The sequence below is a fragment of the Ferdinandcohnia sp. GQ5 genome, from assembly GCF_059759275.1.
In genome coordinates, this window is sequence record NZ_JCAXEW010000008.1 from 115,344 (window position 1) to 215,346 (window position 100,003).

98 protein-coding genes and 1 pseudogene are annotated in these 100,003 nt (G+C 38.1%); 20 read left to right on the plus strand and 79 right to left on the minus strand.

All coding sequences use genetic code 11. The annotated features are described in order from the left end of the window. Positions 1 to 15 precede the first annotated feature (15 nt). The 9 genes from AC6CHV_RS11790 to AC6CHV_RS11830 all read right to left on the minus strand — a co-directional run bounded on the left by AC6CHV_RS11790 (position 16) and on the right by AC6CHV_RS11830 (position 8,983). Positions 16 to 1,317, minus strand: a complete 1,302-nt coding sequence (locus AC6CHV_RS11790) for a pyrimidine-nucleoside phosphorylase (RefSeq protein ID WP_341330977.1) — start codon at positions 1,315 to 1,317, stop codon at positions 16 to 18. A 40-nt stretch (positions 1,318 to 1,357) separates the two neighbouring features. Next, positions 1,358 to 2,170: a purine-nucleoside phosphorylase gene (locus AC6CHV_RS11795; protein ID WP_498078945.1), complete on the minus strand. Its 813-nt coding sequence runs from the start codon at positions 2,168 to 2,170 to the stop codon at positions 1,358 to 1,360. A 2-nt stretch (positions 2,171 to 2,172) separates the two neighbouring features. Next, positions 2,173 to 3,366 (minus strand): phosphopentomutase, encoded by a 1,194-nt coding sequence (deoB, locus tag AC6CHV_RS11800; RefSeq protein WP_498078946.1) that lies wholly within the window; start codon positions 3,364 to 3,366, stop codon positions 2,173 to 2,175. A gap of 291 nt (positions 3,367 to 3,657) precedes the next feature. Then, positions 3,658 to 4,548: a site-specific tyrosine recombinase XerD gene (xerD, locus tag AC6CHV_RS11805; RefSeq protein WP_498078947.1), complete on the minus strand. Its 891-nt coding sequence runs from the start codon at positions 4,546 to 4,548 to the stop codon at positions 3,658 to 3,660. 6 nt (positions 4,549 to 4,554) lie between these two features. After that, on the minus strand, positions 4,555 to 4,782 hold the full coding sequence (locus AC6CHV_RS11810; RefSeq protein ID WP_309101073.1) for a YqzK family protein: 228 nt from the start codon (positions 4,780 to 4,782) through the stop codon (positions 4,555 to 4,557). Between the two features lie 278 nt (positions 4,783 to 5,060). Beyond that, positions 5,061 to 5,531, minus strand: coding sequence for a ferric iron uptake transcriptional regulator (fur, locus tag AC6CHV_RS11815; protein ID WP_099360602.1), 471 nt, complete (start codon positions 5,529 to 5,531; stop codon positions 5,061 to 5,063). 114 nt (positions 5,532 to 5,645) lie between these two features. Beyond that, positions 5,646 to 6,293 (minus strand): stage II sporulation protein M, encoded by a 648-nt coding sequence (gene spoIIM, locus AC6CHV_RS11820; RefSeq protein WP_341330973.1) that lies wholly within the window; start codon positions 6,291 to 6,293, stop codon positions 5,646 to 5,648. 964 nt (positions 6,294 to 7,257) lie between these two features. Continuing rightward, a complete protein-coding gene (locus AC6CHV_RS11825; RefSeq protein ID WP_341330972.1) occupies positions 7,258 to 8,424 on the minus strand; it encodes an endonuclease Q family protein in 1,167 nt (388 codons plus the stop codon). 7 nt (positions 8,425 to 8,431) lie between these two features. Then, positions 8,432 to 8,983: an NUDIX hydrolase gene (locus tag AC6CHV_RS11830; protein ID WP_341330971.1), complete on the minus strand. Its 552-nt coding sequence runs from the start codon at positions 8,981 to 8,983 to the stop codon at positions 8,432 to 8,434. Positions 8,984 to 9,072: 89 nt separating this feature from the next. Here AC6CHV_RS11830 and mciZ point away from each other — a divergent pair, with 89 nt between their 5' ends. Beyond that, positions 9,073 to 9,216 carry a Z-ring formation inhibitor MciZ gene (mciZ, locus tag AC6CHV_RS11835; protein WP_341330970.1) on the plus strand — a complete coding sequence of 48 codons (144 nt, stop codon included), beginning with the start codon at positions 9,073 to 9,075 and terminating at the stop codon, positions 9,214 to 9,216. Positions 9,217 to 9,315: 99 nt separating this feature from the next. After that, positions 9,316 to 10,239 carry an aldo/keto reductase gene (locus AC6CHV_RS11840; protein ID WP_341330969.1) on the plus strand — a complete coding sequence of 308 codons (924 nt, stop codon included), beginning with the start codon at positions 9,316 to 9,318 and terminating at the stop codon, positions 10,237 to 10,239. Positions 10,240 to 10,272: 33 nt separating this feature from the next. Here AC6CHV_RS11840 and AC6CHV_RS11845 read toward each other — a convergent pair whose 3' ends face one another. From AC6CHV_RS11845 to AC6CHV_RS11860, 4 genes are all read right to left on the minus strand, one after another. After that, entirely contained in the window at positions 10,273 to 10,521 is a 249-nt protein-coding gene (locus tag AC6CHV_RS11845) for a DUF3886 domain-containing protein (RefSeq protein WP_341330968.1), read from the minus strand. A gap of 90 nt (positions 10,522 to 10,611) precedes the next feature. Next, positions 10,612 to 11,268 (minus strand): 3-oxoacid CoA-transferase subunit B, encoded by a 657-nt coding sequence (locus AC6CHV_RS11850; RefSeq protein WP_498078948.1) that lies wholly within the window; start codon positions 11,266 to 11,268, stop codon positions 10,612 to 10,614. Between the two features lie 13 nt (positions 11,269 to 11,281). Beyond that, positions 11,282 to 11,971 (minus strand): CoA transferase subunit A, encoded by a 690-nt coding sequence (locus AC6CHV_RS11855; RefSeq protein ID WP_341330966.1) that lies wholly within the window; start codon positions 11,969 to 11,971, stop codon positions 11,282 to 11,284. 12 nt (positions 11,972 to 11,983) lie between these two features. Further along, positions 11,984 to 13,171, minus strand: coding sequence for an acetyl-CoA C-acetyltransferase (locus tag AC6CHV_RS11860; RefSeq protein ID WP_341330965.1), 1,188 nt, complete (start codon positions 13,169 to 13,171; stop codon positions 11,984 to 11,986). Positions 13,172 to 13,635: 464 nt separating this feature from the next. Between AC6CHV_RS11860 and AC6CHV_RS11865 the strand changes: the two genes are divergently transcribed. Both AC6CHV_RS11865 and AC6CHV_RS11870 read left to right on the plus strand, forming a co-directional pair. After that, on the plus strand, positions 13,636 to 14,535 hold the full coding sequence (locus AC6CHV_RS11865) for a hydroxymethylglutaryl-CoA lyase (RefSeq protein ID WP_341330964.1): 900 nt from the start codon (positions 13,636 to 13,638) through the stop codon (positions 14,533 to 14,535). 56 nt (positions 14,536 to 14,591) lie between these two features. Then, positions 14,592 to 14,720, plus strand: a complete 129-nt coding sequence (locus AC6CHV_RS11870; RefSeq protein WP_341330963.1) for a hypothetical protein — start codon at positions 14,592 to 14,594, stop codon at positions 14,718 to 14,720. Between the two features lie 45 nt (positions 14,721 to 14,765). Here the strand turns inward: AC6CHV_RS11870 and AC6CHV_RS11875 are convergent, their stop codons facing one another. Further along, positions 14,766 to 15,881, minus strand: coding sequence for an efflux RND transporter permease subunit (locus AC6CHV_RS11875; protein WP_498078968.1), 1,116 nt, complete (start codon positions 15,879 to 15,881; stop codon positions 14,766 to 14,768). Continuing rightward, the gene (locus tag AC6CHV_RS11880; RefSeq protein WP_498078949.1) at positions 15,882 to 17,825 is read right to left on the minus strand and encodes an efflux RND transporter permease subunit; all 1,944 of its coding nucleotides are present in this window, start codon (positions 17,823 to 17,825) and stop codon (positions 15,882 to 15,884) included. 214 nt (positions 17,826 to 18,039) lie between these two features. Between AC6CHV_RS11880 and AC6CHV_RS11885 the strand changes: the two genes are divergently transcribed. Continuing rightward, entirely contained in the window at positions 18,040 to 18,948 is a 909-nt protein-coding gene (locus tag AC6CHV_RS11885) for an alpha/beta hydrolase (RefSeq protein WP_341333521.1), read from the plus strand. A 13-nt stretch (positions 18,949 to 18,961) separates the two neighbouring features. On the opposite strand, the gene AC6CHV_RS11890 is transcribed toward AC6CHV_RS11885, so the two are convergent. Together AC6CHV_RS11890 and AC6CHV_RS11895 are read right to left on the minus strand one after the other, a co-directional pair. Next, the gene (locus AC6CHV_RS11890; RefSeq protein ID WP_341330961.1) at positions 18,962 to 19,204 is read right to left on the minus strand and encodes a DUF2552 family protein; all 243 of its coding nucleotides are present in this window, start codon (positions 19,202 to 19,204) and stop codon (positions 18,962 to 18,964) included. Then, positions 19,188 to 19,532 (minus strand): iron-sulfur cluster biosynthesis family protein, encoded by a 345-nt coding sequence (locus tag AC6CHV_RS11895; protein WP_341330960.1) that lies wholly within the window; start codon positions 19,530 to 19,532, stop codon positions 19,188 to 19,190. The genes AC6CHV_RS11890 and AC6CHV_RS11895 overlap by 17 nt, the downstream gene beginning before the upstream one ends. A 160-nt stretch (positions 19,533 to 19,692) precedes the next feature. On the opposite strand from AC6CHV_RS11895, the gene AC6CHV_RS11900 reads away from it, so the two are divergent. Together AC6CHV_RS11900 and AC6CHV_RS11905 are read left to right on the plus strand one after the other, a co-directional pair. Further along, positions 19,693 to 19,896: a CDGSH iron-sulfur domain-containing protein gene (locus tag AC6CHV_RS11900; RefSeq protein ID WP_099360616.1), complete on the plus strand. Its 204-nt coding sequence runs from the start codon at positions 19,693 to 19,695 to the stop codon at positions 19,894 to 19,896. Positions 19,897 to 19,995: 99 nt separating this feature from the next. Further along, positions 19,996 to 21,789: a dihydroorotate dehydrogenase gene (locus AC6CHV_RS11905; protein WP_341330959.1), complete on the plus strand. Its 1,794-nt coding sequence runs from the start codon at positions 19,996 to 19,998 to the stop codon at positions 21,787 to 21,789. Positions 21,790 to 21,811: 22 nt separating this feature from the next. Here AC6CHV_RS11905 and AC6CHV_RS11910 read toward each other — a convergent pair whose 3' ends face one another. Then, on the minus strand, positions 21,812 to 22,360 hold the full coding sequence (locus tag AC6CHV_RS11910) for a GNAT family N-acetyltransferase (RefSeq protein ID WP_341330958.1): 549 nt from the start codon (positions 22,358 to 22,360) through the stop codon (positions 21,812 to 21,814). A gap of 201 nt (positions 22,361 to 22,561) precedes the next feature. Between AC6CHV_RS11910 and AC6CHV_RS11915 the strand changes: the two are divergent. Then, positions 22,562 to 22,686: pseudogene (locus AC6CHV_RS11915) on the plus strand (iron chelate uptake ABC transporter family permease subunit); the annotation flags it as partial. A gap of 246 nt (positions 22,687 to 22,932) precedes the next feature. Here AC6CHV_RS11915 and AC6CHV_RS11920 read toward each other — a convergent pair. From AC6CHV_RS11920 to AC6CHV_RS11945, 6 genes are all read right to left on the minus strand, one after another. Beyond that, positions 22,933 to 23,265 carry a YolD-like family protein gene (locus AC6CHV_RS11920; RefSeq protein ID WP_121447967.1) on the minus strand — a complete coding sequence of 111 codons (333 nt, stop codon included), beginning with the start codon at positions 23,263 to 23,265 and terminating at the stop codon, positions 22,933 to 22,935. Positions 23,266 to 23,585: 320 nt separating this feature from the next. After that, positions 23,586 to 24,848: a Y-family DNA polymerase gene (locus tag AC6CHV_RS11925; protein WP_498078950.1), complete on the minus strand. Its 1,263-nt coding sequence runs from the start codon at positions 24,846 to 24,848 to the stop codon at positions 23,586 to 23,588. A gap of 171 nt (positions 24,849 to 25,019) precedes the next feature. Further along, positions 25,020 to 25,520: a GNAT family N-acetyltransferase gene (locus AC6CHV_RS11930; RefSeq protein WP_341330956.1), complete on the minus strand. Its 501-nt coding sequence runs from the start codon at positions 25,518 to 25,520 to the stop codon at positions 25,020 to 25,022. A gap of 14 nt (positions 25,521 to 25,534) precedes the next feature. Continuing rightward, entirely contained in the window at positions 25,535 to 26,575 is a 1,041-nt protein-coding gene (locus tag AC6CHV_RS11935; RefSeq protein ID WP_341330955.1) for a glutathione S-transferase family protein, read from the minus strand. Positions 26,576 to 26,733: 158 nt separating this feature from the next. Beyond that, positions 26,734 to 27,528, minus strand: coding sequence for an SDR family NAD(P)-dependent oxidoreductase (locus tag AC6CHV_RS11940; RefSeq protein ID WP_341330954.1), 795 nt, complete (start codon positions 27,526 to 27,528; stop codon positions 26,734 to 26,736). 268 nt (positions 27,529 to 27,796) lie between these two features. Beyond that, positions 27,797 to 28,762, minus strand: a complete 966-nt coding sequence (locus AC6CHV_RS11945) for an MBL fold metallo-hydrolase (RefSeq protein ID WP_341330953.1) — start codon at positions 28,760 to 28,762, stop codon at positions 27,797 to 27,799. 704 nt (positions 28,763 to 29,466) lie between these two features. Here AC6CHV_RS11945 and proI point away from each other — a divergent pair. The 5 genes from proI (at position 29,467) to namA (ending at position 34,853) form a co-directional block, all read left to right on the plus strand. Next, on the plus strand, positions 29,467 to 30,312 hold the full coding sequence (gene proI, locus AC6CHV_RS11950) for a pyrroline-5-carboxylate reductase ProI (RefSeq protein WP_498078951.1): 846 nt from the start codon (positions 29,467 to 29,469) through the stop codon (positions 30,310 to 30,312). Positions 30,313 to 30,439: 127 nt separating this feature from the next. Beyond that, a complete protein-coding gene (locus AC6CHV_RS11955) occupies positions 30,440 to 31,630 on the plus strand; it encodes an MFS transporter (protein WP_498078952.1) in 1,191 nt (396 codons plus the stop codon). A 94-nt stretch (positions 31,631 to 31,724) separates the two neighbouring features. Continuing rightward, positions 31,725 to 32,864, plus strand: coding sequence for a CAP-associated domain-containing protein (locus AC6CHV_RS11960; RefSeq protein ID WP_498078953.1), 1,140 nt, complete (start codon positions 31,725 to 31,727; stop codon positions 32,862 to 32,864). Positions 32,865 to 32,920: 56 nt separating this feature from the next. After that, positions 32,921 to 33,733: a YybI family spore inner coat protein gene (locus AC6CHV_RS11965; RefSeq protein ID WP_341330949.1), complete on the plus strand. Its 813-nt coding sequence runs from the start codon at positions 32,921 to 32,923 to the stop codon at positions 33,731 to 33,733. 103 nt (positions 33,734 to 33,836) lie between these two features. Beyond that, positions 33,837 to 34,853: an NADPH dehydrogenase NamA gene (namA, locus tag AC6CHV_RS11970; RefSeq protein ID WP_341330948.1), complete on the plus strand. Its 1,017-nt coding sequence runs from the start codon at positions 33,837 to 33,839 to the stop codon at positions 34,851 to 34,853. A 47-nt stretch (positions 34,854 to 34,900) separates the two neighbouring features. Here the strand turns inward: namA and AC6CHV_RS11975 are convergent, their stop codons facing one another. From AC6CHV_RS11975 to rnz, 3 genes are read right to left on the minus strand one after another with little or no spacing between them, the layout of a single operon-like run. Further along, on the minus strand, positions 34,901 to 38,098 hold the full coding sequence (locus AC6CHV_RS11975) for an SNF2 helicase associated domain-containing protein (protein ID WP_498078954.1): 3,198 nt from the start codon (positions 38,096 to 38,098) through the stop codon (positions 34,901 to 34,903). A gap of 27 nt (positions 38,099 to 38,125) precedes the next feature. Beyond that, positions 38,126 to 38,875 (minus strand): oxygen-insensitive NADPH nitroreductase, encoded by a 750-nt coding sequence (gene nfsA / locus AC6CHV_RS11980; RefSeq protein ID WP_341330946.1) that lies wholly within the window; start codon positions 38,873 to 38,875, stop codon positions 38,126 to 38,128. Between the two features lie 17 nt (positions 38,876 to 38,892). Beyond that, the gene (gene rnz / locus AC6CHV_RS11985) at positions 38,893 to 39,837 is read right to left on the minus strand and encodes a ribonuclease Z (RefSeq protein ID WP_341330945.1); all 945 of its coding nucleotides are present in this window, start codon (positions 39,835 to 39,837) and stop codon (positions 38,893 to 38,895) included. A gap of 260 nt (positions 39,838 to 40,097) precedes the next feature. Between rnz and zwf the strand changes: the two genes are divergently transcribed. Further along, positions 40,098 to 41,585, plus strand: a complete 1,488-nt coding sequence (gene zwf / locus AC6CHV_RS11990) for a glucose-6-phosphate dehydrogenase (protein ID WP_341330944.1) — start codon at positions 40,098 to 40,100, stop codon at positions 41,583 to 41,585. Positions 41,586 to 41,628: 43 nt separating this feature from the next. On the opposite strand, the gene AC6CHV_RS11995 is transcribed toward zwf, so the two are convergent. The 5 genes from AC6CHV_RS11995 to mce form a co-directional block, all read right to left on the minus strand. Further along, complete coding sequence (locus tag AC6CHV_RS11995) at positions 41,629 to 42,882, minus strand: DNA polymerase IV (RefSeq protein WP_498078955.1); 1,254 nt, start codon at positions 42,880 to 42,882, stop codon at positions 41,629 to 41,631. A 60-nt stretch (positions 42,883 to 42,942) separates the two neighbouring features. After that, a complete protein-coding gene (locus tag AC6CHV_RS12000) occupies positions 42,943 to 43,404 on the minus strand; it encodes a chemotaxis protein CheW (RefSeq protein WP_341330942.1) in 462 nt (153 codons plus the stop codon). Between the two features lie 313 nt (positions 43,405 to 43,717). Next, positions 43,718 to 44,836 (minus strand): M20/M25/M40 family metallo-hydrolase, encoded by a 1,119-nt coding sequence (locus AC6CHV_RS12005; protein ID WP_498078956.1) that lies wholly within the window; start codon positions 44,834 to 44,836, stop codon positions 43,718 to 43,720. Positions 44,837 to 44,921: 85 nt separating this feature from the next. Beyond that, entirely contained in the window at positions 44,922 to 46,472 is a 1,551-nt protein-coding gene (locus AC6CHV_RS12010; protein WP_498078957.1) for a carboxyl transferase domain-containing protein, read from the minus strand. After that, entirely contained in the window at positions 46,469 to 46,891 is a 423-nt protein-coding gene (gene mce / locus AC6CHV_RS12015) for a methylmalonyl-CoA epimerase (protein ID WP_498078958.1), read from the minus strand. Before mce ends, AC6CHV_RS12010 begins: the two co-directional genes overlap by 4 nt. 189 nt (positions 46,892 to 47,080) lie before the next feature. Here mce and prli42 point away from each other — a divergent pair, with 189 nt between their 5' ends. Then, positions 47,081 to 47,173, plus strand: a complete 93-nt coding sequence (gene prli42, locus AC6CHV_RS12020) for a stressosome-associated protein Prli42 (protein ID WP_165918224.1) — start codon at positions 47,081 to 47,083, stop codon at positions 47,171 to 47,173. Between the two features lie 76 nt (positions 47,174 to 47,249). Here prli42 and AC6CHV_RS12025 read toward each other — a convergent pair whose 3' ends face one another. From AC6CHV_RS12025 to AC6CHV_RS12100, 16 genes are all read right to left on the minus strand, one after another. Beyond that, complete coding sequence (locus tag AC6CHV_RS12025; protein ID WP_498078959.1) at positions 47,250 to 48,203, minus strand: aromatic acid exporter family protein; 954 nt, start codon at positions 48,201 to 48,203, stop codon at positions 47,250 to 47,252. Positions 48,204 to 48,328: 125 nt separating this feature from the next. Further along, positions 48,329 to 49,063, minus strand: coding sequence for an amino acid ABC transporter ATP-binding protein (locus tag AC6CHV_RS12030; RefSeq protein ID WP_341330937.1), 735 nt, complete (start codon positions 49,061 to 49,063; stop codon positions 48,329 to 48,331). After that, positions 49,056 to 49,715 carry an amino acid ABC transporter permease gene (locus AC6CHV_RS12035; RefSeq protein ID WP_121447982.1) on the minus strand — a complete coding sequence of 220 codons (660 nt, stop codon included), beginning with the start codon at positions 49,713 to 49,715 and terminating at the stop codon, positions 49,056 to 49,058. The genes AC6CHV_RS12030 and AC6CHV_RS12035 overlap by 8 nt, the downstream gene beginning before the upstream one ends. Positions 49,716 to 49,754: 39 nt before the next feature. Beyond that, the gene (locus AC6CHV_RS12040) at positions 49,755 to 50,540 is read right to left on the minus strand and encodes a transporter substrate-binding domain-containing protein (RefSeq protein WP_341330936.1); all 786 of its coding nucleotides are present in this window, start codon (positions 50,538 to 50,540) and stop codon (positions 49,755 to 49,757) included. 303 nt (positions 50,541 to 50,843) lie between these two features. Next, positions 50,844 to 51,281, minus strand: a complete 438-nt coding sequence (locus tag AC6CHV_RS12045) for a BrxA/BrxB family bacilliredoxin (protein WP_341330935.1) — start codon at positions 51,279 to 51,281, stop codon at positions 50,844 to 50,846. A 205-nt stretch (positions 51,282 to 51,486) separates the two neighbouring features. After that, positions 51,487 to 52,587, minus strand: coding sequence for a methylmalonyl Co-A mutase-associated GTPase MeaB (meaB, locus tag AC6CHV_RS12050; protein WP_498078960.1), 1,101 nt, complete (start codon positions 52,585 to 52,587; stop codon positions 51,487 to 51,489). Further along, positions 52,580 to 54,778, minus strand: coding sequence for a methylmalonyl-CoA mutase (gene scpA, locus AC6CHV_RS12055; RefSeq protein WP_440273418.1), 2,199 nt, complete (start codon positions 54,776 to 54,778; stop codon positions 52,580 to 52,582). Before scpA ends, meaB begins: the two co-directional genes overlap by 8 nt. A gap of 1 nt (position 54,779) precedes the next feature. Continuing rightward, positions 54,780 to 56,678, minus strand: a complete 1,899-nt coding sequence (locus AC6CHV_RS12060) for a methylmalonyl-CoA mutase family protein (RefSeq protein WP_498078961.1) — start codon at positions 56,676 to 56,678, stop codon at positions 54,780 to 54,782. Between the two features lie 107 nt (positions 56,679 to 56,785). Then, positions 56,786 to 58,069 (minus strand): 2-oxo acid dehydrogenase subunit E2, encoded by a 1,284-nt coding sequence (locus AC6CHV_RS12065; RefSeq protein ID WP_498078962.1) that lies wholly within the window; start codon positions 58,067 to 58,069, stop codon positions 56,786 to 56,788. Positions 58,070 to 58,113: 44 nt separating this feature from the next. Continuing rightward, positions 58,114 to 59,097 carry a pyruvate dehydrogenase complex E1 component subunit beta gene (locus tag AC6CHV_RS12070; RefSeq protein WP_498078963.1) on the minus strand — a complete coding sequence of 328 codons (984 nt, stop codon included), beginning with the start codon at positions 59,095 to 59,097 and terminating at the stop codon, positions 58,114 to 58,116. A gap of 12 nt (positions 59,098 to 59,109) precedes the next feature. Next, the gene (locus AC6CHV_RS12075; protein WP_341330929.1) at positions 59,110 to 60,105 is read right to left on the minus strand and encodes a thiamine pyrophosphate-dependent dehydrogenase E1 component subunit alpha; all 996 of its coding nucleotides are present in this window, start codon (positions 60,103 to 60,105) and stop codon (positions 59,110 to 59,112) included. A gap of 80 nt (positions 60,106 to 60,185) precedes the next feature. Then, positions 60,186 to 61,607, minus strand: coding sequence for a dihydrolipoyl dehydrogenase (gene lpdA / locus AC6CHV_RS12080; protein ID WP_440273421.1), 1,422 nt, complete (start codon positions 61,605 to 61,607; stop codon positions 60,186 to 60,188). Between the two features lie 182 nt (positions 61,608 to 61,789). Then, positions 61,790 to 62,914 (minus strand): butyrate kinase, encoded by a 1,125-nt coding sequence (buk, locus tag AC6CHV_RS12085; RefSeq protein WP_498078969.1) that lies wholly within the window; start codon positions 62,912 to 62,914, stop codon positions 61,790 to 61,792. Positions 62,915 to 63,016: 102 nt separating this feature from the next. Then, entirely contained in the window at positions 63,017 to 64,114 is a 1,098-nt protein-coding gene (gene bcd / locus AC6CHV_RS12090; protein WP_440273422.1) for a branched-chain amino acid dehydrogenase, read from the minus strand. Between the two features lie 34 nt (positions 64,115 to 64,148). Further along, positions 64,149 to 65,054 (minus strand): phosphate butyryltransferase, encoded by a 906-nt coding sequence (gene yqiS / locus AC6CHV_RS12095; RefSeq protein ID WP_498078964.1) that lies wholly within the window; start codon positions 65,052 to 65,054, stop codon positions 64,149 to 64,151. A 158-nt stretch (positions 65,055 to 65,212) separates the two neighbouring features. After that, a complete protein-coding gene (locus AC6CHV_RS12100) occupies positions 65,213 to 66,934 on the minus strand; it encodes a sigma 54-interacting transcriptional regulator (protein WP_341330925.1) in 1,722 nt (573 codons plus the stop codon). A gap of 173 nt (positions 66,935 to 67,107) precedes the next feature. On the opposite strand from AC6CHV_RS12100, the gene AC6CHV_RS12105 reads away from it, so the two are divergent. Next, positions 67,108 to 67,371: a DUF2627 domain-containing protein gene (locus tag AC6CHV_RS12105; RefSeq protein ID WP_099351839.1), complete on the plus strand. Its 264-nt coding sequence runs from the start codon at positions 67,108 to 67,110 to the stop codon at positions 67,369 to 67,371. Between the two features lie 48 nt (positions 67,372 to 67,419). Here AC6CHV_RS12105 and AC6CHV_RS12110 read toward each other — a convergent pair whose 3' ends face one another. Beyond that, positions 67,420 to 68,148, minus strand: a complete 729-nt coding sequence (locus tag AC6CHV_RS12110; protein WP_341333519.1) for a glycerophosphodiester phosphodiesterase — start codon at positions 68,146 to 68,148, stop codon at positions 67,420 to 67,422. A gap of 67 nt (positions 68,149 to 68,215) precedes the next feature. Between AC6CHV_RS12110 and AC6CHV_RS12115 the strand changes: the two genes are divergently transcribed. Further along, positions 68,216 to 68,362, plus strand: coding sequence for a YycC family protein (locus AC6CHV_RS12115; protein ID WP_309101019.1), 147 nt, complete (start codon positions 68,216 to 68,218; stop codon positions 68,360 to 68,362). 83 nt (positions 68,363 to 68,445) lie between these two features. Here the strand turns inward: AC6CHV_RS12115 and spo0A are convergent, their stop codons facing one another. The 27 genes from spo0A to AC6CHV_RS12250 form a co-directional block, all read right to left on the minus strand. Further along, positions 68,446 to 69,234 carry a sporulation transcription factor Spo0A gene (gene spo0A, locus AC6CHV_RS12120; protein ID WP_121447884.1) on the minus strand — a complete coding sequence of 263 codons (789 nt, stop codon included), beginning with the start codon at positions 69,232 to 69,234 and terminating at the stop codon, positions 68,446 to 68,448. A 283-nt stretch (positions 69,235 to 69,517) separates the two neighbouring features. Then, entirely contained in the window at positions 69,518 to 70,807 is a 1,290-nt protein-coding gene (gene spoIVB, locus AC6CHV_RS12125; protein WP_341330924.1) for a SpoIVB peptidase, read from the minus strand. A gap of 212 nt (positions 70,808 to 71,019) precedes the next feature. Then, positions 71,020 to 72,729: a DNA repair protein RecN gene (gene recN / locus AC6CHV_RS12130; protein WP_341330923.1), complete on the minus strand. Its 1,710-nt coding sequence runs from the start codon at positions 72,727 to 72,729 to the stop codon at positions 71,020 to 71,022. Between the two features lie 30 nt (positions 72,730 to 72,759). Continuing rightward, the gene (gene ahrC / locus AC6CHV_RS12135; RefSeq protein ID WP_099351844.1) at positions 72,760 to 73,209 is read right to left on the minus strand and encodes a transcriptional regulator AhrC/ArgR; all 450 of its coding nucleotides are present in this window, start codon (positions 73,207 to 73,209) and stop codon (positions 72,760 to 72,762) included. Positions 73,210 to 73,370: 161 nt separating this feature from the next. Next, the gene (locus tag AC6CHV_RS12140; RefSeq protein WP_341330922.1) at positions 73,371 to 74,201 is read right to left on the minus strand and encodes a TlyA family RNA methyltransferase; all 831 of its coding nucleotides are present in this window, start codon (positions 74,199 to 74,201) and stop codon (positions 73,371 to 73,373) included. 2 nt (positions 74,202 to 74,203) lie between these two features. Then, positions 74,204 to 76,096 (minus strand): 1-deoxy-D-xylulose-5-phosphate synthase, encoded by a 1,893-nt coding sequence (gene dxs, locus AC6CHV_RS12145; RefSeq protein WP_341330921.1) that lies wholly within the window; start codon positions 76,094 to 76,096, stop codon positions 74,204 to 74,206. A gap of 51 nt (positions 76,097 to 76,147) precedes the next feature. Beyond that, positions 76,148 to 77,041 (minus strand): polyprenyl synthetase family protein, encoded by an 894-nt coding sequence (locus AC6CHV_RS12150; protein ID WP_341330920.1) that lies wholly within the window; start codon positions 77,039 to 77,041, stop codon positions 76,148 to 76,150. A gap of 2 nt (positions 77,042 to 77,043) precedes the next feature. Then, a complete protein-coding gene (locus AC6CHV_RS12155; protein WP_121447878.1) occupies positions 77,044 to 77,277 on the minus strand; it encodes an exodeoxyribonuclease VII small subunit in 234 nt (77 codons plus the stop codon). After that, positions 77,278 to 78,624, minus strand: coding sequence for an exodeoxyribonuclease VII large subunit (gene xseA / locus AC6CHV_RS12160; RefSeq protein ID WP_341330919.1), 1,347 nt, complete (start codon positions 78,622 to 78,624; stop codon positions 77,278 to 77,280). Positions 78,625 to 78,636: 12 nt separating this feature from the next. Then, positions 78,637 to 79,503 (minus strand): bifunctional methylenetetrahydrofolate dehydrogenase/methenyltetrahydrofolate cyclohydrolase FolD, encoded by an 867-nt coding sequence (folD, locus tag AC6CHV_RS12165; RefSeq protein WP_341330918.1) that lies wholly within the window; start codon positions 79,501 to 79,503, stop codon positions 78,637 to 78,639. 52 nt (positions 79,504 to 79,555) lie between these two features. Next, positions 79,556 to 79,948 carry a transcription antitermination factor NusB gene (gene nusB, locus AC6CHV_RS12170; protein ID WP_341330917.1) on the minus strand — a complete coding sequence of 131 codons (393 nt, stop codon included), beginning with the start codon at positions 79,946 to 79,948 and terminating at the stop codon, positions 79,556 to 79,558. 477 nt (positions 79,949 to 80,425) lie between these two features. Then, complete coding sequence (locus AC6CHV_RS12175) at positions 80,426 to 80,836, minus strand: Asp23/Gls24 family envelope stress response protein (protein ID WP_099360670.1); 411 nt, start codon at positions 80,834 to 80,836, stop codon at positions 80,426 to 80,428. Between the two features lie 115 nt (positions 80,837 to 80,951). Then, positions 80,952 to 82,301, minus strand: coding sequence for an acetyl-CoA carboxylase biotin carboxylase subunit (accC, locus tag AC6CHV_RS12180; protein ID WP_341330916.1), 1,350 nt, complete (start codon positions 82,299 to 82,301; stop codon positions 80,952 to 80,954). A 33-nt stretch (positions 82,302 to 82,334) separates the two neighbouring features. Then, positions 82,335 to 82,841, minus strand: coding sequence for an acetyl-CoA carboxylase biotin carboxyl carrier protein (accB, locus tag AC6CHV_RS12185; protein WP_341330915.1), 507 nt, complete (start codon positions 82,839 to 82,841; stop codon positions 82,335 to 82,337). Between the two features lie 228 nt (positions 82,842 to 83,069). After that, positions 83,070 to 83,672 carry a SpoIIIAH-like family protein gene (locus AC6CHV_RS12190; protein ID WP_341330914.1) on the minus strand — a complete coding sequence of 201 codons (603 nt, stop codon included), beginning with the start codon at positions 83,670 to 83,672 and terminating at the stop codon, positions 83,070 to 83,072. Between the two features lies 1 nt (position 83,673). Then, positions 83,674 to 84,345, minus strand: a complete 672-nt coding sequence (gene spoIIIAG / locus AC6CHV_RS12195; protein ID WP_121447870.1) for a stage III sporulation protein AG — start codon at positions 84,343 to 84,345, stop codon at positions 83,674 to 83,676. Beyond that, positions 84,346 to 85,008, minus strand: coding sequence for a stage III sporulation protein AF (spoIIIAF, locus tag AC6CHV_RS12200; RefSeq protein WP_341330913.1), 663 nt, complete (start codon positions 85,006 to 85,008; stop codon positions 84,346 to 84,348). Between the two features lie 133 nt (positions 85,009 to 85,141). Continuing rightward, on the minus strand, positions 85,142 to 86,338 hold the full coding sequence (gene spoIIIAE, locus AC6CHV_RS12205) for a stage III sporulation protein AE (RefSeq protein ID WP_341330912.1): 1,197 nt from the start codon (positions 86,336 to 86,338) through the stop codon (positions 85,142 to 85,144). Positions 86,339 to 86,376: 38 nt separating this feature from the next. After that, the gene (spoIIIAD, locus tag AC6CHV_RS12210) at positions 86,377 to 86,766 is read right to left on the minus strand and encodes a stage III sporulation protein AD (RefSeq protein ID WP_121447868.1); all 390 of its coding nucleotides are present in this window, start codon (positions 86,764 to 86,766) and stop codon (positions 86,377 to 86,379) included. Positions 86,767 to 86,780: 14 nt separating this feature from the next. Further along, positions 86,781 to 86,987, minus strand: a complete 207-nt coding sequence (gene spoIIIAC / locus AC6CHV_RS12215; RefSeq protein WP_010284588.1) for a stage III sporulation protein AC — start codon at positions 86,985 to 86,987, stop codon at positions 86,781 to 86,783. Between the two features lie 15 nt (positions 86,988 to 87,002). Continuing rightward, on the minus strand, positions 87,003 to 87,518 hold the full coding sequence (spoIIIAB, locus tag AC6CHV_RS12220; protein ID WP_341330911.1) for a stage III sporulation protein SpoIIIAB: 516 nt from the start codon (positions 87,516 to 87,518) through the stop codon (positions 87,003 to 87,005). After that, positions 87,519 to 88,442 (minus strand): stage III sporulation protein AA, encoded by a 924-nt coding sequence (spoIIIAA, locus tag AC6CHV_RS12225; RefSeq protein ID WP_121447866.1) that lies wholly within the window; start codon positions 88,440 to 88,442, stop codon positions 87,519 to 87,521. 257 nt (positions 88,443 to 88,699) lie between these two features. Continuing rightward, positions 88,700 to 88,981, minus strand: coding sequence for a DUF2619 domain-containing protein (locus tag AC6CHV_RS12230; protein WP_121447865.1), 282 nt, complete (start codon positions 88,979 to 88,981; stop codon positions 88,700 to 88,702). A 189-nt stretch (positions 88,982 to 89,170) separates the two neighbouring features. After that, on the minus strand, positions 89,171 to 89,728 hold the full coding sequence (efp, locus tag AC6CHV_RS12235) for an elongation factor P (RefSeq protein WP_121449700.1): 558 nt from the start codon (positions 89,726 to 89,728) through the stop codon (positions 89,171 to 89,173). 41 nt (positions 89,729 to 89,769) lie between these two features. After that, complete coding sequence (locus tag AC6CHV_RS12240; RefSeq protein ID WP_341330910.1) at positions 89,770 to 90,831, minus strand: M24 family metallopeptidase; 1,062 nt, start codon at positions 90,829 to 90,831, stop codon at positions 89,770 to 89,772. Further along, entirely contained in the window at positions 90,824 to 91,273 is a 450-nt protein-coding gene (aroQ, locus tag AC6CHV_RS12245; RefSeq protein ID WP_341330909.1) for a type II 3-dehydroquinate dehydratase, read from the minus strand. The genes AC6CHV_RS12240 and aroQ overlap by 8 nt, the downstream gene beginning before the upstream one ends. Before the next feature lie 285 nt (positions 91,274 to 91,558). Further along, positions 91,559 to 92,080, minus strand: coding sequence for a YqhR family membrane protein (locus tag AC6CHV_RS12250; protein ID WP_341330908.1), 522 nt, complete (start codon positions 92,078 to 92,080; stop codon positions 91,559 to 91,561). 302 nt (positions 92,081 to 92,382) lie between these two features. On the opposite strand from AC6CHV_RS12250, the gene AC6CHV_RS12255 reads away from it, so the two are divergent. Continuing rightward, entirely contained in the window at positions 92,383 to 92,790 is a 408-nt protein-coding gene (locus AC6CHV_RS12255; RefSeq protein WP_341330907.1) for an SA1362 family protein, read from the plus strand. A 63-nt stretch (positions 92,791 to 92,853) separates the two neighbouring features. On the opposite strand, the gene AC6CHV_RS12260 is transcribed toward AC6CHV_RS12255, so the two are convergent. The 3 genes from AC6CHV_RS12260 to lipM form a co-directional block, all read right to left on the minus strand. Beyond that, a complete protein-coding gene (locus tag AC6CHV_RS12260; protein ID WP_341330906.1) occupies positions 92,854 to 93,738 on the minus strand; it encodes a patatin-like phospholipase family protein in 885 nt (294 codons plus the stop codon). Between the two features lie 247 nt (positions 93,739 to 93,985). Further along, positions 93,986 to 96,547: a vitamin B12-dependent ribonucleotide reductase gene (locus AC6CHV_RS12265; RefSeq protein WP_498078965.1), complete on the minus strand. Its 2,562-nt coding sequence runs from the start codon at positions 96,545 to 96,547 to the stop codon at positions 93,986 to 93,988. Positions 96,548 to 96,888: 341 nt separating this feature from the next. After that, entirely contained in the window at positions 96,889 to 97,725 is an 837-nt protein-coding gene (lipM, locus tag AC6CHV_RS12270) for an octanoyltransferase LipM (RefSeq protein ID WP_341330904.1), read from the minus strand. A gap of 124 nt (positions 97,726 to 97,849) precedes the next feature. On the opposite strand from lipM, the gene AC6CHV_RS12275 reads away from it, so the two are divergent. Next, a complete protein-coding gene (locus AC6CHV_RS12275) occupies positions 97,850 to 98,251 on the plus strand; it encodes a rhodanese-like domain-containing protein (RefSeq protein WP_121449708.1) in 402 nt (133 codons plus the stop codon). A gap of 29 nt (positions 98,252 to 98,280) precedes the next feature. Then, positions 98,281 to 99,153, plus strand: a complete 873-nt coding sequence (locus AC6CHV_RS12280; protein ID WP_341330903.1) for a hypothetical protein — start codon at positions 98,281 to 98,283, stop codon at positions 99,151 to 99,153. Positions 99,154 to 100,003 lie beyond the last annotated feature (850 nt).

The window sequence follows — 100,003 nt, forward strand, 5'->3', positions numbered from 1 at the left end:
GGTATCAATGTAAATTTATGAAATTTTATCAATGATTAATGTTGGTGCTGTTACTGGATTTTGTGAGATCAAGATACTCTCTGAAAGTTTCTTTTTAATCTCATCAATATTTTCAAAATTACTATGAATGGTTACTAAGCTTTCGCCTTTTGATACTTTGTCGCCAATTTTCTTTCGAAGTACAAGCCCAACAGCTAAATCGATAGATGATTCCTTCGTTGCTCTTCCAGCACCTAAAAGCATCGCCGCTGTTCCGATAGAATCAGCAATAATCTCTGAAACATATCCTTCTGATTCAGCTTCAAATTCAAATTGGTATTTTGCTTTTGGAAGTTTATCCGGTGAATCTACGACAGATGGATCTCCACCTTGTGAAGATAAAAAAGTTTTAAAGGATTCTAGTGCTTTCCCATTTTTAATGGATTCCTCAAGCAAGTTTCTAGCTTCTTCAAGAGTGTTCGCTTTTTTTGCTAGTACCACCATCTGGCTTCCTAAAACGAGGCAAAGCTCTTGTAAATCATCAGGACCTTCCCCTTTTAGCGTGTCGATCGCCTCTTTAACCTCAAGTGCATTACCAATTGCAAACCCAAGCGGTTGGCTCATATCTGAAATAATTGCCATCGTATTGCGGCCTACATTATTCCCGATATCAACCATTGTTTTTGCTAATTCCTTTGCATCGTCCAAATCCTTCATAAATGCACCTGCACCTGTTTTTACATCTAAAACAATTGCATCTGCTCCAGCTGCAATTTTCTTACTCATAATTGAGCTTGCAATCAATGGAATGCTGTTTACAGTAGCTGTAACATCCCTTAGCGCATATAACTTTTTATCTGCAGGTGTTAAATTCCCACTTTGACCGATGACAGCTACCTTATTTTGGTTGACAAGACGAATAAATTCTTCATTATTAATTTCTACATGAAAGCCTGAAACTGATTCTAATTTATCTATCGTTCCACCAGTATGTCCTAAACCTCTTCCTGACATTTTTGCAACTGGAACCCCTACTGACGCAACGAGTGGCGCAAGCACCAATGTGGTCGTATCACCTACACCACCCGTGCTATGCTTGTCAACTTTGATCCCTTCAATTCCTGAGAGGTCAATTGTATCACCAGACTGAACCATTGCCATGGTAAAATCTGCTTGTTCCTGCTTTGTCATTTCCTTAAAAAAAACAGCCATCGTAAAAGCACTCATTTGATAATCAGGGATTTCACCATTTGTATATCCGGAAACAACAAATGATATTTCTTCTGATGTCAATTCCTTACCATCACGTTTTTTTTCGATTAGATCTACCATTCTCATTGTTTTCACCTTTTTCTATTCTCTATTTTTATTAGCTGATCTAGATTTTTTTTACAATCTGTTTTACTAGTGATAAAAAGTCAGTTTTTACTTTTTCTGTTGTTTCAATTACTTCATCATGGGTTAGCGGCTGATCTAAAATGCCTGCTGCCATATTTGAAATACAGGAAATTCCTAGTACTTTTAAATTGGCATGACGTGCAACAATTACCTCAGGAACTGTTGACATCCCAACGGCATCGCCTCCAAGTGTGCGAAGCATTTTAATTTCTGCAGGCGTTTCATAAGATGGACCAGTCATACCAACATAAACGCCTTCTTTGATTGATATATTCAATTCATTTGCCACTTCTTTTGCAATTGTCCTGAGTTCCTTTGTATATGCTTCAGACATATCTGGAAATCTTGCTCCAAACCTTGTATCATTTGGCCCAATTAATGGATTTTGACCAAAATTCAAATGATCCGAAATAATCATTAAGTCGCCTGGTTGAAACGATTCATTCACTCCTCCTGCGGCATTTGTAACAACTAGAGTTGTGACACCTAACTCTTTCATAACGCGAACAGGAAATGTGACTTTATCTAGACTATAACCTTCGTAAAAATGAAATCGTCCCTGCATGGCTACAACTGATTTTCCTTGTAAGGTACCAAATACGAGTTGACCGGCATGCCCCTCAACAGTAGACACTGGAAACTCTGGAATTTGGTCATATGCCACTTTAATTGGATTTTCAATTTCATCCGCCAAAACACCAAGTCCTGAGCCTAGTATCAACCCAATTTCAGGTGTAGTAGGGCTTTTCTCTTTTAAAAATTGTACAGATTTATCAATAACGTTCATATCCATTCTTATTTTCCTCCATTAATTTCTTGTAGAAAGCTTTTTCCATGTTTAGGTGGTGTTACATTAAAATTATTCGCTACTGTTGCACCAACATCCGCAAACGTTGAACGTAATGGTAATTCCTTTCCACCATCCATTTTTTTGTTGTAGACCAGTAAAGGCACATATTCTCGTGTATGATCTGTTCCAGTATGAACCGGATCGTTTCCATGGTCTGCTGTGATAATTAATAAATCGTCATCAGTAAGTTTTTCAAATACTTCCGGTAAACGGGCATCATACTCCTCCAAGGCTTTTCCATAGCCTATAGGATCCCTACGATGTCCAAACAATGCATCAAAATCAACCAAATTGACAAAGCTCAGGCCTGTAAAATTCATATCAAGTGTTTCAACTAATTTATCCATTCCATCCATATTTGACTTTGTTCGTAGTGATTGAGTGACTCCTTCACCATCATAAATATCTGATATTTTTCCGATTGCAATCACATCAAACCCACTATCACTTAATTCATTCATTACAGTTCGTTCAAACGGCTTTAAGGCATAATCATGACGGTTTGATGTTCTCGTGAATTGACCAGGTTCCCCAACAAATGGACGAGCGATGATGCGTCCTACCATATATTTTTCATCTAGTGTTAATTCACGTGCAATTTCACAAATTTTATAAAGTTCATCTATCGGTACTATCTCCTCATGTGCTGCAATTTGTAAAACTGAATCTGCAGAAGTATAGATAATTAATTTCCCAGTCTTCATATGCTCTTCACCGAGTTCATCAAGAATTTCGGTACCCGATGCTGGTTTATTCCCTAAAATTCCGCGCCCTGTACGTTTTTCAATTTCATCTAATAGCTCTTTTGGAAACCCCTCAGGGAAGACCTTAAATGGTGTTTCGATATGTAAACCCATGATTTCCCAATGTCCTGTCATTGTATCTTTTCCATTTGATGCTTCTTGCATTTTTGTATAGTATGCAAGTGGCTCGTCTTGTACAGGTATTCCCTTAATTTCTCTAATATTACTTAGGCCAAGCTTTGCCATGTTAGGCATATGTAAACCATTCATTTTTTCCGCAATATGTCCAAATGTATCTGAACCTTCATCACCAAATTTTTTTGCATCCGGCGCTTCTCCAATTCCAACAGAATCCATGACAATTAGAAATATTCGCTTATATGTATAATTAGACATGTAAATCCCTCCCAAATATATTCTATGTTGTATTTTTCCCTTCTAGCTTCAAGTTACTCATTATTTCATACATGCACACATGTCAGAAGTCTGACATCTCAAAGTATACGTGTGAGAGTATGTATTTTCAAGTAGATTATGAGTGTAATAGTCAAATTGATAACATTATTTTAACAAATGTCCTATTCTATAAAATTTATTGTTTTTAAATATAGAGTGATTTCCGCTCCTGGTTCTCTCTGGCCTAGGACAATCCGTAAAAAAAAGCTAGACGATTTGTCTAGCAATCTACTATGCACGCGGATGATATGTTTTATAAACATCCTTAAGACGCGTTTTTGTAACATGAGTATATATTTGCGTGGTTGAAATATCTGCATGTCCGAGCATCTCTTGCACAGCTCGTAGGTCTGCACCATTTTCCAAAAGATGCGTCGCAAATGAGTGACGAAGGGTATGTGGTGTAAGTTCTTTTTCAATTTGAGCTTCTTTAGTAATTTTCTTTAAAGTTTTCCAGAATCCTTGTCTTGTCAAGCGATTACCATGATGATTCACAAAGAAAGCGTCCGTTTTTTTCCGTTTCACTAGTTGAGCACGACCATTATCTAAATAAGCTTGTAATGCCTTTGTTGCAACACTTCCAAGCGGGACAATTCGCTCCTTATTCCCTTTTCCAAGACATCTGATGAAACCCATTGATAAATGGATATCGGCTAGATTTAAGTTTATGAGTTCACTAACACGAAGACCTGTCGCATATAAGAGCTCAAGCATTGCCTTATCACGAATACCAAGTGGGTTGTCCAATTTAGGTGCATCTAACAATGCCTCTACTTCAGAAATATTTAATACCTTTGGTAATTTGCGTTCTGCTTGCGGCGTTTCAATCTGTTCAGTAGGATCATGGTCAGTTATTTTATCACGAAATAAAAATTTATGAAATGACCGTATCGACGCAATATTTCTAGCCAACGTTCTTGAAGAATTCCCTTGTTCTTTTAAATGCTTCAAAAAATGAATAACATGAAGACGATTTACATCATTAAAGGCAGTAATATTTTCAACCTTGTTTACATACTGATAGTACTTTTTTAAATCTCGTTCATAGGACTTTACTGTATTTGTTGCAAGTCTTCTTTCGACAACTAAATAATGCAAATAATCCTTTAGTTGATCTTCCACTAGTCTCTACTCCCCATTTCGGTAAAAAAACAGTAATCTGTCTAATAGGCCTTCCTCTTTTTCTTCAATCATTGAGGTTGCCTTCACTGAGGAACCTTCTGGCTCATCATATTTGTGATAATTTTGATATTCCTCATTAATCCATATAATACCATAATAAAAAAGAATTGTGCATCCAGTAAACAATACAAAAACCTTTAACGTATCATATACAACACGAAACCATTGTCTCATCTAGTAATCCTCCAATCAAATACGCCTTGGCATATTTGCGCCCAGATTTCGAGTTACTCAATAAACTTTCTTTGAAAATCCGAAGCATCCACCGAAGGCCTTAACTTTTTTCAGGCAAATATAAAATCCGGCTGAATAAGTTAATACATTTGTCTATTAGAAGATATGCCAATTTTACATGGTTTTATACGTGCTTATCCCATTTTTTCTAATTTCTTTAACATCCTAGTAAATTATGAAAATAAAAAAACCCCTCTCCTCTAAAGGAAAAGGGTGCTTTATTCGAGATTATCAGTTTCTTCTTTAGTCTCTTTATCATGACAACGATGACAAATTCCATGGAAAGTTAATCGATGGTCCTTAATGATAAAGTTCCAGTTCTTTTCAACAATTTCTTCAACGTTCTCAAGTAAATCCTCTTGAATTTCGTCAACAGCACCACATTCGATACATACGAGGTGATGATGGAAATGTGCTGCTCCTTCTTGGCGAAGGTCGTATCTAGATACACCATCTCCGAAATTTATTTTATCAACGATTTTTAATTCTGTAAGTAATTCAAGTGTCCGATATACAGTTGCTAAGCCGATTTCTGGCGACTTTTCTTTTACAAGGAGGTAAACGTCTTCGGCACTTAAATGATCTTCTTCATGTTCAAGCAGTACCCGAACGGTCGCCTCACGCTGTGGTGTAAGCTTATAGCTAGACGAATGCAACTGTTTCTTTATTCGATCAATCCGATTTTCCATGTAAAACTGCCCCTCCCTCGCCGTTACTTCATTATTATACCAGAAGAAGGGGCACTGTCCAAATAAAATAATTATAAATAACAAAGAATAATTATTTTCATTTAATATTCATTCTTACTTATTTATTACATCTATTACCTCTTTCATTAGTACTGGTGAAGCAAATGCCTCAACAGCCGATGCAATTAGAATGACAAAACTAACGGCGACCATTAGGATTGAATATCGTGTAAGTAATTGTAATACAGGCTCGTTCATTCGTTTCATAAACTGCTGGCGAATCATCTTTAATGAGAATGAAACCGCAATTGTTCCTACGATAATAAATGTTGGAATGATTAATAAGTTTTGTGGTAAAACAGCAACAAATGATAAGAGAAATCCGCTCCAATCCATTTGATTAACGAGAAAGCCAACTGTAAAACCAACGACTACCCCTTTTAAGAATAAGAGAATAAGGATAATTGGTAGCCCGATAATGGAGATTCCCAGTATCCACATAAGTCCCACATATTTCAGGTTATGAAGGAAACTTTGTTTGAACATATCGCCGGAATTAGCATAAGTTCCTTCAGATACTTCTCCAAAAAATCGGCTTAAGTAGAAAAAGAGATCTTCTTTTTGACTGAAATTTAAACTATTTACAACAATTGCTCCAAATATGACACCCATTAGGAATAGTACCGAAATAAATAAATATATGGATGAATGTTCCCGAAAATGGCTAGCTACAATTTTTTTATAGGGCTGTTGCTTTCTCATCTATCGTTCCTCCTATCAATCTTCTACTAGATTCTATGAGGAAAAATAGACTTCTATGACAACTTGCCAAAAGTATTTCTAGTAAATCGAAAATTTATAATTAAAAAATCAGCACGTAAAAAGGAATGTGTTTGCTTAGTATAGATTGCTAGAATAAAGTGTCTTCAAGTTCAAGAAAGGTAGAATGATTTAAAAAGAACAAAATGTGAAAATTTTCCACTATTGTATCGTTTTTTTAGTAAATAAGCGAGAAAATCATACATAAAAAAGGATTGCGTATGCTTTTATATTAATCGGCAGCATGAAGTCATTCTCAATATCCATAAAAAGGGAATAGTGATTTCAAAAGTGATTAAATATGTGAAAAATTTTCCACTTGTGTATTGTTTTTAAGTAAAAATGCGATAAATGCATTCGTAAAAAGGGAATGCGTATGCTTTTAGATAGATTGACAGTATGAAGCCATTCGCAAAATCCAAAAAACGGGAATAGTGAGTTCAAAAGAGATTGAATATGTAAAATTTATCCACTTGTGTATCGTTTTTAAATAGAAAAGTGATAAAAGCATTCGTAAAAAGGGAATGTGTATGCTTTTAGATAGATTAACAGTATGAAGCCATTCGCAAAATCCAAAAAACGGTAAAAGTGATTTCATAAGAGACAAAGAATGTAAAAACTATCCATTTGCGTATTGATTTTAATTAGAATGGCGATAAATGCATTCGTAAAAATGGAATGCGTATGCTTTTCTATAGATTCGCAGTATGAAGTCATTCGTAATATCCATAAAAATGTAAAACAGACGACTATTACGTTCCTTGAGAATACAAAATACCCTTATTCGCACGACGACAACAGCTATCGTCAAGTTGCTAATAAGGGTGCTAATTACATAACCATTTTGTGACTGTATTAAATACTATGCAGTAACAACGTTTCTACAAAATAACCGATAGACTCCCTTTTAGGAGTCAACTTTTCCATATTTTCCGCCTCCGCCTGATTTTAGACGAAGTTTTCCTTCTCTAGCTTGAATGATAATATCGACGATCTGGGCTTTGACGACACGTCTAAGTTCTTCTTCGGGAACCTCATGAAGGATGGCCATCTCTGTTTTAAAATAATCTCTAAGTTTTTGTAAGGTTTTCGGTCCTAACCCCGGAATAAATTCGAGCGGTACCTGGTGTACATATGGAGGTCGATTTGGATTTGATTTATCCGTGTTTTTTAACTCCCGAAGCCTATCAAACACCCCTTTGACAAACCCTTGATGACCGCAGCTAGGACACACCTCAGCTGTTACATCCTCAATTATGGTTAAACATTTATCACATGTTGTTTTATGGTATTTCCCTAATAAAGGATCTAACCCATAATTCGCAACAACTTCCCTTCCATCTTGTTGATGGAGTACAAGCCTTAGTTCTTCAAATGTAGGCTCCTTCATTTTCATAATTTGATATTCTCTAGCAATCTTCGGTAACGAATGAGCATCTGAATTAGAAACAAAAGTGAATTGATGCAATTCTATTATTTGGTCAGCCATATCTGTATTCGAGCTCAATCCGAGTTCGATTCCATCAATTAAATTCTCATCAAATACTTCAGTTAACGATTGTTTCACTCCTCGACCATACATACTTTTATAGGGTGTGAATACATGTGCAGGAATAAAAATTCCAGTTAACTCCTTAACCTTACTTTGCAGTTCTCTAGCTCCTACATATATTCTTTGCGAGCTTAAGGTTATGTTTTTCATTCGTTCAGATAGCCAAACCGTAAATTCTTTCATTTTTTCAATCGTTGGCATAAAAGCGAGAACATGGATAGGTCCTTTACAATTCTCATCATAGATTTCAAGCTCACTTCCCAAAATGAGGGTAACATTCTTAAAGCGCAGTCCGCCTTCCTCATAGGGATACACTTCTCCACTTTCGATTAATGTTTCGAGCTCCCCAATGACTTCTGGAACATGGCAATCAATTACACCTATCATATCCATTCCTTTGATTTCGGTGGATTCATGAAGGATATTTCCAATTGTAAGTGATTTAGCACCCGTAATTTTTACGGGTCTACCCGAATTCGTTCTCCCAATATGGATATGGAGATCTACATAATAATTGTTCATCTTTAGCTTATTCTCCTAATGCTTGTTGTAATTGTAGGTACTGCACTGCATAAGCTGTTTTAGCATCATAAATTTTCTTCTCACTTAAAAGCTCAAGGGCTTCTTCCAATGATACCTCAAGGACGTCGACAAATTCATCTTCATCCAAGCTTGCTGGATTTTCAATTTTCTTTAAGTCTTTCGCAATAAAAAGATGAACCAATTCATCTGCAAAACCCGGTGATGTATAAAATGAAATTAAAGGTGTCAATGTTTCACAATCATAACCCGTTTCTTCTTCTAATTCTCTTCTAGCAGTAATTTCAGGTGCTTCGCCTTTTTCAAGTTTACCAGCAGGTATCTCAACAATCACCTTATCAAGTGCTTTTCGATACTGTTGTACCATCACAATTTTCTTTTCATCCGTTATTGCAAGAATTGCAACGGCTCCTGGATGTTTAATAAGCTCTCTTTTACTCGTATGTCCATTAGGCAACTCTACCTCTTCTATATGTAAATCAATAATCTTTCCTTCAAAAAGCACTTCCCTCTTTATTGTCTTTTCTACTAAGTGATCCATTTCGCCAGCTCCTTGTTCTACTAAATCATACTACTTCATACATTTTAGCATAGTTCTTTTCTTATTTTAAAAGTTCATAGGGGGTTGCTATGAAAATTGTGATTGGTGAAAATCGTGTAGCTTTAGTAGGAAAGGCTTGGGAAATTCGTGCAAAACTTAAGGAATATAGCCGTTCCTACCGAACTGTTCAAGAATGGATTAATCAAGGAAAAGGAAATAAAGAGAAAAAATAAGCCCACGATACGTCCCCTTCATATCATTTGTAGTTCTGAAATGAAAAGGATAAGATATGACTAGATGATAGAAGGAAACTAAATCTTGGAGGGGACAGTATGGAAAAAAGAAGAATTGGCACTTCCGATTTATATGTGAGTAAAATCGGGCTAGGCTGTATGTCTGTTGGAACAGAGGAAAAAAAAGCGCTACAACTGATTGATTCCGCATTAGATATGGGAATCAACTATTTAGATACAGCTGATTTATATGATCAAGGGCTTAATGAGGAATTTGTTGGAAAAGCCATAAAGCAGAAAAGACAAGAGATTATACTAGCCACTAAAGTGGGAAATCGATTTGAGGAGGGGAAAAAGGGATGGTCCTGGGACCCTTCAAAAAAATACATAAAATCTGCTGTTAAGGATAGCTTGCGACGCTTGCAAACTGATTATATTGATCTCTACCAGCTCCATGGAGGAACAATGGAAGATCCTATCGATGAGACCATTGAAGCATTCGAAGAATTAAAACAAGAAGGTGTCATACGTTATTATGGAATCTCCTCAATTCGCCCGAATGTAATACGAGAATTTGTTACAAAATCATCCATTGTAAGTGTAATGATGCAATATAGTATTCTAGACCGTCGCCCAGAAGAGCAGATACTTCCCTATCTAAATGATCATCAAATTAGTGTAGTAGCACGTGGTCCAGTTGCTAAAGGGATACTCACCAATCGTCCATTAGAGAATGCTAGTCAAAGTATGAAACAAAATGGATATCTTGATTATGCTTTTGAAGAGCTTGAAACTGTAATTTCGAGTTTAAAGTCCGACTTAGCAGTTGATCGTTCTTTAACCCAAGTTGCATTGCAATATTGTTTGTTTGACGATACTGTTGCTTCAGTTGTTGCAGGTGCGAGCTCCCTTGAACAAATCAAAAATAATGTAGCAGCTGCAAATTCGACACCTCTTACAGCTGAACAGGTTCAGAAGATTAGAGACCTTACAAAAGCATCAATTTACGATCAACATAGATAAATGTATACCCCCACAGTTCCTGTGGGGGTATTATTATTTAAAATCTGACCATTTAAGGCTACTTTCTTCCAATAGTTCCTCAAATGATTTATTCTTTTCTCGTTGTCTACGTTCTTCTCTTTGTCTTTCAATCGCCTCTTCTTGTTTCTTTTGCTCTTCTTCCTTTAACTGCTGTTGAGTATTTTTTAGTTTCGAAACAATATCCTCATTTAGTAAATCTCCAAGACTTAGCTTTTCATCTTTTTGCCTTTTAACAGATGGCTTTTGTTTCTTTTTAGCCATATTATTCCCTCCATCCGTCAACCATTTCACAGCTATTATATCATAAAAAGGTGAATTACCGCTCGGTGGCTACTCGCCAATATTTCTATACTAATACGCGTTTAGGATAACGCTATCATTAACTAGAAGATCGGGCTCTGTAGAAGCCTTTATATCTTCAACCGAAAAACCTTTAGCCACCTCTACTAATTTTAACCCATTTTCTGTTACATCGAGTACGGCACGATCTGTAATAATCCGATTTACAACTCCTTTACCGGTTAAAGGAAGTGTACATTCTTTGAGGATTTTCGCGTCTCCTTTTTTATTTACATGATCCATTATCACAATGATTTTCTGAGCCCCGTGTACGAGATCCATTGCTCCGCCCATTCCCTTAATCATTTTGCCTGGGATCATCCAGTTTGCTAGGTCCCCTGTCTCTGAAACCTCCATTCCGCCAAGAATAGCAATATTAATATGCCCCCCGCGAATCATCGCAAATGATTCTGCACTGTCAAAATAAGCTGCACCAGGAATAGCGGTGACGGTTTCTTTTCCGGCATTGATTAAATCAGGGTCAACATTTTTTTCTGTTGGATATGGACCAATCCCAAGTAACCCATTCTCTGATTGGAGTACAACCTGTTTATTTGAAGAAATATAGTTTGCAACAAGGGTTGGCATGCCGATTCCAAGATTTACATAAAAGCCATCTTCAATTTCTTTTTCAGCCCTCTTCGCAATCTTTTCTCGAGTATTTGTCAAAGCCTACTCCCCCTTATTTAGATAATGTTAATCGTTCAATCCGCTTCTTTTGTTCACCAACAATGAGCCCTTGGACATAGATACTTGGTGTGTGAATCCTATTCGGGTCAAGTTCCCCTATCTCATAGAGCTCTTCGACCTCAGCGATTGTAACCTTACCGGCAGCGGCCATCATTGGGTTAAAATTTCGAGCTGTTTTGTTATAGATCAAATTCCCCATTTTATCTGCCTTTTCGGCACGGACCAGGCTGAAGTCTGCTATGAATGATTCTTCTAATACATATTCTTTTCCATTAAATATTCGGGTTTCTTTTCCCTCAGCAATAGGTGTTCCTACTCCTGCAGGTGTATAAAATGCAGGAATCCCCGCTCCACCAGCTCGTATCTTTTCAGCCAGTGTTCCCTGTGGGACAAGTTCAACCGCAAGTTCGCCTGATAATGCCTGTCGTTCGAATTCTTTGTTTTCACCAACATATGAACCTATCATTTTTGAAATCTGTTTGTTTTGTAAAAGCAGTCCAAGACCCCAATCATCAACACCGCAGTTATTTGAAATTACGGTTAAGTCCTTAACCCCAGACTTGGCCAATGCTAAAATTAAATTTTCTGGAATCCCACATAAGCCAAATCCACCAACCATTATCGTGGAACCGTCCTTGATTTGCTCTACAGCTTCCTGAAACGAGGAATATATTGGTTTCATTAGTACACCCCACTATTCAATATTTTCAACAATTGTTGCAACACCTTGACCGCCGCCAATACATAGGGTCGCTAATCCATAGCGCTCATTACGGCGCTTTAGTTCATGAATAAGAGTGACGAGAATTCTCGCACCACTAGCACCGATTGGATGTCCAAGGGCAATTGCTCCCCCATTTACATTTAAAATATCATGGTTAAAATGAAGTTCGCGGTCAACGGCAATTGACTGGGCAGCAAACGCTTCATTTGCCTCAATTAAATTCATATCACTAACGCTTAATCCAGACTTTTCCATCACCTTTTTCACTGCAGCAACTGGTCCAATCCCCATTATACTTGGGTCAACACCGGCATTTCCGTTTGCTTTAATGGTGACTAATCCTTTAATACCGAGTTCCATCGCTTTCTTCTTACTCATGATAACGAATGCGGCTGCTCCGTCATTTATTCCTGATGCATTCCCAGCGGTTACAGTACCGTCCTTTTTAAATGCGGGACGTAAATTCCCTAATTTTTCAACAGTAGTACCTGCTTTAGGGTATTCATCTGTATCAAAGACAATGCTATCTTTTTTACGTTGTGGAATTTCTACAGGCACAATCTCTTCTTTAAATTTCCCTGCCTCAATTGCCGCTACTGCTCTTTCCTGGCTCCTTGCTGAGAAACGATCCTGTTCTTCTCTTGTAATCTCATATTTATCACATAAATTTTCTGCCGTAATTCCCATATGATAATCATTAAACGCGCACCATAACCCATCGGAAATCATGCTATCAATCATTTTTTGGTCGCCCATTTTAAAGCCATTTCGTGCTCCCTTTAAAAGATAAGGAGCCTGGCTCATATTCTCCATCCCGCCAGCCACTATCACATCCGCATCACCCGCAATGATTGCCTGTGTCGCTATGTGCACAGCTTTTAATCCAGAACCACATACCTTGTTAATTGTCATTGCCGGTGTTTCCTGTAGTAACCCTGCTTTTATCGCAGCCTGCCTTGCTGGATTTTGTCCTACTCCAGCTTGCAGAACATTCCCCATAATGACTTCATCTACAAGCTTTAAATCAACACCTGCCTTTTCCAATGCTCCTTTAATCACGACAGCACCCAGATCTGGGGCTGAAACAGATTGCAAACTCCCTCCAAAACTACCAATCGCCGTTCTGACAGCGCTTACAATTAAAACTTCATTATTCATATCAACATCTCCCTTTACTATTACGTTTTATGTATTCATTACCATATATATTTCTTGATTTTTTTCGAAATACCTCTTATTTTGTCTAATTTCCTATAATTCTTGCTTTCCACGAAATGCCTCTAATAGAATAAGAGTAATAGATCGTGTTCAAAAAGGAGGTTGAAAAGGACCGCGTCGACAAAAACGCCACGTCCTGTGGCATTGTCGACACTAGCACGTCCTGTGCGTCGAAAGTTCAAGGCGGCGCAGCTTTGAGTACCGGAGCGAGGCAACTGCTTGACTTAACATCATTACAGCCTTGCGCTGAGGAATTGACTTCGAGATTAAACTTGTAGATGCAAGCGCATAACCTAGTTATTCATGATGTTACAGGAGCGATGCACCCAGAAATTCGATGTGTCATTTTCGGCCGACTTTTTGAACATCCTCTTAGAATAAGGCATTTTGCTGGAGGGTTGTATATGCAATTACCTGAGCAAGTCACGATTATTGAAGTAGGACCAAGAGATGGATTGCAAAACGAAAAAAGCTTAATACCAACCGAAGTAAAAATTGATTTTATTCACAAACTAAAACTTGCAGGCCTACAAGAAATGGAGCTTACCTCATTTGTCTCACCAAAATGGGTGCCACAAATGAAGGACGCAAAAGAAATTATTACATCATGCTTAGACAGTACTCGAAATATTGTTCTCGCACCAAATCGCAAAGGTATTGAAAGACTTTACGATACAAAGTGTAAAGCCGTTGCTGTTTTTGTTGGTGTTAGTGAAAGCTTTAATAAGAAAAATATTAATAAAACAACAACTGAGAGTATGGAGGAACTAAAACCTGTTATTAAGGAATTAAAATCAAAAGGTTATTTTGTTCGTGCCTGTATCTCGACCGCCTTTTATTGTCCATATGAAGGAAAAGTGGATGAAGAAGCTGTTTTAAAGCTATGCTCTACCTTTGTCCAATATGGTGTTGATGAATTAAGTGTTGCCGACACGATAGGAAAAGCAACTCCAAAAGATGTTTTTTCTCTTTTTTCAAAGCTAAAAAAAGAGCTATCAAATATACTAATGACTGCTCACTTCCATGATACTCGCGGGATGGCACTTGCAAATGTGATAGCTGCTCTCCAAGCAGGAGTTAATCGTTTTGACACATCAGCTGGTGGATTAGGTGGGTGCCCGTTTGCACCCGGGGCGACTGGCAATGTTGCCACTGAAGATGTTGTGTATATGCTTGAAGAGATGGGGATACAAACAGGCCTTGAACTTTCAAAACTTGTAGAGGCTGTTGATGTCATTAAACCCTATCTGACCCGTCCTATCGAAAGCAAGTATTACAGGTTACAGTCTGCTAACCAGGAATAATTTGTTTGAAAACTCCACAACCTATTGATGAAATTTCAGGAATGGAGTGTTTATGATTGGCAAAACGAGAAAAAGGTCGTTCTCAAAAAGGTAAACCAAATGCTGATACGACAAACAATACAATGGCTGCTGAGGAAATGGAAAAAGCCATTCACCCCACAAACCGCCAAAATTCAGAGCAATAGCAAAATCCCCTGGTCTAGTTTAAATGCACTGACCAGGGTTTTTTTTTAGATTTTAGGTACTATTTCTGCCTTTACCTTAGCTTTCGATCGTACTTCACTTCTTTCTTTACGAGTTTCCGTTGACTTTGAAAATGAAAACAATCGGTAAACAGCAGGAATTAAAAACAATGTAATTAGAGTTGCAAATGAAAGTCCTGAGATTATGACGGTTGCCATTGGAGCCTGATAATTCCCAGAGGCTCCGGATTCAAGGGCAAGTGGAAGCATACCACCAACTGTTGTCAAGGTTGTCATAAAAATCGGTCGAATCCGATCATTGCCGGCTCCTATAAGAGCTTCTTGAATCGTATTGCCTTCCTTTCGCAGTTGATTTGTTCTATCGATGAGCAATATGGCATTATTCAAAACAATACCAATTAGCATAATAATCCCCATTCCCGAGATAAGGTTTAATTCCATTTTTGTTATAAACAATCCTAAAATCACACCAATGATTGTAATCGGAATAACGGACATTACAAGCAATGGATGCCCAAAGTGGTTAAATTGAACGGCCATCACCAAATAAACGAGAAAGATGGAAATCGCAAATACAAAAATCATATCCGTCATTAATTCTTGCTGTTGCTCTAAATCACCACCAGCGGTAAGCGTATACCCAGTAGGTGTTTCAAAACTTTCAATTATTTTTTGAATATCCCGATTCACAGCCCCGAGATCACGGTTCTTAATATCTGCTGAAATCGTAACAAGTCTTTCCCCATCTGAATGAATAATCTCATTTGGTGTTTGAACACTTGTAAGCTTTATATATGAAGAAAGTGGTTCTTCCCCCCCATTAATAGACATTTTCATATCCAGTAAATCCGCTTTTGTAGCAGGTGTTTTTTCCCAGCTAAGAGTTAAAGGCATTGTTTCATCCTGGTTTTGCAACGTGCCGACCGGCATTTGAATAAAGGATTCTTCAATAAATTGTTTAATTTGTGAAGGAAATAAGCCTGCCTTCTCAATTTCTTTTTCTTTTACCACTATCATTTGCTCTTCAGAGGTTCTTTCAATTGAATTTGTAATTGCCGAAACCCCATCTACTTTCTGAAGCTCATCAATGAATTTGTTTGAAATTGTTTGAAGTTGCTCAAAACTATCACCTTTAATATTTATTTAAACAGGAAACCCTCCACCGCCTGCCATCGCACTTTGAACTCCCAAAATTGGATGATCTTCCTGCATATCTCGTAACGCCTCAAGAATATTTTCATTTACTTCCTTTTGCTCAACCTTTATTTGGTTTCCCTTTGTCATATTAATAATGGTGTATAGCATGGATCCATTATCCATTACATAATTCGTTTCTACGTCTTCCACTTTCTGCAGTCTTTGATTTATTTCACTAACTACACTTTGTTTTTCTTCCAAAGATAAACCTGGTTCCAAGTCTACAGCAAGCTCTGAATAACGGTTCAACATATCAGGCATAATTGTCATCGGTATTTTCGTTACAAGAAATAGGGAACCGATTAGCATCAAGAGAAACAGTGTGATTACTGCAAAGCTATTTCTTTTCTTTCTAATCACCCAAGACACAACGTTACGATAGCCCCTCATCATAATTGAGTCTTTTTTCAATTTTGTTGGTCTTCTAAGCTTTAAAAATGTTTCAGATAGAGACGGAATCAATGTAAATGATATCACTACAGAACTTATTAAGGTTATTGCCACTACAGCTGACAGCATAATGACAAACTCCCCCATCTCCCCACCGATTAAACCAATTGGCAGGAAAACCACGATGGTTGTCAGCATAGATGCAATTACCGCCGAGGCTACCTCCCTAGTCCCCTCAATAACCGCTTCAAACCTACCCAAGCCAAGTTCCTTCTTCTTATAAATAGCTTCTAGGATTACAATAGAGGAATCCACCATCATCCCTATTCCTAGTCCAAGTCCAAGTAGTGTAAGCATATTAAAGCTATAATCAAACAGCCACATCGCTGTAAAGGTTAAAAGCACAGAAGAAGGGATCGTTAAACCGATAATAAAGGTTGCCCTAATATTACGTAGGAAAAGTAATAAAATGACAATGGCAATGATTCCACCAATTAAAATATTATCCTTCACTCCATCTATTGAATCACTGACATAATCCGCTTGGGCCACAACTTCATTTAATTCAAAATCCTTAACAAGATTTTCGTTTTGAATTTTCTTTACTTCCGCACGTATTGCTTTGGCCATCTCGATTTGTGTGACATTGGAAACGCGTCCGATTTGTACAAGAAGGAAATCTTGAGAACCGTTTTTCCATACATACGAATTATTTTCGAGTGATTGAATTGTTATGTTTGCAACATCCTTTAGCTGAATAAAACCATTTTGGATTGGAATCGAAATATTTTCAATATCCTTAATATTTTCCACCTTAGAACTCCATCTTAGGGAAGGTGAATCCTTGTCATTTTGTAATTCTCCTAAAGTTGCTTCACTGTTAGACTGTTGAACTGCCGTGATTATCTGGTTTACATCAAGATGATGCTCATGTAATTTTCCACGGTCAATTTTAATTGCAACCTCTTGCTCTTCTATCCCAGTAAGTAAAACGTCTCTCACCTCAGGCAAGGCTTCTAATCTAGGCGCTAAATTGTCTTTTGCAAATGCAGACATTTCTTCCATGTTTCCACCCGAAACATCCATAAAAAATTCATAGCTTTGACTCCCGCCATACTGACCCGATGTAACATCGGTAATGCTGGGATACTCTGACCTAGCAGATGCAATGGCTGATTCTACCTCTTTATAGATTTCTTCGCCACGCCCTGCTTCAAAGCTTAGATTTAGAGTAGTCCTACCGATATTTGTTGTTGACTGAACATCCTCCACTCCTTCTATTGCTAAGATCTTTTGTTCAATAGGGTTTGTTATGGTTCTTTCCACTTCAATTGCTGCCATTTCACCTGCGTAAATTTCAACAAAGGCTCCATCTAGCTTTACGGGAGGCATTAGCTCTTTGTCTACTTTTAATAGTGAATAGCTGCCAACTACAGTTACTAGAAAAATCATTAATGAAATCAGAATTTTCCGTTGTACAATAAATTTAAATAGCTTCAAAGTCCATCTCCTCTTTCCTAATAGGTAAAATTTAGTATTTTTGTATAAATTAATCATATCGTCATAAGGAAAATGGCATAATGATCCGGAGATTTATCTTGATGTAAGACTTAAGACTTAGGAAAATTATGGAGAATCAGTAGAAAAAGGATATAATAAAGAGAGCTTACATATTTAATCGGATTTTTAGAAGGAGCGTTTTTTCATGAAAAGAATGAAAAAAATAGTTATATTACTCGGTATTCTCATCGGCTACATGGCCACAATTGGAATGATTTTTACAAACATTGTGATGTTTATGAAGAAGAAAACTGATGACGAAATTCTTGAACGTGAGACGAGGGAAGGCCGTTTAACTTTGGATGAAGTCCAGTCTATTCAAAAGGAGGACATTACCATCCAATCAAAATTCGGATACCCGATTAAAGGCTGGTTTGTTAAAGGAACGGAAAAAAACAGATTTATTATTATCTCTCACGGTGTAACTCAAAACAAATTAAATTCAATAAAATACATGAAGCTTTTCTTGAAACGTGATTGGAATGTCCTTTTATACGATCATCGACGCCATGGAGAAACTGGTGGAAAAACAACGAGCTATGGTCACTATGAAAAATTCGATCTAGAATCGGTAGTTACTTGGGTTAAAGAAAAATATGGGGAAAATAGTACCATTGGTATTCACGGGGAATCTATGGGGGCTGTGACAACTCTCCTTTACGCTGGGATGATTGAGGATGGAGCAGATTTCTATATTGTGGACTGCCCGTTTTCCGACTTTGAAGCACAATTGAAGTATCTTTTAAAAGTTGATTATAAAATTCCAGCTCCACTTGTTCTTCCCTTTGCCAATATATTTTTAAAGCTACGGGATGGATATAGCATCAAAGATGTTTCCCCCGTGTCCGTGATACAAAATATTAAAAATCCGGTATTATTTATCCACAGTGCTAAGGATGATTATATTTTACCCGAAATGACAATGGAGCTTTATAAAATGAAAGAAGGACCCAAGCAAATGTTAATTGCCGAAAGAGGAAAGCATGCATACTCTTTTGCTGATAACAAAGAGGCCTATGAAAAAGTAATTGATGATTTTTTTGCCAACTATGTAAGGGACTGATGTTTTCAGTCCCCTAACCTAATATATCTGTTATTTCTTTCAAGTTCTCACCAATCCAGGTTAAGGCAAGTTCAATCGTATCAAATTCCTGAACCTCAAAGGTTACTTCATCCTGAAGCAGCCAAACATCCTTTTGATCATGATTCACTCCTGCAATCGACCAGTGCAAGAGACTATACGGGTGATTATCATGTAAAAAAGAGACCCATGTTTTTTCTTCTGCAATATTTCGTATCGTTTTAAGCTTGGAACTCATGTACACCACTCATTTCTACTAACCGTAAACGCGGATTCAGAATCTCATTTGGACTTTTTAACATAAAACAATTTGCTGCTTCAATAAAATCAATAGTCATATTCTCATCTAAGAATACCATTTTAGATTTTTCGACGAATAATGGTTGATAATTTGTTTCAAGAACTAGATCATCTTCGTCCCCAGTGTCTACTAGCCATAATGCGGTAACTCCGCTCATCACACAGCCACAGCCTTCTGTCTCATATTTTAATTTTAACCTTTTATCTTTATTATTTATTTGGGAGTTTAGTTTTTCAATGGCACGTTCTGAAAATGTTATATTCATTTCGTTCTCCTCTTTCTTTCAATTTATGACTATTCTAACATATCTTGTTTCCAACTACATATCATTACAATAACTCGACACTTCACCAACAATTTGAGTTTTGGTAAATGTTGAACTACTATCAATAGTAATACAATTAGATTAAGGAGGTATTCAAGAGATGTCAAAGGTTACGATTAAGGTAAATGATAATGGTTCATTAAGGATCACAGGTGACGTTGATTTAGTGGATAAGGAAGGAAATAAGTTCCCAACAAAACAAACCTTCTCATTATGCAGATGCGGTTTGTCTAAAAATAAACCTTTTTGTGACGGTTCGCATAAGGGGAATTTCGAATCTGTCGTACGCGCACCAAAAGAATAATCCTTATTAGACCGAGTGCACTATGCATTCGGTTTTTTCGTTTTTAACTATTCTAATTATGATACAATACGGGTAAAAGCCTATCATGGAGGACGAAACATGCCTGATTGGTCGTATCATACACTATTTAAACCTATTTTAACTCGAATTTCTCCCTATCAATCTCGTGAATTTATCCACAGAGGTATGAATCTGGTTGCCTCCATTCCAGGAGGACATCGGTTCATTCATTTTCTTGGCAGAGAGGAATCTTCTGAACTAGTAAAAAAAGATATACAAGGTGTGAGCTATCCAAATCCGATTGGCCTTTCTGGAAAACTCGACCCGCTATTAACTGGGTCTAGAGCTTTTTCAAATCTTGGATTTGGCTTGATTGAAATTGGTCCAGTAACGAAAGAGCCCACAACGGATCCTACTCTACCAATCGTCGATTGGCAAAAACAACAAATTGATTTTCCATTTAATTATGAATCTATCGGAATTGAAAAAACAGTTCAAAAGCTAAAAAAGTGGAAACCAATACAACCCGTTTTAGCAAGATTGGATGGAACGGGTGAAGAACTACATTATTTAATAATGAGATTAGAGCCCTATGTTGCTGCGTTTGTCACTTCTTCACCGGAACTTATTTTTTCAACAGATCGCCCTGTTTATCTGTCTGTACCAGCTGATAAAATGAGAGACTTGGATTTCAATCATGTTCAGACCTATTTTTCTGGAATAGTAGTAGATGAATCACCGAAAATACCGTATGAAAAATATAGAAGTGAATTACTAGATTCAATTTATTTTTTAAGGCAACTTGGTTTCTCCTTACCTGTCATTACAGTTGGCGGCATCGATGAACCTGCCGATGCACTTGCACTTTTCGAAGCTGGTGCAGATCTAGTTCTGCTTTCAGAAGGCTATGTCTTCTCTGGACCTGGCCTGACAAAGCGAATTAATGAAGCTCTTACACACAATCTTCAGCCTAAGCCTCCCGTTCACCCAGCATGGATTTGGTATTGGCTATTTGGATTGTCTATTCTTATTGGTGGAATAATCGCTGTTATTTTCAGTTTGACAACCATTATTCTCCCTTATGACGAGCTGTTTCTTGGGATGCCAAGGGAAGAGATTCTCTTGTTTAATGATCGGATTCTTTATTTTATGGCACATGACCGGATGACACTCGCTGGGACGATGGTTTCTGGTGGTATCGTCTATATGGCATTGGCACGTTTTGGAATACGCAACCAAATTCTTTGGGCGAAGCAGGCCATCGATTTAGCAGCCATTCTGGGGTTTTTAGGCATTTTCCTTTTTATCGGATATGGCTATTTTGATTGGTTACATTTGATATTTTGGCTTATTTTACTTCCCATTTATCTAATAGGTTTTATGAAAACAAGATCCCTTAAAGGGACCCCAACATCGCTTAACACCCGTAATCACCGCGTTTGGAAACATGGTATAATAGGACAATTTGCCTTTGTCATTCTTGGTTTTTCATTCGTGTTAGGCGGTATCGTGATCTCTATTATTGGAATAACTAAGGTGTTTGTAGCAACTGACATTTTATATCTTTGTATGCCCCCCGAGATGCTTGATTTGTTTAATGATAAATTGATATCAGTAATTGCTCATGATCGTGCGGGGTTTGGGAGTGCACTCCTCAGTGTTGGATTGTTAGTCCTAACGATTTCCCTTTGGGGATTTCAGCAAGGGAATAAATGGGTTTGGTGGACCTTACTCATTGGTGGACTTCCTGCCTTTTTCGCGGGGATTTGGATACATTTTGCGATTGGATATACAACCTTTATCCATCTGCTTCCTGCTTATTTTGCTATTTGTTTGTTCTTCATTGGACTTATAATGACGTACCGATTTTTTCATATGGGGAAGGATATGTAAAAGGAGCCTCAGAGGCTCCTATCTATTTTTCTGAATTCCAGTCTTTTGCAATCATGCCATATACAACATGGTCTACATAGTGGTCATAAAGCCACTCACTTTGTCTTATTTTGCCTTCATTCACAAAGCCTAGTCTTTCCGGAATCGACCTACTTTTATGATTTTCAACCGCTGCACGGATCTCAACTCGATTTAGTTTTAAGTGGTCCAGTGCGTAACCTGTCAATGCTTTTGCTACCCTTGTCATTATTCCATTTCCTTGGTATTGCTGACCAAGCCAGTAGCCGATAGCGGCTATTTTATTGGTCCAGTCGATTTCGTTGAAGCTTGCTACCCCAACGATTTCATTTTTATAAACGATAACGGTATGTAGTCCTTTATTTTCTGCATAGCTTTTCCTACATGATTCGATATATGCTTTTGTGTCCTCTACCTTCGTTGTCATCTCAAGCCATGGCAGCCATTCTCGTAGGTAGGCTCTGGACTGATCTGTTAATTCAAAAATTCGCTCAGCATCACTTAACTCTGTCAATTTTAAAGATAATTCCTCGTCAATTTTGTATTCAAACATACCCCTGTCTCACCCTCCATTCTTGTATCCTATTATTCTTCTACTCCTTCTCAATAAATTCCTTCAATTAACAGACGAATGTGTGGAAAAGACCTATTTTAACATTTTACTTATTAATTTCCGATTTCTCTGATTAAACATTTCATTATGGGATGAAACCAGGGAACATATGGGGGACAGACTGGTTCTGCTGATTGGTGGTGGCTATTATTGTTTGCCTATACAACCTTCACAATATTGTGAAACCAGAAGTTATTGCTGCTGGAATGATGACTGCTCTTACAGGAGCACCTTATTTTATTTATCTTTTGCTGAAGAAAGCGTGATTTTTAAATCACGCCTTTTTTTATAAAATGGCTGTTTTCGCAAACTTTGTTGTTTTTTATAACGTTGACTTCCGCTTCAGGTGGACGCTTTCCGCGGGCGTAGCTTGAGCCTCCTCGTCGCTGCTGCTCCTGCGGGGTCTCAAGTCTCACGCTTTTCCCGCTGGAGTCGCCACCTTACGCTCCAATCAACTAAGTTTACAATTTTATATCAAAAAGCAACAATCTTATAGAAAAGAGCCTATAAAATTAACCGGAAAAACGCAAATCGACTAACATGTTTGCTGGGATATAGTGAACTTCCCCAAATTTATCGACGACATGCAGTTTATTTTGTAGAGCATCATAATGATGGATAGTACCGAGAAGGAGTTTGTGGTGTTTCGCTTCATAATGCGTAATCACTAGTTCTCTCCCCTCCTCCATTGCCTCACAAAGAATGCCATTCATCTCTTCAATTTGCTGTTCATCAAGTTCTGGCTTTTGCTCATACGTGTCTTCTTCCGTCCAATCTCTAAGTATTTTTACATGCTCCGGCAGCATCATTGCTGTCCATTTTATAGATCCACGATCCCGTATCATTGCTAATCACCTTCTTTCTTACGTCTAGCTCCAGCACCTAGCCCCTCGAGGTCGCTTCAAGCCCTCCTGCGGCAGCAACACTAAGGAATGCTACGTGAGCATAACCCTCGCAAAAAATAAGCTTTGCTTATTTTTGAGCCTCCTCGTCGGGGTTCGGAGCGCTTGTCGGACTTGCACAGGACAAGGAAGGCTTCGGTAGCATAATCATCGCACGAAGAAAATACTCAGTATTTTCGAGGATGTGCTGACATCAACGTTTGCCACAGGACATGACGGTTTTTAGTCGATGTTCCTCTTTCCGGTGCTTGCGCTTTTGGTTTCTATTCCGCCTTATGTCCACCGACAAGCTTACTGCGGTGTCTTGATGTTCCGGCATTTGTGTAGGATACTGCACGCAGGATTGCATCGGAACCGTATTTCCCACGAATACCATCCATCACATAGCCAAGCTTATGCTGCTTAACTCGGTTGAGATAAAACAAATCCAATTGCATTTGTGTGTCATCTTCAATATTAGAAAGTGCAATTGAAATTTTACGGACTGTCTTCTGTACATAAAATTTCTCAAATAACTCAAGACATACGCGGTACATCTCCATTGTGATATTTGTCGGAGTATCAATGGTTTTGGAACGATAAAATCCTCCGCCAAACTCATCACGGCTATAATGAATACCGAGGCTAATCGTTCTTCCTGCTTTTTTATGTCTTCGAGCACGCCTCGCTACCTCTTCGCACATTTCAAGAATGACATGTTTGACTTCTTCCGGATCTGGATAATCACGCATAAGAATTTGGCTTTTCCCAAAACTGATCTGTCCCTGTATAATTGGTGCACCAATTTCTGATAAATCCACACCCCAAGCATGGTAATAGAGCTGATTTCCCATGACTCCGAATTTTTTCTCAAGTAGTTCAAGCGGATAATGGGCAAGCTGCCCAACCGTCGTAATCCCCATCCCATTCAAAGTTCGCTCAACTCTACTCCCAATCCCCCACATTTCTCTTAGCGGTGAGACTGTCCATAGCTTTTCTGGGATATCATCATAGGTCCATTCTGCAATCCCCTTCTTCTTCGCCTCTAAATCTAGGCAGAGCTTTGACATCAGCATATTGGGACCAATACCAATGGCACAAGCAAGCCCATATTCGGCCTCGATTTCCTGCTTAATTTTACGCGCAATCGTTGTTGCGTCTCCCCATAATTTTTCAGTCCCATCAACCTTGATAAAGCTTTCATCTACGCTATACACGTGGATTGCATTTTTAGGTACATACCGGTTAAAAAGTCTCGTAATTTCCGTTGAAATTCGTAAATAGATGGCCATTTTTGGATTTACAATTTTAATTCGTGGATCCTTAGGGATTTCAAAAAGTCTTGATCCTGTTTTTATCCCAAATTCCTTCTTTAGCTTTGGTGAAGCCGCAAGCACAATACTTCCCTGGCGTTCCGTATCTCCAACAACCGCTAAATAACATTCGAGCGGATCAAGACCTAATAAAACGGCAGCACAGCTTGCATAGAAGCTTTTTATATCCACGCACAAAATCTTTTGAACGGGCAACTGGCTGTAATCCACCATTTAACATCATCTCCAAAAAGAATATATGTTCGTATTGTATTCTTAATAATAGGAGAATATACGTTCGATTTCAATGGAAATTTCAAGAAGAATCCCAACGGTGTTTAAATCGAATACAGAAGGAACATAAAAAAAACCAACACGCTTAGAAAAGCGAATTGGTTTTTTATCTTATAAGGTCAATCGAAACGCTTTGACGATAATCCCATCATTTGCAGGCTCGAAATCATATTGTGGCAATCGCTCGAAGCCGTGCTTTGTATATAGCTGAATCGCATGTTTCATGAATTCACCGGTATGTAATCCGATATGCTGGTGTTTTTTTGCTTTGGAACGATTTATACATTCATTAATCAAAGCTGAAGCTACACCCTTTCCGCGAGCCTCAGGATTTACCGCTAGCATTCGAATTTCAGGATAATCCAACTTCTCCAGCTGACCTTCATATGCGTCTGTTTTAGCAGGAAACAAGACTACACTGCCAACAATTTTTTCATTAAGCTCACATACAATAAGCTCAGAACCGTGAAGGCGGTCAGCCTCAGACGAAATTGCCTGCTTAAGAGCTTGCCAATGAGGAGCTGGAATTGCCTTTGAATGCTCAAGATAAGCAGCAACTCGTTGCTCTCGAATGAAATCTAATTCATCCTGTTTAGCATCACGAATTTTCATGTTTGGCATTTCACCTACCTTTTTATTAAAAACTTTTCTTTTTTATTGCTCAATTCTTCACGGTTATGTTCGGAAAACCATACCGATTCGTCTGGTCCTTTAGGAAGAATATTGACTTCTCCTTTTGTAGGGTCAATGGTGATGGACAGGTGGTAATGACGCTTAATTGCATCAAAATCGGTTGTTTCACCGAAACCAGGTGTCTGGAACAAATCGCGGGCATAGCCCCATAGATTAGGAAACTCACGAATTAAATTACGGTTTGTACGAAAAGCTGAATAATAAGCAGCATCAAAGCGAACCAAAGTGGTGTATAAACGGACATCCGAATCCGTGATAAAATCCCCAAATAAGAAACGATGCTTGGACAAACGCTCCTCTAACTCATCTAATCTAGCAAATAATTGATCATAGGCTTGCTCATAAGCCTCCTGAGAATGGGCGAATCCACATTGGTACACGCCATTATTTACATCATGAAAAATGACATCGTTCAATGCATCGATTTCTTCACGCAATGCACTTGGAAATAAATCTGGAGCATTTTCCTTGTGGAAAGGAGACCAAACCGTTTCAAAATAGTTGGTAAGCTTAAAATAATCATTATTCACAGCCTGTTTGGTTTCAAGATCAACCATGACTGGTACAGTCGGTCTACCTGTATAATCAGGGTCCGCATTCTTATAGACCTCACTCACATACTGAACACTAAGAACAGGATCAACTCCATTGTCATCTAAGGAAAATTCCCAATCTACACGCTCAATTCTTGGTCTCATTGGACTTACTTTCCCTAAGCTAATCGCGTTTTCTAATCCAAGAATTTTACGCACAATCACAGAACGATGTGCCCATGGACATGCTGCTGACCAAAGTAAGCGGTAGCGGCCAGACTCGACGGGTAATTCACCAAGCTGATTTCCGAAAGGTGTAATAAAGCGATTCGTTTGACGATTGAAAGAACCATCGGCGTTTATTTCTACTGGTTTTATTGATGTGTCATTATTCGATTCAACAGGAATCGCACAGCTAAATGTCTGTTCATTTTGTGACATGTAATCCTCTCCCCTAAGACATATATTAAAACATAGTAACTCAATGTGTTTAATGTAATTTACTCATTATCTAAATTATACGTCAAGGAATAAGATTCAATTAACTTTTAAGTGTGAAAGCAAAAAAATACCCCTAATAAAAGGAGTATGAATGATACTTATTTTTTAAAAAACGCTTTGCCGCCTACTTTTTCAACGAGTCGAGGAAACAAGGTATAAAATACACTTCCCGCATTCATCCAGCCTGGCAGATTAATTTCCCGTTTGGGAGTCAGCATGGCATTTACAATTTTAGAAGCGACGAAATCGGGATCAAGCATAAACCGATTTACACTTTTCGCATATGTACCAGACTCATCGGCAATGTCAAAAAAACGCGTCCGAATCGGACCTGGATTTACAGCTGTTACATGGATATTTGTACTTGAAAGCTCCATCCGAAGGCTATTCGTAAACCCAAGTACCGCATGTTTTGTAGCCGAATAAACACTTGATTTTGGTGTCGCAATTTTCCCGGCCTGTGATGCGATATTAATAATATGGCCTGAGCTTTGCTGGATCATTGTGGGTAAAACCATCTTTGTACATGAAATGAGTCCAAATACATTAACCTCAAACATTGCTTTCATCTGCTCTATTTGTGCATCCACAACATTGGCAAACACACCAAAGCCAGCATTATTAACAAGCACATCAATCGTATCTACATTGCGTAATATGTCCTCAAAGACATCTTTTACATTTTCTGTATCACGAACATCTAGCTTATAAAATAAGCAGTCGATATGGTATTTTTCTTTAATGTTTTGAGCTATTTTTTCTAACTGATCATAGCTCCGGGCTAAAAGGATTGGATATGCGCCTTGCTCTGCAACAAGGTAGGCAATTTTTTCGCCAATCCCGCTCGAAGCCCCAGTAATCACAATTTTCTTTCCTTTAAGTCTAGAATTCATTCGGCCTTTTTCACCTCAAAATTAATCAAATGTGCCTCGGCGTATTTGCGCCAGATTTTTAGGCCCACAGGAAGTGGGTCATAAAGACGTTGCCACAGGATGTGGCGTTCATAGTCTTTGATCTTACGGATCGTATAATTTCATTTAAAAAATCGGGACACCCGCTGGAGGCTTAACATTATTCAATCAGGATTAAGAACTACCTACTTATATAATATACTAATACAAGTATTTAACTAACCATGTTGAGGAATCCTATTGAATAAAGTTAATTGGCGTGATATATATGTTGTCCGTTCACGACTTCTATCGTAATTTCACCAATTTCTTCAAGGAAGTCAAGCTGTCCAACTGTTTCAGATACCGTAAAGAGAGGTTGCTTTAAATATACTTTTGGGAATAACTTAGTACACACCTCAAAGGCAGTCATTGGCTTTTCCTTAATCATTTGTAGAACGTGATATGCACGTTCTTTTTGTGAGACAAATCTCTCTTGAATAAGCTCATGAGGGTTCATAATATCAGCTCCATGCCCCGTTACAACCTTAGACATGTCAAGTGATAGAAGTTTCCGTAAAGAATTATTGTACTGGATTAATGGTCTCGGTCTAGCTGTTTCACCAAATTGTGGTGGTTCAAGCAAGGGATTTGGTGAGATTTTAGCTAAGAGAGTATCTCCTGCAATAAGCATTCCATCCTCTTCGCGGTACAAAACAATATGGCTTTGTGCGTGTCCTGGCGTTTCTAACACTTTAAAGCCTGTCATACCTTCGATGAGATCTCCTTCTTCTATCGTTTTTGTAAGAGATCTACAACAAGAATATGCAAGTTCTTCATCCATATCGATTAAGTTGATAAATGCGGGATCAAGACCTAATTGAAGGAATAACTCTTTATAAAACGGTTCATTCTCTACAAAGAATTGCTTATCCTGACTAATCCATGGCTGATTTTTGGGGTGACCAATAATCGGGATATCTTTATTAAAATAATCGAGAAGCCCTACATGGTCCGGGTGATGATGAGTAATCACAATTTGGTCAATATCTGATGGTGTATAGCCTAACTGAGCAAACTGCTCAATAAAAGATTGCCACGCTTCCTCCGTTTTTGCACCAGCATCTATTAATGTTAAAGCTTCTCCCTTCACAACATACACATTTACATCTCCGACAGCAAAAGGTGTTGGCAGGGTTATTTTAAAAACATCCTTGGTCGTTTTAAGTTTATTCATAGATAAGAAATCTCCTTTGTGCTATATCAATAAAATCGTTACAATTATCCAGTTTTAGTTTACCTTTTTCATCTGATTTTGTCATTATATTCGAATAACTTCTCTATTATGTAACCGAAATTAGGCTCGTTTTACAAAAAGAAGGTATTGACATCCAGATAATATCAGTTCATAATGACCATTAATATAAATTTCGTAAAGCAATGATTAGGACTAGTAAATTATGAATGGCAATAAGAGAATGAGATCCACCGGCTGAAAGATCTCATAGCCCACTTCTTGATTGAACCTACCTATGAGCTGTTAGGAAAACCTAACCGTCTCCCCCACGATACGGGTTCGAGTGGAACATCGAAAAAATTAGTTTTTCAAGATGTTAAGTAAGGTGGTACCGCGGATAGCAGACCTATTCCGTCCTTTGACAAGGATGGAGTAGGTCTTTTTATTTGGCTTTATTCGTAAACTTTTTTATTGCTCTTAGATCAGAATATTATTATACATCCAGTGACTTCAGTGGATGGATGGTACGAGATCCTCGAAAATGCTTGCATTTTCTTCGTGCGATGTAGTTTCGAGGAAGCAATTCAACGTCCTGCGGGAATAGCGAGCCAAGCTAGTACCAGGAGCGGAAATCACCCTAGATCTATAAGCAGAAAAATAGCTTTTATTTTTCAATTCACGTTATTAATTACGGAGGGATAGTTATGGAAATGAGACAAAATATCGTGTTTGTTGGAGCCGGATCAATGGCTGAGGCAATGATTTCTGGAATGCTACAAAAGGAGCTCTTCTTGCCCAATCAAATTTCTGTAATGAATCGCTCCAATTATGCACGATTAGAAGGTCTAAACAAAGAATATGGTGTAACCATAAGTCAAAACAAACAAGAAACAATTGAAAATGCTGGAGTCATCCTCCTAGCGATAAAGCCTAAGGACGTTGCGGAAGCTGTTTTAGCAATTAAGGATCACGTCAATGAGAACCAACTCATCATCTCTGTCTTAGCGGGAGTATCGACTACAACCATCACCGACTTATTAAACAAAGAAGTTGCCGTAGTCCGCGCTATGCCAAATACATCTGCAACCATTGGCAAATCAGCTACTGCCTTATCTGTGGGAATGTACGCGAACGAAGACCATTTACTCATTGCACGACAATTATTTGAAACAATTGGGATTGTTACAACGGTCGCAGAAAAAGATCTTCATGCAGTCACGGGTCTTTCTGGAAGTGGTCCTGCATATGTATATTATTTAGTGGAAGCAATGGAAAAAGCAGCTGATGATATCGGTCTTGAAAAAGCAATTGCTAAGGAATTAATCCTTCAAACGATTATTGGTGCAGCAGAAATGCTAAAAAGTTCACCAAAGCCACCTGCCCACTTACGAAAAGAAGTAACAAGTCCAGGCGGCACAACCGAAGCCGGTATAAAAGTATTGGAGCAATTTAACTACCAACAAGCAATGGTGTCTTGCATAAAGCGTGCTACCGCTCGCTCTGCAGAACTTGGTGAGGCTATGCTCCAAACTGTTTCAGAAAAAAATTAGATGTATATTTTAACGTCAGTAGGATCCTACCAGCATAGAAAAAGTCATTTACTTTTGGTAGGATTTTACTGACATTTTTGTTATACTTTATTTAGAGTACCGAAATAAATCATGATGGGGAGATTCTATGAGTGCACCACTTATAAAAGAAACACCACCACAACTAAGTACGACTACAGAAAAAATTTGGACCCGCGATTTTACCCTAATCTGCATATCAAACTTCTTTATTTTTCTCGGCTTTCAGATGACTTTGCCGACAATCCCACTATTTGTAGAACATCTTGGAGGTAATGAACAGCTCATTGGATTAGTCGTTGGAATTTTCACCTTTTCCGCACTGTTAATCAGACCCTTTGCTGGCCATCAACTAGAAATAAGAGGACGACGCTTCGTATACTTACTTGGTCTTGCCATTTTCGTCCTATCTGTTGGCACCTATGGAATCATTTCAAGCTTACTCTTATTATTTTTATTTCGAATGGTTCAAGGGATTGGCTGGGGCTTTTCAACAACGGCTTCGGGAACCATCGCAACAGACTTAATTCCTGCCAAAAGACGTGGTGAAGGAATGGGCTATTTTGGTCTATTCGGAAATATCGCACTAGCTTTTGGTCCTTCGTTAGGCCTTACACTTGCTGGTACAATATCCTATACAAAACTCTTTTCCATTTGCGCCATTTTAGGTTTAGTCGCACTCATCCTATCATCTAGAATCCACTATAAAAAAACTGAACCAGTAAAAGACCCTAAAAAATGGGACTTCTATGAAGAAACTGCGCTCCCTCCTTCGATTCTATTATTCTTTATAACTGTTTCATTTGGAGGAATTGCAGCCTTTTTACCTTTATATACTGTACAAAAGGGAATATCCGGGATTGAATGGTATTTTCTTTTATTTGCAGTTGCTCTAATGATTTCCCGAACCTTTGCTGGCCGCCTTTATGATCAGAAGGGACATCGTGCCGTGTTTGTACCAGGTGCTTTTTCAATTGTATTAGCTATGTTACTATTAGCCTGGTTACCTAGTAGTCTTGTCCTTTACATAGCGGCTTTTATGTACGGTTTAGGTTTCGGTGCATTGCAGCCTGCCTTACAAGCATGGGCTGTACAAACGGCTCCTGACAATCGAAAAGGGATGGCAAACGCAACCTTTTTTTCTTCTTTTGATTTAGGAGTGGGGATTGGTGCAATTGCTTTTGGTCAAATCGCCTATTTATTAGGATACCAATCCATTTACATCGCCTCTGCACTATCTGTGTTAATTTCCATTTTGCTTTATTTTACATGGATTGGAAAAAATAATACTACAACTTAAGGGGCAATAGTCCCCTTTTTCCTTTTTCATCTTAAATCCCTTATCGTTTCGAAAAAAATTGGATAAAATGAATCTTAGGGATGGAGGTTGACTTATGAGGAGAATTCTTCTATTTATATCTTTTTTATTTTTCCTATACGCCGGTTGGACAGTATTAGATAAACTAGCTGCAAAAACTGATAATCAATCAGTTTTAAATACTATTACAACTGAAATCGACAGAGTATCTGAATCTGAAGAACTTGCAAATATAAAGAACAAACTGAACGAAGGCATACAATATATCGAAACATTATGGCAAACCTTTGAAGAAAAGGCACCAGAAAATTCGATTATCGACAAAAATAAAGTGAAGAAACCAGAATTAGATACACCAAGTAAACAGGCCTTTTCAATTCACAATATCGAGCTTGGGGAAAGCAAACAGAAAGTAGAAGCAAAACTTGGGGATCCAAAACGAGTGTCTTTAAATGAATATGGAACGAACTGGTATACGTATCATGAAAACTATCAAAATTTTATGTTGGTGGCTTTTGACTCGGAGAATAAAGTTGTAGGTTTATACACAAATCAGGACCTCATCTCATCGACAAAAGGAATCAAGTATGGAACACAAAAACAGGAAGCACTTAATCTACTGGGGGAACCAATGACGCGAATTCAAAAAGGATTTGTGTACTATGAATTTCAACAGGACCGGGACTATGATGTCTTCCACATAGATAACACCTATGTCACCCTTTTTTATGATAAACATCAGAATAACACGGTGACCTCGATTCAAATTGTTTCAGAAGCTCTAGAGCAAAAAAGAGCCGATTTTTACACAGATGCAAGTGATCAGTTGAAAGAAGGGTTCGAATATCAATTATTTGACCTAACAAATGCATCTAGAGTAAATCATGGACTAGGCGTTCTATCTTGGGATGATCATGTGAAGGAAACGGCTCGAAAGCATAGCTTAGATATGGCGAAAAATGATTATTTTAGCCATACTAATTTACAAGGACAGTCTCCGTTTGATCGAATGATTGAGGATGAAATTTTATTTACCATTGCTGGTGAAAATCTCGCTTATGGACAATTTAGCAGTATTTTTGCCCATGAAGGTTTAATGAATTCAATGGGACATCGAGAAAATATTTTAAAAAAGGAATATAAATATTTAGGTGTGGGAGTCGCCTTTAATACGGAGTCTCACCCCTATTACACTGAAAACTTTTACACAAAATAAGGCATTTCACCTATATCCCTCTCAATTTTTGGTTATCCTACCAAAGAGGTGATTTTGTGAAACTGATACGTTTTTTACTTTTTTTAGGCCTTCTTAGTGGCTTTCACAGTGTAACTCTTGCCGGGCAAAACGATGTTGAATATGGCCCTTTTACAATTATTCAAAAAGAGTATGTTGATTTAGACGGTGATGGTAAGAAGGACATCATTGAGCTTTACGCACGAAAAAATCAATATAACCTTGCGAACGAATGGTCTTTAAAAATCAATGGGGACCAATTAGGAACCTATCATAATAAACAGGATTTATATCAGCTGGCTGAAATGCAGTTTGCAGATGTCATTCAAAACGGGAAACAGGATATTCTCCTCTATTTTCGTTCAATCGGAAGTGGCGGTATCACTGGTCTAACTGTCCTAAGCTATACAGGTGAAAAAGTGGAGGAAATCTATACTGACCCTAATTCTTCAGGATGGTTTGATGAAGCAAAAAAGCGTTATTCAATGAAATACACTGGCGATTATCAGATTGAATTTATAGATAAGCAAAATAGCCTGGAAGCAATCATTCCATTATCAGAAGAGCGCTACCGTGATTTTCCTGATAAAAAAGAACTGCGTGATCGACTTCAAGAAATGGAGACATGGGTAGATCCAGCTTCGGGATATCGTTTCGATAAATTAACCAAAATGAAGCCGCAAGAAATTGTTGCCATCCAGGCTGTTTCCGGAATTGCCCACTATGACATAATCGCTTATCTCGAAACAAGATATATATTTAATAAGCAAAATCAAAAATACATGCCAACGAAAGTGGCACTCATAAGTAAAGAAACAGGAAAGAAATTAGCTGAAGCCCCTGTTAAATAAAGAAAGGCATCGACGAGATAAAGTCGATGCTTATTTTTTTAATATGCATAACTAAAATGATATAATATTTAGTATTACGAAATACATAGGAGGCTTAAATCACATGGAATCAGGATTATTCTCACCCTATACAATTAAAAATGTTACCTTAAAAAATAGAATTGTTATGTCACCGATGTGTATGTATTCCAGTCACAATGAGGATGGGAAGCTTCAGGATTGGCATTATACCCATTATGTTAGCCGTGCTGTTGGTCAGGTAGGGCTCATCATGGTAGAGGCAACCGCAGTAACCCCGCAAGGAAGAATCTCGCCACAGGATTTAGGTATTTGGAGCGACGATCATGTGCCAGGATTAAAAAAGCTAGTTGAAATGATTAAAGCATATGGCTCAAAAACATCCATTCAAATTGCCCATGCCGGACGAAAAGCAACAGTAACAGGAGATATTGTTGCTCCTTCTGCCATTAGATTTAATGAAAGCTACAAAACACCAAAGGAATTATCGATAAATGAAATAAAAGAAACAATCGCTGCATTCAAGGATGGAGCAAGACGCGCAAAAGAAGCTGGCTTTGATATTATTGAGATCCATGGGGCACACGGCTATTTGATAAATGAATTTTTATCTCCACTTTCAAATAAACGTGAAGATGAATATGGCGGGAGTCCCGAAAATCGCTATCGCTTCCTAGAAGAGGTAATCGAAGCTGTTCAAGAGGTATGGGATGGTCCACTATTTGTTCGTGTATCAGCAAATGATTATGCGGAAGGTGGTTTGACTCCTACCGATTATGTACAATATGCAAAACGCATGAAAGACCAAGGTGTGGATCTAATAGATGTCAGCTCTGGTGCTGTTGTTCCAGCAAAAATTGATGCATATCCAGGCTACCAGGTTGGTTATGCAGATAAAATTCGCAATGAAGCCAATATCCCTACTGGCGCAGTTGGTTTGATCACCAAAGCTGTTCAAGCTGAAGAGATATTAAAAAATAATCGGGCTGATTTAATATTTATTGCTCGAGAATTATTACGCGACCCTTATTGGCCAAGAACGGCTGCAAAAGAGCTTGGTGTTTCAATTGATAGTCCAAAACAATACGAACGCGGATGGTAATAATAATTAACAAAAAAATCGACAAGTGCCTTTGCCTTGTCGATTTGTTATATCATGAGAAGTTCCCGGATATCTTCTTCTGTCAATGCCGTTTTTTCCTCAGAATCAATAAGATCCGTAATAAGGTCACGCTTTTTCTCCTGTAATTCATTCATCTTTTCTTCGATTGTGCCGCGTGCAAAAAGCTTAATTACTTGGACTACCTTTTTCTGACCGATTCGGTGGGCACGGTCAGCAGCCTGTTCCTCGACAGCTGGATTCCACCAAAGGTCATATAAAATGACGGTATCCGCTCCTGTCAGATTCAGACCCGTTCCTCCTGCTTTTAAAGAAATTAAAAAGAGTTCTCGTTCTCCAACATTAAAACGTTGACATAATTCCACTCGTTCCTCTGTAGGTGTTTGTCCATCAAGATAGAAATAAGTATACCCCCTACTAGATAATTCCCTACCAATCAGTCCAAGCATTTTCGTAAATTGTGAGAAAATCAAAACTCTCCTTCCAGAAAGTTTGGATTCCTCGATAATTTGTAAAAGTTGCTCAAATTTTGCAGAACTCCCCTTATAACCATCCACAAATAAAGCAGGATGACAACAAATCTGTCTTAGTCTGGTGATTCCAGCAAGGATTCGTATCCGATTCTTTCGTATAGTATCTTTATCAAGATGCTTTAATGTATCATGACGAAGCTTCGCTAAATAGGCAGCGTAAAGCTTCTTTTGTTCTGGTAAAAGTTCAGATGATTCAAGAATTTCAATTTTCTCCGGTAGCTCTGCAAGGACGTCTTCTTTCACACGACGAAGTAAAAATGGGCGAACCTTTCTTGCGATATCTTTCCTTGATAGATGACTATATTCCTTTAACCCCTTAAAAAGCTGTGGAAAAACAACATAGTAAATGGACCAAAGCTCTTCAATTGAATTTTCAACCGGTGTTCCAGTTAATCCAAAACGATGATCTGCTTTTAGTTTTTTAACAGCTCTTGCAGTTTGGGTAACTGGATTTTTAAAGGCTTGAGCCTCATCGAAGAAAACGGTATGGAAGTTAATAGACTCATACCATTTAATATCACGTCTCAATAACGGATAGGATGTGATAAGAACATCCATGTCCTCACATTCTTTTTGTAGAGCTCTTCGCTCATCCTTTTTGCCATCAATTACAATTGCTTGAAGTTCAGGAGCAAATTTCAAGATTTCATGGAGCCAATTGTATGTTAACGATGATGGGCAGACAATGAGAACGGGCTTCTTATTTTCCCGAATCTTTTGAAGCTCAGAAACAATAAAAGCAATACTCTGTACTGTTTTACCCAGTCCCATATCATCCGCAAGTACACCACCAAATCCATAACTTGCGAGAGTTTTCAACCATTTAAAGCCTTGCTTTTGATAATCTCGTAAAATGGTATCTAAATGATGAGGGACTTCTATACTCAAATGACTAGGATTTCGAATGGAATCAAGAAAATGGCGGAATGATTCCTCAGCTGTATAGATTTCATCGTCATCGAACGAATCCAAAAGAGGTAAGGCTTCCATCATTGGCATGTTTAAAGTTGCTTCAAAATCATCGTCCTGAATTGGAACAGCCTTTAAAAATCGCTGAATTTCCTCCATCTCCCTCGTTTCAAGTGAGAGCAATGAACCATTTTTCAAGCGGTAATATTTACGTTTTTCCTCAAGGGCACCTAAAATTTCACGAATTTCTTGGTCTGCAATGCCCTTCATCTCAAATTTAAACTCAAGCCAATTTGTACGTTCTTTTTTTATTTTCACCCTTATTTTCGGATGTTCAGTTTTAGGTAAAATGCGATTTCGAATAGCTGTCGTAGCATAAATCTGACAGTGAGGTTGCAACTTTGGAACGATATGATACAAAAACTCATATTCAAGTTCCTCATTATGCATGTAATACCCACCCTCCGTCTTCGAAAGACCGCTATCATCCATAATTCTTAAAATCTCATCCTCTTTTTCTATATCCCTAATTACCATAGGTCCTGTTGGGATATCACGATTCTCAAGAGGTTGGATGATGGTATTTTCATAGTGAAACTCAAGCCCTGCCAGCAGTTTGTTTCGAAGTCGATCCAAGTAAAGCTTAGCAACAAGTGGAGTTTTCAAAAATTCTTTGGAAATGGCTTGAGACATATGAACGACACCAATTTTTTTCAAGCTGGGTACGATTGTTTTTAGAAAAAATTGAGTTTGTTCCTTTGGAATTGGAATATGATTAGCACCTGGATTTACGAGCATGTTCTTTAAATCAAATAAGCGCTCACAATCTTGTTCAGAAATTTGATAGAGCCGTCCTTCACTTAACACTATATGATAGGATTTTAAAATAATCATTCTGTTAAATCCTTGGATGGTTAATTGATAGTCACTTTCTTGCCCTTCTTCAAATGAAAAATGCAGTGGTGGTGGTCCCTCTTCGATTTGAAGGCCTTCATATGTATTATCTTTGTTTTCCATATAAACAGACGGGCACTTAGATAATAAAGGTACGAGAACTTTCCAGGAAGATGGCGGAATTAACAATATTTCACGAGTTTCCAGATCATCTAACGAGTTTACTTCAAAATAAACTTTTTCATCCTCAGTAACTTTAATCAATTGGTGAAGTAGAGTATCTACTTCATATAAAAAACAATGGAGATTTGGATCATATGAAAATTGTTCAGATATCAAACTAGTCTTTCCTTGTTTGATATTCTCAAGAAAAATACGAATATCATGTACCCCTACCTGTTCAATTCCTATTTCCAATCCAATTAAGACTTGCTCATTCGAAACCTTAACGGGCTTACATATGAATCTAACGTTGAGTACTTCTCTTTTTTCAAAGTGAAGCTGATGGCCACTAGATCGTAACGGCCGATTTGTAAATAATGTCATGAAATCATTAGTCAATTTTTCGTTAGTAGAAGTTTGAATTTCACCGAAAGCTAATGGTTCTTGATTTTGCTGTTCATTTATCGCAATCAAAACGGCAGCAATATGCTGACATTCCTTGTCGAAATTAGCAAGGGATGGACAACTGCATGTAGTCACTAATTTTCCTTGTCTATTTTTTTCAATTGTTACGTGAAAGTCCTCTGCTCCTTTAACAATGGCCTTGCATTTATTTGATCCATATTCAGTTAATAGAACCTTGTTTGTTCGATAAAAAGCGTCCCCTCTTTTAAAGGAGACGGTTCCACACATTTCCTTTATCAATTTTTGATTGATTTTGATATCCATGGATTCCGACTCCTTTCTATCCTAGGTTTACTTTTGATTTAGGCCTTGTCCTTTAACAAAATCCTTCATATACATCCGCTTTGGATTTTCAAGCATGTTTGCCATCTGCCCTGTCCATGTATCTGAGCGTTTCCCATTTGTACGTGCTTGATAATAGGCTGAGATAGTTTGGTTGTAGGTACGCAGCTCTTGTTTAAATAAGTCTTCATCCTGGTTATATTCACCTTCATGATAAATATGCTCGAAAGGAAGACGTGGTTTTTTATCAGGCATTTGGGCTGGATAGCCCACCGCAATTCCGAAAAGAGGTATCACAAATTTAGGGATATGTAGGAGTTTGCAAACCTCGTCTAGATTGTTACGCAGTCCACCAATATAGCAAGCACCCAATCCCATTGATTCTGCTGCAAGTACTGCATTTTGAGCAGCCAATGCAGCATCTATTGTAGCGACCATAAATTTCTCTGTACTCTCCAATGAAGTCGATAAGTCCTTTTCCTCCATTTGGCTTATAACCTGGTGACGATGTAGATCTCCACAAAACACAAAGAAATGACCATTCTCGGCAACATAAGCCTGGTTACCAACGATTTCCGCGAGCTTCTTCTTTTTATCTGGATCTTTCACGCCAATTATGGAATAGGCTTGGATAAAACTAGATGTTGAAGCTGCTTGGGCACATTCAACAATCGAACGAATTTGTTCATCTGATAATACTTTTTCTTCAAATTTACGAATCGAACGGTGATTCATAATTGTTTCAATAATGGTATTCATTGTTATATACCTCCAATCTAGTTGTCCTTATTTTTTGTTTGGTTTGATTTTACATCGTATCTTAAGAAATCTGCTGCCATATAAGTCGGCTCAAACACTTGCTGAGCTTCCTCAAGAAGCTTCTGACAATCATCACCTTGATATCTAGAGCTTATATGTGTAAGTATTAATTGTTTGACCTCCGCTTGTTTGGCAACATCCGCCGCCTGAGTTGTGGTAGAGTGAAAATAATCATGAGCTAAATCAGCTTCATTTGAACTAAATGTTGCTTCATGAATAAGTATATCTGCATCCTTTGCAAGTTCAATACTTTCCTTAACATAACGGGTATCACCTAAAATAGTCACTATACGTCCCTTCTTAGGTGGACCAATATATTCCTCTCCATTAATCTGACGTCCATCCTCTAGGATAACTGTTTGTCCTTCTTTAATTTTTTGATAAATAGGCCCAGGTTTAATTCCTTCTTTTGATAGCTTATCCACAAGCAATGTTCCTGGGAGGTCTTTTTCTACAATTCGATACCCATAAGATTGAATCCCATGCTCTAATGTTTTTGCAGTAACACAAAATTGTTCGTCCTCAAAGACTACGCCTTCTTCAATTTCAACGATTTCAAGTGGATATCGAATATGTGTGGTACTTACCTTTATAGAAGTTTCAATAAATTCGTTTATTCCCTTAGGGCCATAAATAGTTAATAAGGACTCTCCTCCTTGAAAGGAGCGACTTCCTAATAACCCTGGCAAACCAAAAATATGGTCACCATGCAAATGAGTGATGAAAATTTTTTCTATTTTCCCTGGTTTTATAGATGTATGTAGGATTTGATGCTGTGTTGCTTCCCCACAATCAAACAACCAGGTGGCCCTACGTTCATCCAGCAATTGTAAAGCAATTGAAGTGACATTCCGCTCTTTTGCGGGTACCCCTGCACCTGTTCCTAAAAATACGACTTCCACTCAGAAATCCTCCAAATAATTTTTTAAATTTTTATGATAGTCTTCGTTTATATTCCATTAACTACTATATCATATTCTCCCATTTGTTCTCTAGATAAGCCACTTCAACGACTACTTATAATCGTTTTCGAATATCCAGCCCTGGTTAAGGCATACTTTTAAAAGGAGTTTGAAAAATTCATACGAATTAGTTGATTTACTAAACAAAAAAGTATACATTAAATAAATATCACTAAAGCTTTAAGAAGTGGGGGATTTATATGACAAATACAGCACCAAAATCAATCGTGGTTATTTTTGGAGCAACAGGTGATTTGGCAAATCGAAAGCTTTACCCTTCTATATATAACCTTTATACGAAAGGAAAACTCTCTGACAATTTCGCGGTTATCGGGGTGGCAAGACGCCCATTAGAGAATGAAGAATTCCAACAAAACGTAAGAAATTCTGTATCGGGAAGATTTGAGGAAAATCGTGAGGATATCGAGAAGTTCTCAAAACACTTTTACTACCTTCCGTTTAATGTGAATGATCGTGCTTCTTATAAGGAATTAAAGAACCTAGCTGAAAAACTAGATTCAACTTACAAAACAGAAGGTAATAGGATCTTTTATTTAGCAATGGCTCCAGAGTTTTTTGGGACAATCGCAGTCAACATTAAAGCTGAAGAATTAACGGATACAGAAGGTTATACAAGACTTGTAATTGAAAAACCTTTTGGACATAACCTGCCATCTGCAAAGCAATTGAATGAGAAGCTTCGTCATGCTTTCTCAGAGGATGAAATTTACCGAATCGACCATTATTTAGGAAAAGAAATGGTCCAAAATATTGAAGTCATCCGCTTTGCAAATGCAATTTTCGAACCACTTTGGAATAATCGATACATATCAAATATCCAAGTCACATCAAGTGAAGTACTTGGAGTAGAAGATCGCGGCGGCTATTATGAAAAATCAGGCGCCCTCCGAGATATGGTACAAAACCATATGCTTCAAATGGTTGCATTATTAGCGATGGAACCGCCAATTAAATTAAATACCGATGAGATTCGTAGTGAAAAAATAAAAGTATTGCGTGCCCTTCGCCCATTAGAAGAAGAGGATGTAAAAAAATACTTCGTTAGAGGGCAATACGATGCTGGTACGTTAAATGGCAAACAGGTTCCTGGTTACCGAGAAGAGGAAAAAGTAGACCCAGCATCAAATACTGCTACATTTGTTGCCGGTAAACTTCTAATCGACAATTTTAGATGGGCAGGCGTTCCTTTCTATATCCGTACCGGTAAGAGAATGAAGAAAAAATCAACAAAAATTGTAGTTCAATTCAAAGACATTCCGATGGATTTATATTATAAAGAGGAAAATGAGCAACAAAATCCTAACCTGCTTGTCATTAATATCCAGCCTGATGAAGGTATTACACTTTATTTAAATGCAAAAAGACCAGGTCAAAACACAATGACATTACCTGTTAAGCTTGATTATTGCAATAACTGCATTGATGGTATAAACACACCTGAAGCTTATGAAAAGCTAATTTATGACTGTATGATGGGTGATACAACAAACTTTGCTCACTGGGATGAAGTGGCCCTTTCATGGCGCTACGTCGACTCAATTTCAAAGGTTTGGGAAAACCAAATTGCAACTGAATTCCCAAATTATCCATCTGGTTCTAATGGTCCTAAGGCGTCTGATGAACTATTGGCAGAAGATGGATTCCACTGGTGGCCAGTTGAAGACTAAAATGAAAAAAGAGACCCGACTCTATGAGTCGGGTCTCTACTATTTAATCATTCAAGAAGTCTTTCTCAAAACTCGTTCCATGTTCATTATCTCGTGGTTTCTTATCTTTAGGCAGTTTAACCCCTTTTGATAAAATCTCATTCCCGTATTTCCCTTTTAATTCATCAATCACTTTCAGTAAGGGTTCTTTTTTCGCTTCCTTCTCATAAGAAAAAAGATCAAGTTGTTTAAATGCCACTTGTTTCTCAACAAGTTCCTGGGCTGTGACACCTAATAATCGAATGGGTTCCCCGTTCCAATGTTTTGTCCACAAGCGCTTGGCTGCTTTATAAATCTCTTCATCCTGATCAATTGGATTATCTAGTTTCCTACTTCTTGTTACCGTTTTTCGATCAGAATATCGAATCATTAACTGGACATTATTGGATAGCATATCCTTCCTTCTAATACGTGCTCCAACAGAATTCGATAGTCTTTTGATAACACCGAGAAGCTCTTCCTCATCTGTTGAATCATATGGTAATGTTGTCGAATTACCGATGCTTTTGAACTCTGAGATTGCATCAGGGTCAACAAGTCGGTTATCAATTCCGTTTGCTCTTTGCTTAATCCGCTCCCCATTAATTCCTAATAACTGCTTTAATTGAATATCATTGCCCTTAGCAAGGTCTCCAATTGTATGAATATTGATTGTCGCTAATTTTTCTGCAGTTTTCGAACCAACTCCATGCATTTCTCCAACTGGCATGGGCCAGAGAATAATTGGAACATCCCGCTTCCGCAATACAGTGATTCCTAATGGTTTTTTCATATCGGATGCCATTTTCGCTAGAAATTTATTTGGTGCAATTCCAATGCTACAAGGAAGTAGAAGCGTTTTTTGTAAAGTTTCTTGAATGGAAGACGCAATTTCAATCGGCGAACCCTTTTCATAACAGCCCGTTATATCCATATAGCCTTCGTCAATTGAAACTGGTTCAACTAAATCCGTGTATGTGCGCAGGATATCGAACATGGCCAATGAAGCTCTACGGTAGCGTTCAAAGTTTGGTTTACGAACGATAAGGTTTGGACATTTTCGTTTTGCCTCCCATAGTGGCATCGTTGTTTTCACTCCAAAAGCACGAGCCTCATAGCTACAGGTGACAATAATGCCTTTACGCTCTTCGACATTCCCTGCAATCGCTAAAGGCTTCCCCTGTAAAGAAGGATCATAGGCAACCTCGACTGATGCATAGAAGCTATTCATGTCCACATGTAAAATAACCTTCCCATTTTTCGGATACATTTCTTTCATGATTTGCACTTCCTACTAATAATCCATAAATATAGTTTATCATAGAAAAAGCCACCTATTCTATTGGTGACTTTGAATGTGATCCTCAATCATATCAAATCCTTCAAGACTATCAAACAGATTATCCGCATCGAGTAAAGTAATCAATCGATTCTCAAGGGACGCAACTCCTGTTATGTACGGGGAAAGCTGGTAGGTTAAACTTATTTGTTTCAATTGAGTTTTGGGGATATCCATTATTTCTATCGCATCGTCAACAAGCAATCCTACTGATAATGAATCTGTTTGGGTAACGATAATCTTCGTTTTATCTGTATGGGTTGTTGGTATATTAAATAAAATAATTCCTGCATCAACAATCGGAATGAGTTGATCCCGAATCGTTAACATACCTAGCAAAAATGTTGGCATTTGCGGAATAGCGTTTAACTTTTGAGCTCTTTCTATCGAAATGACTTTTAAAACAGGAATGCCAAATTCCTCATTCCCTGATGAAAATACAACGACTTTTTGATCTACCATCAAACACTCACCTCTACCTAATGCGCCTTGTCCTATTTGCGTCCGATTTATCGGGCCCACAGGAAGTGGGTCATAAAGACGTTGCCACAGGATGTGACGTTCTTAGTCTTTGCTCTTTCAGATCGAAAAGCTTCCTTTGAAAAAATCGTGGCATCCGCCGGAGGCTTTGACTTTAGTCAGCCGGAGGGTTGTACCCTGGCTGAATATGTTAACAACAATCTATGTTCTATATCTATCATACTTTACCTATTATCGAAAGGAAATAAAAAAGTGAAACTCCTCAACCAAGAGAGAATTCCACTTTTTTAGTACGTTATTTTGCAACTTCTTCAACAATCGCAACGATAAGTTCTGCAGTTTTGACTAGTTCTTCTACTGGCATCTTTTCATTTGTTGTGTGAATTTCTTCATATCCTACAGCAAGATTAACAGTAGGGATGCCATGTCCTGCGATAACATTGGCATCACTGCCTCCACCGCTTTTTTGGAGCGCGCTTTGACGACCAATTTTTGCTACAGCTCGTTTTGCAACTTCGACAACATGGTCCCCATCTGCAAATTTGAATCCTGGATACATAACCGTAATTTCAACCTCAGCTCTACCACCCATATCGGCTGCAACAGATTCAAAAGCTGCTTTCATTTTCTGAACTTGTGCTTCCATCTTTTCTGTCACTAAAGAACGTGCCTCAGCTAAAATTTCAACATGGTCACAAACAATATTTGTTTGTGTGCCCCCTTCAAAACGCCCAATATTAGCAGTAGTTTCTTCATCGATTCGTCCTAGAGGCATTTTGGCAATGGCTTTTGCTGCCATTGTAATTGCAGAAACACCTTTTTCAGGTGCGACACCTGCATGAGCTGTTTTTCCGATGATTGTTGCTCTTACCTTAGCTTGTGTAGGTGCAGCAACAACAATATCTCCAACTTTTCCGTCACTATCAAGTGCATATCCGTATTTGGCAGTAATCATCGAGCGGTCTAATGCTTTAGCGCCGACAAGACCAGATTCCTCACCTACAGTAATAATAAATTCGATTGTACCGTGCGGAATTTGATTTTCTTTTAGAACACGGATTGCTTCAAACATAGCAGCAAGACCTGCTTTATCATCTGCGCCTAAAATCGTTGTTCCGTCAGAAACAATATAACCATCCTTGATAGAAGGTTTAATTCCTTTACCAGGGACAACTGTATCCATATGAGAAGTAAAGTAAATCGGATCCACATCATTTTTTGTGGCTTCAAGAGTACATATTAAATTCCCTGCACCATGTCCTGTTTGGCTAGTGGTATCATCCTCTACAACGTGTACACCTAACGCAGTGAATTTTTCTTTTAGAACCTTCGCAATTTCTGTTTCGAATTTTGTTTCTGAGTCTACTTGTACGAGCTCTAAAAACTCATTAACAAGTCTGTCCTGATTAATCATACTATGTACCTCCAAGATGAATAGGGTAATGAATAAGTTAATAATTTTAGCCTATCATATTATCTCCAAAAATCAAATTGTTGAATTATAACGGAATGTTCCCATGCTTCTTATTAGGGCGAGTTTCTTTTTTGTTTCGTAGCATTTCTAAGGCTTGGATGATTTTAATTCTTGTTTCTCGAGGATCGATGACGTCGTCCACCATCCCTTGGCTTGCTGCTACATATGGATTGGCAAATTTTTCGCGATACTCTTCGATCTTTTGCGCACGTGTCTGTTCAGGATTATCACTATCGTTGATTTCACGTGCAAAAATAATATTAGCTGCGCCCTGAGGACCCATTACTGCAATTTCAGCATTAGGCCATGCGAAAACTAAATCAGCACCAATTGATTTACTGTTTAGTGCGACATATGCCCCTCCATATGCCTTTCTAAGAATGACAGTTAACTTAGGTACCGTTGCTTCTGAGTAGGCATATAAAATCTTTGCTCCGTGGCGGATAATTCCTCCATGTTCTTGTTTTACCCCTGGGAAGAACCCTGTCACATCCTCAAATGTAATAAGTGGGATATTGAAGGAATCACAAAAACGAATGAATCGTGAGGCTTTATCAGATGAATCAATATCAAGTCCACCTGCCATGTATTTAGGTTGGTTACATACTAACCCTACAACTTCCCCTTTTACTCTTGCAAACCCGACAACAATATTCTTCGCAAAATCTTTATGAACCTCCATAAATGTATCGGCATCGACTACTTGCTCGATCACTCTTCGAACATCATAGGGTCTGACTGCATCGAATGGAATGATTTCTGTTAAGTCGGGTCTATAATCATCGTTATCCTCAACTGGTAGTATTGGAGCCTTTTCTTCATTATTTTGGGGAAGATAGCTCACTAAAGCCCTCACCTGTTGTAATACCTCTTCTTCGGTCTTACCTGAAAAATGGGCGTTCCCACTAATCGAATTATGTACGTTTGCCCCACCTAAATCCTCCGAGCTTATTTTCTCACCCGTTACAGTTTCAATAACTTTCGGCCCTGTAATAAACATTTGAGACGTCTTTTCAACCATGAATACAAAATCAGTAATCGCAGGAGAATACACCGCACCACCCGCACAGGGTCCCATAATCACCGATATTTGAGGGATAACTCCAGAGTATATTGCATTCCGATAAAAAATGTGACCATATCCATCAAGAGAAACGACTCCCTCTTGGATTCTTGCACCACCCGAATCATTTAGGCCAATGAAAGGTGCCCCATTTTTAGCAGCTAGATCCATCACATTTGCGATTTTCTTTGCATGCATTTCTCCCAGTGCACCACCAAACACCGTAAAATCCTGTGAAAACAAATAGACCGGTCTGCCATTTATTTTTCCGTAGCCTGTTACAACCCCGTCCCCAGGTCCTTTTTTATCTTCTAAGCCAAAGTCTGTGCTGCGGTGTTCAATAAAAGGATTTAATTCTACAAAAGTTCCTTTATCAAGTAATAAGTCGATTCGTTCTCGTGCAGTTAATTTTCCTTTTTCATGTTGTTTGTCTATTTTTTCATCTCCGCCACCTAATTCAACTTCACGTCGGCGATCGTATAGTTCATTAATTTTTTCATAAATATCTATCATTTGTTCGTTTCCCCTTTACTAGGTTTCTCACAAAGCTCATATAAGACACTACCTGTTGATTTTGGATGCATAAATGCAATTTTCGCACCGCCTGCACCTAGCTTTGGCTCATCAGCAAGCATTCGAATACCATTTTCCTTCATATCTTGGATGCGGACATCAATCGATGACACACCTAAGGCAACGTGATGAATTCCTTCGCCACGTTTTTCTATAAATTTGGCAATTGGACTTTCTGGTGAAAGAGGCTCCAATAGTTCAAGCTTCGATTCTCCAATATTAATGAAAGCAACTTTTACGTTCTCTGATTCTACTTCTTCAATGCCTTCTAATTGGAGATTAAGAATATTTGTGTAAAATGGGAGGGAATTTTCAATCGATGAGACAGCAATTCCAATATGGTCTATTTTTTTTATCATGTTTTCACTCCTCAAGCGAGCGCTCGCTCAATAATTGTAAGCGTTTCATATAATAACTATATTGTAGCACGAACTCATAATAAATTGTGTATTTTCAGTTATAATGAATAATACATAATGGTTGTCCAAGTTGGTTTTTCAAGGTAAAATATTTATAAATAAGTATGTAAGCAGAAGGGAGTAAGTGACATGTCCCGTAAAACACAAAAGATTGTTGTATATTTAATGATTGGAGTAATGCTAATTACTACCCTCTTAGCAGGCGTAGGTATGTGGTTTTAATTCAAACATTTAAGTGATGCATGGTTTTTTTACAACGTGGAGGTGACCATTTTGGTCACCTTTAAACGTTAGAATATTAGGTTGGCAACCCCTTGAATAGTCTTTTAATAATTAAATACTCTTCCATTTCTTTAATAAATTGAAAGAGTGCAGCTCTTGTTTCAAACTCCTCTCGGGTTACTGGCAATGGCATCTCTCTAAACTCTTTCCGCATAGATTCTAACTTCTTCAAAAATACAATAGCCGTGTTTCCAGGATGAATGGACTGGCTTACCTCCATAATAAAATCGGCAACCATCTTCCCCTGCTCCACCGACTGAGTCATTGAAGTAATAGTAGGTAACATTCTTTGCAGAATCTCGAACTGCCTTTCTCGCATTTCGAAATAGGTATAATATAAATTTTCATCCCTCATTAAATTATTTTCAACATCTCTATATGCAATGTTTTTCGCTTTTTTTAATAATTCCTCAACAGCTGTTATCTCCCGACCATCCCAAATACTATCGCCTGTTCGAAGATAATGGACCATTTCGATTAAAATATTTCCAAATAGAATTTCAATTTCTTGTTGGTATGCCTTAAGTTGCTTGTCAACACTTGGCATATATAGATTTACAAGTAGCGCAACACCAATACCAATGATAATTAACCCTAGCTCATTAATAATTAAATTTAATGTTACATTACCCGCTGAAAATATATGTAAAATAATAACGATACTTGTTACGATTCCATCTTTTGCTTTTAGAATAACGACAGTAGGGATAAAAAATAGCAGTAATAACCCAATGGTTAATGGATGATAGCCTATACCCTCGAAGAATACAGACGAAAATATGATTCCAACTACACACGCAACAAATCGCTCCCATGAACTTTCCAACGATTTTTTTCTTGTTACTTTAATACATAAAATCGTTAGAATTCCAGCAGATGCAAAACTATCTAGTCCAATTAGTTTTGCGATTGATATAGATATTGTTGTACCTATAGCTGTTTTTAACGTTCTATAACCTATTTTGAACATAAATCGGCTCCTAAAAATCCATAATAAATTTATTATATTGTTAAATAGAGGAAAAACAAAACACATTTACTAATCTTACTATACTTAATAAACGAAAAAAAGAATGATCACGTTGATCATTCTTTTTATAGAACCTTTTCTAAGAAGTCCTGCGCACGTTTGCTATTTGGATTTGTGAAAAACTCATTTGGAGTTGTTTCTTCAACGATGACTCCATCATCCATAAAGAGTACCTTATCTGCTACTTCGCGAGCAAAGCCCATTTCGTGGGTAACAATTAACATCGTCATCCCTGTATGAGCCAATCCTTTCATAACAGTAAGAACCTCTTTGACCATCTCAGGATCAAGTGCTGAAGTTGGCTCGTCGAATAACATTATTTCAGGTTCCATGGCTAACGCTCTTGCGATTGCTACCCTTTGTTTTTGACCACCAGAAAGGCGATTTGGATATTCATTGGCCTTTTCTGATAAGCCAACCTGTTTTAACAATTCCATAGCCTTACTTTCCGCCTCATTTTTGGAAAGCCCTCTTACCTTCATTGGTGCATATGTTAGATTTTGTAGGACTGTCTTATGTGGGAACAGGTGGAAATGCTGGAACACCATTCCGATATGCTCACGAACCTTCGTAATATTCGTTTTTGAATTTGTGATCTCATCTTGACCAACCCAAATCTGTCCCTGTGTCGGTTTTTCAAGTAAATTTAAACATCTAAGAAATGTGGATTTTCCAGACCCAGAAGGACCAATAATCGCTACAACCTCTCCTTGTTTAAAGGTGGTCGTAATCCCTTTTAACACATTCAGTTTGCCAAAAGATTTATGAAGACCTTCTACTCTGATATGATCATTACTCACTACGACGCAACCTCCTCTCAAGTCTTCCGCCTAGGAATGTGAGGATTGTAACGATAATCCAATAGACTAGACCAGCAATTAATAATGGTTCAAAATAGCGGAATGTGTTTGCTCCGACAACTTGAGCCCGTCTCATAATATCCAATAATCCAATTGTACTTACAATTGCAGATTCCTTCGTTAAGGTAATAAATTCATTTAAAAGTGCTGGTAAAATATTTTTGACTGCTTGTGGTAGGATAATATCTAACATCATTGGTCGGTACGAAATTCCAAGCGCTTCTGCGGCTTCTTGTTGGCCTTTGTCGACTGCCTGAATACCAGCTCTAATGATTTCAGAAATATATGCACCTGAATTTAATCCGAACGCCAAAACTCCTGCTACAAATTTATCAATATCATATTGAAATAGCTGTGGAACTGCAAAATAAATTAGAACCAATTGAAGGATAAGTGGTGTACCTCTAAAAATAGAAGTGTAAATATCCGCAAACCACTTTAAAAATGAAACTTTGCTTATTTTAAAAACCGCTAATATTGTCCCGAGAATTAAACCTAAAATTGCCGATACTAGTGCAAATGAAACCGTAATACCGATTCCTTCTAGTATAAACGGAATTGAAGGCAGGATTCCGGAGAAATCAATATCCAAACCCATGCCTTACACCTCATTTCTACCAAAAATTTTGACCTATTCTTCTATCCATTGTTTCTGAAGTTTCTCTAATTCGCCGTTCTCTTTCATCTCTTCTAATACTTTATTAAATTCATCTACTAGCGCATCACCTTTTGCAAATGCAATCGCCATACCTGGTGAAGCCTCAGTAGGGTCGTCGAATCCAGCTAGGTCTAGTTCTTCAATGAATCCTACAGCAACAGTTTTATCTAAATATACTGCATCGATTCTACCTGCTTTTAACTCTTGAATTAGTTCTGGCGCTTTATTTAATGCTGAGAATTCAATATTTTTTAGTGTTTCTTCTTTAATTTTTTTAGCCCCTTCTTCTTGAATGGTACCTAATTGAACTCCAATAGTTTTACCATCCAAATCTTCAAAAGCTTTAATATCTGAATCCTTTAAAGTAACAAACATTTCTCCTGATTTATGGTATTCATTCGAGAAATCAACGTTTTTCTTACGTTCTTCCGTTGCTGACATACCAGAAATGATAAAATCAAGACGTTCTGATTGTAATGCACTTATTAGTCCACCGAAATCCATATTTTCGATTTTAAGCTCATAACCTAGTTTATCCGCGATTGCGTTTGCTAAATCAATATCAAACCCAACATATTCTCCTGTTGCTGCATCAATTGTTTCAAATGGCGGGAAATCTGCAGACGTTCCCATTGTTAAAACCTTTTTCTCATCTTTTCCTTCTTCAGATCCAGTTGCATTGTCATCGCTTGTCCCACATGCTGCTAAAAATGCAATTGATAAAATAGTAAACAATGTTACTAGTAAAAACTTTTTCATTATGTTTTCCCCCTATGTCATTTGTTTATAATTATTCGATAGAATGTATTTTAACACATCCGCATAAATATACAATATGTTTTTTAAAAATAATAATTGATTAATAATTCTATTATTTTTTCGAACGTATTATTATTCTGCTTATATTGGGCATTAGGGGATTATTCACACGGAAAAGCCGTTCCAATAAATCAAACTAATCACTTTACTAATATAAACAATTAAAGTGGAAAAGCAATAAAGAATCAACAATCTTATGCATACAATTTAATTATTTCAAAAAAAAGAAGCCCTTAAGGCTTCTTATACTTCTTCACAATATTCTTCAAAAGAATCCTGTAATTTATTGATTACATCCATTGGTTCATGTCCTTCAATTTCGTGACGCTCAATCATTCTTACAACCTTACCATCTTTTAATAATGCAAATGATGGTGATGATGGCGGATAACCCTCAAAATAGGATCTTGCTTTTTCAGTTGCAGCTTTATCTTGACCAGCAAACACGGTCACTAATTGATCTGGGCGCTTATCATAATGGATTGAATGTGCTGCCGCTGGTCTTGCGATTCCACCTGCACAACCACAAACTGAGTTAACCATTACTAAGGTAGTACCTTTTTTGCTTAGTGCTGCCTCAACTTCTTCAGGTGTTTTTAACTCTTGGTAGCCAGCTTCCGAAATTTCTTTACGAGCTGTTGTTACTATATCATTCATAAACAGATTGAAATCTACTTCCATCTAAAACACTCCTCCACAAAGAAAATTATATTGCCTTCTTTAATAATATCAATTTACAACATGTTTTTACAAACGAAAATGCTTTGATTAAAATATCAATAGAACGTTTAAAATTACATTATTCGGGTATTCTATAAATACATCTAGATCATACCCCTAAACTCCCTAGATGGAAGGAAAGCAATATTTTGCTCTCCTTCTTTTTTTATGCTTCATATAGCTGAATTAATTCTTTCACAGCCGATGTTACATTTAAATCCCCCTGGACAACCTTATTTTCTAAAATGGGAAGTTGTGTTTTGATCGACGGATGGTTAAAGAAGCTTGCTTCAAGATAATCTTTAATCATCGCATTTATCCAATGCTTCGTTTGAGAATTCCTCCGCTCTGTAAAAACACCAGATTCTTTCGTCGTCTTAACAAACCGTTGGATAATTTTCCACATCTCTTCCATACCTTCATGATAAAGTGCTGAAGCTGTATACGCCTTTGATGACCAACCCTTCGTTGAAGGCTGAAGATAGTGGAGAATCCGATTGTACTCTCCGCGCGCTACCTTGGCCTTCTGTCTATTGTCACCATCGGCTTTATTGATTAATAATGCATCAGCTAGCTCCATGACCCCTTTTTTCATGACTTGTAATTCATCTCCTGCACCTGTCAAAACGAGAAGAAGGAAAAAATCTACCATACTTCTTACAACCACTTCACTTTGACCTACACCAATTGTCTCTACCAAAATCACATCAAAACCCGCTGCTTCGCAAAGTAAGATCGTTTCTCTTGTTTTTCGATGAACCCCACCAAGGGTCCCCCCTGAAGGTGATGGACGAATAAATGCTTTCTTATTTCGGGCAAGTGTCTCCATTCTCGTCTTATCCCCGAGAATACTTCCACCTGTAATACTGCTACTTGGGTCTACGGCTAAAACGGCTACACGATGCCCCTGTTCACATAAATACGAACCGAAACTCTCAATGAACGTACTTTTCCCCGCACCTGGTACCCCTGTTATACCAATCCTGACGGAGCTACCAGTATGGGGTAGAATTTCATTGATAACAGCCTGTGCCTGATCTTGATGACGGTTTGCATTACTTTCAACAAGGGTAATCGCTTGTGCAAGAATTGAGCGATTACCTTCTCGGATTCCTTGCACAAATTCTTCAATTGAACGCTCTTTCTTTTTCACAAATGTACGTTTTTCAGAGGGACTATCTTGCTCTTTTCCCTTCACGATTTCGGTTGTAAAACCATCAGAGGCATTTTCTGGCACCCACTCAGGACGATTTTTCTTGTCATTCATCGCTCTCTTCCTCATAACCTAAACGATGATAGATCTCCTCGATGACGGTTTGGGCGGCAACCGGTATAACTGTACCAGGTCCAAAAATAGCAGCAGCTCCTTGTTCTTTCAAGTACTCATAATCCTGTGCTGGGATGACACCGCCCACAATTACAATAATATCCTCACGTCCCAGTTTTCTTAGCTCTTCTATAAGCTGTGGGAGTAATGTTTTGTGGCCCGCAGCAAGAGAGCTCATTCCAACTACATGTACATCATTCTCCACTGCTTGTAGGGCTGTTTCTGCTGGTGTTTGGAATAACGGGCCGATATCCACATCAAAGCCAAGATCTGCAAAGGCAGTAGCAATTACTTTAGCTCCCCGGTCATGTCCATCCTGACCCATTTTTGCAATCAGGATTCTTGGGCGTCTTCCCTCATTCTCCATAAACTCATCCGTCATATGTTTAACATTCATTATCTCTTCCTCATTTGAATATTCAGAGCTATAGATTCCACTAATCGAACGAATAACAGCTTTATGTCTTTGTGATGCTTTTTCAACTGCTTTTGAAATTTCTCCCAAAGTCGCACGAACACGAGCCGCATTCACCGCTAGCTCCAACAAATTTCCGTCACCTGTTGCCACTGCGTTTGTAATAGCAGCTAATGCCTCATCGACTTTTTTGTCATCACGAGAGGCTTTTAACTCATTCAGTCTCTCAATTTGTTTCAGGCGAACTGCCGTATTATCAATATCTAAAATATCAATGGGGTCTTCTTTTTGTAATCGATATTTATTCACACCAATAATAGTCTCTTTGCCAGAATCAATTCTTGCCTGGCGTCTAGCGGAAGCCTCCTCAATTCTCATTTTTGGAAGACCTGTTTCAATAGCTTTTGTCATTCCACCAAGTTCCTCAATTTCCTCAATATGCTTCCACGCTCTATCCATAAGCTCCTTGGTTAAGGATTCAACATAATAGGATCCTCCCCACGGATCAATTACATTACAAATCCCGGTTTCATCTTGTAAATATAATTGCGTGTTTCGAGCGATTCGGGCAGAGAAATCAGTTGGAAGGGCAATCGCCTCATCAAGTGCATTTGTATGCAAGGATTGGGTATGACCAGAGACAGCTGCCAATGCTTCAATACATGTTCTTGTCACATTATTATATGGGTCTTGCTCTGTTAAGCTCCATCCTGAAGTTTGTGAATGTGTTCTTAATGCAAGTGATTTTGGATTTTTCGGATTGAAGGCCTTCATCATTTGCGCCCAAATGAGTCGAGCCGCTCTCATCTTTGCTACCTCCATAAAATAATTCATGCCAATTGCCCAGAAAAAAGACAATCGAGGTGCAAAGGAATCAATATCTATCCCTTTTTTAATTCCTGTTCGTACATATTCCAACCCATCTGCAAGGGTATATGCTAACTCAAGGTCTGCTGGTGCACCTGCTTCTTGCATGTGATATCCAGAAATACTAATGCTATTGAACTTCGGCATCTTGTTAGACGTGTACTCAAAAATATCGGAAATAATTCTCATCGAAGTTTCCGGTGGGTAAATATACGTATTTCTAACCATATATTCTTTTAATATATCATTCTGAATCGTACCTGATAATTTTTCAGGAGGAACCCCCTGCTCCTCTGCTGTAACAATATAGAAAGCCATGATTGGAAGAACCGCACCATTCATCGTCATCGAAACACTCATTTGATCGAGTGGAATCCCATCAAATAATGTTTTCATATCAAGAATCGAGTCAATCGCCACTCCAGCTTTACCAACATCACCAACAACACGAGGGTGGTCTGAATCATATCCACGATGAGTAGCTAAGTCAAATGCAACAGAAAGTCCTTTTTGCCCCATTGCAAGATTTCGGCGGTAAAAAGCATTACTTTCCTCTGCTGTGGAAAATCCTGCATACTGTCGAACTGTCCATGGGCGATTAACATACATCGTTGGATATGGTCCACGTAGAAATGGAGGAATACCTGGCATATAATCAAGATGGGTTAGCCCCTCCAAATCCTTTTCTGTATATAAAGGTTTTATTGCAATTTGTTCGTTTGTCTCAAATAGTAAATCCTCAATAGATTGATTGATTTCTTCTTCTACTCTCTTTGTCCACTGTTCAGGAGTAGAGGGTAGATCCGACTTCTTTAATTTTATTTTTGAAAGATCAAGTCTTTTAGCCATGTTACTTCACCCCCAACTCTTGTTGTAATTGATGTAAAAACTCAAAACAATTTGTGCCCATATGAATAAAACCACTGATTCCTGTATTTAGAAATTGTGCCTCATCTTCTGGTTTTCCTGCTATAAAGAAACGATAGTCTTTGTTGAATTCCTTGAGTTCACTACATATCCTCATTGTCATTTCTTTGTATGATTCGTCCTTCCCACAGAATACAAAGGTTGTCAGATTCATAGCCTTTGCACCTGCAATAGCGTCCTCAACTTTCAGATACCCATCATTTTTCAAAAGTTGGAAACCTCCTGCTTCAAAGAACCCAGTAATGAAGTCTGCTCTTGGTTTATGTTCAGGAATTGGACCTAAATTAATTAAACCAACCTTAGGACGTTCACCAGTAGCTCGCAGATAATCCTCTGAAGCTTTTCTCAGTAGTTCAAAGCTTTCCGAAATTCTTACTGATGGGATTGGATTGATGAAAGAGGATGACTCTGAGCTTTGCTTTTTGTCTTTTTGCACTATTTGACCAATCGATGTCTCTTGAATATTCGCATACATATTCGTGCCGACAATTTTATCTCTTCGAAGGTTCACATTTTTTTGTCTTTCCGATAATACTGTTGAGATACTTTCTTGAACACTTCCAGATTTTAAAGCTTCAAGCATTCCACCCTGTGACTCAATTTCTTTTAATAGCTTCCATGCGCTCTCTGCCAATTCGTTTGTTAATGCTTCGACATACCAGGACCCACCTGCAGGGTCAATCACCCTATTTAAAAAGGACTCCTTGTGAAGAATCGCTTGTGTGTTTCTTGCAATTCTTCTCGAAAAAGAATCCGACCTTTTGATTGGTTCATCAAATGCAGAAACGTGTAGACTATCGATTCCACCAACAATTGCAGAAAAAGCTTCTAAAGTAGACCGTAGCATATTCACATATGGGTCGTGAATTGTTTTTGTAAATGCTGATGTTCTTGCATGGATATGCATTTTTGAGGATTCTTCATTTCCTCCGTACGCTTCAATAACTGTCGACCAAATCATCCTTGCAGCTCTTATTTTGGCAATTTCCATAAATACATTTGAACCAATTGAAAACGTAAATGTCATTCGTTGTGCTATTTCATCAATTGAATGCTTTCTATCGAGTAATTCGGATATATATTCAATCCCAGTCCCAATAGTATAAGCAAGTTCTTGTACCGCATTTGCGCCACCATTATGATATGATGACCCTTTGACAAGAATCGTTCTTAAATTGGGTTGTTTCTCTGTGGCCCATTTTACCGATTCTGATAATTGTTCATAAGCAACTTCGAGTTTTGAAGGAAACTGACCATTCTCGACTAATACCGCTAGTGGGTCCATTCCGATTGTCCCTGTCAGAGAATCTTCTTTTGCATAAGCTTCAATCAATGATAAAAAAGGTAATAAATCAGTTTGTGCATCAATTAATACGGGTGTATTTGATAACGAGATGCCATGAAAGGCTTTTTTCATATCATTTTCGTTATATATGTCCAGCCCGTCACTCGAGTTATTCTCGGTTCGCAATGTAAAATGGATCATCGTTTGCCCATTTTGAAGTGCTTCCTTTAATGCATTATTGAATTCTTCAGGCGTTTGTATATCTATTTCCTGACTCACATGCCATGGATTGTTCACGTATCCAGTGAGTTTTGAACCGCGCACTTTTGATCCTTCTCCAGGCATATCTTTTAAAAACGGTATATGCTGAATGTCTTCCTTTGTATAAATAGGTTTTAGTGTGATTTTTTCATATGTTTTTTTATGTAATTTTTCAAGAGGCTTTCCTTTTAATGATTTTTCTGCTTCCTGTTTCCATGTCGCGTAATCTATGGATGGGAAGGTTATATCTTGGTAATTTTTCGATTTATTCGTCACAAGGATTCCCCTACCTTCGTAATCGTTTTCAACTATAATTTTAGTATATCTAATAGGATGTCGCAATGAATAGATAAAAGAAAAAAGACACTGCCTAAGCAATGTCTTTAGTAAATAGATGTATTTTCTTTCGTGGTAGTTTCAATGATTTCTTTGACCCGTGCTAAGAAACGACCTGCAATTAGTCCGTCTAACACACGATGGTCAAGAGACATACAAAGATTCACCATATCACGAACAGCAATCATTCCATTAATGATTACTGGTCGTTGCACGATTGATTCAACCTGTAGTATAGCTGCTTGTGGATAATTGATAATCCCCATTGACTGGATAGAACCAAATGAACCTGTATTATTCACCGTGAAGGTACCACCCTGCATATCGTCAGCTGAAAGCTTCCCAGTTCGAACCTTTGTTGCCAGCTCAGTGATTTCCCTTGCAATCCCTTTAATTGATTTTTCGTCGGCATTCTTAATAACTGGAACAAATAGAGCATCTTCTGTGGCAACCGCAATGGAAATATTAATATCCTTTTTCTGAATAATTTTATCTCCTGCCCACATTGAATTTATTTGTGGGAATTCCTTAAGCGCTTGAGCGACTGCTTTTACGAAAAACGCAAAGAATGTAAGATTAAACCCTTCCTTTTGTTTAAAATCATTTTTAATAGAATTTCTGTATGCAACCATATTGGTAGCATCCACTTCAATCATGGTCCATGCATGTGGTGCTTCATGTTTACTACGTAGCATATTTGCCGCAATCGCTTTACGCACCCCCGTTACTGGTATTTCAACATCACCAACAGTAACCGGTATGTTTGATGGTGGCGCAGGTCTACTCGTTTGTGGGCTAGCAACAGGTTGGCTAACAGGTTTAGACTCAACTGTTTCTACTTGTTGACCTGCTTTCGGTATCTGACCAGACTCAATCACCTTCTGGAGGTCCTTACGTGTTATTCTACCGCTTGCCCCAGTCCCCTTCACCTGAGTTAGATCGATTTCATGTTCCTGTGAAAGCTTTAGAACGGCCGGTGAATAGCGTAATTTTTGGGAAGTATCACTCTGCACTGCCACTACATTTGTAGCTTTTTCAGTAGTGTCTTCTTGGTCAGTGCTGGGGGTTGACTTCTGATCAGTTTCACTTCCTGCCGTTTCAATCACACAGATTACTTCACCGACTGCTAGAGTTTCTCCTTCTTCCGCAATAAGCTCTTTTATTGTTCCTGAAAACGAGGAAGGTACCTCTGCATTCACTTTATCCGTCATTACCTCAGCTAATGGATCATATTTGTTTACTGTATCTCCAACTTCAACAAGCCATTTACTAATGGTGCCCTCGGTTACACTCTCACCGAGTTGGGGCATTGTTATTTTTTCAGTCGCCAATCATGAAACCTCCTCAATTAAGCAGAATAATATTCTGCGCAAATTTAGAATTCCGCAAGCTCTCTCATTGCTTTTTCGACTTTATCCGGGTTCACCATGAAGAATTTTTCCATTGTTGGTGCGTATGGCATAGCAGGTACTTCTGGACCAGCAAGTCGCTTAATTGGTGCATCTAAATCAAATAAACAATTTTCAGCAATGATTGCGGAAACTTCACTTATTATACTTCCTTCTTTATTGTCTTCTGTTAACAGTAAGACTTTGCCCGTCTTAGTAGCTGCTTCAATAATAGCTTCTTTATCAAGCGGATATACGGTACGCAAATCAAGAATATGGGCTTGAATTCCATCCTTTGCAAGACGCTCTGCAGCCTGCAAAGCAAAATGCACACACAAGCCATACGTAATAACCGTAATATCGTCACCCTCACGCTTCACATCTGCTTTACCAATTGGCAGTACATAGTCATCATCTGGTACTTCGCCTTTAATTAAGCGATAGGCACGTTTATGTTCGAAAAATAAAACTGGGTCTTCATCACGAATAGCTGCCTTTAACAATCCTTTAACATCATAAGGGGTAGATGGCATCACAATTTTCAAGCCGGGTTGGTTTGCAAAAACCGCTTCAACGGATTGCGAATGATAAAGTGCACCATGGACTCCACCACCATACGGAGCACGAATTGTGATTGGACAACTCCAATCATTGTTCGAACGATATCGTATTTTAGCTGCTTCAGAAATGATTTGATTGACTGCAGGCATTATAAAATCTGCAAATTGCATTTCAGCAATAGGTCTCATTCCATACATTGCTGCACCAATTCCAACACCTGCAATGGCTGACTCAGCTAAAGGGGTGTCAATTACCCGTTGCTCCCCAAATTTTTCATATAGTCCATTTGTCGCCTTAAATACTCCACCTTTTTTTCCTACATCCTCACCCATTATAAAGACTTTAGGATCTCGTTCCATTTCTTCACGAATTGCCATTGTTACGGCATCAATATATGAAATTACAGGCATTCTTTTTCCCCCTTACTGTTCAGCGTAAACATATTTTAGAGCATGCTCTGGCTCCGCGTATGGAGCATTTTCTGCATAGTCTGTTGCTTCGTTAACAAGCTTCGCAATACGGTCTACGATTTCCTGTTCTTTTTCCTTATCTAGAACTCCTACTTCCTTTAAATAAGCCGCAAAAGAGAGGATTGGATCATTCTTCTTTGCTTCCGCCACTTCTTCCTGCTCACGATATGCACGATCATCATCATCAGATGAGTGTGCAGTCAGACGATACGAGATCGTCTCAACTAAAGTTGGTCCTTCTCCCCGACGGCCTCTGTCTGCTGCTTCTTTCACAGCTTTATATACTTCAAGTGGATCATTTCCGTCGACAGTTACACCGGGCATTCCATATCCAATAGCCCGATCGGAAATCTTTTCACAAGCTACCTGCTTTTCGTATGGAACAGAAATAGCGTATTTATTATTTTCACACATGAAGATAACAGGTAGTTTGTGGACGGCTGCAAAATTCGCACCTTCATGGAAATCACCTTGGTTAGATGAACCTTCACCGAATGTAACAAAAGTAACTAAATCTTTTCCTTCCATCCTTCCCCCTAGGGCTACACCTACTGCGTGAGGAACTTGTGTAGTAACTGGAGACGAACCCGTTACAATACGGTTTTTCTTTTGACCAAAATGACCAGGCATTTGACGTCCGCCTGAATTTGGGTCTTCAGCCTTTGCGAATGCAGACAACATCAATTCCTTTGCCGTCATTCCAAATGTAAGAACCACTCCCATATCCCGGTAATATGGCAACACATAATCTTTTTCACGTTCAAGGGCAAATGCGGCACCTACTTGTGCTGCTTCTTGACCTTGACAGGAAATAACAAATGGAATTTTACCCGCACGGTTTAATAACCACATTCTTTCATCTATTTTTCTTGCTAAAAGCATGGTTTCATACATTTCAAGAACTGCATCATCACTTAACCCCAATGCTTGATGACGATTTTCGGACATGAAAAGACCTCCTTAAAAAATCATTATTTTCGCAGGTTGGACAAGCCCGCTAATTAAAAAATATTAAAAACAGAACAAAATTATGCGTGTATGGCTTTACCATCAACAGCTAAAGCAGCTTCCCCGATCGCTTCAGACAAAGTTGGATGAGGGTGTATGGTGTGTGCAACCTCCCATGGAGTTGCATCTAGTACTCTTGCTAACCCAGCCTCTGAAATCATATCCGTTACATGTGGCCCAATCATATGAACACCAAGTAAATCGTCAGTAACTTCATCAACAACAAGTTTTACAAATCCATCAGATTCACCAAAAACAAGGGCTTTCCCGATTGCTCTAAATGAAAACTTCCCTACTTTCACTGTGTAACCTTTTTCTTTCGCTTCCTCTTCTGTAAAACCAACACTCGCTACTTCGGGATTACTGTATACACATTTAGAAACTAGTGAATAATCAATCGGCATCGGATTCTCACCAGCAATATGCTCGACCGCTACAATTCCCTCATGGGATGCAACGTGTGCAAGTTGAAGACCACCAATTACGTCTCCAATTGCATAAATATGAGACTCTTTCGTTTGGAAATATTCATTCGTTTTGATATACCCTTTTTCTACAAGAATTTCCGTATTTTCAAGGCCTATATTTTCTACATTTGCTTGTCGGCCGACAGATACAAGAACCTTTTCTGCTGAAAAAGATTTTATTTCGCCTTTTTGCTCAGCTTGAATCGAAATTCCTTCTCCTTTTTCAAGGGTCTCCGGCAATACTTTTGCACCTGTCACAATTTTTACGCCCTTTTTCTTAAGCAGCCGTTGCATTTCCTTTGAAATTTCATGATCCTCGGTTGGAAGAATTCGATTTGCATACTCAAGGACTGTTACTTCAACACCAAAATCGTGCAACATCGATGCCCATTCAATCCCTATTACACCTCCACCAACAATGACTATTGATTTTGGCAAACTCTCCATTTGAAGAGCTTCATCCGAAGTTAAAACGTATTCCCCATCAATTTCAAGTCCAGGTAAAGAACGTGGTCTAGATCCTGTTGCAATAATCACATTTTTAGGAATCAACATTTCATTTTCTTCGCCATTATTCATTTCGACTGAAATTGTCCCAGGCATTGGTGAAAATATAGATGGGCCTAAGATGCGACCATACCCGTCAACAACATCGATTTTCCCTTGTTTCATTAAATGTTGAACACCTTTATATAATTGCTCAGTAATTTTTGCTTTACGTTCCTGTACTTTTGAAAAATCTAGTGAAACATCTTTTGTGATAACACCAAATTCTTCACTTCTTTTCGTCGTTGCATACACTTCAGCACTTCTAAGCAGAGCTTTACTTGGGATACATCCTGCATGCAAACAGGTTCCACCAAGCTTACCTTTCTCTACTACTGCCACTTTCAGTCCCAGCTGTGAGGCACGAATGGCAGCTACATAGCCACCGGTCCCGCCTCCTAAAATCACTAAATCATATTCTTTTGACATGATATTCACCTTCTCGCTCCACTTATTTTAAGATGATGTTTAAAAAGTCGGCCGAAAATGACACATCTAATTTCTGCGTTGTCTTGCTTCTCCGTTCCTCACGTATTAACTGCATACGTTCCGGTACTCAAAGCTGCGCCGCCTTGAACTTATCGGTCCTTTTCAACCTCCATTTTAAACACTTATTTTAAGACCGGGGTTTGAAGTGGTTTCCCTGGATATTCTTTTTCCTTCTCTTCCCCTTGCAGTACACGCAATGCTCCCTCCGCCAGTGCCCTGAGTTCATTTTCTCCTGGCTGGACGATGACATCCGCAATCCAATTTACACGGTTAGAAATTTCGGAAATAAACTCATTTCCATAAGCTAATCCACCGGTTAGAATAATGGCATCTACTCGTCCAGATAAGGCTGCACTTGCTGCTCCTATTTCTTTGGAGATTTGATAGGCCATTGCCTGGTAAATTAATTTCGCCTTTTCATTACCATGTTTAATCATCTTTTCGACTTCAATTGCATTATTAGTACCAAGATATCCTACCAATCCACCATGACCTACAAGCTTTTTCATGATTTCTTCTCTAAAATATTGACCAGAAAAACAGAGATCGATTAAATCTCCAGCAGGAACTGTCCCAGCACGTTCTGGGCTAAATGGTCCATCACCATGCAACCCATTATTAACGTCCACAACTTTCCCTTGTCTATGGACACCGACAGTAATCCCTCCGCCCATATGAGTGACAATTAAATTTAACTCCTCATACTTTTTTCCGAGATCTTTCGCAATTCTTCGTGCGACTGCCTTTTGATTTAAAGCATGAAAAATGCTTCTTCTCTCAATTAAATCAAAGCCCGATATTCTGGCAATTGGCTCAAGCTCATCAACGACAACTGGATCGACAATATATGGAGGTATGTTTAAGCCAGATGCAATTTCATATGCTAATATACCCCCGAGGTTTGAGGCATGCTGGCCCGCGTAACCAATACGCAAATCATGAAGCATCTCATCATTAACTTTGTAAGTCCCACCTTGAATTGGTCTTAACAATCCACCTCTTCCACATACGGCATTTAATTTTGAAATATTTATACCCTCTTTATCTAATGTTTCAAGAATAGTTGTTTTTCGAAGTTCATATTGATCAATGATATTTTCATATGCGTCTAGTTCTGATATATCATGTCTAATCGTTTTCTCAAAAACCGAAAGTTCATTATCATATACGCCAATTTTCGTTGATGTCGACCCTGGATTGATAACAAGAATTCGATATTCTTTGTCCTGCAACATTGAAACCTCCATCTGCTTAAGGCTGTGCTTCGTTTGTTTTGCATTCATGTTTGCAACTTAATGAAGGTAAAAAGGAGGAAAAGCTTTGCTTAAGCCTTCCCCCACTACAAGCCTTTACTTTCTGCGACTTAAAATGTGGTGCCCGTTTTGTAAAAACTGGCTTCTAGAGTTTCTCATTCTTTCAATACGTTCTTCTGCCAATCGATCGGCAGCTTGGTAGGTAGGAATACCGTCTCTTTTTGCAATTTCAATGACCTTGGCAATTGTGTCATATATGAGTTCCACCTTTTTAAGAGCACGGTCTTGGTTGTAACCATATAATTCATCTGCAACATTGATGACTCCACCAGCATTAATAACATAATCTGGAGCGTAAACGATACCTAATTCATGTATCGTGTCACCATGACGAGGTTCTTTTAACTGATTGTTTGCAGACCCAGCAATAACCTTTGCTTTTAATTGTGGAATTGTCTCATCATTTACTGTGGCACCGAGTGCACAAGGAGCATAAATATCGCAATCCACCCCATAAATGTCGTTAGGGTCCACTGCTTTGGCACCAAAATCTCTTACCGCACGGTCTACTGCTTCTTTATTAATATCTGTTACGATTAGATTTGCCCCTTCTTCATGAAGGTATTTACAAAGTGTGTACGCCACATTTCCTACACCTTGAACAGCTACTATCTTTCCTTCAAGTGAATCCGAACCAAATGCTTCTTTTGCAGCTGCCTTCATACCGCGGTATACACCAAATGCAGTAACCGGAGATGGGTTTCCTGAAGATCCAAACGCTGGTGAGATACCTGTTACAAAATCTGTTTCTTCGTGAATAATATCCATATCTGCAACTGTAGTACCAACATCTTCAGCAGTGATGTATCGACCATTTAGCCCTTGGATATAACGTCCAAATGCACGGAACATTTCTTCATTTTTATCTTTACGTGGGTCACCAATTATAACTGTTTTACCTCCACCTAAATTTAATCCTGCAGCAGCATTTTTATAGGTCATACCTTTTGCTAATCTGAGCGCATCCTCAATTGCAGCTTCCTCTGAAGCATATGTCCACATACGAGTTCCACCAAGTGCTGGACCCAACGTTGTATCGTGAATAGCAATAATTGCCTTTAGTCCAGATTGTTTGTCCTGACAAAATACTAATTGTTCATAATCATATTTTTCCATGTAAGAAAAGATTTCCATTTGTATGTTCCTCCCAAGATTGACTAAAAGTTGATTACTTACTGGCAGAGCAAACAGCCAATGCCAATGAATATAATTTGCTTTTTGCAGAATCGGCTCTAGAAGTTAATACAATTGGGGCACGAGCACCCGCAATAACAGCCCCAACTTCTGCTTTTGCAAAATAGACTAATGATTTATATAATGCATTTCCAACTTCTATCGTTGGAACTAGCAAAATATCAGCCTGTCCAGCCACTTCACTCGCGATTCCTTTATGCACTGCTGCTGAAATAGAGATAGCGTTATCGAGCGCCAACGGTCCATCGACGACACAATTAGGAATTTGTCCGCGATGATTCATTTGGGTTAAAACTGCTGCATCCAATGTTGACTGCATTGAAGGATTAACCACTTCAACGGCCGCAATTGGTGCAACTTTTGGTAATGAGATACCGATTGAATTTGCCACTTTTACGGCATTAGTTAAAATCTGTATCTTTTCCTGAAGTTCCGGAGATATATTCATCGCCGCATCCGTAACGATGATGAGACGATCGTAATCTGGCACTTCAAATACAGCAACGTGTGATAGGATATTACCTGTCCGCAGTCCATACTCTTTATTCAAAACTGCCTTTAGAATAGTCGCGGTTGGAATATTTCCTTTCATTAGCACATCTGCTTCTCCTGAATGTACAGCTTTAACCGCAGCCACTGCCGCCTCTTCTTTTGAAGAGATATTTACTACAACAAGTGCCTCTTGTCCTAATTCATATCCCCCTTTTAAAGAAAGGATTTGTTCAATTTTTTCTTTATTACCAAACAATAAAAATCGGGAAAGCTTATTTTTTACGGCTTCTACTACAGCTTCAAGTACTTCTTCATCCTCAGCAGCTGCAACTGCAACGGTCACTTGTGATTGTTCGGCTGCAATATTAATAAGATCACTAAGTTTCATTTAGACTTTACCTTCTTTTCAATCAAAATTCCCTTTGTTACACCTTTTTATTATGCAATTATCGTGCCAACATATTATTTTGTAAGCGCTTTATTTCACTTACTTTCTCTTAATATTTTTGTGCAAATTTCTGCATACTTTGCAAATTGTTGCGTGCTTTAATTTGCAAGATTATATTTTTCCAACTTATAATACAGGCTTCTTAGGGATATCCCTAATGATTTAGCAGCTGCTGTTTTATTTCCGCCATTTAACCTTAATACTTCTTCAATTACTTCTGCTTCGTATTTTTCTACTAATTCCGTTAGTGGAACATCCTTAATTTCAGTCTCAGCTAACAATTGTTTGGTAGGAGCCTTCTCACTCAAACTATGTAATGGCTGTACATGTTTTATATCAATTAGTCTTTCCTGATAGTTCATAAAGATTACAGCTCTACCTAAGACATTCTCAAGCTCCCTAACATTCCCTGGCCAGTCATATTGATACAAATAATTGATTGCACCCTCAGTTAGTCCTTCGACTGTCCGACCATAATCCTGATTAATTTTATGCAGCAAATGTTCTGCTAGTGGTTTAATATCTTGTTTTCGCATACGCAATGAAGGGATATAAATCGGAATTTTATTTAAACGATAGTAGAGATCTTCTCTAAATGTTCCGTTGCCAATTCCTTTTTCTAAATTCACATTCGTAGCTGCAATAATTCTTACATCAATTGGAATTGGTTTTGTTCCACCAACTCGAACTATCTCTCGTTCCTGCAACACCCTTAGTAATTTGGCCTGGGTATTTAAGGACATCTCTCCAATTTCATCTAAGAAAATACTGCCATTGTTCGCTTCCTCAAAAATACCTCGTTTGCCACCACGTTTAGCTCCTGAAAACGCTCCTTCCTCATATCCAAAAAGCTCACTTTCTAACAGCGATTCAGAAATAGCAGCACAATTCACACGGACGAACTTATTAAATTTTCGTTTACTTTCATTATGTATTGCATGTGCAAATAACTCCTTACCCGTTCCCGATTCTCCTCTAAGTAAAACCGTAGCAGGAGTTTTTGCACCAAGTTTTGCTTGTTCAATAGCAAATTCCATTTCTTCAGATGAACCAATGATATCGTCGAACGTATATTTCGCTTCAAGTGAACGAATGATATGTCTGGCTCGATTTAATTCAGATGTTAATTGACTTATTTCAGATACATCATGAATGACACCAACACTACCCTTAAGCTTTCCATCCACAATGATCGGTGCAACATTAACAATTACATCTTTTTCGTGAGGCCCTACCTTCATACGGGCACCTCTTACAGCTCTTCTTGTTTTCAAAACCTGCATGTGCATACTTTCGCCTTCAGATATATCTGCATTTGCGGGTTTTCCAATTACCTGCTCTTTTTCTAGTCCAGTGATCCGAGTGTATGCGCGATTAATTAATATTCCTCTTCCATCTTCATCAACAACCGAAATGGCTTCTTCAGAGGATTGAATAATTGCTTCGAGCATTGTTTGTATCTCTTTTAAATTTGTAATTTCTTCAGCAAGATTTACAACCTCGGTAATATCTTTAAAAACAGCAAATGCTCCTAATAACATCCCCGATTCATTGACCATCGGAATTCGGGTTGTAATAATCTTACGTCCATTTTTCAGGACGAATTCTTGGTTGACCTCAATGGCTCTTGTCGTAAGTATTTCAGGTAATCTGCTATCAGGAATACACTCATATATATGTTTTCCAATTGCTTCTTCCTTCGTGACACCAATCATCTTTGATGCACTGTTGTTTAGTAAGATGACTTGGCTATCAATATTGATGACAATCATTCCATCATGGGTTGAATCTAAGATCAAATCGACCATAACTTTCTGCATAACCACAGTCACCCCCTAACAAATATGTAAACCATGCAATATTTTACATACTCCCATTACTCTCTTTGCAAAATAGTGCACACTTATATAATAACCTTAATTCTCCATCTTGACAAATTTTATTAATGACTTACATTTATATATAGGTCGTTTTTATTGAAAGGATTTTTGATATGCAACGTATACTAGCTCTAATAGTGCTATTAATACCAGGAGTTATTGCAGGGGTTGGAATTAAATTTATGAGGGATATGTTTTTCGGTGTCTTACACAGCCCTATTCCATCCTTAATGCTACAATTTATTATTGGCCTTATTTTCTTTTTAGCAGGTCTCTCATTTATTGGCGGATTCATTTTACACCGTGACCGGAAAAGAAATAAAGTTCAGGAAAAATTTCAAAACGAAAGTTCACCTGCTGGCGAGCAAAATAAATAATCCTGCTTTTTATAAGCAGGATTTTTTACATGTTTATTTATTACATTGTTATTTTGTTAAAGCTAACGCTTTTTTCGGATAATCTGTGATGATCGCGGAACAACCAAAATCTATAAGTTGCTTCATCTTTTTCTCATCATTTATTGTAAAAGGGCGTACAGCAATACCATTCAGCTTCGATTCTTCAACTATTTCCTTATTTATCGTCTGGTGATATGGATGAATGCCGTTCGTCTTAAGACGTTTTGCATAATCCCACGGCTTATAAATACCTTCCATATACAAAATGGCAAGTTCAATTTTAGTTGAAATGCGTCTACACTTAACTAAGCTATAATGATTAAAACTTGATAAAACAATTCGATTTTCCAGACCATAGTCACGAATCATCTTCAAGGTCTTTTCTTCTATACCCTTATACGAAACTAACCCGGTCTTAAATTCCACGTTTATTAGCAACTGGTTTGATTTTGCCCAATCAAATACCTCTTCAAGTGTCGGAATTTCACAAAAACCATACTTATCCTTAAACTTGTAGCTTACATCCATTTTTTTGATTTGTTTTAATGTATAATCTTTAACCCAGCCCTTATGTTTTCCATTCGTAGTACGATTAACGGTTTCATCATGGATGACCACAATGACTCCATCCTTTGTCATTTGAATATCTAACTCAATCCCATCTGCTCCAACCCTAGCCGCTTCTTTAAACGATATCATTGTATTTTCCGGGTGTGTTCCGGCAGAACCTCTATGACCAAAAATTTTCGTTTTCATCATTGATATTCTCCTTTTTTTGGTATACTTCCATTATAGTGTAATTTTAGTAAAGGGAGAACCAAATATGAGACCATTGCAAATTTCTGCTGAAACAGCAATCCGTTTATCAAAAGCCCTAAATGTTCCGATTGAGCAAATCATGCATATGCCCCAACATATTCTTGTACAAAAAATGATGGAGCTGGAGAAAGCCGAAAAAGAAGACAAATAAGAAAAACACCGTTTCCTCTTGGAAACGGTGTTTTTCTATCATATAACAAATAATAAGTTCAGTTGTAGTTATTCCTTACCCTCTCAAGAAGCTTTATGCTCAAGACGGAGCTTATCTGCTACCATTGCAATAAATTCTGAGTTTGTTGGTTTTGCTTTTGACATACTTACTGTATAACCAAAAAGACTAGAAATAGAATCGATATTGCCTCGACTCCATGCAACTTCGATTGCATGACGAATCGCACGCTCAACACGGCTTGCAGTTGTATTGAATTTCTTTGCAATGTCAGGATAAAGTACCTTTGTAATTGATCCTAATAATTCGATATCATTGTATACCATCGAGATTGCTTCTCTTAGGTAAAGATATCCTTTAATATGCGCAGGAACCCCAATTTCATGAATAATACTAGTAATGCTCGCATCTAAATTTTTCGGACTATTTTCCGTACGAACAACATTGCTTCCAGAATTACGTTTAATAATCGGGGCAGTCTTTCCGCTTACTTGACGAATTCGACTTGCAAGGTTTTCCATATCAAATGGCTTGAGAATAAAATACGCAGCACCTAAATCGACAGCTTTCTTCGTCACATCCTCTTGACCAAATGCTGTTAACATGATGACATTTGGCTGTTTTTCAAGATTTAATTCACGGAGCCTCTCTAATACTGCTAGGCCATCTAGATGAGGCATAATAATATCTAAAACGAGAACGTCTGGTTGTTTATCTTGAAGCATGTTTAGGCAATCCTGACCGTTATACGCAACACCTAATACTTCGATATCATCTTGGCTTGATAAATATTCATCAAGTAAATTAACCAGTTCTCTATTATCATCAACCACACAAACTTTAATTTTCTTCACTCTATTTCCTCCTCAAGCTTAAATCCAGAAAATTTGTATATATTCTTATTCTAAAGAAAGAATTCGACAATGCAATAAGAATTCCTTTAATTTTTTAAAAAAATAGGAAAATTTTATTGAAAAATAAATTATTCTCCATTATACTGAAGTATTCGACTAAAAACGCCAATATTTATTGATGAAATTTGGGTTTTGTCGAAAAATCTTTATGCCCTATTTATTATATAAGCTGAATCAAAATTTGGCGATATCTTTTATAGAAATGAACAAGAAAAGGCAAGCATTAGCTCGCCTTTTTTTGTTCTTTTTTATAAATATCAATTCCCGCCTCACTTAGCATCCACTCAATATGAACACCATATCCGCTAGTTGGGTCATTTACAAATACATGTGTAACGGCTCCAATTAGTTTACCGTCTTGAATAATTGGGCTACCGCTCATACCTTGGACGATACCGCCTGTTTTTTCTAATAGGCGTTTATCTGTTATCTTAACAACCATTCCTTTTGTAGCAGGAATTTTTTGAGGAACCGCACTTACAATTTCAATATCAAATTCCTCAACTTTATCATCTTCAACAACCGTTAAAATCTTCGCTGGCCCTGGTTTTACTTGGTGTGAAAGTGCAATTGGCAACGGCTTATCCATAATGCCATTATTCACTTGTTTATTTAATTCACCAAAAATGCCAAATGGACTATTACGTTTGATGTTCCCGATAATTTCTTTATCTGCTGAAAAACGCGCAAGCTTTTCACCAGGATCACCATTACTTCCTTTTTCAATCGAGGTAACAGTAGATCTAACAATTTGGCCATCCGATACGACAATAGGTTCTTTAGTATCCATATCTGAGATAACATGTCCTAATGCCCCGTACTTTTTCGTTTCCGGATGGTAGAAGGTCATAGTTCCTATACCCGCAGCTGAATCCCGTATATAAAGACCAATTCGATAAGCTTCATCGTTCTTATCCTTTAATGGCATGAGCTTTGCCTTTATATCTTCGTTGTCGCGAACAATTACAAGGTTTAACGGTTCTCCTGTCTTACCCGATTCTTGAACAAATGGTCCAACATCACTCATCTTTTCGATTTTCTTACCATTAATCTCTTTAATAATATCGCCAACCTCTACTCCAGCAATCTCACCTGGGGATTTTTTCCCATCTGCTGTTTCGATTTGGTGATGCCCAACAACCAAAACACCTAGTGTATTGAGTTTAACACCTATTGACTGTCCGCCAGGTATCACCTTAAAATCAGATAAAACATTTACATTAACCTTTTTTACGGGAATACCTGCTAATTCAACCATCATCTCACCTTCACCGCTTTCATTTGCAGCAACTGAGATTTGTTTGTTCTCCACCGCTGATGAAAAGGCAAAATTGGCATTATTAGTAGTTGTTGTGACTGGTAGTGAGGATTGGACTGTAAAATCTTGGCCTTCAAACAAAGTAAGTTGTAATGGAATTTCTAAATATTCTTTTACCGGCTTATAAAAACCTAAAGCCATTATTGAAACAAGGAGAAATGTACCGATTATATATCTAATTTTATCTATTTTCATTTATTTTTCACTCTCCTCGCTCCTATCCCACGCCATAAATCAAACCACTACTAAAAGAGGTGACTTGACTCACTAATAAAGTTTTTATGGCTACATTCTATAATTTGGCCTTTCAAGGCCACATTTATAACCACTTCGAGATTAAAAAAGCTACCCAATTTGGATAGCATTACAAATAAAAATTGCTTCTCATTTTGTATATCATAAATACATTAGTGGTTTACCATCTGTCTTGCATGTTTGCTTTCCTTCGCAAGTTTTAATAATTCCTGTGCATGTTCCTTTGTTAAATCCGTTATTTCGACCCCGGAAATCATTCTACTTATTTCTTTTACTTTGGCATCCTCATCCAATGGTGTTACGGATGTCATTGTTCTTCCTTGTACAGTCTCTTTGGATATAAACAAATGGGTATCTGCCATAGCTGCAACCTGCGGGAGATGGGAAATACAAAGTACTTGTGAACCTATTGAAATACCATGAATTTTTTCGGCGATTGCTTGTGCAACACGCCCACTAACCCCTGTATCAACCTCATCAAAAATAATGGATGTAACACCTTGATGTTTCGAAAAGATACCTTTTATGGCAAGCATAATCCTCGATAACTCTCCACCTGAGGCAATTTTTGCTAAAGGTTTAAGTGGTTCACCGGGATTTGTCGAAATGTAAAATTCAATATCATCTTTCCCATTTGGAGTGAATTTAATAGTCGAATCCTCAAAAAAGTTAATATCAAATTTTGCTTTTTCCATATATAGCTCTTTTAATTCCTGTTTAATTTTATGAATTAGTTCTTTTGCTAATTTTTTTCGAAGGTTTGAGATATTTTCAGCCTCAAGCTTCACATCCTCTAGTACTGACTCAAGTTCTTCTTTAATCTTTCCGATATGTTGCTCGCGATTTTGAATAGTATCGACTTCATCCTCTATTTTTGCTGCGTATTCGAGAATTTCCTCAACAGTATGTCCATATTTTCGCTTTAATTGAGCAATTTCATTTAAACGACCTTCAATATAGTCAAGTCTTGCAGGATCATATTCTAATTCGTCTAATTGAGTTCTGATTTTATAGGAGATTTCCTCTAACAAATAGAAGCTATTGGAGATGGTCTCATGGATATTTTTTAATTCTTTATCAATATCCATAATATCTTCTGCATGATTCATGGCTAACCCAACCCAGTCAAGTCCTTTTTGGTCACCATGTAGCGCATTATAACTATTTTGTAACGCTTTGAAGATTTTTTCGTAATTTGAAATCTTTCTTCTTTCCTCAGTTAATTCCACATCTTCATTCGGTTGCAAATTTGCATTGCCAATTTCATTTAATTGAAATTGAATTAAATCAAGTCGATGGGCCATTTCCTGTTCATTTTCATTAAAGCTTTTTAACCTTTGCTTTACTTGTAGATAGCTTTTATAAACCTCTTGATAGGCCCTTAATGCTTGTTCAAGTAATTTTCCACCGTATTGATCCAGCATATGAATATGTTGTTCCTGATTCATTAAATCTTGGTGTTCATGTTGACCATGGATATCGATTAATGTTCTGCCAAACTCACGAAGAATCGAAATGGTGACGAGTTTTCCGTTAATTCTACAGACACTTTTCCCTGATTTAGATATATCCCTACGTAAAACAATCATTCCCTCGCTAATTTCAATCCCAAACTCTTCAGCTTTTGCATAACAGGGGTGATTGTTATTATCGATTAAAAATAGCCCCTCTATTTCCGCTCGGTCTTCGCCATATCGTACAAATTCAACAGAGCCTCTTCCGCCCACCAATAAATGGACAGCATCAATTATGATGGACTTTCCCGCTCCTGTTTCACCCGTTAGAACTGTCAATCCTTTTTCTAATGAAACCGAAAGAGACTCAATAATGGCAAAGTTCTTTATTGATAATTCTGCTAACAATTCCTACACCTCCTAATTCCACTCTCTCCCTTAGAGCATGTCTAGGAATCGATTTGAAACTGTTTCTGTTTGTTCTGGAGTTTTACAGATAATTAAGATGGTGTCATCGCCACAAATTGTACCTAAAATTTCTTCCCAATCTAAATGGTCGATTAATGCACCGATCGCATTTGCATTCCCCGGAAGGGTTTTCATCACAAGCATATGCCCCGCTGAGTCGATTTTCACAAAAGCATCCATTAATGAACGTTTTAATTTTTGTAGCGGATTAAAACGTTGATCAGCTGGTAGACTATATTTATAACGGCCATCAATCATTGGTACCTTTACCAAATGAAGTTCTTTAATATCCCGGGATACAGTCGCTTGTGTGATGTTATATCCCTCACTTTTTAGAATATCGACAATTTCATCTTGTGTTTCTATATCATTGCTCGTGATAATTTCACGAATTTTTATATGTCTTTGCCCTTTATTCATTGTGACTTCCTCTCTCTCAAACTTTGTTTTATTACCTCCTATGTTAGCCGATTCTGACAGAATTGTACATTTTTTTTAATGAGTTATTGGGTTTTCAATATGTATAGCGTAATATCATTTCTTCATGAAGAAAGAGGACAGCACTACGGCTATCCCCTCTATTATTTATCATTTTTTAAATTTGCATGTGCACTTTGTACGATCTCCTGCTCAGAAATAGGTAACTTGTTTTCGCCCTTCTCAGCCGGACCATTCCAGCGCAAATGGAGTAAAAATTCGATATTTCCTTCTCCACCTGTGATTGGCGAATACGACAAATTAATGCAATCATACCCTTCTTTTAAGGAAAACTCAATGATATGCGTAAGGACCGCCTCATGGGTTTTCGGTTCACGTACGATCCCTTTTTTACCAACCTGCTCTTTACCTGCCTCAAATTGTGGTTTTACAAGCGCCACAACGTCACTATTCGGAACTAGGAGCGTTTTTAAAACAGGCAGAATTAAACGCAAAGAGATAAACGAAACATCAATTGTCGCAAACTCAGGTAGACCGCTTTGTAGGTCAGCTGGTGTTACATATCGAAAATTAGTTCGTTCCATAACGACGACACGTTCATCTTGTCTGAGTTTCCAGGCAAGCTGATTGTAGCCAACATCAAGGGCATATGATTTTTTGACTCCATTTTGAAGTGCACAATCCGTAAAACCACCAGTTGAGGAGCCTACATCAATCATAATTTTATCCTTGATGTTTAAATTAAAATCTTTAATGGCTTTTTCAAGCTTTAACCCACCTCTGCTGACATAAGGAATGACATTCCCTTTCACAACAAGTGGTATATCAATTTCTACTTTTTCTCCTGGCTTATCAAGTCGTTCTTCATTTGAATACACGAGACCAGCCATAATGGATCGTTTTGCTTTTTCTCTTGTTTCGATTAATCCGCGTTCAACCAACAAAACATCGAGTCTTTCTTTTTTTGTACCCATGTCTACACTCTTTTCTGTTTCTTAGGTACGAGATTGTGTATGCGCTCAACCACATTCTCAGTTGTCATGCCAATTTCATGCAACAGATCATTTACATTTCCATGCTCAATAAATTGGTCAGGAATGCCCATTCGGTCGATTGATGCATTTTGATATCCATGTTCTTGAGCAAATTCAAGAACTGCACTTCCAAATCCACCCATTAATACGGACTCCTCAATTGTTAAAACTGGAAGGCTTGACCCTAAGATTTGGTGCATCATATCATTATCGAGTGGTTTAATAAAACGGGCATTGACCACTCTTACAGATATATCTTCTTTTTCAAGTCGCTCTGCTGCTTCTAAGGCCATTGGAATCGTAGTACCAAACGTAAGAATTACAGCATCTGTACCTGGTTTTATAATTTCCCATGTACCGATAGGAATAACCTTAAGTTCTTCATCCATGTCGACTCCAAGTCCATTTCCTCTTGCATATCTTAAAGCAATTGGACCATCATCATATTGAATCGCAGTATTCACCATGTGCTGACCTTCATTTTCATCCTTTGGCATCATAAGGACCATATTTGGGATATGTCTTAAGAAAGGAATATCAAACACACCTTGATGTGTTTCTCCATCTGCCCCTACTAAACCTGAGCGGTCAATTCCAATGAACACATTTAGATTTTGGCGGCATATGTCATGCACAACCTGGTCATAAGCTCTTTGCAAGAAGGTCGAATAAATCGCTAAGAAAGGCTTCATATCTTGCGTTGCCAGACCTGCAGCCATCGTAGTTGCATGCTGTTCTGCAATTCCCACGTCGAACATTCTGTCAGGGAATTCCTTTGCAAACTTTTCGAGTTTTGAACCTACAGGCATTGCAGGTGTTATTGCAACAATTCGATTATCATTTTTAGCTAACTTCCGGACCGTTTCACTAATAACAGCACTCCATGCAGGAGGTGGATTTACAGGCTTAACGAAATCCCCTGTTTCAATTTTATAAGGACCTGTTCCATGCCATGTACCCACTTTATCTGTTTCCGCAGGGGTGTAACCCTTCCCTTTTTTGGTAATTACATGAACCAATACTGGCCCCTTTGTTTTCTTTGCGTATTCTAGTGTCTCAAATAAATCCTCATAATTATGTCCATCAATTGGCCCTAGGTATGTAAAACCTAGTTCCTCAAAGAAAACTCCAGACACAAGCAAATATTTCAGGCTGTCCTTGATACGCTCAGCGGTTGAAGCAAGCTTACCACCTACAGCTGGAATTTTTTTAAGTAAATACTCAAGTTCATCTTTTACCCAGTTGTATTTACCCGCTGTACGCAGCCTTGCGAGTACATTATGAAGTGCACCAACATTTGGTGCAATTGACATCTCATTATCGTTTAAAATGACAATCATATCTTTCTTTTCATGTCCGATATGATTTAATGCTTCTAATGCCATTCCACCTGTTAAGGCACCATCACCAATTATCGGAACGATAAATTCTTTAGTTCCTTTAATATCTCGTGCAGCAGCCATTCCCATAGCAGCGGAAAGACTGGTTGAGCTATGTCCAGTTTCCCAAACGTCATGCTCACTTTCAATCCGTTTCGGAAACCCACATAGCCCTTTATATTGTCGCAATGTATCAAATTCACAAGCCCGACCTGTCAAAATTTTGTGTACATAGGACTGATGCCCAACATCCCAAATGAATTTATCCTTTGGGCTATCAAATTCCTTATGTAAAGCGATTGTTAATTCAACCACCCCAAGATTTGGACCAATATGTCCACCTGTCTTGGAAAGCTTTTCAATTAAAAATTGACGGATATCCTGACTAAGTTTATTTAATTCATCTATAGACATATTTTTTAGGAACTTAGGGTCTTTAATACTTAGAAGATCCAAAGGATTCACTCACTTTCATTTACTATGTAATACATTTTTTTGGAATGTATTTTAATGATCTCTGGATGCGATTAGATTACACATATAGTCTAGTATATCATGTTTCATATCAACACTATATAAAAACCGCCTTGCTTCATCTATATGAAAGGTTAGTTTCTCCTTTGCACCCTCAAGAGTTAATAATGCAGGATAAGTATTCTTATGATTACCAGTATCACTGCCGACCGGTTTCCCAAGTTTAACTTCTGTACCTTCGATATCTAAAATATCATCTCGAATTTGAAAGGCTAAACCTAAATGATGCGCAAATTGCGTAAGCTTATCAAGCTGTTCACTAGTAGCATCTGCAAGAATCGCTCCTGCAATCACACTATATGCTAATAATTTTCCTGTTTTATGGCGGTGAATGTATTCTAATTCATCTAAGCTCAGGACTTTACCTTCGCCTTCCATATCCGCCACCTGTCCTCCAACCATGCCTTCTGGACCAGAAGCTTTTGCTAATTCAGTTACGAGCAACAGCTTTTTTTCAGGGGATAATTCAGGACTGATGGATTCAGTAATTACCTGAAAACTATATGTTAATAGTGCATCACCCGCTAAAATTGCCACTGCCTCTCCAAACACCTTGTGATTGGTAGGTTTTCCCCTACGAAGATCATCATCATCCATACTCGGTAGGTCGTCATGAATAAGGGAATACGTATGAATCATTTCAATCGCACACGCAGTCGGTAGACCGATTGCTTCATCTTTTCCAAAAGAATGTAGTGTACCAAGGAGTAATAAAGGGCGAATCCGTTTCCCACCCGCTTCAAGAGAGTAGTGCATCGCTTCCCTTATTATTTTGGGTGCTGATAAGCTAGAAATATACTTAGGAAGCTGCTCTTCAATAGTATTCTTTTGTACATCTAAAAATTGTGCTATCTCAGTCGGATTCATGTTCATTCTTCCTCCTGAATCGTAAACGGTTCAAGTTCACCGTCTTCGCGTAAGATTTGCTCCATTTGCTTTTCAACATGTTGGAGCTTGTCATGACAAAGCTTTGAAAGCTTCATGCCTTCTTGGAAATATGTGATTGCTTTTTCTAAAGGGACATCTCCTTCTTCAAGATGCCCGACAATTTGCTCGAGTTTTTCCATTGCTTCTTCAAAGGATAATACCTTGTCTTCACTCATCTATTGTCTCTCCTCTATTTCAATTACTTCACAGTCAAGATGACCATCCGACAGCTTAACCTTGATTTTATTCCCCTGTTCAACTTGCTGCACACTTTTTACTAAATGTTCTTCCTGATCATATACAAGACTATACCCACGATCCATGATTTTCAACGGACTAAGTGCCTCTAGCTTCGATACTTGGGACGAAAAAGCAAATTGCTTCTGTTTCAAAATCTGTGTAAATTCTTTTAAAAGCATTTTTCGATTAAGATCCTGCTTTTGTTTGGCACGAATCAGCTTTTCACTTGGATGGTTATGCTGCAACCGTAGGCTAAGCTTTTGAAATACTTCTTGCTTTCGAGATATTGCCATAGCCCCTTCTCTTTCTAATCGGTCTACCAAGCGATCCAGCTGTTGTTGCTTTTGATCGTAAAGATTTTTCGGAAAACGAAAAGCATAGGATTTCTTCAATGTATCTAAACGTTTTGAATCACTTACTAGTTTTTCTTTCATTGCACGCAGTAGACGAGTATGTCTAACGAGTAAGCGTTCAGAAAGCTCGGCCATATGTGGCACAGCTAATTCGGCAGCTCCTGTTGGTGTAGGTGCACGTAAATCTGCCACAAAATCTGCGATCGTAATATCTGTCTCATGTCCCACTGCAGAAATAATGGGCACCTTAGACTGAAAAATCGCTCTTGCCACGATTTCTTCATTAAATGCCCAAAGTTCCTCAATTGAGCCACCGCCACGGCCAACAATTAAAACATCAATTTTTCCAAATTCATTCGCTTGCTCGATGGCGTTTACCACTGATGGCCCGGCATTCACTCCTTGGACAAGGGCAGGAAAGACAATTACTTTTGCGATTGGATATCTACGTCTAATCGTTGTAATTATATCGCGAATCGCAGCCCCTGTTGGTGATGTAACAATCCCAATATAATGTGGTATTTTAGGAATTGGCTTTTTATAGTTTTGGGAGAAAAGTCCTTCCGCTTCAAGACGTTTTTTCATTTCTTCATAGGCTAAGTATAAATTTCCGATTCCGTCAGGCTGCATTTCTTTTACATAGATCTGATAGTTTCCATTTGATTCAAATACTGTAACCTCGCCGCGAAGCAAAACTTTCATCCCATTTTCAGGAGTAAATTTTAAATCTCGGTTATAGCCAGCAAACATCACAGCTTGAATTCGTGCTTGTTGATCCTTTATTGTAAAATACATATGTCCACGACTATGCGCCTTAAAATTCGAGATTTCTCCCTTCACCCAAATATCCTGAAGGTGAGGATCCGCATCAAATTTACGTTTAATATATTTTGTTAAAGCTGTAACGGTTAGATATCGATTCTGTTCCATTCCAACCAATCCTTACTTCCTAGAAAGAAGGGCGAATTTTTTCGCAGACTGAACCGTATTATGAAGAAGCATTGTAATCGTCATAGGACCAACTCCACCTGGTACTGGTGTAAGATAGCTTGCTTTCTCTTTTGCTTCGTCAAAAATAACGTCCCCAACAAGCTTACCGGTTGATTCAAGGCGGTTTACACCAACATCAATCACAACTGCACCTTCTTTAATATAATCTCCAGGAATAAAATTCGCTTTTCCAACAGCAGCAACTAAAATATCTGCTTGAAGGGTCATTTCTTTCAAATTTTTAGTCCTGGAATGACAATATGTTACTGTAGCATTCTCTTTAAGGAAGAGTTGTCCAACTGGTTTCCCGACAATATTACTTCTGCCAACAACCACAACATGCTTACCTTCGATTGATATTTGTTTCGATTTAACCATTTCAATAACTCCAAAAGGTGTACATGGTAAGAAAGCGTCTTGTCCAGTCATCATGCGGCCAATGTTAATTGGATGAAAACCATCCACATCTTTTTCGGGTGAAATTCTTTCAATAACTGCCGTTTCATTAATCGTGTTTGGTAATGGCAATTGAACAAGAATACCATGGATAGAAGGATCCTGGTTTAAGCGGTCAATTTCACTAAGTAAAAATTCTTCTGTAATGGTATCTGGATATTCTAGCATCAAAGAGTAAATGCCAGTTTCCTTACATGCTTTATCTTTCCCTTTTACATAGGATCTTGAAGCTGGGTCATTACCAACTAATAACACAGCTAATCCAGGAACGATACCGTCCTGTGATAAATTCTTTACCTCTTCTGCAATTTCATTACGTTTTGTTTGTGCTAATTCTTTCCCACTTATAATCTCTGCCGACATTTTTCGACTCTCCCTTATCTAATTTGAATTCTTTATGGACTACAGCGATATTTTACTTTACTAATGTATCTTTTATTTTCGATAGAATAGCATTAATAAAACGACTCGAGCTATCATCACCAAATTCTTTAGCAAGTTCAATTGCCTCATCAATACTTACCTTAACAGGAATTTCCTCTATATATTTCATTTCATAGACTGCGATGCGTAAAATCGAACGGTCTACATTTGCAAGTCTTTCAAGATTCCATTTTTCTAGATGCTCTCTTAATAGAGAATCAATTTCTTCTTTATGTTCGATTACTCCATGTACAATCTGTTCTAAGAAAGGATCTAAAGACTCTTCTTCAAGTACACTTTCAATTGCCTCATTTGGGTCACTCTGGCTTACATCAACTTGAAATAACGATTGCAAAGCCTTTTGTCGTGCTGTACGTCTTTTCATACTAATTATTTCTCCTTTATATATAGTAAAACTTTTGTCCCACTATCAATTGCATTCCGATAACATGATAATATCATAAAATAATTTTAAAATAAAAACCAACTCTTTATTGTAAGGTAAAAATAAAAAGGCTGTTTTCGCAATCTTTGTTGTTTTTTATATCGTTGACTTCCTCTTCTGGTGGATCCTTTCCGTGGGCGTGGCTTTAGCCTCCTCAATGAAATGCGGAGGCAGCTTGCACAGAAACGAGAAAATTTGGCCACTCAGGCAATGAGGCGTAATTTGGCTCTGAAAGAGGAGTAGAAATTTCTCGAGTTTCTAGCTGCTACAACTGGACAGGTGCTGTTCCTCTTACTGGATTCGCCATCTTACGCTCCAATCATCATGGTTTGCAATGTACTAACAAAAAGCAACAATCTTTTTAGAAAAGAGCCAATAAAAAAGTCTGATAGCGTTTGCCATCAGACTACCTAGTGCCTACATCTCTTCTTCTACTTCAACTTCAGGTTTTTGCGTTTCAAATAACACACCAACAACATGGATGTTAACTTCATTCGCATCTAAAGCTGTCATATTCAATAAAGCCTGGCGTACATTGTCTTGAATTTGACGAGCAACATTCGGAATAGAAACGCCAAAGTTCATTACACAGTATACATCCACAATGATCCCGGTTTCTGTTAATTCAACTTTAACACCTTTACCATGGTTTTTCTTTCCTAGTTTCTCAACCACTCCAGAAGCAAAGTTCCCTCTCATTTGTGCGACTCCTTCAACCTCTGAAGAAGCAATACCAGCAATTACTTCAATTACCTCTGGTGCAATTTCAACCTTACCAAGACCGTTACTGCCTTGATCCATTTCTAAAATATTCGTTTCCGCTGCCATTAGCAAGCACCTCCTATATTTAACTTTATTCAGCCAATCTCTTCTATATGTGGTGGTTCAATGCTACATAAGTAGTCGATTCAGATGAGGATACAACAAGGCGTTTTTTGACGTACTACTTCATAACCTCATATAATTCAAGAAATTTGGTGTTGAAGTCTCCGCCAACAAATTTCTCATGATTCATAAGCTTAAGGTGGAAAGGAATTGTAGTGTGTACACCCTCAATTACAAATTCACTTAGAGCACGCTTCATTCTTGCGATTGCTTCTTCCCTAGTTGCCCCATATGTAATTAACTTAGCAATCATCGAATCATAATATGGAGGTATTGAATAACCAGGATATGCAGCAGAATCTACCCTTACTCCTAGACCACCAGGTGGCAAATACATTTCAATTTTGCCTGGAGATGGCATGAAATTCTTCTCTGGGTTCTCTGCATTGATTCGGCATTCAATTGCCCAACCATTAAATGTTACTTCACTTTGAGTGAGTGAAAGCTCTTCTCCTGATGCAACACGAATTTGTTCTTTAATTAAGTCTACACCTGTTACCATCTCAGTAACGGGATGCTCAACTTGAATTCTTGTATTCATTTCCATGAAATAGAATTGATCATTGACATGGTCATAAATAAATTCTATTGTTCCAGCACCTGAGTAGTTAACAGCTTGTGCTGCTTTAACTGCAGCATCACCCATTTTTTGTCTTGTAGCTTCATTTAGTGCAGGAGATGGTGTTTCCTCAACTAGCTTTTGTAAACGCCTTTGAATGGAGCAATCTCTCTCCCCTAAATGTATCACATTTCCGTGGTTGTCTGCTAATACTTGAATTTCAACGTGGCGGAAATCCTGAATATATTTTTCAATATATACACCTGGATTTCCAAAGGCAGTAGCAGCTTCCTGTTGAGTGATGTTGATTCCCTTAGTGAGTTCCTCTTCATCCTTCGCAACACGGATTCCTTTTCCGCCTCCACCAGCAGTAGCTTTAATAATGACTGGATAGCCCATATCATTCGCCAACGCGATTGCTTCACCTGTATCTTTAATGATTCCTTGTGAACCAGGCACAATCGGTACACCTGCTTGTCTCATCGTTTCACGGGCAACATCCTTTGTACCCATTTTATTAATGGCTTCAGGGCTTGGACCAATGAAAGTTAGATTTACTTCACGACAAAGCTCCGCAAAGTCTGCGTTCTCAGCTAAGAATCCGTAACCTGGGTGAATCCCTTCACTTTCAGTAAGCTTTGCAACGCTAATAATATTTGTAAAGTTTAAATAGCTGTCCTTTGAAGACTTTGGACCAATACAATAGGCCTCATCTGCAAGTTGAACGTGAAGAGATTCCCGGTCTGCCTCAGAGAAAACAGCTACCGTTTCAATACCGAGCTCTTTACAGGCACGAATTATACGAACCGCAATTTCTCCACGGTTTGCTATTAGTATTTTTTTTAACATGAGGGTCGCTCCTTACTTATTTGAACAATCATACTATGCTTTAACTAGGAATAATGGTTGACCATACTCCACAAGCTGACCATTCTCAACTAATATTTCAACGATTTCTCCATTTACTTCAGCTTCGATTTCGTTAAATAGCTTCATGGCTTCTACGATACAAACTACTGAATCTTCTTTAACTTTATCACCTTTTTGAACATATGCATCTGCATCTGGAGATGGAGATGCATAGAAAGTACCAACCATCGGTGAGACAATTTTATGTAGGTTTTCATCAACTGCAGGTGCTGCTGTAACAGGTTCAGCTGGCTGTGACTGTGGTTGTACAGATTGTGCTGGTGCTGCAGGCTGAGCTACCTCAGTAACAACAGGTGCAACCGGTTGTGCTTGCACTTTGCTTTCTACAATTGTTTGTACAGTTGTTTCTTTACTTTTCTTCATTTTAATTTTTGAGCCTTCGCTCTCAAAAGTAAACTCGTCAATATTTGAATGATCAACTAACTTAATAAGTTCACGTAATTCTTGAATTTTAAACATTCATTACACTCCTTGTGATTAACTCGAAATATAAAACTATAAATTGATGTCACATTTTATTGCTAGTATTAGTACCACATACTAACATGATACGATACTTAAAACCCTCTTTTCAATATATTGCAGAGATTTTTTCAGGAAAACGTTAACATTGATTTCCCCACTACCCATTTATTTTACCAAAAAGAAAAGAAAGTACAGCATTTTAGCCGTACTTTCTTTTCTTTATTATTTTTCTTTGTCACCAGTTAATTCAAACTCTACCGCAACATTTTGGAGTTCGCCTAACTCGCTGCGAACTAGTCGTAGAATTTCATTAGCTTGTTGCTTTGAGCTTTCCTTAGATTTAACTGTAATCTTAATCTTGTCACCTTCTACGCGAACTAAAGCATCCTCGTAGTTATTTCCTTTGATAAGCATTTCGATAATCTTTTCTTTTGATTCAATATCTTCTAACTTCTTTAACTCATCATATGCTTTAAGCTTTTGATCTGCTGTTAGTTCTGTTGAAGCTGCTTGATCTTCTAAATTGCTTCTTATTTTACTGCGGTGCTCATCAATTTCCAAGCGCAATGCAGCAAACATGTCATCACTAGAAACAGAAGAAATCACATTACCATCTTCATCTTCCTCAACAGTTACACTTGCTCCGTCTTTATTTTCAGTAGATGTTTCTACATTTTCTTTTTCTTTTTCATTATCCTTTTGTTCATCCTGCTCCATTGCAACTTCATTAGGATTGTTTTCAGGTGTCGTAATATAATAGACTGATAACACAACTACTAGACTTAACATTGTTAATAACCATACAGTTTGTTTTTTCAATAACATTTTATGAATCCCCCTTCGTTTTCCTTGGTACAACTGCTACCTTGTGATTTGGTACATCAAAACCTTTGGTAACAGCCTCCACTACCATTTGTTTTATTTTTGCGTTCTCAACACCTTTAGCAACAATTAGAACACTTCGTATTTCAGGCTTTTCAATCTTCAAGACGATTGGTGTTTCAGAATCCCCGCTGCGGATGATGACAACTTGTTCATCTTTTGTTATATCCTCAACTTGTCTTTTTCCACCATCCCTGTCTTCCTCATTTGTGATTTGACTTTGGGATACGGTGTTTTTTTCAAGTATTTTTGATTCAGTAGCATCTACACTTACTGAAACAATGACATCCTCTACTCCAGCAATTGCTTCTAGTGCTTCTTTGAGCTCGTTTTCATAACGATCCTCATATTTTGCAATTGCTGTAGTTAGTTCATCTTTCTGTCCTCCAAAAGTTGGCTCATCTTTGGCACTTACTTCCGAGGATGTAGCTGGCAAAACAGAAGATGTTGGTTTGTCATTTGAGAATAGATTACTAATTAACATAAAGGCTATCCCAACTGCTAATAAAAGTAAGAAATATTGGTTTTTCTTGTTTCCCTTTTTATCTGGTGGATCATCCTTGGACCCGGAGAACATTCCTTTGATTTTGTTCAAGATACCTTTGTCCTTATCCATCTACGACTCTTTCCCCCCTTCCACAGTGACTACAATTTTTTCTGAGTCTATTTCCCATCTGGAAGCTAATGTTTTTGTGATTGCCTTAACATTGTTTTGATCTACTTTTTTATACACTGGCTCATTCTGTTTGGAGGTATCAATCTCAACTGTTTTTACTACTGCCACATCATCAGGTTCGGCTGTCTCTTTCGATAGCACCACCTCAATTGACTGAATGTCATCCAACATTTCATCCAAAGTAACAATCTCTTTACTGTCTACAGCACTTGAAAGGGATACATTTACTTTTTGAACAGTTAAATCATATTCGTTTTGCACCAACTCCTCTTCCACTTCAGATTCCAATTGGACAGCCATTGTTTCTAAAATATATGCACGTTGTGAGGCTTGTATTTCTTTTTTCTTCAAATCTATTAAATTTTCTAGATTTTTTTCACTTTGAACTGGTTTTAAATTCATATTTAACAAGGCCTGGTCCAAATCAGATTTAAAAAGTGAGAACAGAGGAGTTAATATAATTAGGATTAATAAAAGCCCTGTTACCATTTTTACGTATTTTTGCATACTTGAACTCGGCAGAAGCATGTCCACGATTGTCGCGAGTAAAATGAATAAAATAATATTCGTAATCCATTCGGCAATAAAACTCAGTGTCCTCACCTCCTAGGCCTTTTGTCTAGCTCCAGGCACCATCGGCTCGAGGTCATAAGCCAATCGCTTCGGAAGGTAAAATGCACCTTCTGTCAGCGCTCGTCTTATGCTTTTCGCCGATAATCGGGCACCTTGCGCCTTTCTATCTCACCATCAATGTCAGGTTTCCAGCTGCAATAATAACCGTGATACTTAGGAAAAACATCAGTGACACGATTGCTAATGCCGCAAAGATATATACGACACTTTTACTAATGATATTTAAACAAGCAATGACCGGTCCCCCGCCAAGTGGCTGCAAAAGTGCAGCTGCTAGCTTATAAATAATTGCTAATGACAGCACTTTAATCGCTGGGAATGCTGCAATTAGCAGGAGAATAACAACCCCAAAGATACCAACTGTGTTTTTCAGAATAACCGAGGCACTGATTACAGTATCTGTGGCATCGGTAAACATCCGGCCAATGACCGGAATAAAATTACCAGTAATAAATTTTGCGGTCCTGATTGTTATTCCATCTGCAACCGCAGTTGTAGTTCCCTGCACTGAGATAACGCCTAAGAAAATCGTCAGGAAAACCCCGATAATACCAATACTCACATTACGTAGTAATTGGGCAAGCTGTGTTACCTTGTAGTGTTCACTTAACGTACTCACTATGCTTAATAGAGCTGACATAAACAATAAAGGTAAAACGATATATTGAATTAAAAGCCCGCTAGTATTCATTAAAAACAATATCAGTGGGTGGAAAAATGCTGCTGATGCGATTCCACCTGATGATGCCACTAACGCAAGCAATAAAGGAACAAGTGCAAGTATAAAATTGATCATCGTCTCGATAGCTTCCTCTGTGTACATGATGGCAACCCTGAAGCTATTTAGTGCGATGATGATTAACACCATGTAAACAATGGCATAAGCAACTTTACTAACTGCACTCTTCTCAAATGAATTTTGCAATGTTTGTAAAAACATACTAAAGATCGTAAGCATGATTAGTGTGCTAAGAAGTTTTCCATTTGCTATCAATTCATGGAATACGAATTTGACGAGTCCGAGCAGCCATTCATTCAATGAAAGCTCCTTTTCGCCTTGAATGAACTCTAGTAAACTACCCTTTTGGCTTTCAGGTAAATAACCTCCATAGTCCGTAACAATTTCATCCCAAAATTGTTTTATTTCGTCAATGCCAAGGGTTTCTAGTTGTTCCTCAACCTGTTCTTGAATTTGGTTTTCGATGATTTCTTGTTGTGAGGGTGAGGCTTGTACAATATGTGGTAAAGAAAAAAAGAAAAGAAATAGCGCTAGAATAGATAAGGTTTTACTACCGGTCAATGCCAACCACCCCCTTGAAAACCTTGGTTTCTATTGATTTAACTAGGAATAAGTCCAATAATTGTTTCTATTAATACTGTTAAAATTGGTATAGCTAGTGCTAAAATCAGGATTTTCCCCCCGAGTTCAATCTTTGAGGCTAGTGACCCTTGACCTGCATCTTTTGTAATCTGTGCGCCAAATTCAGCGATGTATGCTATTCCAATGATTTTTAGAATGGTTTCTACATATACAGTGTTCACATTTGCGTTAATTGCAACTTTCTCAAGCATGCGAATGATATCTGCAATTTCTCCCACTAAAAATAGAAAGATTACACAGCCGACAAATACTACAAGTAAAAAGGCAAAGGTAGGTTTTTGTTCTTTTACAATGAGTGCCAGAAAGGTTCCAATTAAACCTAATCCAACGATTTGTATAATCTCAATCGCTCATCCCCTCCTTACCCCTGAAAGAGGAATACAGCTTTAATCTTTTTAAATAGGTCCTCAACGATTGTTGCAACCATAAACAGGATATATATGAAGCCCAACAGTGTAACCCACTGTGCATATTCCTTTTTACCCATCTGATCTAGGATTGTATGGAGAAAGGCAACCACAATTCCTACACCGGCTATTTGAAATATAATATTTACATCCACTCCCATTCGCTTCTTCTCCCCCTAAATCAATAAAATGACTACTAATAAACCAGACAAAAAGCCCAGGCTTTTCACCATTTTTTCGTAACGCATTTGTCTATCTTTTGCATCGCTTTCTTCACGTTCAAGATGGGTTATAGCAAGTTTTATGTGCTTTTGTTGTGAGGTTCGATCATGCTGTCCGAGTGTTTCCCCGAACTGTTGAAGAATCTCGATTTCTCCTTGATGAAAGGCAGTCAATTTGGAAACTTCCTTTAGACTTTCATCCCAAGCAATCTTGACACTTACCTCTCCTGTTTGAAGCCTTTTCGCGAAGCCCTCAAAAAAATAAGATACGGGCTTTGGAATTTGCCTTGAGAGATGGGTTGCAACATCAATTAAGGGTACATGGCCGTACATAATTTCTGCTTCCAGTGATTGTAAGGCTGTTTTTAACATCCTTAACTGACGGGGTCTTTCACTTAAACGTCGTGCTGCTTCAAACCCTGCCCAAGTGGTTGCAAGAAGAATAAGTATTGCTCCTAAAATTTTTATCATCTACGTCACGCTCACTTTTGGTAAAAGATGCTTTCCAGTTGGACCTAGGATGGATTTTATGGTTCCCGGCCCCTTAGTGCGTGATAACTCTACAAATCTCTCTATAACTCCTGCTTCTATAATCTTCTTTAAGGATGGACGCTTCATGAGGTCGGAAATTTGATGTCCGTGTGCAGTCACAATCAAACTTACCCCTGCATTAACGGCTTCCATAATCGCTTGACTGTCTTCCTCTCTACCAATTTCATCAACAATTAATACGTCAGGACTCATCGACCTAATCATCATCATCATCCCTTCAGCTTTTGGACATGCATCTAGGACATCAACTCTTGGCCCCAATGAAGCTTGAGGAACTCCTTTCACACAGCCAGCAATCTCTGAACGCTCATCTACGATTCCAACCTTTAACGCCGGAATGTGTTTAGATTCGATTCCTGTACTAATCATTCTTGCAAGATCCCTTAGTAAAGTGGTTTTACCAGTCTGTGGTGGTCCAATGATGATGGTATTTTTCCAATAAGAATCATAGAGATAAGGTGCCAGTGGAGCTGCAACTCCAATTTTTTGCTTTGCAATCCGAATATTAAAGGAAGTCACATCTCGAATTGCTTTGACATTTCCATTCTCCGTGATTACTTTTCCAGCTAGTCCCACTCGATGTCCACCTTGGATGGTGACATAACCCCGTTTCAGCTCTTCTTCAAGTGTATATATCGAATATTGACCAAGTTTGTTCAGAAGCTGAACGGCATCTTCACCGGTAACGGAATAATTATGAAAAATGGGAATTCCATTCTCAATGATTTCAAGAGGTCTAGCCACTCTAATTCGGATTTCTTCCATTTTTTCTATGCGTTCTGGAGGATACTTGTTTATAAGGCTTACGATTGATTTTGGTAGCACATCAATTATTTCTTTCATCTAGTAAACTCCTTATATCAAATGCGCCTTGGCGTATTTGCCGCCCGATTTTTTTCGAGCTTGCTCGAAAAACTTCCATTGAAAAATCGTGGCATCCGCTGGAGGCTTTAACTTTATTCAGTCAGGGTTTTAACCCCAAACGAATTGTATACTCTTTGGCATTTCCCTCCACTTTTCCAAGTAAGGGATTTCAACTGAATAAAGTTAATATCTCTCATAATTCAATGTATGCATGCTTGGACACATTATGCCGATTTCTATTTGAAGATTCCATACAATATAAATGCAACGCCAAGCCCAATAAATAGAAGCTTCGAATACGATAGCTGATCAGCTAAACCAATCAGTCCAATAGACATAGTCGAGATCAAAATTAGCGGCCCCACAACCGCTAGTGATGCATTAACTGCTAACGCTTTTTTCACATCATTAAAAACCAGCATTAAAATCGCTGCCGTTATTTCCAAGCAACCAGATAAAATTCGCAGTCCTGCCATCGTCAAAACACTTGTATCAAACATCGAAAATATTCGTTTCATCGTTGTCCCCACCCAAATAAATTTCTTTTGTACAACCTATGCTTGTTCATTGATTTTCAGAAGAGGAATTTTTATGGGGTGGTGGTTAAGTGGTGGTGATTTTGTGGTTTATCTGCTGCTGGCACTTAGAAAAACATAATAAAAAGAACCCATCTAAAAAGATGGGTCCTTAATTGATCTCAATATTCATTATGCACGTGATACATATGATCCTTCAGTTGTGTTGATGATTAAAACATCACCTTCGTTAATGAAGAAAGGAACTTGAACGATTAAACCTGTTTCAAGTGTTGCTGGCTTTGATCCACCAGAAGCTGTGTCACCTTTGATGCCAGGTTCTGTTTCAGTAACCTTAAGCTCAACTGTGTTTGGCAGCTCAACACCTAATGTTTCACTTTGGAACATCATAATGTGTACTTCCATGTTTTCTTTTAAGTATTTTAACTCATACTCGATTGCTGATGCAGGTAGTTCAATTTGCTCGTAGGACTCATTGTCCATGAATACATGTGAATCACCGTTTGCATATAGATATTGCATTTTGCGGTTTTCGATTTGTGCTTTTGCTACTTTTTCGCCAGCACGGAATGTTTTCTCTTGAACGGCACCTGTACGAAGGTTACGTAACTTAGAGCGTACAAATGCTGCTCCTTTTCCTGGTTTAACGTGTTGGAAATCCATTACTCTCCAGATCCCACCGTCCACTTCAATTGTCAAACCTGTACGAAAATCGTTAACTGAAATCATATACTATTTCCTCCTAATTCAATTACGACAAACCATTTTGTCTATAAAATAATTAACTCTTTCTTAGAGAATGTTAGTGATTCATTGCCGTCTTTTCTAACAACAACATCGTCCTCAATTCTCACGCCACCTAAACCTGCTATGTAAATACCTGGTTCACAGGTTACAATCATTCCTGGTTCTAATACATTGTCAGATCGGAATGATAATGATGGCTGTTCATGAACCTCCATACCAAGACCGTGTCCAGTTGAATGACCAAAATATTCACCATAACCTTTTTCCGTAATATAATCACGAGTTAAGGCATCGGCTTCTTTTCCTGTGATGCCAGCCTTAATACCGGCCATACCACGAAGCTGAGCTTCTAAAACAACATCATAAATGTTTTTCAGTTCATCGCTAGGATTCCCTACAGCGACAGTACGTGTGATATCTGAGCAATATCCTTTATAATATGCACCAAAATCAAGGGTTACAAAATCACCATTTTCAATCACTTTATCACTCGCAACCCCATGAGGTAATGCTGAGCGATAACCTGATGCAACGATTGTGTCAAATGAAGATGAAGTCGCCCCTTGTTTTCGCATAAAAAATTCTAACTCAGTAGAAACTTCAATTTCAGTAATACCAGGACGAATCACATCTAGAATATGAGTAAAGGCGGCGTCAGCTATCTCCGCTGCTTCCTTTAATATCTTAATCTCTGAATCGGTCTTAATCAAGCGTAACTTTTCAATCACTCCTGAAACAGGAACAAGTTCTGCTTGTACTGCTTTATCATACGCAGTATAAGTTGCATAAGAAAGATCATCTTGTTCAAACCCAAGCTTTTTAATTCCCATTATTTCAGCTTGTTTGGCAACCTCTTCAATGATTGGCCCTGAATGTTGAATAATTTCAAATTCTTTCACTTGTTCACTTGCTTGCTCGACATAACGAAAATCTGTAATAAAAACTGCCTTCTCTTCTGAAATGAGGGCAACTCCCGCTGTACCGGTGAAATTAGTTATGTAACGTCTGTTATAACTATTCGTAACGAATAAGCCATCAATTCCAAATCCTGAAAAACTTTCACGTAGCTTTGCTAATTTATTCATCTAGTTTTCCCCCTAAATGCTCAATCATTGCTAATAACGCAAGTTTGTAGCCGTATACACCTACTCCAACAATTTGCCCAATTGTAACAGGAGCGATGACTGATGTGTGTCGAAATTCTTCGCGAGTATGAATATTCGAAATATGTATCTCTACTACAGGCACAGTAACTCCAGCTATGGCGTCACGAATCGCATAGCTGTAATGCGTAAAAGCCGCTGGATTCATTACGATTCCATCGTATTCTCCTTCGGCATTGTGGATCGCATCAATAATTGCACCCTCGTAGTTCGATTGGAAGCAATTAAGCTCCACATTCCTGTTATGCGCAAACTCAGTTAAGTCTTTCTCCACATCGGCTAGTGTGAGACTCCCATAAATATGCGGCTCCCTTTTTCCAAGTCGATTTAAATTAGGTCCGTTAATAAGGAGTATTTTCTTCATAAATAGATCTCCCTTTAAAGAGGATTTTCAAAAAGTCCGGTGAAAATGACACTTCGAATTTCAGCGTTGGCTTGCTTCTCCGTTCCTCACGTATTAACTACATACGCTCCGGTACTCAAAGCTACACCGCCTTAAACTTTCGACGCACAGGATGTGCTAGTGTCGACAATGCCACAGGACGTGGCGTTCTTGTCGACGCGGTCCTTTTCATCCTCCTTATTGAACTCTTACTAAAAAATAGAATGTTCGAACAAGAACATTCTACCATATCTTACCCTAATTTACCTACTCATTTGTAGAGACGACACGCCTTTCTGCCCTCATATCATTTTCTTCAAATGATATGGAGTAACCAATAAAGACACCATATAAGATATAAAAGCATATTGTAGTAATAACTGTATTACGTTCTAATTCCCCAACGGTTTTAATATCAGGAAAAATCGGATTAAACACGTAAAACACAATAAGCCATAATGCAATGCCAAATGCAGCACCAACCCAAATGGACTGAAACTTTTTTAGTAATGCATAATATAAAAGTGCTACACCGATTGATATAATACCAATCATTAAAATCCCAATAAACTGACCTAACACGCGGTTTTTCCAATCACCAAGGATCCACGGTTTGAGGATAAGATTTGGGCTAAGTTCTGTAAAATTAAAAATATACGTTAAGTACGACAATAGACTCCAAAATATCCCCCCAAACAAACCAATAACTACAACTTTAGCCATTAAAGACATATCTCCGTCTTTTTTGTTCTGTTCAAGTTCTGGATTCTTTTTTTCAGCATCTACCATAGGTCAACACCTCCATTTGCTAGTATGTCCCGAACTTTTTTAATCTATTTGGAAAAGATTCTCGGAAAAATGTGTATCAATGGTAATTACTGGGTAGAATAGTAAATGTTAGTTTGAATAAAAAATAAAATTCAAATAATTGATGCTTTTAACATAGAGGTTTATTAGCTTATCTTGTAGAATATATATAAGTAGGAGTTCCTTATATTTTTACATGTATCGATCAATTTACTGAAATATACGGGCAACAATGACATGGATTCATAATACAATATAAGTATAGCTTTCAGGAGGTGTATCTCATGAATCGTCGTAAATCAAATATAGTCGTCATGATTTTACTAGGATTAGGAGCACTTGGATTTGTCTACACCCTTTTCACTCGTCCAGGTTCATTACTCGTGCAAGCAGGCATGATTTTCCTTTTCATAGGTATAATCTATCTACTATATAAATTTGTGATTAGTCGACGAATGGGAGGAAAAGAAAATTCCGCTTATTTACGCGCAGCAAAACAATCTAGGAAACGTTTTAAAACAGGAAGTCAGAGGAAGACTCGGACTATGGGAATAGGGAATAAAAGACCTACGACCAGCGCGGCAAAACGATCGACTGTAGCGTCTATTCATAAAAAGCGAAAAACGAATACGACACACCTAACTGTTATTGAAGGTAAAAAAGGCAAAAAGAAGAATCGAGCATTATTTTAAACTTTATTCAGCACAAAAGCTGGATAAAGTTTTTTTATACTTTGGATTCTTCTCTTGTTTGATTTAAAAACCCCACGTTCGCAAGAAGGCTTCTGTACGTTGTTTTCCAAGTTGAATAAGCTCTTGCTTTTTTTCATCTGTTACTCCAAATTCGGTTGTCAATCCACTTTCAACGGGGATAAAAATAATATTTTTTTCGTGTCTACGTGAGATATAACGCGCATCATGCGCATTCTTCATTGTTTCAAAGAGAGCTCCAAACATTTCGATTGCATTGTGAATTTTATTTTGTTTTTGCTGCTGATTATTCCCACTTAGCCTAATCCCAATAACTGGGCGTTTTTTTAGCTTTTGTTCCTCATCAAAGAGCCATATTGGAAAGTTGGAGAGCACTCCTCCATCGACGACGATTGTGTTTCCTTGATAATCTTTTAATCGGACTGGTTCAAAAAAGTATGGAAGGCTACAACTCATCCGAACAGCTTTTGCCACCGGGAAAGTTTGGGGATGAATCCCATAGCGTTCTAAATCGTCGGGTAATACCATGATTCTTCCATTTGTTAAGTCCGATGCAATAATTCTTAATGATCCGGGAGGGAGGTTCTGAAACGTAACTACACCCTTTGCACGAAGCTTTTGATAGATCCATTTCTCCAACATATCCCCTTTGTATAACCCGAGACGCCAATAGAGGAGTAGCCACTTCGTTAAGGCTGTGTTTAACGGGGTCTTACGTTCATCTAAAAAATCGCTAAGGTCTAATTCTTCCATAAGATTGATAATTTCTTCACTTGTGTAACCAGCAGCTATTAAGGAAGCAATCAAGGACCCTGCACTGGTTCCCGCCAATCTTTTGAAACTAAAACCTTTTGCTTCGATAGCTTGATAAGCCCCTATTAGCGCAAAGCCTTTAATACCCCCACCTGAAAAAACACCATCAATAAACATCGTACCCCTCCCAATCAAATGCGCCTTGGCGTATTTGCGCCCAGATTTTTTCGAGCCTGCTCGAAAAACTTCCATTGAAAATCTGTGGCATCCGCCGGAGGCTGATTAACTTTATTCAGCTTCGGATGAATAAAGTTAATCAATCCCTTTATACATTTTTAATCGGATAGCTCGGGATTTAGTACGTGTGATTTTTTGAATATAAAAAAAGAAGGAATCCGTACAGGATTCCCTCTTTAGCATTTGATTACAATCCACATTTAAGTTGTGCATTACAGTTAGTACATGTGTTACATCCACCAAGGTCTTCTACCGTACCTTGACGGCAAACTGGACAAGTGTCGCCAACTTCAGAACCGATTGTAACATCAGTTTGACGTAAATCAATGACAGTATCCATTAGGACTACACGATTTTTTGGCTTTTCTTCTTCAGTTGTAACTTCAGCTTCTTCAAATGTGTTTTCTTCCGCCTTAAGCGTAAGAACTTGAGCATCACGGCTTCCATCTACGTATACTGTACCACCTTTTGCTCCACCTTTGTAGAGGCGCTCATATACAGCTTCTACTTGAGAAACAGTGTAGCCTTTTGGTGCGTTAACAGTTTTACTGATTGAGCTGTCAATCCAACGTTGGATGACACATTGTACATCTGCATGTGCTTCTGGTGAAAGTTCCATTGCAGAAACGAACCAGCTAGGCAGGTTGTTAGGATCTGCTTCTGGGTGTTTATCTAAATATTCTTGAACGATATCCGCTTTTACTTCAATAAACTTACCTAAACGTCCACTTCTAAAATAAGAGAATGAGAAGTAAGGTTCTAAACCTGTTGAAACGCCAACCATTGTCCCAGTACTGCCTGTAGGAGCGACGGTTAATAAGTGTGAGTTACGAATTCCGTGTTGTTTAATGCCTTCTTTGATATCTTCTGGCATCTTTTGCATGTATCCAGTATTAATTAAAGCTTCTCTGATACGATTGCCATCCTCTAGTGAATTACCTTCTAAGAATGGGAAGCTGCCTTTTTCTTTTGCAAGTTCAATTGATGCACGATAAGCAGTTGTTGCAATTGTTTCGAACACTTCGTCAACTAACTTATTTCCTTCTTCAGAACCATATTCAGTTTCGCAATAGATAAGTAGGTCGTGTAATCCCATAACCCCAAGACCAACTCGGCGCTCACCTAATGCTTGCTTTTTATTTGCTTCTAAGAAGTATGGAGTTGCATCAATTACGTTATCCTGCATTCTTACTCCAACTTCAACAGTTTGCTTTAGTTTCTCAAAGTTAACAGTCTTTGTGTCTTTATCAACCATTTCAGCTAAGTTAACCGCTGCAAGGTTACATACTGAATAAGGTGCGAGAGGTTGCTCCCCACAAGGATTTGTTGCAACAACTTTTTGACCATAGCTTTGTGCATTAGTCATGTCGTTTGCATTATCGATGAAGAAAATTCCTGGTTCTGCAGCGTACGTTGCGCAGATATTGATTAAGTTCCAAAGATCTCTTGCTTTGATTTTACGGTACACACGTACTTTATGGCCAAGTTTTTCCCACTCACGTACGTCCCCAACCTTGTGCCATTCTTCATTGTAGATTTTCATTTCTTCTTCATTGTAGCTTTCAACATCCGGGAATTTAAGTTCATATAACCCGTCTTCTTCAACAGCTTGCATGAAGTCTTTAGTAATACAAACGGAAATGTTTGCACCCGTTAAGAACTCTGGATTATGAACACTGTAAGTTCCGCCAGTCACTATTTTTTGTTCAGCATCTTTAATGATTTTTTCACTAAAACCACCATAACCAGGAATTTGCTTGTAATTTACAATTCCTTGATACATTTGAATTTCCTGTTCCGTGAATGGAGTGAACTTTAGCTTTTCTTGAGCATATTTTTTAATTGTTGCATCTTGTGTATTTTCCATTAAATAACGAAGAATTCTTGGATTTTGCATCTTCGAAATGATGAATTCAATAATGTCAGGGTGATCAGATTGAAGCATGATCATTTGAGCTCCCCTGCGCGAACCACCTTGCTCAACTAGATGTGTAAGTTTCGCAATGTCATCAAGCCATGAAACGGAACCAGATGACTTACCGTTTACACCGCGTGCTAGTGTGTTGCGTGGGCGTAGTGTAGAACCGTTTGTTCCGACACCGCCACCACGGCTCATGATTTCCATAACCTGTTTTCGGTGCTCAGAGATACCTTCACGAGAATCCTGTACATATGGCATTACGTAACAGTTAAAGTACGTAACATCAGTATCCGCACCAGCTCCGTAAAGAACACGTCCAGCTGGAATGAAGTTTAGATTTACAAGCTCTTGATAGAACTTTTCAAACCATTCTTTGCGCTTCTCCTCCGTTTTCTCTACTGCAGCTAAACCAGTGGCATTTCTTTTTGCAATTTGCTCATAGAAAATTTCAAGAGGCTTCTCGATAACATCAAGTGAACGATTAACAATACCTGTCTCAATTTCTTCTGGCTTGTCCAACACGCCACGATACTCTTCTTCAACAAGCACCTGTGCTGTCTTCTGTTCCCAATCAATGTCAATGATGAAACCTAAACCACGAGCTGGAAACTTTGGATCTTCCTTGATTGTTAGAACAACAAAGTCACCTTCTGCCAGAGTAATTTTTTCGGTATCCTTAAATGTATACCGATCAAGCATTACGAGCCTTGATACGCCCTTGTGGGTAATCTTCATGTCCTCCGTAATTGGATGGACTTGAGGAAAAAGGCGTATATCCTGGTTCAGCCTTTCAACATTCATATTCATTTTTTCTAGCACAACAGTCATTCCCACATCTCCCTTTAAAATCTATTAATCTACATAAGGTTTATTTTTTATATGATAAAATTAAAGTACCATATATCTATTTGAAAGACAATAAAAAAATCAATATATAGTGTTAAAATAATTTTCGACACTACTATATATTGATTTTTAGATAAATAAAATCTTTTTTGTCAAACTGAAAATAGTATAAGATATAAAGTAAAACAGAGGAAAATCTAGGTAAACTAAATTATTTCATCTTTTTTGAAGAATTTTGTCGGTTGATTTTTCCCTTAAAAGAACAAACCTAATAATACCAAGGATAGGTCTTTTAGCCAAGTAAAAAACGACTAAAAAAGTCGTTATCGTTTAAAATTCCATTCATCTGTTTTATAGCGTTTCTCTGCAATCCCATGAACATAATCCAATTCCTCATCAGTCAAATGATAAGGTTCAAGTACTATATTTAGTCCTTCCTCAAAACCTTCTTTAAAAGCCTGTTTGGCTTCATCAATCGTAACCGGATTCTCCCTTAATGCATTGATTGCAACTGCTTTATTTTTAAAATTCCGTTGCATTCTTTCCCTTACACGCTCACTCGGATATTTAAATAGGTCAAATAATTTATCCTCATCTATATCTAGTAGAATTGATCCGTGCTGAAGAATGACACCCTTCTGTCTCGTTTGAGCACTCCCGGCTACCTTTCTTCCTTCGACAACAAGTTCGTACCAGGAAGGTGCATCGAAACAAACTGCAGAACGTGGATTTTTTAAGCCTTCTCGTTCTTCGCTCGTTTTTGGAACTGCAAAATAAGCATCGAGACCCAACTTTCGAAAGCCCTGTAAGATTCCTTCTGAGATAACACGATATGCTTCAGTTACCGTGTGTGGCATCTCAGGATGCTCTTCCGATACAATCACACTATAAGTTAACTCTTTATCATGTAGAACCCCTCTACCACCCGTTGGTCGACGAACAAAACCAAGACCATATTTTTTGACAGCTTCTAAATCGATTTCTCTTTCTACCTTTTGAAAATAACCTATTGAAAGAGTCGGTGGATTCCAGCCATAAAAACGAATGGTTGGAGGAATTTTACCCTCACTGTTCCAATCAAGCAATGCTTCATCTAAAGCCATATTAAACTCAGGGGAACAATCGCCTGAATCAATAAATCTCCATACCTCTTTTCCCATACTAAACCCTCTTTAATCAAAAATTATCAACCTCCCTTAGTCTATCAGAACAAAATTGAAATTCAAAATCAAATACTCCAGAGAATTCCTTTGATTCTTTTAAGTCACACGAATATAATAGAAAATGAGAGATAGAAAAAGGAGTAGATTGATTTTGGAAATACTTTTAATTGTTTTGGGTGCAATCATCGCATACGCTATATTTACATTCTTCTACCAGCGTAAAATCGTAACTGTTTTAACTGAGGAACAGTTCCGCGAAGGATATCGTAAAGCACAACTAATTGATGTACGTGAACCAAACGAATTTGACGGGGGTCATATTCTAGGCGCACGTAATATACCATTATCCCAAATGAAACAACGTTTAACAGAAATCAGACCTGATAAACCAGTCTACTTGTACTGCCAAAACACGGTTCGTAGTGGTCGTGCAGCCCAATTACTTCGTAGAAAAGGGTACAAAGACCTTTACCAACTTCAAGGCGGCTTTAAAAAGTGGTCAGGTAAAATAAAGAAAAAATAACCTATTCCATTTTTGGAGTAGGTTTTTTCATGTTATATAATAAACTATGGAAAGAAATAACTCGAGGTGATACATTGAACATTTCGAAAGGACTTTACCACACCATCTACCACCCAAGATTGGTGATCATCCCACTCATCGTTCATGTGATTCAAACTTTCATAGGAGTCTTAGGTATCTACTTTGGTTTTACCCTATTTTCTATTGATACCCAATTTCCCTATGCAATTCCGGTATTAAATAATGAGATTCTTTCTATATATGGACCCTATACTAACAACTGGCTACTAACTAGTATTGCTACCATAATAATGCTACTAATAAAAAGCTACGCGCTCAGCATGTATCTTGGAGCCATGAAATGCTTTTTAGAAGGACCTGATAATACATATTCAATATTAAAAATTGCACCCTATTATTTTAAAAGAATGATACAATTTTCAATACTCGAACTCCTATTATGTAGCATAATCTTTCAACTAACTCATACTTTTTGGCCATTAGCAATCATAGTTATTTTCGTTGTACTTATATTCTCATTAACTCCATACATAGTTGTATTAGAAGATACAACGGTTAGGGATGCGATTGTAAAATCACCCAAGCTATTGCTAACAAACCTTGGTGCCTTATTATGGATAGCACTAGTGTCACTAATCTTGACAATTTTACTAACAAGACTTCCTTTTGCAAATATGAAAGTCGAATATTACATTGTTTCACTTCTATATAGTTTTATTGGCACCACTATGATCTTTGCTGTCATGAATTGTTTATATAAAAGCATTTACACATTCAGTCTGCCTTTTAAGAAAGTTAAAAAATCGAGAAAGTATTTTCCGCCACTCTGGATTGCAGCACTACTTTTACCATTATTAGGGGCTTTGTTGGTTAACGGATAAGGGGAGGGTAGGGTGAGAACAGTTCAGTAGTTTTGTTATTAGCCCGCCCCTCTGTGTTAGTATCAATGGTAACATTGCCCTCCCATCTGTTGTAACCCTATCGTCAAACGGCATGATTTAAGCACTTTGAGTTACTCTTTTATTAAACTTTGAAAAAAGGTATAGCTGATTACTTTGCACGCCTTTTGTCCTTCTCAATTACAGAAACGGAACGAATAGCCCTTTACAGATATGATTTCCCCTAATTTTATCCAGTTGTTGCCTTCATTTTGATGCATACTGAGTTCGTATTTAACATTTTTTACCAGGAACGAACTTCTTTCTAATGTTTGCTGGTTTGGGGTTACCTAATTTTATCCAATTGCATACCTCTTTCTGGTGTTTTCTAGTTTAGCTTTCCCTAATTTTATCCAGTTGCGTACCTCTTTCTGGTGTTTTCTAGTTTGGCTTTCCCTAATTTTATCCAATTGCATACCTCTTTCTGGTGTTTTCTAGTTTGGCTTTCCCTAATTTTATCCAGTTGCGTACCTCTTTCTGGTGTTTTCTAGTTTAGATTTCCCTAATTTTATCCAGTTGCGTACCTCTTTCTGGTGTTTTCTAGTTTAGCTTTCCCTAATTTTATCCAGTTGTGTACCTCTTTCTGGTGTTTACTAGTTTGGCTTTCCCTAATTTTATCCAGTTGTGTACCTCTTTCTTTATATTACTGTTTAAAAAACTGTCACGCACCAACACAAACAAAAAAAGACCAACCACAATGGTTGATCTTTCATTTGCCTAGCGACGTCCTACTCTCACAGAGACAAAGTCCCAACTACCATCGGCGCAAGAGCTTACCTTCCGTGTTCGGTGG

Coding starts and splice junctions, on each gene's coding strand:
- AC6CHV_RS11790 (WP_341330977.1), bottom strand. CDS start 1,317: ATGAGAATGGTAGATCTAATCGAAAAAAAACGTGATGGTAAGGAATTG.
- AC6CHV_RS11795 (WP_498078945.1), bottom strand. CDS start 2,170: ATGGATATGAACGTTATTGATAAATCTGTACAATTTTTAAAAGAGAAA.
- deoB (WP_498078946.1), bottom strand. CDS start 3,366: ATGTCTAATTATACATATAAGCGAATATTTCTAATTGTCATGGATTCT.
- AC6CHV_RS11810 (WP_309101073.1), bottom strand. CDS start 4,782: ATGAGACAATGGTTTCGTGTTGTATATGATACGTTAAAGGTTTTTGTA.
- fur (WP_099360602.1), bottom strand. CDS start 5,531: ATGGAAAATCGGATTGATCGAATAAAGAAACAGTTGCATTCGTCTAGC.
- spoIIM (WP_341330973.1), bottom strand. CDS start 6,293: ATGAGAAAGCAACAGCCCTATAAAAAAATTGTAGCTAGCCATTTTCGG.
- AC6CHV_RS11825 (WP_341330972.1), bottom strand. CDS start 8,424: ATGAACAATTATTATGTAGATCTCCATATCCATATTGGGAGAACGAAT.
- AC6CHV_RS11830 (WP_341330971.1), bottom strand. CDS start 8,983: ATGGATCACTTAGTAGAAAAGACAATAAAGAGGGAAGTGCTTTTTGAA.
- mciZ (WP_341330970.1), top strand. CDS start 9,073: ATGAAAATTGTGATTGGTGAAAATCGTGTAGCTTTAGTAGGAAAGGCT.
- AC6CHV_RS11840 (WP_341330969.1), top strand. CDS start 9,316: ATGGAAAAAAGAAGAATTGGCACTTCCGATTTATATGTGAGTAAAATC.
- AC6CHV_RS11845 (WP_341330968.1), bottom strand. CDS start 10,521: ATGGCTAAAAAGAAACAAAAGCCATCTGTTAAAAGGCAAAAAGATGAA.
- AC6CHV_RS11855 (WP_341330966.1), bottom strand. CDS start 11,971: ATGAAACCAATATATTCCTCGTTTCAGGAAGCTGTAGAGCAAATCAAG.
- AC6CHV_RS11860 (WP_341330965.1), bottom strand. CDS start 13,171: ATGAATAATGAAGTTTTAATTGTAAGCGCTGTCAGAACGGCGATTGGT.
- AC6CHV_RS11865 (WP_341330964.1), top strand. CDS start 13,636: ATGCAATTACCTGAGCAAGTCACGATTATTGAAGTAGGACCAAGAGAT.
- AC6CHV_RS11885 (WP_341333521.1), top strand. CDS start 18,040: ATGAAAAAAATAGTTATATTACTCGGTATTCTCATCGGCTACATGGCC.
- AC6CHV_RS11890 (WP_341330961.1), bottom strand. CDS start 19,204: ATGAGTTCCAAGCTTAAAACGATACGAAATATTGCAGAAGAAAAAACA.
- AC6CHV_RS11895 (WP_341330960.1), bottom strand. CDS start 19,532: ATGAATATAACATTTTCAGAACGTGCCATTGAAAAACTAAACTCCCAA.
- AC6CHV_RS11900 (WP_099360616.1), top strand. CDS start 19,693: ATGTCAAAGGTTACGATTAAGGTAAATGATAATGGTTCATTAAGGATC.
- AC6CHV_RS11905 (WP_341330959.1), top strand. CDS start 19,996: ATGCCTGATTGGTCGTATCATACACTATTTAAACCTATTTTAACTCGA.
- AC6CHV_RS11910 (WP_341330958.1), bottom strand. CDS start 22,360: ATGTTTGAATACAAAATTGACGAGGAATTATCTTTAAAATTGACAGAG.
- AC6CHV_RS11920 (WP_121447967.1), bottom strand. CDS start 23,265: ATGATACGGGATCGTGGATCTATAAAATGGACAGCAATGATGCTGCCG.
- AC6CHV_RS11925 (WP_498078950.1), bottom strand. CDS start 24,848: ATGGTGGATTACAGCCAGTTGCCCGTTCAAAAGATTTTGTGCGTGGAT.
- AC6CHV_RS11930 (WP_341330956.1), bottom strand. CDS start 25,520: ATGAAAATTCGTGATGCTAAACAGGATGAATTAGATTTCATTCGAGAG.
- AC6CHV_RS11935 (WP_341330955.1), bottom strand. CDS start 26,575: ATGTCACAAAATGAACAGACATTTAGCTGTGCGATTCCTGTTGAATCG.
- AC6CHV_RS11940 (WP_341330954.1), bottom strand. CDS start 27,528: ATGAATTCTAGACTTAAAGGAAAGAAAATTGTGATTACTGGGGCTTCG.
- AC6CHV_RS11945 (WP_341330953.1), bottom strand. CDS start 28,762: ATGAATAAACTTAAAACGACCAAGGATGTTTTTAAAATAACCCTGCCA.
- proI (WP_498078951.1), top strand. CDS start 29,467: ATGGAAATGAGACAAAATATCGTGTTTGTTGGAGCCGGATCAATGGCT.
- AC6CHV_RS11955 (WP_498078952.1), top strand. CDS start 30,440: ATGAGTGCACCACTTATAAAAGAAACACCACCACAACTAAGTACGACT.
- AC6CHV_RS11960 (WP_498078953.1), top strand. CDS start 31,725: ATGAGGAGAATTCTTCTATTTATATCTTTTTTATTTTTCCTATACGCC.
- namA (WP_341330948.1), top strand. CDS start 33,837: ATGGAATCAGGATTATTCTCACCCTATACAATTAAAAATGTTACCTTA.
- AC6CHV_RS11975 (WP_498078954.1), bottom strand. CDS start 38,098: ATGGATATCAAAATCAATCAAAAATTGATAAAGGAAATGTGTGGAACC.
- nfsA (WP_341330946.1), bottom strand. CDS start 38,875: ATGAATACCATTATTGAAACAATTATGAATCACCGTTCGATTCGTAAA.
- zwf (WP_341330944.1), top strand. CDS start 40,098: ATGACAAATACAGCACCAAAATCAATCGTGGTTATTTTTGGAGCAACA.
- AC6CHV_RS11995 (WP_498078955.1), bottom strand. CDS start 42,882: ATGAAAGAAATGTATCCGAAAAATGGGAAGGTTATTTTACATGTGGAC.
- AC6CHV_RS12000 (WP_341330942.1), bottom strand. CDS start 43,404: ATGGTAGATCAAAAAGTCGTTGTATTTTCATCAGGGAATGAGGAATTT.
- AC6CHV_RS12005 (WP_498078956.1), bottom strand. CDS start 44,836: ATGATTAATCAGGACAGACTTGTTAATGAGTTTTTAGAGCTCGTACAA.
- AC6CHV_RS12010 (WP_498078957.1), bottom strand. CDS start 46,472: ATGATAGATATTTATGAAAAAATTAATGAACTATACGATCGCCGACGT.
- mce (WP_498078958.1), bottom strand. CDS start 46,891: ATGATAAAAAAAATAGACCATATTGGAATTGCTGTCTCATCGATTGAA.
- prli42 (WP_165918224.1), top strand. CDS start 47,081: ATGTCCCGTAAAACACAAAAGATTGTTGTATATTTAATGATTGGAGTA.
- AC6CHV_RS12025 (WP_498078959.1), bottom strand. CDS start 48,203: ATGTTCAAAATAGGTTATAGAACGTTAAAAACAGCTATAGGTACAACA.
- AC6CHV_RS12040 (WP_341330936.1), bottom strand. CDS start 50,540: ATGAAAAAGTTTTTACTAGTAACATTGTTTACTATTTTATCAATTGCA.
- AC6CHV_RS12045 (WP_341330935.1), bottom strand. CDS start 51,281: ATGGAAGTAGATTTCAATCTGTTTATGAATGATATAGTAACAACAGCT.
- meaB (WP_498078960.1), bottom strand. CDS start 52,587: ATGAATGACAAGAAAAATCGTCCTGAGTGGGTGCCAGAAAATGCCTCT.
- scpA (WP_440273418.1), bottom strand. CDS start 54,778: ATGGCTAAAAGACTTGATCTTTCAAAAATAAAATTAAAGAAGTCGGAT.
- AC6CHV_RS12070 (WP_498078963.1), bottom strand. CDS start 59,097: ATGCCTGTAATTTCATATATTGATGCCGTAACAATGGCAATTCGTGAA.
- AC6CHV_RS12075 (WP_341330929.1), bottom strand. CDS start 60,105: ATGTCCGAAAATCGTCATCAAGCATTGGGGTTAAGTGATGATGCAGTT.
- lpdA (WP_440273421.1), bottom strand. CDS start 61,607: ATGTCAAAAGAATATGATTTAGTGATTTTAGGAGGCGGGACCGGTGGC.
- buk (WP_498078969.1), bottom strand. CDS start 62,914: ATGGAGGTTTCAATGTTGCAGGACAAAGAATATCGAATTCTTGTTATC.
- bcd (WP_440273422.1), bottom strand. CDS start 64,114: ATGGAAATCTTTTCTTACATGGAAAAATATGATTATGAACAATTAGTA.
- yqiS (WP_498078964.1), bottom strand. CDS start 65,054: ATGAAACTTAGTGATCTTATTAATATTGCAGCCGAACAATCACAAGTG.
- AC6CHV_RS12100 (WP_341330925.1), bottom strand. CDS start 66,934: ATGCAGAAAGTTATGGTCGATTTGATCTTAGATTCAACCCATGATGGA.
- AC6CHV_RS12105 (WP_099351839.1), top strand. CDS start 67,108: ATGCAACGTATACTAGCTCTAATAGTGCTATTAATACCAGGAGTTATT.
- AC6CHV_RS12110 (WP_341333519.1), bottom strand. CDS start 68,148: ATGAAAACGAAAATTTTTGGTCATAGAGGTTCTGCCGGAACACACCCG.
- AC6CHV_RS12115 (WP_309101019.1), top strand. CDS start 68,216: ATGAGACCATTGCAAATTTCTGCTGAAACAGCAATCCGTTTATCAAAA.
- spoIVB (WP_341330924.1), bottom strand. CDS start 70,807: ATGAAAATAGATAAAATTAGATATATAATCGGTACATTTCTCCTTGTT.
- ahrC (WP_099351844.1), bottom strand. CDS start 73,209: ATGAATAAAGGGCAAAGACATATAAAAATTCGTGAAATTATCACGAGC.
- AC6CHV_RS12140 (WP_341330922.1), bottom strand. CDS start 74,201: ATGGGTACAAAAAAAGAAAGACTCGATGTTTTGTTGGTTGAACGCGGA.
- AC6CHV_RS12150 (WP_341330920.1), bottom strand. CDS start 77,041: ATGAATCCGACTGAGATAGCACAATTTTTAGATGTACAAAAGAATACT.
- AC6CHV_RS12155 (WP_121447878.1), bottom strand. CDS start 77,277: ATGAGTGAAGACAAGGTATTATCCTTTGAAGAAGCAATGGAAAAACTC.
- xseA (WP_341330919.1), bottom strand. CDS start 78,624: ATGGAACAGAATCGATATCTAACCGTTACAGCTTTAACAAAATATATT.
- folD (WP_341330918.1), bottom strand. CDS start 79,503: ATGTCGGCAGAGATTATAAGTGGGAAAGAATTAGCACAAACAAAACGT.
- nusB (WP_341330917.1), bottom strand. CDS start 79,948: ATGAAAAGACGTACAGCACGACAAAAGGCTTTGCAATCGTTATTTCAA.
- AC6CHV_RS12175 (WP_099360670.1), bottom strand. CDS start 80,836: ATGGCAGCGGAAACGAATATTTTAGAAATGGATCAAGGCAGTAACGGT.
- accC (WP_341330916.1), bottom strand. CDS start 82,301: ATGTTAAAAAAAATACTAATAGCAAACCGTGGAGAAATTGCGGTTCGT.
- accB (WP_341330915.1), bottom strand. CDS start 82,841: ATGTTTAAAATTCAAGAATTACGTGAACTTATTAAGTTAGTTGATCAT.
- AC6CHV_RS12190 (WP_341330914.1), bottom strand. CDS start 83,672: ATGTTATTGAAAAAACAAACTGTATGGTTATTAACAATGTTAAGTCTA.
- spoIIIAG (WP_121447870.1), bottom strand. CDS start 84,345: ATGGATAAGGACAAAGGTATCTTGAACAAAATCAAAGGAATGTTCTCC.
- spoIIIAC (WP_010284588.1), bottom strand. CDS start 86,987: ATGGGAGTGGATGTAAATATTATATTTCAAATAGCCGGTGTAGGAATT.
- spoIIIAB (WP_341330911.1), bottom strand. CDS start 87,518: ATGATAAAAATTTTAGGAGCAATACTTATTCTTCTTGCAACCACTTGG.
- spoIIIAA (WP_121447866.1), bottom strand. CDS start 88,442: ATGAAAGAAATAATTGATGTGCTACCAAAATCAATCGTAAGCCTTATA.
- AC6CHV_RS12230 (WP_121447865.1), bottom strand. CDS start 88,981: ATGAAACGAATATTTTCGATGTTTGATACAAGTGTTTTGACGATGGCA.
- efp (WP_121449700.1), bottom strand. CDS start 89,728: ATGATTTCAGTTAACGATTTTCGTACAGGTTTGACAATTGAAGTGGAC.
- AC6CHV_RS12240 (WP_341330910.1), bottom strand. CDS start 90,831: ATGAATAAATTAGCAAAGCTACGTGAAAGTTTTTCAGGATTTGGAATT.
- aroQ (WP_341330909.1), bottom strand. CDS start 91,273: ATGAAGAAAATACTCCTTATTAACGGACCTAATTTAAATCGACTTGGA.
- AC6CHV_RS12250 (WP_341330908.1), bottom strand. CDS start 92,080: ATGGTAGATGCTGAAAAAAAGAATCCAGAACTTGAACAGAACAAAAAA.
- AC6CHV_RS12255 (WP_341330907.1), top strand. CDS start 92,383: ATGAATCGTCGTAAATCAAATATAGTCGTCATGATTTTACTAGGATTA.
- AC6CHV_RS12260 (WP_341330906.1), bottom strand. CDS start 93,738: ATGTTTATTGATGGTGTTTTTTCAGGTGGGGGTATTAAAGGCTTTGCG.
- AC6CHV_RS12265 (WP_498078965.1), bottom strand. CDS start 96,547: ATGACTGTTGTGCTAGAAAAAATGAATATGAATGTTGAAAGGCTGAAC.
- lipM (WP_341330904.1), bottom strand. CDS start 97,725: ATGGGAAAAGAGGTATGGAGATTTATTGATTCAGGCGATTGTTCCCCT.
- AC6CHV_RS12275 (WP_121449708.1), top strand. CDS start 97,850: ATGAGAGATAGAAAAAGGAGTAGATTGATTTTGGAAATACTTTTAATT.
- AC6CHV_RS12280 (WP_341330903.1), top strand. CDS start 98,281: ATGTTATATAATAAACTATGGAAAGAAATAACTCGAGGTGATACATTG.